Source organism: Rhodococcus sp. RS1C4 (assembly GCF_002258225.1).
Classification (GTDB): Bacteria; Actinomycetota; Actinomycetes; order Mycobacteriales; family Mycobacteriaceae; genus Rhodococcoides; species Rhodococcoides fascians_E.
Genome location: NZ_NOXZ01000034.1, coordinates 1 through 115343 on the forward strand (window position 1 = coordinate 1; position 115343 = coordinate 115343).

78 protein-coding genes and 2 pseudogenes (1 of these 80 running past the window's edge) are annotated in these 115343 nt (G+C 61.3%); 30 read left to right on the plus strand and 50 right to left on the minus strand.

All coding sequences use genetic code 11. The annotated features are described in order from the left end of the window. A partial coding sequence (locus CH289_RS17295; protein WP_218828464.1) for a YncE family protein occupies nt 1-1090 on the plus strand: 1090 nt, incomplete at its 5' end. 383 nt (nt 1091-1473) lie between these two features. Here the strand turns inward: CH289_RS17295 and CH289_RS17300 are convergent. Both CH289_RS17300 and CH289_RS17305 read right to left on the minus strand, forming a co-directional pair. Beyond that, a complete protein-coding gene (locus tag CH289_RS17300; RefSeq protein WP_143545095.1) occupies nt 1474-1791 on the minus strand; it encodes a hypothetical protein in 318 nt (105 codons plus the stop codon). A 203-nt stretch (nt 1792-1994) separates the two neighbouring features. Next, entirely contained in the window at nt 1995-3146 is a 1152-nt protein-coding gene (locus tag CH289_RS17305) for an HIRAN domain-containing protein (RefSeq protein WP_094728225.1), read from the minus strand. A gap of 272 nt (nt 3147-3418) precedes the next feature. Here CH289_RS17305 and CH289_RS17310 point away from each other — a divergent pair, with 272 nt between their 5' ends. Together CH289_RS17310 and CH289_RS17315 are read left to right on the plus strand one after the other, a co-directional pair. Further along, nucleotides 3419-9421 carry a DUF3320 domain-containing protein gene (locus CH289_RS17310; RefSeq protein ID WP_094728226.1) on the plus strand — a complete coding sequence of 2001 codons (6003 nt, stop codon included), beginning with the start codon at nt 3419-3421 and terminating at the stop codon, nt 9419-9421. 118 nt (nt 9422-9539) lie between these two features. Next, a complete protein-coding gene (locus CH289_RS17315) occupies nt 9540-10784 on the plus strand; it encodes a hypothetical protein (protein WP_143545096.1) in 1245 nt (414 codons plus the stop codon). Nucleotides 10785-10951: 167 nt separating this feature from the next. Here the strand turns inward: CH289_RS17315 and CH289_RS17320 are convergent, their stop codons facing one another. Continuing rightward, a complete protein-coding gene (locus CH289_RS17320) occupies nt 10952-11701 on the minus strand; it encodes a hypothetical protein (RefSeq protein WP_094728228.1) in 750 nt (249 codons plus the stop codon). Nucleotides 11702-12243: 542 nt separating this feature from the next. Here CH289_RS17320 and CH289_RS28955 point away from each other — a divergent pair. Next, nucleotides 12244-13614, plus strand: coding sequence for a hypothetical protein (locus CH289_RS28955; protein WP_306427524.1), 1371 nt, complete (start codon nt 12244-12246; stop codon nt 13612-13614). A 699-nt stretch (nt 13615-14313) separates the two neighbouring features. On the opposite strand, the gene CH289_RS28030 is transcribed toward CH289_RS28955, so the two are convergent. The 3 genes from CH289_RS28030 to CH289_RS17340 form a co-directional block, all read right to left on the minus strand. Beyond that, nucleotides 14314-15129, minus strand: coding sequence for a hypothetical protein (locus CH289_RS28030; protein WP_143545097.1), 816 nt, complete (start codon nt 15127-15129; stop codon nt 14314-14316). Between the two features lie 163 nt (nt 15130-15292). Beyond that, nucleotides 15293-18556 (minus strand): UvrD-helicase domain-containing protein, encoded by a 3264-nt coding sequence (locus CH289_RS17335; protein ID WP_094728230.1) that lies wholly within the window; start codon nt 18554-18556, stop codon nt 15293-15295. Between the two features lies 1 nt (nt 18557). Then, a complete protein-coding gene (locus CH289_RS17340; RefSeq protein WP_179276823.1) occupies nt 18558-20528 on the minus strand; it encodes a PD-(D/E)XK nuclease family protein in 1971 nt (656 codons plus the stop codon). Nucleotides 20529-20564: 36 nt separating this feature from the next. Between CH289_RS17340 and CH289_RS28355 the strand changes: the two genes are divergently transcribed. Beyond that, nucleotides 20565-20774: a hypothetical protein gene (locus CH289_RS28355; RefSeq protein ID WP_179276824.1), complete on the plus strand. Its 210-nt coding sequence runs from the start codon at nt 20565-20567 to the stop codon at nt 20772-20774. 55 nt (nt 20775-20829) lie between these two features. Here CH289_RS28355 and CH289_RS28035 read toward each other — a convergent pair whose 3' ends face one another. The 9 genes from CH289_RS28035 to CH289_RS17380 form a co-directional block, all read right to left on the minus strand. Continuing rightward, nucleotides 20830-21369, minus strand: a complete 540-nt coding sequence (locus CH289_RS28035; protein ID WP_143545099.1) for a hypothetical protein — start codon at nt 21367-21369, stop codon at nt 20830-20832. 28 nt (nt 21370-21397) lie between these two features. Beyond that, nucleotides 21398-21820, minus strand: a complete 423-nt coding sequence (locus tag CH289_RS17345) for a hypothetical protein (RefSeq protein ID WP_094728232.1) — start codon at nt 21818-21820, stop codon at nt 21398-21400. Nucleotides 21821-22177: 357 nt separating this feature from the next. Continuing rightward, complete coding sequence (locus CH289_RS17350; protein ID WP_094728233.1) at nt 22178-22396, minus strand: hypothetical protein; 219 nt, start codon at nt 22394-22396, stop codon at nt 22178-22180. A gap of 44 nt (nt 22397-22440) precedes the next feature. Further along, a complete protein-coding gene (locus CH289_RS17355) occupies nt 22441-24072 on the minus strand; it encodes a DUF262 domain-containing protein (protein ID WP_218828465.1) in 1632 nt (543 codons plus the stop codon). An 80-nt stretch (nt 24073-24152) separates the two neighbouring features. Then, nucleotides 24153-26399 carry a 3'-5' exonuclease gene (locus tag CH289_RS17360; RefSeq protein ID WP_256977281.1) on the minus strand — a complete coding sequence of 749 codons (2247 nt, stop codon included), beginning with the start codon at nt 26397-26399 and terminating at the stop codon, nt 24153-24155. A gap of 16 nt (nt 26400-26415) precedes the next feature. Continuing rightward, complete coding sequence (locus CH289_RS17365; protein ID WP_256977282.1) at nt 26416-32628, minus strand: DEAD/DEAH box helicase; 6213 nt, start codon at nt 32626-32628, stop codon at nt 26416-26418. A gap of 170 nt (nt 32629-32798) precedes the next feature. After that, the gene (locus CH289_RS17370; protein WP_094728237.1) at nt 32799-37529 is read right to left on the minus strand and encodes an Eco57I restriction-modification methylase domain-containing protein; all 4731 of its coding nucleotides are present in this window, start codon (nt 37527-37529) and stop codon (nt 32799-32801) included. 2 nt (nt 37530-37531) lie between these two features. Beyond that, nucleotides 37532-40471, minus strand: a complete 2940-nt coding sequence (locus CH289_RS17375; RefSeq protein ID WP_306427525.1) for a helicase-related protein — start codon at nt 40469-40471, stop codon at nt 37532-37534. A 123-nt stretch (nt 40472-40594) separates the two neighbouring features. Next, nucleotides 40595-41737: a DNA cytosine methyltransferase gene (locus CH289_RS17380; protein WP_094728295.1), complete on the minus strand. Its 1143-nt coding sequence runs from the start codon at nt 41735-41737 to the stop codon at nt 40595-40597. A 145-nt stretch (nt 41738-41882) separates the two neighbouring features. Here CH289_RS17380 and CH289_RS17385 point away from each other — a divergent pair, with 145 nt between their 5' ends. Continuing rightward, nucleotides 41883-42785: a ParA family protein gene (locus CH289_RS17385; RefSeq protein ID WP_094728238.1), complete on the plus strand. Its 903-nt coding sequence runs from the start codon at nt 41883-41885 to the stop codon at nt 42783-42785. Continuing rightward, nucleotides 42782-43270 carry a hypothetical protein gene (locus tag CH289_RS17390; RefSeq protein ID WP_094728239.1) on the plus strand — a complete coding sequence of 163 codons (489 nt, stop codon included), beginning with the start codon at nt 42782-42784 and terminating at the stop codon, nt 43268-43270. Before CH289_RS17385 ends, CH289_RS17390 begins: the two co-directional genes overlap by 4 nt. 7 nt (nt 43271-43277) lie before the next feature. On the opposite strand, the gene drmB is transcribed toward CH289_RS17390, so the two are convergent. From drmB to CH289_RS17405, 3 genes are read right to left on the minus strand one after another with little or no spacing between them, the layout of a single operon-like run. Next, entirely contained in the window at nt 43278-44984 is a 1707-nt protein-coding gene (gene drmB, locus CH289_RS17395; RefSeq protein WP_256977312.1) for a DUF1998 domain-containing protein, read from the minus strand. Between the two features lie 2 nt (nt 44985-44986). After that, nucleotides 44987-48187, minus strand: coding sequence for a helicase-related protein (locus CH289_RS17400; RefSeq protein ID WP_094728241.1), 3201 nt, complete (start codon nt 48185-48187; stop codon nt 44987-44989). Then, on the minus strand, nt 48184-51312 hold the full coding sequence (locus tag CH289_RS17405) for a UvrD-helicase domain-containing protein (protein WP_143545100.1): 3129 nt from the start codon (nt 51310-51312) through the stop codon (nt 48184-48186). Before CH289_RS17405 ends, CH289_RS17400 begins: the two co-directional genes overlap by 4 nt. Before the next feature lie 175 nt (nt 51313-51487). Between CH289_RS17405 and CH289_RS17410 the strand changes: the two genes are divergently transcribed. Continuing rightward, complete coding sequence (locus CH289_RS17410; protein ID WP_143545101.1) at nt 51488-51751, plus strand: hypothetical protein; 264 nt, start codon at nt 51488-51490, stop codon at nt 51749-51751. Nucleotides 51752-52011: 260 nt separating this feature from the next. On the opposite strand, the gene CH289_RS17415 is transcribed toward CH289_RS17410, so the two are convergent. Together CH289_RS17415 and CH289_RS17420 are read right to left on the minus strand one after the other, a co-directional pair. Continuing rightward, nucleotides 52012-53724, minus strand: coding sequence for an NACHT domain-containing protein (locus tag CH289_RS17415; RefSeq protein WP_179276826.1), 1713 nt, complete (start codon nt 53722-53724; stop codon nt 52012-52014). Nucleotides 53725-54362: 638 nt separating this feature from the next. Then, nucleotides 54363-54580 (minus strand): annotated as a pseudogene (locus CH289_RS17420) (ATP-binding protein); the annotation flags it as partial. A gap of 840 nt (nt 54581-55420) precedes the next feature. Between CH289_RS17420 and CH289_RS17425 the strand changes: the two are divergent. Beyond that, on the plus strand, nt 55421-57097 hold the full coding sequence (locus tag CH289_RS17425) for a DUF262 domain-containing protein (protein WP_094728245.1): 1677 nt from the start codon (nt 55421-55423) through the stop codon (nt 57095-57097). 106 nt (nt 57098-57203) lie between these two features. On the opposite strand, the gene CH289_RS17430 is transcribed toward CH289_RS17425, so the two are convergent. Together CH289_RS17430 and CH289_RS17435 are read right to left on the minus strand one after the other, a co-directional pair. Beyond that, nucleotides 57204-58484, minus strand: a complete 1281-nt coding sequence (locus tag CH289_RS17430) for a hypothetical protein (protein ID WP_256977286.1) — start codon at nt 58482-58484, stop codon at nt 57204-57206. Nucleotides 58485-58720: 236 nt separating this feature from the next. Beyond that, entirely contained in the window at nt 58721-59482 is a 762-nt protein-coding gene (locus CH289_RS17435) for a hypothetical protein (protein ID WP_218828466.1), read from the minus strand. A 489-nt stretch (nt 59483-59971) separates the two neighbouring features. Between CH289_RS17435 and CH289_RS17440 the strand changes: the two genes are divergently transcribed. Both CH289_RS17440 and CH289_RS17445 read left to right on the plus strand, forming a co-directional pair. Further along, nucleotides 59972-60586: a uracil-DNA glycosylase gene (locus CH289_RS17440; RefSeq protein ID WP_094728248.1), complete on the plus strand. Its 615-nt coding sequence runs from the start codon at nt 59972-59974 to the stop codon at nt 60584-60586. Nucleotides 60587-60775: 189 nt separating this feature from the next. Further along, complete coding sequence (locus CH289_RS17445) at nt 60776-61957, plus strand: TRAFAC clade GTPase domain-containing protein (protein WP_094728296.1); 1182 nt, start codon at nt 60776-60778, stop codon at nt 61955-61957. A 562-nt stretch (nt 61958-62519) separates the two neighbouring features. Here CH289_RS17445 and CH289_RS17455 read toward each other — a convergent pair. Continuing rightward, a complete protein-coding gene (locus CH289_RS17455) occupies nt 62520-63989 on the minus strand; it encodes an exodeoxyribonuclease VII large subunit (RefSeq protein WP_179276827.1) in 1470 nt (489 codons plus the stop codon). A gap of 315 nt (nt 63990-64304) precedes the next feature. Further along, the gene (locus tag CH289_RS17460; protein ID WP_094728251.1) at nt 64305-65186 is read right to left on the minus strand and encodes a GGDEF domain-containing protein; all 882 of its coding nucleotides are present in this window, start codon (nt 65184-65186) and stop codon (nt 64305-64307) included. A 413-nt stretch (nt 65187-65599) separates the two neighbouring features. Between CH289_RS17460 and CH289_RS17465 the strand changes: the two genes are divergently transcribed. Continuing rightward, entirely contained in the window at nt 65600-65944 is a 345-nt protein-coding gene (locus CH289_RS17465; protein WP_094654656.1) for a hypothetical protein, read from the plus strand. A 710-nt stretch (nt 65945-66654) separates the two neighbouring features. Here CH289_RS17465 and CH289_RS17475 read toward each other — a convergent pair. Then, entirely contained in the window at nt 66655-67098 is a 444-nt protein-coding gene (locus CH289_RS17475) for a hypothetical protein (protein ID WP_143545105.1), read from the minus strand. After that, nucleotides 67095-68057: a hypothetical protein gene (locus CH289_RS17480; protein WP_094728252.1), complete on the minus strand. Its 963-nt coding sequence runs from the start codon at nt 68055-68057 to the stop codon at nt 67095-67097. The genes CH289_RS17475 and CH289_RS17480 overlap by 4 nt, the downstream gene beginning before the upstream one ends. Nucleotides 68058-68762: 705 nt before the next feature. Here CH289_RS17480 and CH289_RS17490 point away from each other — a divergent pair. From CH289_RS17490 to CH289_RS17520, 7 genes and pseudogenes are all read left to right on the plus strand, one after another. Next, a complete protein-coding gene (locus CH289_RS17490; protein ID WP_094728254.1) occupies nt 68763-69047 on the plus strand; it encodes a WXG100 family type VII secretion target in 285 nt (94 codons plus the stop codon). Between the two features lie 2 nt (nt 69048-69049). After that, complete coding sequence (locus tag CH289_RS29040; RefSeq protein ID WP_179276828.1) at nt 69050-69463, plus strand: WXG100 family type VII secretion target; 414 nt, start codon at nt 69050-69052, stop codon at nt 69461-69463. Between the two features lie 10 nt (nt 69464-69473). After that, nucleotides 69474-70139 carry a pentapeptide repeat-containing protein gene (locus tag CH289_RS17500; protein ID WP_256977313.1) on the plus strand — a complete coding sequence of 222 codons (666 nt, stop codon included), beginning with the start codon at nt 69474-69476 and terminating at the stop codon, nt 70137-70139. 181 nt (nt 70140-70320) lie between these two features. Then, nucleotides 70321-70707 carry a hypothetical protein gene (locus tag CH289_RS17505; RefSeq protein ID WP_094728257.1) on the plus strand — a complete coding sequence of 129 codons (387 nt, stop codon included), beginning with the start codon at nt 70321-70323 and terminating at the stop codon, nt 70705-70707. 248 nt (nt 70708-70955) lie between these two features. Next, the gene (locus CH289_RS17510) at nt 70956-71645 is read left to right on the plus strand and encodes a pentapeptide repeat-containing protein (RefSeq protein WP_094728258.1); all 690 of its coding nucleotides are present in this window, start codon (nt 70956-70958) and stop codon (nt 71643-71645) included. A gap of 25 nt (nt 71646-71670) precedes the next feature. Continuing rightward, nucleotides 71671-72135, plus strand: a pseudogene (locus CH289_RS17515) (DUF6194 family protein). Nucleotides 72136-72265: 130 nt separating this feature from the next. After that, nucleotides 72266-73039: an 8-oxoguanine DNA glycosylase OGG fold protein gene (locus CH289_RS17520; protein ID WP_094728297.1), complete on the plus strand. Its 774-nt coding sequence runs from the start codon at nt 72266-72268 to the stop codon at nt 73037-73039. A gap of 56 nt (nt 73040-73095) precedes the next feature. On the opposite strand, the gene CH289_RS17525 is transcribed toward CH289_RS17520, so the two are convergent. The 6 genes from CH289_RS17525 to CH289_RS17550 are packed head-to-tail and all read right to left on the minus strand — an operon-like array spanning nt 73096 to nt 80329. Next, on the minus strand, nt 73096-74292 hold the full coding sequence (locus CH289_RS17525) for an ABC transporter substrate-binding protein (RefSeq protein ID WP_094728259.1): 1197 nt from the start codon (nt 74290-74292) through the stop codon (nt 73096-73098). A gap of 14 nt (nt 74293-74306) precedes the next feature. After that, complete coding sequence (locus CH289_RS17530) at nt 74307-75008, minus strand: ABC transporter ATP-binding protein (RefSeq protein WP_020112773.1); 702 nt, start codon at nt 75006-75008, stop codon at nt 74307-74309. Continuing rightward, nucleotides 75005-75787 (minus strand): ABC transporter ATP-binding protein, encoded by a 783-nt coding sequence (locus tag CH289_RS17535; protein WP_033187914.1) that lies wholly within the window; start codon nt 75785-75787, stop codon nt 75005-75007. The genes CH289_RS17530 and CH289_RS17535 overlap by 4 nt, the downstream gene beginning before the upstream one ends. After that, nucleotides 75765-77684: an ABC transporter permease gene (locus tag CH289_RS17540; protein WP_094728260.1), complete on the minus strand. Its 1920-nt coding sequence runs from the start codon at nt 77682-77684 to the stop codon at nt 75765-75767. The genes CH289_RS17535 and CH289_RS17540 overlap by 23 nt, the downstream gene beginning before the upstream one ends. A 3-nt stretch (nt 77685-77687) precedes the next feature. Beyond that, nucleotides 77688-78899 carry an acyl-CoA dehydrogenase family protein gene (locus tag CH289_RS17545; protein ID WP_094728261.1) on the minus strand — a complete coding sequence of 404 codons (1212 nt, stop codon included), beginning with the start codon at nt 78897-78899 and terminating at the stop codon, nt 77688-77690. A gap of 29 nt (nt 78900-78928) precedes the next feature. Beyond that, nucleotides 78929-80329 carry an NtaA/DmoA family FMN-dependent monooxygenase gene (locus tag CH289_RS17550; protein ID WP_094728262.1) on the minus strand — a complete coding sequence of 467 codons (1401 nt, stop codon included), beginning with the start codon at nt 80327-80329 and terminating at the stop codon, nt 78929-78931. 391 nt (nt 80330-80720) lie between these two features. Between CH289_RS17550 and CH289_RS17555 the strand changes: the two genes are divergently transcribed. Next, the gene (locus CH289_RS17555) at nt 80721-81914 is read left to right on the plus strand and encodes an acyl-CoA dehydrogenase family protein (protein WP_033187917.1); all 1194 of its coding nucleotides are present in this window, start codon (nt 80721-80723) and stop codon (nt 81912-81914) included. 5 nt (nt 81915-81919) lie between these two features. Here the strand turns inward: CH289_RS17555 and CH289_RS17560 are convergent, their stop codons facing one another. Beyond that, nucleotides 81920-82453, minus strand: a complete 534-nt coding sequence (locus CH289_RS17560) for an OsmC family protein (protein WP_094728263.1) — start codon at nt 82451-82453, stop codon at nt 81920-81922. A 66-nt stretch (nt 82454-82519) separates the two neighbouring features. On the opposite strand from CH289_RS17560, the gene CH289_RS17565 reads away from it, so the two are divergent. The 3 genes from CH289_RS17565 to CH289_RS17575 all read left to right on the plus strand — a co-directional run bounded on the left by CH289_RS17565 (nt 82520) and on the right by CH289_RS17575 (nt 85119). Then, on the plus strand, nt 82520-83494 hold the full coding sequence (locus CH289_RS17565) for a helix-turn-helix domain-containing protein (protein ID WP_143545107.1): 975 nt from the start codon (nt 82520-82522) through the stop codon (nt 83492-83494). 229 nt (nt 83495-83723) lie between these two features. Beyond that, nucleotides 83724-84314, plus strand: coding sequence for a TetR/AcrR family transcriptional regulator (locus CH289_RS17570; RefSeq protein WP_256977293.1), 591 nt, complete (start codon nt 83724-83726; stop codon nt 84312-84314). Nucleotides 84315-84357: 43 nt separating this feature from the next. After that, nucleotides 84358-85119, plus strand: a complete 762-nt coding sequence (locus tag CH289_RS17575; RefSeq protein WP_094728299.1) for a maleylpyruvate isomerase family mycothiol-dependent enzyme — start codon at nt 84358-84360, stop codon at nt 85117-85119. A gap of 20 nt (nt 85120-85139) precedes the next feature. On the opposite strand, the gene CH289_RS17580 is transcribed toward CH289_RS17575, so the two are convergent. Beyond that, on the minus strand, nt 85140-85490 hold the full coding sequence (locus CH289_RS17580; RefSeq protein WP_094728265.1) for a hypothetical protein: 351 nt from the start codon (nt 85488-85490) through the stop codon (nt 85140-85142). After that, nucleotides 85487-87934, minus strand: a complete 2448-nt coding sequence (locus tag CH289_RS17585) for an AAA family ATPase (protein WP_094728300.1) — start codon at nt 87932-87934, stop codon at nt 85487-85489. The genes CH289_RS17580 and CH289_RS17585 overlap by 4 nt, the downstream gene beginning before the upstream one ends. A gap of 196 nt (nt 87935-88130) precedes the next feature. Here CH289_RS17585 and CH289_RS17590 point away from each other — a divergent pair, with 196 nt between their 5' ends. The 3 genes from CH289_RS17590 to CH289_RS17610 all read left to right on the plus strand — a co-directional run bounded on the left by CH289_RS17590 (nt 88131) and on the right by CH289_RS17610 (nt 91269). Further along, entirely contained in the window at nt 88131-89003 is an 873-nt protein-coding gene (locus tag CH289_RS17590) for a MurR/RpiR family transcriptional regulator (protein WP_094728266.1), read from the plus strand. Further along, on the plus strand, nt 89000-89851 hold the full coding sequence (locus tag CH289_RS17595; RefSeq protein WP_094728267.1) for a DMT family transporter: 852 nt from the start codon (nt 89000-89002) through the stop codon (nt 89849-89851). Before CH289_RS17590 ends, CH289_RS17595 begins: the two co-directional genes overlap by 4 nt. Nucleotides 89852-90435: 584 nt before the next feature. Continuing rightward, nucleotides 90436-91269: an adenylate/guanylate cyclase domain-containing protein gene (locus CH289_RS17610; RefSeq protein ID WP_037105070.1), complete on the plus strand. Its 834-nt coding sequence runs from the start codon at nt 90436-90438 to the stop codon at nt 91267-91269. A 3-nt stretch (nt 91270-91272) separates the two neighbouring features. Here the strand turns inward: CH289_RS17610 and CH289_RS17615 are convergent, their stop codons facing one another. Continuing rightward, complete coding sequence (locus tag CH289_RS17615) at nt 91273-91812, minus strand: hypothetical protein (protein ID WP_256977297.1); 540 nt, start codon at nt 91810-91812, stop codon at nt 91273-91275. A 205-nt stretch (nt 91813-92017) separates the two neighbouring features. On the opposite strand from CH289_RS17615, the gene CH289_RS17620 reads away from it, so the two are divergent. Continuing rightward, nucleotides 92018-92635: a cyclin family protein gene (locus CH289_RS17620; protein WP_094728268.1), complete on the plus strand. Its 618-nt coding sequence runs from the start codon at nt 92018-92020 to the stop codon at nt 92633-92635. Between the two features lie 65 nt (nt 92636-92700). Then, complete coding sequence (locus CH289_RS17625) at nt 92701-93063, plus strand: hypothetical protein (protein ID WP_019663310.1); 363 nt, start codon at nt 92701-92703, stop codon at nt 93061-93063. A gap of 26 nt (nt 93064-93089) precedes the next feature. Here the strand turns inward: CH289_RS17625 and CH289_RS17630 are convergent, their stop codons facing one another. The 11 genes from CH289_RS17630 to CH289_RS17680 form a co-directional block, all read right to left on the minus strand. Beyond that, on the minus strand, nt 93090-93536 hold the full coding sequence (locus CH289_RS17630) for a MarR family winged helix-turn-helix transcriptional regulator (protein ID WP_094728269.1): 447 nt from the start codon (nt 93534-93536) through the stop codon (nt 93090-93092). Continuing rightward, nucleotides 93536-94351 (minus strand): NmrA family NAD(P)-binding protein, encoded by an 816-nt coding sequence (locus CH289_RS17635; RefSeq protein WP_094728270.1) that lies wholly within the window; start codon nt 94349-94351, stop codon nt 93536-93538. The genes CH289_RS17630 and CH289_RS17635 overlap by 1 nt, the downstream gene beginning before the upstream one ends. A gap of 9 nt (nt 94352-94360) precedes the next feature. Further along, entirely contained in the window at nt 94361-96301 is a 1941-nt protein-coding gene (locus CH289_RS17640; protein ID WP_094728271.1) for a hydantoinase B/oxoprolinase family protein, read from the minus strand. After that, nucleotides 96301-98400, minus strand: coding sequence for a hydantoinase/oxoprolinase family protein (locus CH289_RS17645; RefSeq protein ID WP_026347468.1), 2100 nt, complete (start codon nt 98398-98400; stop codon nt 96301-96303). Before CH289_RS17645 ends, CH289_RS17640 begins: the two co-directional genes overlap by 1 nt. 233 nt (nt 98401-98633) lie before the next feature. Next, nucleotides 98634-99281: an SRPBCC family protein gene (locus CH289_RS17650; RefSeq protein WP_019663305.1), complete on the minus strand. Its 648-nt coding sequence runs from the start codon at nt 99279-99281 to the stop codon at nt 98634-98636. Continuing rightward, nucleotides 99278-101746, minus strand: a complete 2469-nt coding sequence (gene cutA, locus CH289_RS17655) for an aerobic carbon-monoxide dehydrogenase large subunit (protein WP_019663304.1) — start codon at nt 101744-101746, stop codon at nt 99278-99280. The genes CH289_RS17650 and cutA overlap by 4 nt, the downstream gene beginning before the upstream one ends. Beyond that, on the minus strand, nt 101743-102381 hold the full coding sequence (locus CH289_RS17660; RefSeq protein WP_019663303.1) for a (2Fe-2S)-binding protein: 639 nt from the start codon (nt 102379-102381) through the stop codon (nt 101743-101745). The genes cutA and CH289_RS17660 overlap by 4 nt, the downstream gene beginning before the upstream one ends. Continuing rightward, nucleotides 102374-103273 carry an FAD binding domain-containing protein gene (locus CH289_RS17665; protein WP_020112751.1) on the minus strand — a complete coding sequence of 300 codons (900 nt, stop codon included), beginning with the start codon at nt 103271-103273 and terminating at the stop codon, nt 102374-102376. The genes CH289_RS17660 and CH289_RS17665 overlap by 8 nt, the downstream gene beginning before the upstream one ends. A 76-nt stretch (nt 103274-103349) precedes the next feature. Further along, on the minus strand, nt 103350-104756 hold the full coding sequence (locus CH289_RS17670) for a uracil-xanthine permease family protein (RefSeq protein WP_051104797.1): 1407 nt from the start codon (nt 104754-104756) through the stop codon (nt 103350-103352). A gap of 143 nt (nt 104757-104899) precedes the next feature. Next, nucleotides 104900-106534: a helix-turn-helix domain-containing protein gene (locus tag CH289_RS17675; RefSeq protein WP_019663300.1), complete on the minus strand. Its 1635-nt coding sequence runs from the start codon at nt 106532-106534 to the stop codon at nt 104900-104902. Between the two features lie 78 nt (nt 106535-106612). After that, entirely contained in the window at nt 106613-107698 is a 1086-nt protein-coding gene (locus CH289_RS17680; RefSeq protein WP_094728272.1) for an XdhC family protein, read from the minus strand. Between the two features lie 181 nt (nt 107699-107879). Here CH289_RS17680 and CH289_RS17685 point away from each other — a divergent pair, with 181 nt between their 5' ends. Continuing rightward, on the plus strand, nt 107880-109067 hold the full coding sequence (locus CH289_RS17685; RefSeq protein ID WP_033187928.1) for a CaiB/BaiF CoA transferase family protein: 1188 nt from the start codon (nt 107880-107882) through the stop codon (nt 109065-109067). A 24-nt stretch (nt 109068-109091) separates the two neighbouring features. Here the strand turns inward: CH289_RS17685 and CH289_RS17690 are convergent, their stop codons facing one another. Beyond that, nucleotides 109092-110441, minus strand: a complete 1350-nt coding sequence (locus tag CH289_RS17690; protein ID WP_094728273.1) for an amidase — start codon at nt 110439-110441, stop codon at nt 109092-109094. Between the two features lie 111 nt (nt 110442-110552). On the opposite strand from CH289_RS17690, the gene CH289_RS17695 reads away from it, so the two are divergent. Next, on the plus strand, nt 110553-111701 hold the full coding sequence (locus CH289_RS17695; RefSeq protein ID WP_019663295.1) for an MFS transporter: 1149 nt from the start codon (nt 110553-110555) through the stop codon (nt 111699-111701). Nucleotides 111702-111777: 76 nt separating this feature from the next. On the opposite strand, the gene CH289_RS17700 is transcribed toward CH289_RS17695, so the two are convergent. After that, nucleotides 111778-114012, minus strand: coding sequence for an NADP-dependent isocitrate dehydrogenase (locus CH289_RS17700; protein ID WP_033187930.1), 2235 nt, complete (start codon nt 114010-114012; stop codon nt 111778-111780). A gap of 150 nt (nt 114013-114162) precedes the next feature. After that, nucleotides 114163-115343 carry the 3' portion of a serine hydrolase domain-containing protein gene (locus CH289_RS17705; protein WP_256977303.1) on the minus strand. 205 nt of this gene lie beyond the right edge of the window, so 1181 of the gene's 1386 nt are visible here — the last part of the coding sequence; the start codon falls outside the window, past its right edge; its stop codon occupies nt 114163-114165.

A 115343-nucleotide genomic window follows, 5' to 3' on the forward strand; every position in this document is an offset into this window, starting at 1 on the left:
ACCCGAGAATCAGCCATGGCCGCCGCAACCGGCCCACAAGCAACGGGCTTGGTGGGTCTGGATCTTGGTAGCGGTCCTCGTAGTGGTCGCGCTGGTCGCCGGAGGGGCGGTCTGGGTGCTTCGGGCTGCCGACGCAGGCAATCTGTCGGCGCCGGCCGCACCATCGGACGTGGCGGTGAGCAGTATTGCGCTGGACATCTACCCGCAGCGCATTGCGGTGAACCCGTGGAGCCACGAGTTGTATGTTCCGGCCGGCGACAGTATCCAAGTGGTGAATCCGAATACTGCTGCCATCGATCATCAGATTTCGGTACCGCAGGGCGGCTCGGAGATCGTCCACTTCGACATCGTGGGCCGAACTGCGTGGACGCACAACAACACGCGTGACAACGCGCCGGACAGTCATATTGTCAGTGTGATCGACGCTGCGACTCATGAGCTTGTTCGGACCATACGGTTCAGCCGTCCGGTCATCGCACTCGGCATCGATCCCGAGCTGGGTAGGGCTTTCGTCATCAACCGTCCGGACGATCAGACTCAGACGCCGGAAGACGAATCGTGGGTCACTGTCGTCGATACCGAGACTTACGAGCAGTTGGACGAATACCGGCTTCCACTCGCAGGTTACGGCGTCTATATCGATCCGTCCTCGCACATCGGCTACATTCCCGGATGGATGGGAACGGCTATTTTCTTCACGAAGACCCCGAACGTCCTCGAATCGACCACGTCGATCATGGATTCGAACTCGAGCTCCGTCCAGGTAGCTGTCGACGAGGTGGCGCACCGCGCGTATGTCTACACCAGTGACGACATGGTGACCTTCGATTCCGAATCGGGCGTTGAGATAGCTCGCACGTCCTTGGATGCAGACATCACCGAAATGGTCACCGGAAACAACGGTATCGTCTACTCCATCGACAGCGAATCCGACACCTTATCGGTGTACGACTCGACCACCTGGCAGGTTCTGGACGAAATCACAGTCGGCGATCAGCCGATTTCCATCGCTCGTGACCCAGAGTCCGGCGATTTGTTCACCAGCGACAATGCGGGGCAGTCGATCACAGTTGTACGCATTGAAGAGTGATCTCGGCGTGCATGTTTCGCCTCCGATTCGAGGACACGGACAGGGAGGGCAGCAACAGGGAGCAAACCTCGAAATAGTTCATCCACAAATCATGTTCATTGATACGAACGGACGACATTCACCATTTGTCCTCCACTGAGGAGAGCTTTATTTTCAGAAGATCCAGCAATTGCGTGCGCCCATAACGCTGGAATCGCAGCAGCTTGGGGATACGAACTTCGATAACGCAAGTTGTTCGGACTGCCTTCGGGCGGAACGAAAGTACTGCTTGACCAACGTGTCTGCAGTTGAACCGCCAGATCGGTGCCGTGCGCACCGCAACCTTGCGGACATTAGGTGCAATACCGCGTCGGCTACGGAACGACATCCCAAGCGTTCTTACGTCAATTCTGCTTGAAAATTACGCCGAACCGCCGAACCACTTGGTCTCTCACACCCACGCCGACTTGTTGTAGCGCATCAAGATTGACGGCACTAGACCAGCGAAGGCCTCCACCGTCGATCCATTCGATTCGTCCCGACTCCCGCAGAATCGTGATCTCGATCCCGAGCGCTTGCCTCAACTCCGCGCCGACCTGGGGTGCGTACTCGCGAGCAGACTCCGGCAACACAATGACGAGCTGATCAGCTTCGACACCGCGGGCGACTGCGCGGAGGACCGGCTGTAGAGCGCGTCGATCTCCGACTGCAATAGTTGCCACTTCCCTAACGCGAAGAAATGCAGCACCTCATCACCGCGCGAACACCGATACCCTCGGGACCTGCTGCCCTCGAGTATCTCCCAGCCTTCGCTCTCCATGCGATTGCGGAACATCTCATTGGCGGAAGGCGTCTACTGCTGTCGCGTGCGGTCCCCCTCCTGGCTTCCTGTTCAGGTACTGCCACAGCCAAGGCACACCAACAATCACCGGTACACCACGGATGTGCGATATTCGCTCGCCAACGAAAAGTCGGAGTCCTCGATTCCTGCAATTGCATTCGCGATCATCCCAGCGTGCTCGTGGAGCACCACGGCACGTATCGCGCTGTCCGTGACCGTGGGCTCGTCAGCAGGTTCGCCCACCGCCGACGCTGCAGCACGCAGAAGCTTGAGCGCTTCCTTCTGCTGCCAGGGCGTCAGGGGTTGCGAGGTGACCAATTCGATAACGAAGGTCCTACTAGCCGTTGTTTCAGCTGAGGCAACAGACACTTCATCGGCGACCGGCGTCCGCCGGGGGCGATCAAGCGGAATCACAGTCCTCGGATCGCCGGTCAGGAAATCATCCGGCAGCTCGTGGGCTTTTGCGGCCATCAGCGACACTTGCGCCGAAACGGACGAACCCTTGAACCAGCTGCGACCTACCGTTACCAGTCCCCGGCTCTCCAAGTGTCGGACAGCGGGTAGAAACTTCGCGCTCGTCTGCGGAGTCAGTTGGCCGATTCGGTGGTCCTCGACCCGCACCTCGACAACCTTCTTCTCGGTCTTGGCCGTGCTGACATCGATCTCGTGCAGCGTAACAAGCAGTTCGAGCTCGCCTTCCGACTCGACGAAGTGCCGAAGAACATCGAAGTGATCGTCGACCTTCGTCACCTGGACCGAATGCCCGTGCGGCAGCAGCGTGTACGGCACACTTGGAGGTTCGTTGCCGGGAAGAATCAGGTGCGGCTCGCTGAGCTGCACATCGATATTTATGGCCAAGTCGAGGGGAACACCCGGTCTGTCGTCCCACCGATTCTGGTCGTACGCGCGAATCGATGCCGGCACCGTCGGAACAAGGCCTCGATTGATGAGGTCCATGAGTCGACGGTGAAACAGCATTGCGCGTTCGCGGGCAAGGTAGCCGATCAGGTAGTTCGACGCTCGGACCGACACGGCATATCGATCGTGCGGATTGTCGGGCTCGGGTATCAACTCGACGATGCGCCGAACGGTCGAGCCCGACGGGTCGAAGTCCGAACCCAAAGTAGCGCGGATGGCATCGACGTAAGCGTGGACACCGACGACCTCTTCATTGCACCAGTCACCTCGGCCGCCCCACAGCGGGTAGGGCTGCCAGCGTCCACCGTCATTGTTCATCGAACATCCCCCTCGTCTTGCCGGACAGGCAGCACGTTAGCCGACCACACGGACGACGCAGCACCGAACCACTCGCGCGCACGGTACGGAGTCATTCATCCAAATGAACCGCGCGGTACGCCGTTAGCAACGATAAGCACGGAACCCATATGTCCGATACCGTTTCGGCAGCACTCTGTCGGTGGGGTGCCCTAGCGTGTGAAGGTTGACGGCGTTGCCGCCACCCGTTACCCCGTTCAACCGGGTGATGGACGACGGAGTTCGGAGGACAGATGCAGGATCTCGACCAGGCGCACAACCCGTTTCACACGGTGGTCGACGGGTTGTCGATCGAGGTCCATGCTCATCCCGCGGTCAATCTCGCGCTCGTCCACAACGGTGTCCCGCTGATCACCAGCGTCGAGGTCGCCAATCTTTCCGACACAGATGTAGTCGACGTGAAGGTGACCGTCCAGCTGTTCGGCGCTGGTGAGCAGCTCTCGCCCGAGCGGGTCGATGTCCACGACGGCACCCTTCGTGTCGGCGAGAATGTCGTGTGGTCGAACCACTCGTCGATCGTTCCGCCGATCCCACACCTCAGGGAGCTCAACGAGAGCCACCCCGCGACGATCGCCGTCACGGTGTCTCGCCTGTGGGGTGAGGACATCCACCTCAATGCCCCAATCCGGGTTCTGGCGCACAATGAGTGGTTCAACGCGCCGGTCTTCTTCGACTCCCTCGCTGCCTTCGTCCAGCCCAACACCAAGGCGGTCAATTCTGTCCTCGACGCGGCATCGAACCTCCTGGGCTCTGGAACGGGCGATCCGTCTCTCGGCGGATATCAGAAGGGTCCAGAGCGAGCCGCCCAGATCGCGGCCGGCATCTACGAGGCCCTACGCCACCAACAGATCCGCTACATCGATCCACCGGCATCCTTCGAAGACACCGGACAAAAGATTCGCACCACCGCTCAGGTACTCGACGAACGATTCGGCACGTGCATCGACCTCGCCGTCACCTATGCGGCATGCCTCGAAGCCGTCGGGATTCGCCCGGTCATCTGGCTGATCCAAGGCCACGCCTTCGCCGGGTTCATGCGCGACGAAAGCCAGCTCGCTCACTCGACCATCACCGAGCCGAACGCCCTGATCAACCTGGTCGAGTCCGGCCGTGTAGTCCCGGTCGAAGCGAAGTATTACGACACCACCGCGACGGGCACCTTCAAACAGGCTGTGGCGGATGCACGTCGGCACTTCGCCGATCACAGCGCGCTTCGCGGCGTGATCGCGATCTCGTCGGCGCGCAAAGACGGCATCCGGCCGCTTCCGAGTTTCGACGAAATCGAAACCGTCAAAGCAGAGATCAGTTCGCCGGTACCGGTCACAGCAGACCTGGGCCTTCCAACTGAACTGCTCGACGCGCAGGACGCCTCGGACCTGGTTCTCGACAGCACCGACACCGCGCCCCCACGCGTCCAGAAGTGGAAGCGGTCGCTCCTCGATTTGAGCACCCGAAATCGGCTCCTCAATCTCAAGCCGATGCGCGAGGTGATCGACCTGCACGTCCCCAACTCCGGACTGGCTGTGCTCGACGACCTGGTCCACGCCGGCACCGACATCGAACTCATCGCCCACGACGAACTCAGTTCCATCCACGCACTCCAGGGCGCAAGGCGAGCACAGGACGTCGACGACGCCACCATCCTCGACTACCTACGCGACCGGAAGCGCATCCACGCCGTCGTCACCCAGGACACCTACGCGGCACGGCTCAAGCATCTTCAGCGCACCGCACACACGATGTTCGAGGAGACCGGTAACGCCAACCTGTACCTGACGTTCGGCGGGCTGATCCACACCACCAGCAGCGGCAAGGACGCCCGCGCTCCCCTGTTCCTGCTTCCGGTGAAGGTGGTCGGCGGTACGGGTCGAAGCCTGTTCAAGCTGAAGGTCGACACCGCGGGAGTCTCGACACCCAACTACTGCCTGGTGGAATGGCTTCGCCTCAAGCACAATGCGTCGATCCCCGCCCTCGAGAACCCGCCACTCGACGAGCACGGAATCGACATCGACGAGGCGTTCAAGGGCATCCGGTCCGCGCTCGTCGAGCACAACCTCGACTTCCGGATCGACGAGACTGCGTCGGTCGCCGTCTGCCAGTTCGGCACCTTCGGGATGTGGAAAGACCTCACCGACCACTGGGACATCCTCGAGCAGAGCCCGATCGTCCGCCATCTGACGCACAGCGCAGGTGAGTCGTTCCGCGATGCACGACGGCCTGACGGCTCCGATATCGAATCCGTACCGGTGCATGAGCTCGATGTCCCAGTTCCCATCCCCGCTGACGGCTCCCAGCTTCGCGCCGTCGCACTGGCAGCTGACGGGCATACCTTCGTCCTGGAAGGCCCACCCGGAACGGGCAAATCCCAGACGATCACCAACCTCATCGCGCACACCCTCTCGCAAGGTAAGTCGGTGCTGTTCGTCGCCGAGAAGCAAGCTGCACTCGACGTCGTGAAGAAACGCCTCGACAAGGTCGGACTCACCAAGTTCACCCTCGACCTGCACGGAAAGAACCAGAGCGCCAACGCGATCCGCGACCAGCTCAAGCGCGCGATCGAACACTCCACCAGCTACAACAACCGAACGTGGGCGGCCAAACTCGCCGACGTCCGATCCCACCATGTTCCACTCGAGGACTATCCAGCCAAGATCCACGACACGAATGGCGTCGACCATTCGCTGTGGACGGCCTACGACACCCTTCTCAGCCTCGGCGATGGGCCTGTCGCCCCCATCCCGGCGTCGTTCGTCGCCACCCCGTCGGTATCTGTTCCCGAAATCACCAGCGCGCTGCAACAGTTCGAGCGGGCCGCTCGGTCGATCACGATCAGCGCCGACAATCCATGGTCGATCGCCGGAATCATCGACCCGCAGGCCACCGACGATCATTTCCGGGCAGTCGCAGCCCGGTTGGCGTCCGCACTCGACGCGGTGCACCGGAACCCCACCGTGCGCTACGTCATCGAACAGGTGCCCGCTCCCGGATGGATCGAGCTCCTACTCCCCCAGGCCCGACGCCAGATCGGCCGCCCGATCCCGCCCGCCGACGCACTGATCATTACGCAGTCCCAACAATGGGCCGCGTCGAAACAGGCTCTTCACTCGCAGATCTCGCTTCTGCACCAGCAATGCGGCCCGCTCACGTCGGTCTTCACCCCCAGCTTCATCGAACGTGGCGACACCGAAGCGCTCGCCATCGCCGCCGAAGAAGCCGGTAAAGGTCTGTTCGGCAAGAAGAAGCGCACCGAGCAATTCACCCGCGACCTCGCTCCTGCCCTGCTCCCCGGCGCGCAGCTCGACCCGGAGTCTGCCCTTCCCCTCCTCAGATCCATTCCCGGCGCACGAGAGCTCATCTCGCAGACCGTTCAGCACATGCAGCAGCTGTTGACGCAATTCGCACCACCGACGTGGAATCCGGTCGGAACCGATGCCGCGAAGCACCTCCACCCGGCATTCGACTACGTCGAACAGACCGTGGCCTTCACGCGGGCCCAGCCCCAGCTGTGGCAACTCCTCACCGCCGCAGGTCCAGTGACACCGCAGGACACGGACATTCTGGAGGAAGTCGCGCACGCGTGGCGCACCTGGCGTCAGATCCTGGGGTCGAGCGAGGTCGACATCGACCGCTGGCGCAACAACACGCATTGGCTCACCGCGTGGCAGCGCGATTCACCGCTGTGGCTCGACGCCGTCCACACCGATGGCAATGCGCCGATCCGCCAATGGTCGACGATGACGGCATTTCTCAATCCGCTCCGGGCGGCCGGGTTGGACGATCCGGTCCATGAACTACTGACCGGTGCCATCCCTGCCAATCAAGCCGAGATCTCGTTCATGCGAGGTGTAGCTCAAACATCGCTGAGCGAGCGGCGACGCAAATACGGGTTGACGCGGTTCGATCGGGCTATCAAGGACGGGCAGATCGACGACTTCGCGAACGCATCGACGGTGAGTCGATCGGAACAGGTCAACGCTCTCCCTGCTGCGCTACTGGGCAGACGATCGTTCCAAGCAGGATCGTTGACAGGCGACGTCGGCCAGCTCCGACGTGCTCTCGATGCCAAGCGCGGTGGAACCACGTTCCGGCAGTTGATGAACCGCTACTCGAACTTCATTCTCGAAGCGACACCGTGCTTCTTCGTCAGTCCGACCTCCCTTGCGCAGTTCGTGCCACCCGGCTCGGTGACCTTCGATCTCGTCGTGTTCGACGAGGCATCGCAGGTAACCGTTCCTCAGGCCATCGGTGCGTTGGGACGTGGTAGATCTGCTGTCATCGTCGGTGATTCACAGCAGATGCCGCCGACAGCCATCGGTGTGGTTAGCACCAACGACGGGGACGACTACACCGAGGACGACGAGGTCATCCCCGAGGATCTCGACAGCATCCTCACCGAGGCCGTGGAATCCGGAGTCCCCCGGTTGTGGTTGTCGTGGCACTACCGGAGCCAGGACGAATCGCTCATCGCGTTCTCGAACGAGAAGTACTACGAGGGACGGCTCGCGAGCCTCCCGTCACCGGGTGGCGACGACTCCGCGGGTGTGGAGTGGCGACGGGTCGACGGGCACTTCAACCGCGAGACCAAGGACCGCGTCCGCACCAATATCGTCGAGGCCGAGGCGATCGTCGCCGAGATCCGTGGTCGGCTGTCGAATGCTCATCTCGCGTCGCAGAGCATCGGCGTCGTCACGTTCAACGCACAACAGCAGACACTGGTCCGCGATCTGCTGGAAGCATCGGGTGATCCGCTGATCCTCGACCAACTGCGTGAGGACCGCGACGACGGCATCTTCGTCAAGAACCTCGAGAACGTCCAGGGCGACGAGCGTGACGTCATTCTGTTCAGTGCGGCGTTCTCGAAGAAGCCAGACGATCCCAAGTTGCCGCTGAACTTCGGTCCATTGACGCGCACCGGTGGCGAGAAACGTCTGAACGTGGCGATCACCCGTGCGCGGCGCAAGGTGATCATCTACACCTCGTTCGAGCCCACGGACATCGACCTGTCCCGCACCCGATCGGTCGGAATCGCCCATTTGCGTGGATATCTGGAACAGGCGGCTCAGGCGTCCCGCACGGACAACGCACGCCCGACCCACGCACGGGCCGCGTCGGACGAGATACAGGCGGGATTGGTCCAGTCGCTGCGCGACCACGGGTACGAGGTCGAGGCGAACTACGGGCTCTCCGACTTCGTGCTGGATGTGGTTGTGCGTGAGCCGGGTTCGGAGCAGTGGCAAGTAGCGATCTTGCTGGACGGTCCGCTGTGGGCGCAGCGTCCGACGGTGGCGGACCGTGACCTGACGCCTCAGCTGTTGGAATCGATGATGCACTGGGGTTCCTCGGTACGGGTGTGGCTGCCCGACTGGATCGACAACCCGGACGCCGTGATCGCCCAGGTCGGCGACGCGGTCGCGGCCTCGAAGGAGCGGATGGCAGCGCGGCAAGCAGAGATCGACGCCGCGGCCGAAGCACAAGCTGCGGCGATTGCCGCGGCTGCAGTGACCGTCGACGAGCCGTTGAACTTGCCCGACGAGTTCGCTCCCGACGCAGAACGGTGGCTCAAGCCTGATCCGAAGGCGGACGGTGCCGTCGAGCCCGAAGAGCCAGCGTTGGTGACCCGGGCAGCTATCGAGGAACCCTCGCTGTCGTTCGAAGAACCGCGCGACTGGCATGGCCGCGGCATCGCGTACGTCGAAGCACCGAGTTCGACGCTGGGTGTGCGCGACGACCTCGACCGAGTGCACTCGCCTGCGGTGAAAAACACGATCATGCGGGCCGTTCAGGAGACGGTGAAGACCGAGGGTCCGATTTCGCTTGACCGCTTGGCTCGCAATGTCGCTCGTCGTTTCGGCTTCGACCGTGTCGCGGCAGCCCGACGTGACTTCGTTCTGCAGTCCGTACCGGAGGAACTGATCGAGCGGTCGGAGGAGCTGGGTAGCTTCGTGTGGCCGAAGGAACTCGACCGCGCGACATGGCGCGGGTTCAGGAAGACTCCGAACGACCTGACGCGTCCACTGTCGGATGTTGCGCCGGAGGAGATCATCAACGCCATGATGTCGGTGTGCGCGCGCACCGGACAGCCCGACTACGACAGTCTGTTGCGCCAGACGTTGCAGACGTTCAACCAGAAGCGTCTGACCGGACCGACTCGGGAGCGGTTGGAGGCGGTCATGGATCTAGGTGTTCACGGAGGGCGGTTGATCAAGGTCAACGAGACCTATCGGGCTGGTTCGTAGTGGTCTTTCAAATATTCCGAAGAGGGTCCACAGAGATCGAGTCGTGGAATTCTGCTGCGCCGCAAGCACAAGGCAGGGTGACCGAAGGAGTTCCGCGCTACTCGTGGAGAATCTGGGTATGAGTGAGTTGGTTCCGGCGAATCAGGATCCGGATGACGCGGTGTTCGTCACGGAAGACGAATTCGGCACGGTGGTGGCAGGGTCGAAGTCAGCCGTCGCGGAGTTCGTCGCAGAATGGCAGGTCGACGTCTCGGTCGAGCTCCGTGAAGCAGTTCTAGCTCCATCGGCGCTCGACAGAGTTCTATCGGCGTGCGCCCATATCTTGCGATCACCGAACTCCGCGTCCTATCTGGTCCGACGCGAGTCCTCATCCCATGCACCGGTCGAAAGCGTGAGCTACCGACGTGTAACGAGGTCGCCGGAGACCGGACGGTTCACCAGCAATACACCCATTCCACCGGAGATGCTCGCTGGCGGTCCACATGCCGCTCTGGCAGCAGCCACTGTGATCTCTGCGCTCGAGTCCATGATCGAACCTCTGCAGCAGAGCCTCGATCGAATCGAGGATATGACCGCGGACATACTCAGGCTTGCCGACGCTGAGCGGACCGGCGACGTGTTCGGACGCAGACGCGTCTTGCGACGCCTCACCGGCGAGTTGGACAACGGGGCGGTGCTGACGGAGACCGATTGGGACAGTGTGGCCGCGCTCGGACCGGACCTCGAGATCGGAGTCGAGCGTCTGCGGCACTACAGCACACGCCTGCTACTCGACCTGCGGGCAGAGGTAGCGGCGGATGATCGCGCCGACCTTCTCGTAAAGGCTGTGCAGAAGGATCGCCTGGGCGAGACACTTCAGCTTCTGCTGATTGCCCAGGAGTCGTTGTTCCTCTGGCAGCGCATCAGGGTTGAACGAGTCGAACTTCGCGAGGGAGACCACCTCCCACAGGTTTTGGAGAGCGCAAGGGCAACTCTCAGAGAGCACCTCGCAGCGGACGTCGCGCTTGTCGCAGATCTACGCAGCACACTCGACACGTACGGAACTCTGCGAGTCTCGGAATTTCACCGGAAGCTGTCAGCTCGACGACTCAAAAAGAACCTCACGCCACTGCGCGTAGACATCGATTCATTCGTCAAGAGCCGAGCACTTCAGGTTGCCGAATGGAACGAGCCTGAGAATCCAGGAGTGCTCGATGCACTGCGTGCCTTGAAGGCAGTAGGTGACCTTGCAGTCGATGCCGGTGTACAGACTGTCGGCAAAGCAGCGGAGGCGGTGCAGCGCAGTACCGAATCATGGGCGGAACGACGGGCGCGGAAGACTGAGCAGCCAGATCCGACGAATGATGTTGATGTGCAGCCATAGAAGCTGAGTACTGGGTTCGGCAATCGTGTTTGCAGCGACTCGCCGAAGACGCGGTGGACGGATCCGCACGCGGCACTGTTTCGACAATTTCCACTCTAGACTGGTATGGCATTCGTTGTGCCGGCTACCGTGCGAGCCCAACCAAGTGCCGGTCACGGCTCACAAACTCACAACGTGAACTTCAACTTGTGGATCGCTCCTTCGAAGTGGCTACCAGGCTCCGCATCGGTCGGAGCGTAGTTGTACCGATACCGCGCGGGTTCCAAAAGCCGATCCCGCGCTGACTGCGCCGTCAACGGTCCACTCGGAAACGCAGTCACGATCCGGACGTCGTCACCTTCCACCGAGCCATACAGCAGCGCAGTCGAATTGGTCGCGGGGTCGCATACGTACACGGTGCGCATAGATCGCTGAGAATCGATAGCTTCGTCGAAGGCCACAATCGTTCGACTGTATGCGGCCGGATCGGTCAATACCGGTAACACCACTGAGGCAACACGCTTCATCAGCGGCAACGCAGACGCAGTCGGGAAGAAGAACGACGACTCGAGCCCCAACGCATTCGCCAGATCGGGAGTCAACCACCTCTGCCGTTTGAGGCCGTATGGAGTTTGAACCGAGGACAGCAAATAGCCGTAAACGTGCATGAGCCCTGCGTGCCCGACGGGAAATGCGAATGTACCGGGCGCGCCGCGATGCAGCCAAGAGAACACGCGCTCGTCGAATACTGGGGCTTGCACGTTGTCATCGATGACTGTGGACGAGGCCCACTTCGCCATCTGTGCCGGGTCGGACCTCGACGCCACCAGTTGTTCGCCAAACCACCGTGCGTTGGGATCAGCAGAGCCGGGATCACCATCACCTGAAGCGGTGACGGCGCGCTCAATGCCCGACAACACGGACGAAATGTCCTCCACGAGTGACCCCTTCCCTGCGCGTCGAGACCTACCAGACCAACTTAGTATCGCGACATTACCGAAACATCCGCCGTAGGGTTTCCATGAACCAAGACCTTCCGACTGCTGGCACGCGTTTGACTGGCCAGATTGAATTGGGGACTATCCGCGTTGGTTCAACCACGACCCTTCTGCGCCCACGCGAGCAAACAATCTCACGATTGCATGGAACTCCGGTGGTCCGAGCTCCTTGCCGACGACGAACAACGTCGCGCCCGTACACTTAGGGAAGTCGCCGATGCAATTAGCGGGATGTCGACCGAGAAGAAGAATCATTGGACGGCACTCGGCACGATGATCTCCGAACGGGGCACACCCCGAACATCGAGAAACAGCCATCACGGCACGCACCGAATGCGTGGAACGTATGCGCGCTGCGAGCACTGTCGACAAACCTGTCGGTACCCCCGTGTACACATGAGGTTGCAGGTAGTCCACACCACTGGATGCCACTCTCGCCGACTTTCTCGGCAGCACCCTTCGCTCCACTCAGAGGAGAAACTATGGCACAAACATCCCTCGGGCCCAACGGCATGTCGACCGCTCGAACCGAGTTCATGATCGCGATCGAGGTCGACCATCCGCTGTCGGGTCTATCGGCCGAACGGCACACGGCATTGCTTCACAGCGTGCACACACGTGACGCGCACCTGGATGAGTCAGTGCTCGGGAATACCCGGATCGTCTTCCGATCCGAACACAGCGAATGGTGGGACGCCGGGAAATCAGCTCTTCGTGCGGAGGGGCTGGTCGCCAAGGTGTGCCCGACCATCGGAATCGAAATCTGCCGTTCCGATGTGTGGTTCGACGAACCGTTCTTCGACCACGAACCAGACGGACTGGGTGACCTTCCCGAGTGGAGCAGGCGGAACGATCCACCTCGGCACTCCACAGTGATAGTCGAGGTCGAACCCGAGGGCGAGATCCCTCCCCGACTCCGGGACGGCGACCTGGGACGCGTCAATCACGATCGTCGCGACGCCAGATCGAGTCGGTCATCCAGGGGCCGGCCGCAGATGATCGTCGAGCAGCACTTCGGCGCCGCCAGCGCCGCTATGTCGACGGCAAAGCCCGCGTACGCGATAGGCAAGTATCGGTCGATCACCCGAATTCGGTCGGTCCGGTCCGATGTGTACCGCGCCGAAGTGTCGACCAACAAGGCCAGTCACAGTCCTGTTATTGCGCAACAAGTCCCGGAGTGGCATTACAACATCGACGACGAAGGCAACCGATTCGTGGTCGTCACCGACCTCCGTGTCCGCTTGGAAGGCTGGAGCGTGGAGAGTTCGCACGCCGACGGAATTGTAACGAGAAGTGAGTTCGCCTTCGGCTGCATCTGGGCCGATCAGAGCGGTGCCGTGAACAGCAGCGACGACGGATGGGCGAAAGATGTGTGGGAAGCTCCGGTCGAACCCGGCTCACTGGTCGACGCCTTCATCGTCGACGGCCAGCGCCTGGACGTAGACCCCTGGGACTCGATGAACGCCTGGCTGATCGAATCCATGTACGCCAAGCCGGTCGGATTGGTTGTCGAGCTCGGCCCCAGTCACTACATCGCCGACGAACGTGACGACGCCGATATGGTGTGCGCGCAGGTGGTCGCCCTAAGCGACGGAGTAATGATGCTCAGACGCTCACGATCGGAACTCGGCCATCTGCTCCTCGCGGACTATTCCTCGGCCGGCCTCCGACTCGACGAGTGGCAGCACGACGGCCACTTCGACGACTGCACCGACGGATACATGTTCACCAAGGACATTCGACTGGTCGCACGAACATGCGTCGCGTGGTTCCGCATCGAGGCTGGCATCGCCACACCCGACGAGATCGACTGCTCCTACCGATTCCCCGACAAGCTACCCCGATATTCTTGACATCCGAGCCCTCACATTTACTCAACCGATAGGTGACAGCGAAGGAAAATCTCGCATCCGTCTTTAGCCCAACCAAGTTGAAGCAGATGGACTCAGCTGCTCTGGTATCCGCGATCCTGCATTTGATCGGCTTCACGACACCGTCGAAGACCAACCGCGAGGAATCGCGTCGACTCTGGACGAGTTAAGGCTGCCGGAAGAATCGAACCAACAGGCGGCACTCAATCTCATCACCGAGCACTCCACCGTCGGGGCCTCCGGACTCGCTGTTGCGGTCGCTAATTTACCCACCGACACAGCGCTGTCCAAGGCAAAAAGGACGCCGCCTAAGCCGCGCAAATCCCTGACGCCATGACCGACCCGAGGTGTTGCTGGTCAAGTTCGCCGACATCGTCGATAACGCGGGAGCGTGAAAGACACGGCCAAGCGAACGAAGATACAAGCTAAGTACACACCGGTGGTTGCGGTCTCCGTCTCGGCCTTGTCCGTCAACCGTGGAAGAACTCGACTTGCCGCACCGCGGCCTCGACACCGTCGGCCAGACTGACGGCGCTATCAACGGCGTTAGCGCTTTCGTGACAGAGATTTCCTGCATGTGGCTCTTCGGTCTTGAACTCGATAGCCACAACCGACCCGTTGCGCACTCGACTTATTTAGTTGTCCGTGGCCATGAGAAAGTACCCACTGGTGGACAGTCTCTCAGTCGAGATTGTTGCTTCCGCCCGAATCGACTGTCGGCGTTTGAGGCACAACGGGCAGGCCGCCCATTACTTGTTCACTGATGAATCGGCTCAACTTTTCTGGGTCCGGTTCTACACGTTCGGCGTCTACGAGATATTTCCACGTCGAATGGTCCGCGGGATCTGCGAATCTAATCAACCCGACCCCGTGAGCCGCAGCCACGGAGCGTACCGACTTGATGTCCTCACGTAAGGACACCGACAAGTGTGCCGGGACGTGGACCGCGACGTATGCATGCGTGGCGGCCCGACGATGTGCGACAGCCTCGTACACGGCCGAAACATCAATGTTGTTGAACGGCTTGACTTCTATTGTCGAGACTTCCAGGAATTCACCGGGTACGTACGCAAACTTCCGCAGGCGAACAACGGCGATGTCGGGCCGCGACCACCGACCCCCGGTTCTCATTGAGCCAGAGTTTGCGGTGTTGTGCACACCCACCGGTGGGATGGCATCTGAATCTTTTGGCCAGTGCAGCTTTAGGGTTTGCACGACAGGCCCGTAGAGGACCGACTCTCTCGTCCCGGCGGGAACGAATTCCCACGGTTCGGCGTCCCTGGTGCTCACGGTCGGCGCGACCCAGCCCGCGGGTGGATCGACCTTCTTGAGGCTTCCGCGGTGGCCGACGACGACCAGACCCAACTTTAAAAGGTCAAGTTTAGTCCTTGCGTACCTCTGGGGTGTCCACCCGAGACGGTTTGCAAGCGACGTGTGGCCAGGCGGCGGGTCAGGGCTGTGGAGGACTGCAAGTAACTCGTTGGCGTCAAGCGTCATGGCGTATTTCGATGGCAATCGTTCATCTTTCTCTCGTGCTTTTCGCTTCCTGGTGCTTTTCTCAGCAGCAGAATCCAGGCGCGGGCTGGGCAGCGGAGGATTTCAGACGAGCGTATCCGATCAGCTGAATTGTCCATTTCTCCACAGAGAAGTCGCTCTCGAACTAGCGCGCGCCAAGCGACCAAACCCGCCGCCTCAGGATCTGGGCGCCATCCGGCCTCGCAAACACCAACACCACCCGACTCACCTGCTCCCCCGTCGCCCGAGTCAGCAGGTCGGCATACACCGACAGCTGGGTCCAGTAGGCCTCCAAAGTCTCGGTCGTGACGCCGACGTCCGTCTTGTAGTCGACGATCACCAACGACCCATCGTCCTCGCGGTACACCAGGTCCGCGATTCCCTCGACCACGATGGTTTCATCCGGCGACATGCCGGCCAACTGCATTTCCTGCCAACGCTCCCGTGCCGCAGCCCGCTTCACCGGCTCCGACTCGAACACCGACTTCGCCAGCAGAACGAATCGGTCCACATCGACTAACCCCGCCAGACCACCTGCACTACGGGCCTTCTCCTCGAACACAGAATCCAACGCCGAATCCAGTGGGACCGCCTCCAACAGCGCGTGCATGGCAATACCCAGGTCCGTCCCGCTCTCGACCGACCCGACCGACGGCGCGACCACCTCGATCGAGTTCATCGGAAAGACAAGATCCGCCGCCCGATACTCCGACAACACACCCTCGTGAACGGGCAACACCGGATGCGCAATCTGCGTCGCCGACACCGTCGACGGCAAGGCAGACACCTCGGCCACCCGCACTGTCTCAGCTTGCCATTCGTCCCAGGTCTGCGACGCGGTCGAATTCGACTGACCGCTGTCCTCGACGCGTACCGGCTCGATCAGGTACGGAACCACGTTCGGCACGCCTGCAGTTCCCACGGCGAGAGTCTTGCCCCAACTGTCCCGAGCACCGACGTAACCCGACACCGCAAGAAAACTCTCCGCCCGAGTGCACGCCACATACAGGAGACGAACACGCTCGGCCTTCGTGTGCGCTTGTTCAATGCCCGACACAGACTTGTACTCGACCGACTGCACTCCCGCACTCACATTGAGATGCATCGACCCGTCGTCACCCCATACCACCGGATCCGACGTCGTCCGGAACCCACCGCTCATCCCCGCGACGATGACCATCGGAAACTGCAGCCCCTTGGCCGCGTGCATCGTCATGATCCGCACGGCATTAACCCCGACCTCGGGCAAGACCGCCTCGGTGACACGCGCGTTCTCGTCCTGCTGGGTCTGCGTCCAGTCGAGGTAGTCCCGCAGATCGCCACCATCCTCGCCGTACCAGGCGTGCGCCTGATCGATGACGAATCGCAGTCGACGCCATACGTCCCGATGTCGCGGCGAATCCATCGATACCTCGAACACCCGACGATCAGCAGCCAAGCGGCTTAACAACGCACCGGGACTGAGCAACGCCAGCTCGAACCACACCGACTTCAGGTATGCACGCCCCGCTGCGACCGGAGAATCCTCCAACCCCGCTGGTGCGTCGGACCAGAATTCCCACCGCCCTCCCGCAGCCTTCCAACGCAGCAGATCGTCGTCCCCGCAACCGAACAGCGGCGTGCGCAGAGCGGCAACGACCGCAGCTTCGTTCGCGGTGTCGGCCAAGGCGCGACACGTGACGAGCAGATTGTGGACCTCCTGCGTCGAATAGACCAACGACGAAGCTTCGGAACGAAACTCGATACCGGCGTCGTCGAGAGAACGCTCGAGAAACGGCAGAACCGCGCGCGAGGGTATGAGTATGCAGATATCGCTCAATGTGAGCGGCCGGTGCGTGTATTCACCGGAACGACCGCCCTCCTTCTGCCAACCCCGATCGAGTGCCGTCGCGATGACGCGGGCGACATCGCGAGATTCACGCGCGCGCAGAATCTCCGACGGCGTCAGCTGCTGCTCGTCCTCGACTTCCTCACCGGTGTCCTCGAAAACGAACGGGGCCGGCCCCCAATTGGTTTCCACCGACCAGTCCGGACGACCCGGCGCTGGATCGAGCGGCGTGTAGTCGGGCTGGACGTAACCGTCTGCGACGACGAGGGAACCGAAGACCGAGTTCACCCAGTTCAACACAGGTTTGGTCGATCGAAAATTGGTGGTGAGCCGAACCACGTCGGCCTCGTCCGTCGCATCTCGTGCCGCCATGTACGACGCGATGTCCGCGCGACGGAAGCGATAGATCGACTGTTTCGGATCTCCGACGGTAAACAGACGGCCTGTCGCGTCCGGACCGTTGACGATCAACCGTGCGATCTCCAACTGCAGTGGGTCCGTGTCCTGGAACTCGTCGAGCATGATGCGTTGGTAGAAGCTGTGAACGACCCGACGGACATCGTCATCACGCAATACGTTTCGGGCGTAGACGAGTAGATCGTGGAACTCGAGCTCACCTTTTCGGCGACGCTCTGCTGCTTCGTCGACGATGACCTGGGACAGGTGATGCACGACAATGTCCAACGCAGAGGCGACGTAGCGAGTCCGCTCGGCAATGGCGGCGGCGTTCAACTCGTCGATGGAGTTCTTGATCTCCTTCACCTGCGCGCTTCCGCCCACCCAGTTGGAGCCCTTGCCGCCGCTGCCTTTGGTTGGGCATTCCCCGGCGACCGCGATCCAGGCGGTGGAAGATCGGGCGTCGGCCAGGTTTGCTCGCCACTCGGCGATCAGCGCCAGCCGTGCCGCCAGTTTGTCTGTCGGATCGCTGCAGTCTGCGCCCGAGTCGACGACTTCATCGGCCGCACGCAGAAGGGCGTCAATATCCGCGACGGCCATCGTCGGGACGACGTCGTCGAGGACCAGCCGGTCCCAGCTTCGATCGAGCGCATCCGCGAGAGTTCGCACCTGATCCAGCGACGCTCCCGCGCCCAGGACGATACGCATCGCGTCGGTGAGTCCACTGGGAGCGGCGTGCTCGTCGGCGAAGAGCGCAGCCCGCATACGTCGCCAGCGGCGCTCGAACGAGAGCTGCGAACCCATGGCGTCGACAACAGCGACTCGAGGCGGTACTCCGGCTTCCAGCGGGTGCTCGCTGACGATGCGCGCGGCGAAGGAATGCAACGTGCCGATGGCGGCAGTGTCGATCTGCTCCATCGCCTTCGCGGCCGCGTCACCGCCGAAAGATCCGAGATGCGTCCGCACCCGTTCACGCAGTTCGGCCGCCGCCTTCTCGGTGAACGTGATGGCGGCGATACGGTCGAGTTCGATGCCGTCGTCGAGAACAAGATGGCAGATACGCTGAACGAGCGAGTGGGTCTTTCCGCTTCCCGCGCCCGCTTCGACGAAGAGCGTTGCCGAGGTATCGGTTTCGATGCGCGCACGATCGACGCGGTCGACAAGGAGAGTGTCGTCGGTCGCCATGTCAGTCTCCGTACTTCGCGCGGTAATCGGCCAGCTCCGGCACGTCACGCAAGCTCGACCAGGCGCGTTCCAAACCAGCGACACCGATCAGGTCGATCAGCGGGTTGGCCCAGAAACTGTCCGGTGGACGCGGCGGGAAGTACCCGGCTCGAATCATCCTGTGCACACGCGAGATATCGGCCGTCAGGACCTCTACCGCGGCGTCGGTGAGCGGATAGCCGATCGTCTCGTACTTCGCCTTGTGGTTGACGAACCAGTACCGCGTCGTGACGTTGTCGCCCATCGTCAGCGCCAACAGCCCGTACACGGGGAGCTGGAACTTGGTGCCGCCATCGGTCGGCTCGGCTTCGGAAAGCTTCTTGTACGACGTTGCTTGGCCGGACTTGTAGTCGGTGACGCGAATCCGACCATCGGCATGTCGATCGATCCGGTCGATCTTGCCTGCGAACGCGATCTTCTCGCCGACTAGATCGAGCAACACGATATCGGGTTCGACGCCGAAGTTCCGTTCGACGTGTAGCGGTGTCCACCCTGCCTCGCGGTCGGTTCGGTCGAGCTCGAACCACTCGACGAGTTCACGACGAATGATGCTGCTGTCCTTCTCCCACAGCTGCGGCAGCCATCCGGGAGCATCGACGCGGGCGTCGGCCAGAACCTCCTCGGAGACCTCGATGAGATGGCCGAGAGTGGCGTCCTTGCCGTCAATCGTTCCCTGTACGTAGCGTTCGAGGGACAGGTGGATCAGGTTGCCGCGGGTCAGCGGATCGAGCTGCGCTGCGTCGTCGGGATCATCGAGCGAGTCGACGCCGAGGACCGTCTTGACGAAGAAGCGATACGGACTCGACACCCACTCCTCGAGCCGGCTCGTCGACACCGGCGCATCGAAGAAGGTGACGGCGTTCTCGATGTGGGAGACGTTGCCGTTGAAGCGCGTGAACCGGCCGTGCAGCCTGTCGCTGCGCAGCTCCATCCCCGAGTCGACGATCGGATCGTCGAGTGCGCCGCGACGGTCATGTGCTGCGAACTCCGCCAACACCCGCAGGCGCCATTCGGTCTCCGAGGCCGCACTGACCCCGATGCGAGGATCGACGGTCTGGGTAGCGACGTCGAACGACTCGACCGTGACGATGGCGTCGACGTCTGCGGTTTGCTTCTGCCAGTCGACGACGCCGATCTTCCTCCCGGACAGTGCATCGAGCGTGGGCATGAGCCAGCGCGAGGGCACCTTCTCCGCTCCCCCGCGCATACTTCCCCGAGGAAAGGACACGATTCGGTGATGGTGTCCCGACGCCAGCGTCGCCAGGAATTGGGACTTCTGGTGCTGGATTTCGTCGGCGAGCGTGCGGCCGACGAGTGCGCTCGGCAGCAATGGATCCTCACGCCGTGTGGCCGGGAGTGTGCCTTCGGCGGCGCCGACGACGATGCAGACGTCGAAATCACGCCCCGCTCCGGCAGCAAGGGGCCCGACTGTGACCGCCGATGTCGTGGTCCCCACGGTCTCCGGCAGCACTTCGATCCGAACGGAGATCGCATTGACGATTCCCGACGGACTCGGCGGCGGTGCGATTCCGTCCATGACACCGAGTTCGCGACAGATGGTGGTCAGCGCGCTGACGTCTGCGGACGCCGGATCGTCAGGGCGGTTCGAACGGGCTGTGAAGTAGCGTTCGAGCAGTGCGACGAGGTTGTCGGATACCGCGGTCCAGGAGTCGGATTCGGTGATCGCGTCGAGGTCTGCGCGCAGCGCGCTCACCAGCGCATACAACGACCCCGCGACCTCCGCGTCCCGATGACTCGGATCGATCGCGGCCAGTCGTTCCCAGTCGGCGCCGCCGACGATCTTGATGCTGGACCGGGTCAGGCGTTCCGCTGGTCGCAACGGTAACGATGTTCCAGCGGCGTCAGACCAGCGGACGGCTCGTTCGGAGAGAATCGACAGCAGCTCGCGCCGGGGCATGATGTCGGTATCCATGCTGAGCAGTCTGCGGAGCGAGCGCGCGGTGGGACGGTGCTGGAGCGTGTGACATTGCTCGCCGGCGAACGCGATTCGGCTGCTGCTGAAGTGCTCGTGGATCAAGCGCAGGTATGGATCGGCGTTGGCATAAAACACTCCGATGCGATGTCTCGGTGTGCCGCCGGCCAGCTGCTTTCGAACGAGTCGGGCGACAGAGCGGATTTCGTCGTCAGCGTCGGAGGCATGAATGACCATTGTGCCTAGCGGTTCGTCGGTCGGTTCGATGAGTTCGCCGTGTACGACCAGCTTGTGTAGAAACTCAGCAGCTCCGACGTCGGGTGCGGTGGGTAGGAAGATGATTACCGCGCCCAGCTCGCTGATGCGTTCTGCTGCGGCCGTATAGGCCTCGTGGGGCAAGTAGTGCGTGGCCGAGTGGGCACTGGTTGCGGCCGCGTGGATGCGGCATGTCGCGGACGAGTGGCGTGGCGTCTGGGGCGTCGGGATTTGCTACTGCGCCCAGGGTCCGTGATGCACCTGCCAACGCCTCGGCGGTAATAGGTTGGTCGGCGACATCTGCGAAGACGCCCGGGAAATCGATGAGTATCTTCTGCACGGATGCATCCAGCAAGGGGAACGGCAGCGGCAGCCTGGGTGTCAGCGCCGGTGCGGCGAGCTTGGTGACGGCGAGGTCCACCGTGAGGACTTGGACGTTGACGACGCCACCGTAGTGTGCGAGGTACTGCAGCACATCTCGGATCGCTCCCCGCGTAGGAGCGACAACTGTCACGCGAGCCAGCGGTGCCCCGGCCTTCGCCCGGGACACCGCACCTGCAAGATCTTGGTACAGCTTGCTACTCATCGATGTTGCCCAGACAGATTTAACGACGTCAGTACCCGCTAGCTGTGGCGACGAGGCTGTCGTTCCTGGTGCAGGTGAAGCCAGCAGCGTTCATCTCAACCACAATTTTCTCCTCGTCGCCGGCGTCGAGTTCGAGGAACTGCCCGTTGAGAGTGCTGTCGACTTTCCTGCCGTGCTTCTCGGCGATTGAACTGGGGACGAGAGTCAACATCAGCTGTGCCGGCCATTCGGGCCAGTCACCATCCTGGTGCCCCGGTACGTCGTCCAGTACGAACAACTGATCGGCTTCCGGCACCTCGATTTCGGCGTCGGCGAGCTTCTCGGTGATTTGCTCCCAACGGTCAGGGCTCAGCTGTACCTTTGCCTCTCCCCAGGTCGCGATCCCCGTGTGAAGCAGAACCAGCTCTTCGGCGAGAGATTGCTCGACGAAGACAAGTTGACCTTCGTGCACTCCGTAGATGACATCAGTAGCTGTAATTTCAAGGCTCCTTGATCGACTTCACACATACGTTCTGGTTTAACTCGCCTTCGCCGCGAAATGTTCATCGCATCTTTGTGCGATGCGATGTCAAAGTTGCAGTCAGAGATCACCAACCGCTTCGCCCAGAACAGCAGATTTCTGTACAGATCCGCGTCCTGCGGCTGGTCGTCGAAGGCAAATCTGTTCACCTCGTTCCGGGCGGTTTGTCGCAGCGCCATCGGCCACTCCATGTCCTCGCACGAGTACATGGAGAAGCGAGACGGTCCTGCGCAAGCGCCATCAATCCCACGGCCCATTCCGGAAAACGGAGTCATTCCAGTCCACGTTCTAGCCGCTCCGAAAGTTGTAATCCCATCTCACAATTCGATTTTCACGAATCGACCAAACCGCCCCCTTACCATCCATTGGCACTACCAATTCGTCACCATCCATCAACTGCAGCTGATCTTGATTTTGTATGTCGAGCCAGTAACTCATCCCCGTCGTCGCATCTCTGAACCCCGCCCTGCCGTTCTGCTCACCGGTGTATTCGAAATCGCTGGCCATGATGATGCACTCCTTTAATATTGTTAGTCATTTATCCGAAATAATTAGTCGACCAAGGCATCATCCTCCTCCAGGTCGTCGGTTCGAACTTCCTGACCGCTGTCATCCACCTCTTGATGAATCACGTATTTCCCGAGTTCCGCGCTGATAGCCTCGGCTCGTTTGCGAAGGAACGACTGGTAGTCATCTGATTTCCAACCTGAGAAGTTGAAATCACCCATCAGATGCGAGTCCATCGACTCCTTAAAAAGTTTGTTAGTCTTTTTGTACTCCGCCAAGTAGACCGACGGCGCCTTTGCTCTGATCTTATTTTTATTCAGATGTGCGTCGATAATTGCGATGTTGGCGACGGTATTGCTCTGCTGTCTAGTGAAGCCCTGCTTCTCCAAGAAATTCTTCGGGAAAATGTGGTGATAATTCTTACTATTAGCCTGTTTCAAGTAGTCGTTCCCAATTGTCACGGGAGCACCATTATCGAAAGATCGTGGTTGGTGATGCGCCAGTAGGCACAGGATCGCCTTCGCGAAGGCGCGGCTCGGGGTGAACCATCCATTGCTCAGGATGAAGTCGGCCTTGATGTCGACTGGCCAGTCATACCTTGGCTGGGTCTCGGAGATGATTTTGTCGACGCGCAGAATATCTTGAGCGAGCTTCGAGTCGAGGGACGCTGAGTAACGGTTTCCGAGGCTGCAACGCCAGAAGAAGTCAGCGAGAAGCCTCTGTTGCTCCGCGGTGGGCGCTTTGTTGTCAGTCTTGCGGAAAAAGTAGGCGAAGGTCACAACCAACCCGTTGTATGGAAGTAGCCGTGATGCGCGGGCACCGTAGGACTTTCGAATGTACTCGCATGCGTTCTCGATGGCATTTGCGGCGTGTGGCCATTCATCGACGAATGCGTCGCGTTTGAGGTCAAGGATTGCCTCCCGCTTCGATTCGCGGGACAACAGCAATGCGATCAGCTGGAGGGGTGTTGCCTCCGGCAGCGTCTCGTACTCGATCGCTGCGAGCCGCTGAACGAGCTCTTCGTATTTCTCCGTGAGGTCGAAGTCTCGGGTTTCGTCGTAAGTCTTTGCCGCCATGATCTCAAAAGTTGTCAGTGTTTTGCCGCCGACATTGATTCGGGTGAAGATGTCCGTTGCGACAGGCATCGAGGCGCCGGTTACGTGCGTGATCGGGAAATTGTAGGATTCGATCCGTGTCGAATACTCACCGATGCTGTCCCAATACTTCTCGTCGTACTTCTTGGCGATCTTTAGTCCGCCGTGAAGAAGCTCGGTCAACGAGATGAACGAACCGTCCTCGCGGCCGGAGACATCCGCCGTCACTACGGGGTCGCTACCCGACGCCTCAAGATCGACGTAGATCTTCGAAAAGTCGTCGGTCCGCCCTGACGGACGCAGGACCTGCTTGCCCTCCAGAGCCGCATAAAGGCTCGTCAGACGCTGCTGTCCATCCAGTACATAGTCGACCATCTGCCCCTCCGGCGGCTCGGGCAGGTCGTCTCCGCCGATATTCCGGACACTACGCAGTCGCTCGTCCGTGTGCCAGAAGATGAATGTGCCCACTGGGTAACCTTTTACAACGCTGTCCAGCAGGTTTGCCGAACTGGACACAGTCCACACAAAATCTCGCTGAAACTGTGGAATCTTGATCAGTCCGGTCTTGATCTGCTGCAGCAAGGCAGGATAATGCTCGTGTGTGGGTTTTGCGTTAACCACTGTTACTTTGCCTCTCGTTGTCCTGATCATCTATTCCGTTGTCAGTCGTTGGCGGGTAGCAGGGAACTCGCCTCACCCGTCCACACCACGACCAACTCATCCCTTGCGCGAGTGGCCGCGACGTAGAGCAACGACCGCTCCCGCTGCAACGCGTCCTCCCGCTCACCCTCGGGAAGCGAGTCGATAATGTACGAGCGGGGCACCGAATTCTCGCCCACACCGACCAGAATGACCTTGGCAAATTCCATGCCCTTGGCGCGGTGCATCGTCATGACCTGGGGCGTTCCTTTTGCCGACGCAGAGCCCCTGTCAACGAAGGTTGCGCGGACATCGCGCTCGCCCAATGCGCGTGGGAGCGACTGGCCTTCCTTCTTCGTCGATACGAGTAGACCGATCGATTCTGGGTCAGTACCGGCCGCAATCCAGTCCTCGACGAGTTTGGCGACGATCTGGTACTGCTCAGTGAGGTTGGAGACTGGAACCTGCCGTGGCTTTGGTCCACTGCGAGCGGAGCGGTATCCCTCTGACGACTCGACCTGGTCGCCGAGATCCGTGAACTCTGTGCCGGCCAGAATCCCCAGCGCGAAATGCAGGTTCTGTTCGGTGGTGCGGTAGTTTAGCGTTAGCCGCCGCGACCGGCCCAAGATGTTGATTCCGTATCGCTTTAGAACTACCCGTTGCCCATATATTCGCTGGTGGGTGTCCTCAGCCAAGAACAGATCGTTCTGACCTTCACGCGCCAGAGCTCTGAGCAGTAGAAATCGGCTCGGGCTCAGATCTTGGGCTTCATCGACAAGCACGTGATCCGCCAGAACAGCCGCATCACCCAATGTAGAAGCAGCGATTGCAGCGCGCTCTTCGTAGTCTGTCGATCCTGACGCGGCCGAAGACGCCCGATATCCAGCGATGACGTCCCATACAGCGTTTCTCTTCGCTCGATTGAGCGACACACCTCGTCCGGCCCGCTTGACTCGAAGATATTCGTCGCGAGTGGTCACGAGGTTCGGCAGCACGATGAGGCTGTATTCGGCCTCGAAAAAAGAATCCACTTTGAGATCGCCCGGCAGGTCGACTCCGTAGGTCGCGATCGCTTGCTTCCAGGCGTCCTGGGCTTGGCTCTTGAAGATCTCTGCAGTGCGGGGGCCCAGAACCTTTGCCACGGCGCCGTTCCCGGAGGCTCCTCCCCCTAGCTCGGCCTCGTACTTGTGCAGTACGCGGGTCGCGATGGAGTCGACTCCTGCGATGAACACTCCAGGCTGACCGAGATCGGTTGTGACAGCGACAGACGCATCGAGTTGCCGGAATTGCGACCGCAAACTCTCTGCCAAAGTTGAGCCATAGGTGGTAAGCACAATCCGTGCTGCCGGATTCTTACGGTGAAGCGCACGCGCGCGATGAAGCAGGACAACGGTCTTGCCGGTTCCTGCTCCACCTGTAAGTCGGAATGGCCCGTTGGTGTCACGGGTCGCGTAGGTTCGCTGCTCAGGGTGCAGGAATATACGCCAGGCCGCGAAGTCTGGGCGCTCGATCGCTTCCCGGAGTTCATCGTTGTCTTCGATGAACGCAAACTCCATCTGCGCAGCGGGATGGCGAAGCGCCCTCAAGAGCTTGTCGTCATCCGTGCCCTCATCCGAGGTACCGGTGTCGAGAGTGTACTTTTCCTTGATGTCGGTCAAGGAGGTTCCCGTGAAGATGTCCACGAGGGCCGTGCCTTGCCAGGTCGCCGGTGCGGATTCGGCGTACTCAAGAAGTAGATCCGGGTCGTTGATGTCCAGAGCTCCCGCAGCAAAATCGTGGTCCATACCCAGCGCAGCCAGGTGCTCTACCGTAAATTCCTTTTCTCGTAAAGTCTTTTCAACGAGGGACTCGTTGACGTTCGGAGCGGCAACCCGGGCGGCGACTAGGGGACTGGCAATGCGCACCGGTGGAGCGTCCTCTACCGGCAGCAATTCAGCCACCCCATTGCGGGGATTGATCGTCATCCGCCGAGTCTGAGCAATCTTGATTGCCTCGTCGTGCTGGAACGTCCCAATGAAGACGTAGGAAGCCTCCTGACCGCTCCCCTGGAGTTTGAACAGGACAGCTCGGTTCGAGATATCCACACGGCCAGTTCGGGCACGCGGATCAGCTGAGTTGTTGATCGGTTCGATGTGCAGACTCTTGTTGTCGTCGTTGGCCGACAACTTCGAGAGAAAGGCGTAGGTCGCCTTATGGAGACTTCCATCGATCTTGTCCAGCCCACGACCGATCACAATCTGGGGCACTAACTCGCCTTCCTTTTGAACCAAGGGTCAATGATGAGCACTAGCGCGTCGCCGCATCCTCAAGTGCTCGGACGACCGACTCCGTATCTGCCGCACACAGTGTCCACCCTGCCTCCGACAATTCCTTCCGGTCCGTATTACCGAGCGTGGGATCGACCGCTACACGCAGCGCGGGCCATGAGAGCTCGACGGGCAATCCCGAGACTTCTTCTCCAACCTCTGGCACCGGAACACCCGACGCAGCGAGGGCGGTAACCAAGGCCTGCACGGGCCCGATCACACCGTCGTAGACCTCACGCCATGGTCCAGTCAACGATCCGGTGTCGACCGCCTCAACTTGATCGGGCGCGCCTGTCGACGAGATCTTCATGGACGCCGAGCTCATGTGTCGACGTGTGGTGACAACAGCACTGATCGGACGTAGTTCGAGGAGGTTCGACCAACGAAGCCACTCCCTCCACTCATTTCGTGTCTCTACCGATAGTGCCGAAACGTTGTCGTCGATGACGATTGCAATCTCGGCCTCGATGGGCGATTTGCCCTCCGGCACCCGCACCGACACTGCGAAACCTTGGTCACGCCAAACGAACGTATCGCCCGTGGGTTTCTCGACGATGTCCCCATCGATGAGGCTCAGTGCCAGTTCGGCGGGCGATGCACCGCCAGTCCGTGTCGCAAAAGTACTCATGCCCATAATTGCCAGGACCGGAAGCCACTGAGCGAGGTTCCGACGGGGTTGCGCCTGCGGGCTTTGCATCCACGCCAGAAGAAGGTCGATGCTTGTCGCAAAGACCAAGTCGATAGAGCCTTTCGCGAGTTGGTCCCCCGCCATCTGAAGTAGGTTAGGCACGTGGTCTGCGTTCAGAACCGTGGACGCCGACGGGTTCCCCTCCAAGTCCTGGTGGGTTACTGCCAGGACCTGGTAACCGCCGTCGCGAAGATTGCGTCGCTTCTCGGCATCGTCCGCGAGTCGGTTCGTCGCTGGGCTGGCATGGAATTGCCATCCGTCGGTGAATATGGCGGTTGGTGGGACGTCGGGGGTAGCCGATGTCAGAACGAAGTCGGGCTTGCTACCCAAGATGTTCTCCTGGGGCCGCAGGCTCCACCTGTTGGAAGACCCGAGCGCGACGTCCCAAGCGACGCCCCTGTCGGTAGGTTTTTCCACGATCGTCGCGCCGAGGGCTCTCAACCTTTCCGCGAAGACCACTCGGAACCGACGTTCGAGATTGGATTCAGAGTCGCCCAACGGAGGCTCGTCGGTTGTGATCGGCCACGGCATCGCGTCCGGTATCGGTGTCTCGTCGTCGTTCGGCAAGTCTCGGCCCAGCAACAGAGTCCGCAAATGGCGCACGGCGGCACTTCGCGACGTGGATTTCACATCCGGGAACGACGCGAAGGGCAGCAAGCATTTCTCGCAAGCCAGTTTTCCGTCGTACTGGCATTCGCACGACACAACGACTCCGTATGCACGTCGGAGTACATCCCAGATCGTCTGTGGATCAGCAAGATCCGACAGGTAACCCGTCCCACCAGGGACGACGTCGTGCAGCAGTAGCCCAGGTCGGTTGTCTCCGTTCAACGATGGATCGATGACAGAAACGATCTGCAGATGATCGGGATCTCCGCCGATCCGTTCTCGCAACCCGAGTAGCACCGCGGCCGACAAGGACGGAATAGCAAACGAATCGCCCCACGTCACCGACGGCGGCAGCCGAAGGACTAGACCCTCGGTGATCAACGACCGCGCGAGCGCAACCGAAAGCGTCGACTCTTCGAGAGCCTTCCTGTACGAGCACCAGGGTCGATGCTCTGCAGCGGTATTCCTACGGGTATCCGTGTCGAGCTTCCCGCATTCGGAGCAGACACGGAACATCGCAGATTCGACCTCGTCGCCGGCGAGCAACCGTGACGAACCTCCACCGCGGCTCCCACCTGTGTTGATCCACCGAATAGTCATCGAACGTCGGTGCGTCGCACCAAACCCAAGCCCTTCCACGAACCAACGCCGTGTGAACGACGTGGGGTCGATGTCGGCTGCAGTGATGACGGTGTACGGGGTGCGTAACCGTTCTTCCCGCCCGTCGTCGATGGAAGCCTCTTCGCGGCGTATGACGGCCGACACGCTCGACAGCTCGACGACGGGCACCCTCTGGCCGATGTCGGCGATTGCAGCAGTTCCGCACCGAGGACATTGCGAGGGCGGGGATCCACCTTCTCCGAGGTCGGCAACAAAACCGCAGGCAGGACAGCAAGCCCACTCACGTACAGCCTCACCGTCTGCGCCGAGATCAACCGCGTCGATAGCGATCGCGAATCCGCTTGCATAGAAGGTCGATCCGGGCGCGAAGTCCCGTAGTGCTTGAGCTGAACCTCGGCTTAACTCGAACTCAGTGTGTTCGAACTCCTGGGTTTCCGGGTGGATCCAGTTGACGGACACCGAGAGGGTCACCGTGTCGTCCAGCAATGTGTAGTTGGGGAAGAGTCCGAACGATTCGAGTGCGCTGATCCAGTACTCGGACCGGAGGTCTGCGAGTTGCTTCCGAACTAGCCGCTGGGCCGCAAGCGCAGTACGGTAGGCCACCTTGTCTTCCTCCTCCGCTAGCTTCCTATTGAAGGCGGTCAGAAGCTCCGGAATTGCAGCCTCAACAGCTTTTAGGCGGTGCTGCAAAGTTTCTATCCGGTGCGTCCACTGGACTGAAGCGGCATGGCATCGAGACGCAAGTTCACTGCTTTCCGAACCGCTCTGCGCCGTGGCGAAGGCGCGCAACCGCTCTGTGACATCGGGAGCGAGCGTGACGAAGCCGGAGACAAACTCATCAACGTACAGCGCCGAATGCTCCTCGGCATCGGCGATCAGAGTTCCCAAGTAGGTGTTAGGTCCTGTGGCAGACAGCGCATCTGGTGTGGTTCTCGGGTGGGGTGCAGTCTGGCGACGAGCAAGACGGTCAGCGACAGACGCTAAGAATTGACGCCGCAGAATTTCCTCAGCGTCGAGGTAGGTTGCGGGCGGACGAACCGCTCCGTTGATGGTTGCGTTCGGATTGGCGAAACGAGGCAATTGATCTCCGCGGGCGGTGACGTAGGCCAAGGCCAGTGCATTTCCGGTTAGTCTGCCCGCACGGCCAACCCTCTGGAGATACGACGCCACGGTCCGCGGCAGTGAGGACAACATGACGGCGGAGAGATCGCCGATGTCGATACCCATTTCGAGGGTGGGGGTGGCGACAAGAACGTTCGGCGCGTTGGGAGGCGGATTGGTCTCCTTGAACTGAGACTCGTACTCCAACCTTTTCTCATCCGGCAGTAGAGAAGTGTGTTCACGCGCAACCACTCGACGAATGTCGTTGACGGCGTACATCTGCTGGTAGAAGTTCGCGGCTATGGGTGACAATTCCAGCTTGCCCGTGCAGTTGACAGTCAGGCACGCACCATCCTTGAGCTGGTCGATGGTCTCCTGCCCACTGGTGATGGAGTCACCGCAATGCGAGCACAGCAAAGTAACGGCGTCTTTACTGTCGACCGCACGAGCCACTATCGATGCGGGCGTCAGATGGAACGTCCGAGTCAACGCACCACCCGGTAGTTCGCCGATCACGTCCCGATGGCGCAATCGTTCGAACAGCAGGCGGCTGAGCACCGCGCCCTCCGCAGGTGTGACCGCAAGAGACTTCGCAGCCCAATTCGCATACCAGCCGCGCGATGACGCGATCGGCTCAAAGTCGCTGTCGCGACGATTCGTAGTCCCTAGCATCGGAAAGCCCGGTGCCGACGATCCACGACCGAAGCCCGGCATCCCTTGGCTCCGCTTACGACCACCGGTGATCCACCAGCGATTGCCGTCGTCAGTTCGGTATTTGTCGAACCATTTGTGAGCAATCGCGCCTCGGTTGCGCATGCGCTCCAAGGTGCCTCGAACCCACCGGATCCGCTCTACGTCACCGATGACGTCGGTAGTGAGCTGCACGTCTTGGCCGTCGAGAACCTCTGTTGCACAGGTTAATAGAACAGCGCGTGAGACATTTACTTCCGCGACCGCCGTGCCGGTCCTTGTCAATGTTCGGCCGACGCCTGCTCGGAGTCCGAACTCCATCTCGATGTCGAGTTGCAGACGTTGCGTGACGAAACCAGTCAGTGTCGTTGATGAGCGTCCCAGCCGCGGTGTGCTCCAGAACTTCGAAAAGTCATCACGGTCCGCCAATTCAGGAGGAAGCAACCGGTACCGTTTCGCACGGTCGTTTCCAGCCAGAGTCACCATCTTGTGAGCCAGAGCGTCGAGACTCAAGTCGCCATCGGCCAATGCTTGCCGAATCAGTGTGCGGAGGGTGAGCGCTCTTGACCTTGCCTGGACGAATCCAGCGCGGTGGGCCGCATCTTGCACGCTGTCGGTGAAGACCAGCGCTCGCTTCTCCCTCGGGTCCAAGCCCGGTGTTCCGAACAACGTGGAGAGCGAGACGGACAGCATGGTTGCTATTGCGGATCCAAGGAATCGGATTCCGTCACGCTGCCGGCAGGACGGACAGACGTCGCGCACCGAGTCTTCACCTGCGGCGTCGCCGACGTTGACCAGAACGGGCAATGCACCGCCCTCCGCCACCACTGATTCGGCAGGGCGTTGCGACGACAGGCAGCGATCGTTGACTGACAACCAGTTCAGCTCGGAGCCCGTGACGGGTTTGGCGGCCGAGGACGTTGTCGAAGGCGCTGATTCAGAAGCCTCGTCTCCCTCCGACGGGGCATGGATCAGGGCACGGAATCTGTCATCATCGCCAAGCTTGCGACGACGGATCGTGGTGTCGTCGACGTCGAGGTCCGAACCGGTCGGAGCGAGCAAGACGCCCCAACCTGATCTGTTGCAGTGGCGGCAGTACAGCGCTGGAAGAAGGGGTGCCGACGGTCCCTCTGCATCCGCATCGTCTATGACCAGACCGTCATCCCCCCATGCGAAGTGGGGTGCACCGGAGGCCGCGCGATCGAGTCGGGTGAGTTCTCGGATCCATAGGTGGACGTCAACGGACGGCGCAATGCGGCCGGACACAGCACGGACGTGGCTCAAGGTGGTGACAAGTGGGCGGAGCGCACCGGCAAGCGCCTGAGGATCGACGCGGGCGAGATCCGCCGACAGGACAGCATCGTCACCGGCGAACAGTTCCGGATCCGCTAGATCGGCGATCGCAACCGCGAATTCACATCGGTTGATCAAACGATGGAACACTGGATGGGCCTTGACCAGATGAAGACTCGCGTCATCGATTTGATTGTTGGTTAGACCGTTCAGGTGGGTGTAGAGGGCACGGAAAACCGCGCGGGCGACATCTGCTGGATCGTTGTCGGGATCGCCGGATGCGGCAGCGAGTCGTAGAAACCGTTCCTCGTCGATTGCTTTCGGGCTAATCCCGAGGTCCGCAATACTCGCGTCCGCGCCTTCAGCCCATTCAGCAAGCGTTTCACGGGACTCGGTGACTACTGCCTCGTCGCTGAACTCGTCGCCGAACACCGTGCGTGCGAATTCGAGCATCGTCGAGGGATCATTACCGTCACCGAGTGTCGCCGACGTAGCAACAGGCGTAACTCGCCCCAGCGGGCGGGACCAATCCTCGGACGATACGTCCGGCTCATTCTCAGACCAATGGCTCTTCAGCGTCATTCCCAAGCGGCGAAGAAGCATCGACACGTCTGTGCCTTGCGCGCCGTCGTAAGTATGAAACTCGTCAAGAACAAGGTACTGCAGGCTCCGTGCGCTCTGGCGCCACAAGTCGGCGTCGGCGTGCCGCAGAAGAAGCTGGTCCAGCATCTTGTAGTTGGTAAGCAAGACATCCGGCGCAACGCTACGAATCACTTCGCGGTCGGTGATGAGTCCGTCATTGCTCACAATTGTTCTGGTCGAGCCTTTTTCACCTGTGTACAGAGCGGCGGTGATGCCACCGAGCTCCTTGTGCTGCGTGATCAATGCGGCGAGGCGTTGCGCCTGGTCGTTGGCAAGAGCATTCATCGGATACAGAATGATTGCCTTGGTACCTGTCACGCCCTGCCGCTTCGAACGAAGAACGTGATCGAGAATCGGGTAGAGGAATGCTTCGGTCTTGCCCGATCCGGTTCCCGTAGTGACGAGCGTTGGCAGCGGTCGCAACTTGTCCGGTCCGAGGTTGGCGCTGCTGAGTCGCTCGAATGCCGCAGCCTGGTGTCCATAGGGTGTCAGACCGCCGACCCACTCCAACGACTTCTGCCAGCCGGGCTCAGCTGGTCGAAAGGGCATTCGGAGGCGCAGATACGGTCCGCGAAACATTCCGGTTGTTGGGTGCTCGAGAAACGTATCGAGGGCTCGACGCGCATCCGGATCAGCGAGTGAGAAGGTGGTGCCAAGATAGTCAAGCAGACTGGCGGTAATCCGCTCCGACTGAGCAAGGGGCAGAAGTTCCGACGCCATCAGCGTTCCACCGTTTGCGTTCCGCCTTGAATGCCCAATCGCCGTTCGAATTCTGCGTAAGCCTCACGCATGTCTGCCTCGCGATCGAGGAACTGAAATGGCAGCTCGTAGGTGTAGGTGTTGCCCGACGGGTTGGTGGCGGTGCGCTCCTCCTCGTTGATCGAGTCACCCTTACGACGCCATACGCTCAGTACCTCATTCGGTACAAGTCGGCCATTGATGTCGTAAAGATACGTCTTTCGATCGTATCCGTAGAGCACCGGAAACTGCGTGCGGTAAATGGTGCACAACTCGTCAGCGGTAAGTCCCAGCGCTAAGGCGACTAGTGCATCCATCTCCACCAGTGCCTGTCGGCGATCCGCGGCCCCACGTAAAGGACTCTTCGTTGTCCATTCAGTTTCGACGCCTTGCAACCGGGAGACACGGTGGACCTTACCCTCAAAAGCCCAGGAATCCGCTCCCCAGTGCTCGCTGTAACAGGATTTCCAGAGCGTCGAGTAGGCACCCGTAAGGCAATTAAGACGCAAACAACGAAGAGCTAGCGCAGACGAGATTCCATCATGGCTTACGATAGGAAGACGGTTAATTGTGCCCGACCTGATCGCTGATTTCGGAGCTGCTCTCACAAGAAAGTCCGCGATCATTGTTGACATCACGGAATTAATCTTGACCAAAGCGGAAAGCGAAAGATTACGGTCAGCCAGTGAATGCAGACCGTCAACGTGCGTTGCACCAGGAGGAATAAGCGCAGGGATCAACGTGCGCTCGCCCGTATTCGCCGCCATAGCTCGCCAGGTCGACCGATAATTATCCTGGGCCCGCAACGAGTTCACAACGCCGTTTGCGTCCGGTACTTCCCACTTAGTATAAGCGCTCACAAAGCCATCCATATTACCCGCAGGTTTATAGATAGTAGTTGGCAGAAAATCGCATTCGATTGACTCCAAGTCAAGAGTCGACCAATCGCGGTTACTAGTCATCGACTCATTAGGCGACTTGAAAAATGGATTGCCCACATGGATATTTGGTCCTTGCAGGATGACCGATGACCACTTTTCGGGATGCCCCCATTTTTTCACAAAACGGCCCCTGGTGAAGTCTGCTCCCTCATCCCACCCGAGAGAGTAATTCGGTTTAAGACCACCGATTCGGGGGTTGAGAGACAACTTCGCCAAGACGTTTGCCGCCGAACGGTTTACGGTATACACCATCCGGCTCTGCCGAACTGGCACCTCCGGCGCTTCCAACACGTCTTTCCACGACCTCAGAACATCATCGTCGACTTCGATGATGCGCCCCCGATGTGGACGGAGATCCCACTTCCCATCGGGGTCCTTAAGTCCCGGTTCCACTCCTGATCCATCATGGGCGAGTGATCTTTCAACAGTGTCCGGGTGGTATAGCGACACCGCGGAAATGAATTTGGGTTCTTGATTAACGCCGTAAACGTGCACTCCAAAGGAAACGTGATTGTCTATCTCATACAATTTGAATTCGTTTGCGAATTGCCAATGACGTCGCAGCCGACTGTAGGTAGCCTGTCGCAGCCGTCCGGCCTTTTCATCGGTAAAGTGCGTTTCCGGATGAATGAGCGCCACAATTCCGTTGCCCGAACTATTCCGCCAAGCCTGCTCCATGAAACATCGATACAAGTCAGGCCTAAGCCCTTTAAGGTTCGGGAAGAATCTCGTATCCGACACAAACTCTCGTATCGCAACCACGGAGGACACCTGATCGAGATAAAACGCGGCAGCTCCATCAGTTGCGAGAATAGCCGCCCTTAGTTCCTTTGCCCGTGCAGTCGAGATCTTGGTCTCAAGCGCGAACGTCGCATCGAACTCTCCTAAGGCCGCTGTCTCGTCGAAGTCAGGCCTGACCCACGGCGGATTCCCGACCTGCAAATCAAAACCGCCTCTTGCGAACACCGGAGAAAACTCGAGCTCCCAGTGAAAGAACCCCTGTCGCTCAGCGACCCGTTCGGCAACCTCTAACCACGGCCACTCTGTTTTCAGGGTGTCAATTTTTGCAGCTTGTGCAAAAACCAGCTCGTTGGACTCAGTAACTTCGAGTTCATTCCAGGTCGAAATAGCGAACAAGTCGAGCTGTCCATGCTTTTTTTCGCCAGCGGATCTCGCAACCGGGGAGCCCAGCAACCCGCTAATGGTCTCGATCCACTGATCGAGAGTCGGCGGCTCCACCAGATCTCCGCCCACGGATGCGTCGTCGTCCACCAGTGGCCAGAACCACAGCGCACACCACGCATCCATCAACCGACGGAGGCGCCGATAAGCACCGTTCGGGTTAGCCAGCGACTGCTCGATTTCGTCCCGAGTCACGACGGTCTTAACAACCTCCGGATCGCGCCCCCACACCGGGATCGGCCGCCGGATCTCACGCTCAGCAATCTCAAGCCTCTTGGAAGCCAGTACCCACAGGGTTTCGACGCGACTTGCAAGATCTTTAAGCTTGCGTAGTTGGTCGGTGGTCGGCTTAGTCTTGAGTTCCCTGCGCCACGTCTTGAGATCAGCGAGCGCCTCGGGCGCAAGCTCCCGGGCCTCTTTCGCTTCGACGGTCGAACCCCAACCACTGGTGGGGAGCAGGAAATGGTGAATTCCGTTCTTGACTACGGTAATCGGTTCTCCGGGCGCGCTGTCCGCAAACCGGACATCGACCGGGGTCGCGTCCAACCAGTTACCGGACGTCATCTGCCCACTGGGAATGAGCGCCCGCCGCGCACCAATCAGAGAATTGCCTCGCCGTAGGTGCAGACCGAACCACGGGGCGTCGAGGTCACGTGCCATTGTGTCGAGCCAGAGCGAAATCTCGGCGAACTCGACAGCGGTGGCGTTGAGATCGACTCCATACACCTGGTGCAAAGCGATGTACGCCTTCACCCTTTGCAGCTCGGCCGGATATTCCTCGGGGTCAACTCGCTTATCCAGCTCACGTTGGCGACGTGTCAGATACTGATCTGCAAGCTGGCGCACAGCCTCGATCGCGAACGCACCCGAACCCAATGCAGGCTCGCAGACAGCAAGGCTGAGAATTTCGTTTGCGGTGGTCGTCAACCCATCCTGGTCGAGAAGTTCCGCGAGAGCCTGGCCAACAGTAAATTTCGTCAGCACTTCAGGTGTGTAGTACGACGCGGTTTGTTGGCGCTCGCGGCCTGCCAACCGGTAGACAAAAGTGCCCAGATCATGTCTCACTTTGAGAGGTTCAACGTGGCCATCAGTTTTGACTCTTACAAAATCGGTTTCCGCGATTCCTTCGATCCGGCCCTCCGGGACCACCCATGATCCCTTCGACGGGTCACCATTCTTCGCAACCTCATAGAGGGTGTCCCTCGCGAAGAAACCGGTGTAGCTCATCAGCCCCTCGTACACCGCACCAAGCTGGTTGATTCCGAGGTCAGCGTACGAAATAAACCCCCGGTCACGTCCACGCGATTCCTTGCTGAGAAGCAAATGCCGCAACACCTTCTGGACTGCGGAATTACTGAGCTTGACCTCGTCGATCAGGGATGTCGCCTCAGGCAGGAATAGGTCGGCTTTGAGGTTTCGAAAGGTCAAGCCCTCGGCCAGGGTCGAATCCTGAGCGGATCCGTCATGTCCGCCGTCGACCCACTGGCACAGCACGTTCAGTGACTCATAGAAGTGGGTGCCATTTTCGGCGCGTGGAGTTGCCAACTCGACTAGTAGCAGCTCACGGAGTCGATCGAGACTGTAACCGCGCTCGTAGGTTTGCTCGCCGGTGGGTAAAACTCCGAGTTCAGGCCGCGCTTCGGCATACAGCAAGAAGAGAATGCGATAGAGGTAACGCAGAGATTGCGCCGCAAGAGGCTGCGCCTGCGAGTCGGGTAACGGGTCCAATCCCCGATAACGCCGGCGGGAAACAACATCATTGGCGATGAGTTCGATCGACAGCCGTACGCCCTCGCGAAGGTCTTTTGACACTCCCACTGTGTGTTTGGCGGATTCGTCGATGACCGTTGTCCACCAGATCCTGCCCTCGGCATCCGGAGCAAGCGACTCAGCCGATAGGCACGTCAACGCTCGATCAGTCTCGCCACCACGTTTGTCGTCGTTGCGCTCGCACACCAATTGCAGATCAATCGCGAGGTAGCGTCCCTCGAGCCATCGACTTCGCTCGGTGATGAGCGCCTTCGACCCGGCCAAGACCAGCATGAACTGGGGTCCGTCCTCGAGCGTCGCCAGATGGGACAGCAGTTGAGCGACGGAATGGAGTGACTCCTTGGGTACGTCCTCGTCTCCAGCACGGAACGTGCTCAGCAACGTCTTCTCGTCCTTCGACAACAGTTGCTCGACACTGAGCTCTGCCGCACCTTCCACGATGACCAGAGGCGCAGGGCCGGTAAGACCACGAGTCCGGACCGCGAGTGCGGGACCCTCCACCGTGTCCGAAGCCCCGAGACGTGTGAACTCCCAACGAAGCCCCTCGAATCCGAGGACCGATCTTAGGTTTGCGTATAGGGACTTCAGCACCTGCTGGTCTGCCACCTCGGCAAGATCCAAGAACTTCCGTGTCAGATCCCCGCGTTCGGCCGTGAAACGTGAACGTAAATTAGCCAGTTCGTTGACGCGGTCGGACTCCCATTGCTTGCGTCGGTCGAGGACTCGGGCGTTGAAAGACTGGGAAGTAGCATCTGTCGTAAAGTAATGCTCGCTGATGAAGTCTTCGCCAACGATTAGGGCATCGGACACAGTGCTCACTGTCAGCTCTCCCTCATTGTGCTTGCGGCCTTCAGGTCGAGTTTGACTGGAACCGCCACGAGCAGTGGACGGATCAGCCGACGGTCGGGGTTCATAGCCTCAGCGGCGTCGCGCTCGTGCATGACGCGTTCGGTTCGCTGGCGCAATTCATCGCGCTGGATCAGCGCATCGGCTTCGTGAGTCCAACGCTCGGCGCGCGAGGTCCACGTTCGAATCCGGGACTCAGTCTCGTCGCGTATAGCAGCTGCCTGCTGCTCGGCAGCCGAATCCGCCGCGCGGACTGCAGCTGCGACGACAGGGAGTAATGAAGCGACGTCGCCGAGGTCACCCCGATTGATGTCGCCGAGGCCAAGGGCAGCAATACCGTCAGAGGATCCGTCGTGCGGGAGCGCGAAGTTAAAGCTGGGGTTACCCAAATCTGGGAACGCTACCGTGTAGTACGACACGGCCACGACCTGACCTCGGGAGTTGGTCTGCGTGACCTGCACCAATGCGGTCGTGTCAGTCACCAATCCGCGCACAGCGAAAATCTGCCGGCGACCGAGATCCGCCAGGGAGCGGTCGGCCGCCCAATCCAGAATGGGGTGCAGTGGAGCGAGAAAGTGAGCCTCAGGCCACGTCGATGTCGACTCACCCGCACGCGCAGCTCGAAGCTCCTCTTCGCCTCGAAGCGGCGTCAACGCAAGTTTGTATGTATCGGTGACTGACCGGGCACGAAGATAGGATTGAGGCAGTACCTGAAGGCGCTGCTTCAGGTCACGCGGTGGAGTGAGACTTGCAATCGATTGCGCAGCATGCACTTTCCAGGACACCCCGTTCGGAGCCGGCTGCCGCGGTGTTTCGATGAACTCGTCCAGAGCGTCGGAAAGATAGGCGAACTCGGACGGATAGACATCCGCCGATTCCACGAAGCCTTGAGTCGGCTCGGTCGGCTCTTTGGTTTGAGCGCTTATGGCTCCCCCGCCAAGGCCCAGTTGAGCAAGAAGGCCGTCGAGTCCCCCACCCGAGACCACTTGATCGACTGTTCGGACCACAGCGTCGAGACTTTGTTCCCCGGCAAGAACTTTTCGGATAGCTTCTTCTTCAGCTGCGACGTCGTACGTTCCCATTAGCGAGGACGATTCCCCCAACGCCTTGTGCGCCTCGTGTTCTCGCTCCACCAGCCGCGTCAAGACCCTGAGGTCACCGGCGAAATGCGTCGTCGATGGGGTGAGAAGAAGTGTCACGATTCGAGGGCGATGCCGCTGCCCATAGCGGTCGATGCGTCCGTTGCGCTGCTCAATACGGATGAGGCTCCACGGAATGTCGTAATGCACCATGTCGTGGCACTGAGAGTGCAGGTTGACGCCCTCCGACGCAACATCACCGGTCACGAGGATTCGGATTGGTGACGATTCGAGCTTGAACGATTCGACGATGTCCTGCTGCTCGACATCGCTGAGTCCTCCGTGCAGCACCGTGACGTTTCCAAGATCGCGGCCATCGGTGAGTGTCATCTTCAAGTCGGTCGACAACGCTTGCGCGAGAGCCTTGAGTGTCGCGACGCGTTCAGCAAACACGACAACGCGGGTATCGCCGCCGCGCTTCACGCCAATCTCGGCCAAGTAATCGAGCAAGGCGACGTACTTGGCGGACTCGCGCAGCGGGGTTGCCTCGACCAGCTCGTTCAGATGATCGAGGGCACTGATCTCGCGTGCTGCATCGACATCGTCGGGACTCAACCGCTTGCGGCGCTCGGTGATCGATTGGATAAGTGCATCTGGCGAGGACAAGAACGCCTTTGCCAGCACCCACGGAAACAACCTCGTCGAACCCGAATACGCCGACCGACCCTGCTCCGGCCAGAGCCAAACATCTTCGAGCTCGCGGGACACCGCGTCCTCGCTCGCCGACGCCGGCACCGTGATGTTGCGCGGCGGTATACGTTCCGCCCAGTCCGAGCCGACCTCGCTGGCTACATCAGGATGGTGTCGATGCCGTCGGATCACGAGTTTCTTCACTTGCTCGGCGTCGAGCTCACCTGAAGGGGACACCGCGCTGGGATCGAGCATGCGCACAAGCTCTGCGAACGATTCGGCGCGTCCGTTGTGCGGCGTGGCCGAGGCCAGAATGAGAGCATCGGTGCGTGAAGCAAGTAGGCGGGCGAGCCGATTGTTCTGCGCTGCAACATTGGTGACATTGTGGGACTCGTCGATGACGACCGCATCCCACTGCTGCTTGCGCAGATGATTGAGGTAGCGGTCGCTCTTGAGAGTGTCGATCGAGATGATAACCCGCTTGTAGTAGGTGAACGGGTTTCGAGTGGCCGGCAGAATCTGTCGAATCCGCTGAATGCCAGCTGAATCGAGTCTAACGAACGGAAGCGCAAAACGCGTCCAGAGTTCCATTTGCATCTGTTCGAGCACATGTTTGGGCGTCACCACCAGGATGCGCTCACCGCGGCCCCTACGGACGAGCTCGGCGAGAATCATCCCGATCTCGAGTGTCTTGCCCAACCCGACGGCATCAGCGAGCAGTATGCGTGGCCGAAGGTTGTCCGGATCAAGAGCCTGACGTACCGCCTTGAACTGGTATTCGAGCGGCCTGGCCAAAGCCCGGTGGGCAGTGGCCAAGCTCGGATCTGCGATTGCCACGGGAGTCTTCCGCAGCATCGATTCGAGCCACAGCCGCGATCGACGGTACTTCTCGGAGGTATCCGCGACCACGGTGACATCAGTCGGATCGACAACACGCACCGTATCGAGTGCCGTCGAGAAAGAGGCCTCGGTGTCGCGAACCAGATCCGAGAGCCCCAGTACGTGAACGACATGACCGTCCGACGTCGGTTCTACCGAGGAGACCAACCACTCCTCGTCGCGCACCTCGACGATCGACCCTGGTGCGGCGTTGAACGGCCGAGCATCCGCCGCACCTGAACTCTCGGGGGTAACGCTCAATGTCACGCGCAGTGGTCCTCTCGCCTGTTCGGTGCCGACTCGAACGTAACCCTAACGGTCAGTTCGTTAACTCGTCGCATGTTCTTGAGTGCCACTCCAGTAACAAGCGTCTTCACCGCCGCTTCGCGATCAGACCGCGGCAACGATGTCCTGCTCGAGCTGCACGTCGAGTGCATCACGCGGTTTCACCAGTTCGACGGGAGATGAAACGTTTCCGCGCGTCATCCATTTGTCGCTGACCTTGGTATCCAGCTGCGACCTCGACGGCACAAGTCCGAAGGCAGCGGCCAGGGCGTGAACGGCCAGCCGCGGTGGCATTGCGTTGCCCACTTGCTGAGCCCAAGCTGATTCGAACCACGGGTAGTCAGCTGGGAAAGTCTGCAGTCGCCCAGCCTCGTGCCGCGTGAACCGGTTTTGCTCTACTCCACGTCGGTCCAGGATCCGGTTGCGCGACACCTTGCCCGTTACGGTGGCGGCGGGTTGATCTGATGTCCGACGGCCACGCGCGGTGGAGATGCCACCCGAACCGTAGTTCGACACGACCTCGAACCATCCAGACCTATTCAGCGCGGTGCCCATCGTTTCCCAGGCATCGAGGTCTGGCTTACCGCTACCTCGTCGCATTCCTGCGCTGTAGGACTGGTGGGTCGCCATTGGGCGGATCGGTGTAGTGACCCTGTTGGCCACCAGCACTGCTCTGCGCCGAGTCTGGGGCACGCCGAATTGCTCAGTGCGGAGGACCGCGCACTCGACTTCGTAACCGAAAGACTCCAGCGCAGGCTTCATGGCCTCCCAGACTGGCAATACTGTCTGCACCTGCTCGAGGACGACCGCTTCGAAAGGCCGGTTGGCTGCTACAGCGTCTCTAACCCACCGAAGAGGTTCGAGAACGAGCCCGGTCCGTTCGTCGGAGAGTTTGGTGAGCTGCTGGGTGATGTCCTCGAACTCTGCCAGATACGCGATCAATTCGATGATGTGGTCGAGCGACTCCCGGCCACTTCCAGGACCCGCGACAGTAAAAGTCTGACAGGGCGGTCCACCTGCCAAAACGGTCGCAGCAGGGAAATCGGCGGGGCCGAGCTTGCGAACATCACCCTGCGTCGTGTTTAGACCCGCCTGCCGTCGGGTCGCGCAAGCATCGTCGTCCCATTCGATACCGTGACTCTGCATGCCGAGCCAGGTCGCGGCGACGTCGATACCGCCTGGTCCGGCGAAAAGGTCGATGACTGAGTGCGAAGACAAGTCGATGTTCGAGGCGCGACTGTCTTCCATGAACGCGAAGTTTACGACACCGAGAGACGATCGAGTGCGTCCCGACCACAACATCCGTCGTCCACGCGTCGTACAGTTTGCTTCGAACGCCGGCCGCCCACCCTGGGCGTGTAGCTCAGCACAGACGTGAGGATCGACGGACCACATGGCCAAGGCAGTTGCGACCATCAATCTGAAGGGTGGCGTCGGTAAGTCGACGATGACCGCCGCGCTGGCAGAGTTCATGGCAGGCAACTTCGGCAAGCATGTTCTTCTGATTGATCTCGATCCGCAGACAAACCTGACCACCATGATGATCGGGTCCGATCAATGGCAGGCGCTGAACGACTCCGGTCGTACGTTGAAAGCGCTCTTCGAGCAGGCGTTGGATTCCCAGGCAGCGCCGTTCGACATCGAGGACGCGATTCAACGGAACGTCTCACCGTTGGCGAAGCTCGGCGGAATCGATTTGCTCGCGTCATCGCTCGACATGATCGAGATTTCCGAGGAGATCGCTGCATGGCAATACGATGAGCCGGATTCGCTCGAGCCTGTGCTGGTTCTCAAGAACGCCGTGGACAAGGTTCGCGATCAGTACGACTACATCCTGATTGATTGCCCGCCCAACATGGGAATCGTCACGCGGAATGGGCTGATGCTCGCCGATGCCTACGTGATCCCAACCATCCCAGATGTACTGTCCACGTATGGTATTCCGCAGATTCAAAAGCGGGTGCGGATGTTCTCCGACAAGTCAGGCCATAGGATCAAGGCCCTGGGGCTGATCATCACGAAGTACCGCAAGGGCACTAACCTGCACCGCGATACGATCCAACGTCTACAGAACGCTGTGCTCGACTACGACGCGCTTCCGGCTGAGGAACGTGAGACCAAGGAAAGGCCCCCCAATGTCATTCCCGTCTACATACCCGATGCGATCGCAATCGCCGGCGCTGCCGACTACTTCGATTTCGGCACCCTGAGCAAGCGTTACGGAGGCGGAGAGACCGTCGGAACCCTGAACGAACTGACCGAACACCTGATGATGAATGTCGAGATCTACACATGACCAATTCTGACGCTTTACTCAACGCTCGCACGTCGTTCGAAGCAACTCTTCTCACACTGTCCGCCCAGGACGAGGATGCCGCGGTGGTCGTTCTCACCTTGGCTCGTCTTGCAGCGGAGGAAATCAGCCGTAACACCGAGTTCGCTTCTGCAGCAAAAGCTGTGAGCCATTCACTCACCACCACGACAGTGCCTGCTTCTACGACGGCCACACCCCAAGCGCCAGTCACAACTCCGACACGCCGCACCCGCTCCGTCCGCACGCCCGCGGTGCTCGATCCGTTCCAGGTGCTGCGCGCCGATGGTGCGGACGGCTTGACGACCCGACTCGGCGCGCTCGACCTCGAGCAACTCCGCGACATCATCCATCAGTACGGAATGGACCCGGACAAGCGAGCGATGAAGTGGAAGACGATCAGTAAGGTTCGTGAACGAATCGTTGAACGCGCACTGTCGACCAGCTCACGTGACAATGCGTTTCGTTGATCGAGGCCTAGATCGACGTCAGCGAGTCGCTAAACAAGCCCTCACCTTCACGGCCGCCCTCCGGCGTCCCGAAGAGCAGAGCGCGGTCAAGATAGCGATTGCCGAGTTCACAGGAGGTTTCCGGGAGCAGCACACACGCGTGACATGCAGCTAGGTTGAGGGCGTCCGTTCCCGAGCCATGGGACTCGATGCATACAGGATCTGCGGAGCACCAGGACAATCTGGCCAGTCCCTCGGCTAGGGCAGGGCCCAATCGCTCAGTTTCTGCTTGCGAGGCCACTCCCCCAAGGCTGCCTGCGGAGTCGGAACTCGCCGTATAGATCAGCACGCCCGCCATCTCGCCGTCATCGATGTACAGCCGTTCGCGAAGCGAGGCAGCGGGATAGCCTGCAGCGAGGGATAACTGGTCTATCAAGACATGTGCAAACGTGTGGAGCGCGACACGAATTAGCCCGGTCACATTCCGCTCGCCTGGGCGTGTCAGACCGGGACCCGCAGCCCTCTCGAGCAGGCCCCATCTCTCCGCTGCAAATTCTTCTTGGCCCCAGTCTTCTAGCGCGTCACGATGAAAAGCGACGAAGACGCCTTCTCCAATGACTTCGATTGCCGGAAGCCAATGGGTCTTGTCCGGCGACAGAGCACACAGATTTTCCTCATTGTTTTCGTCGTCAAGTCGTGTAAACCCGTACAGCGCCCGCACCTCGCGAAGCCTGGTGACCTTGCGTACATCCGAAATGAGGTGCTCGAGGTCGACTGGTACATCTCTCTCCAGACACACAAAATCGTCGTCCAGACCTTCTTGTTCCCTGCCTTCGAGCAGCGCAGCGTACTCCTGCCGCCGCAGAGCTTCCTCAGTAAGGAGGTCGTCCAACGCTTCGCCGCGGCGCCGCTCCAACTCAGTCTCGATCTGCTGAACTGAGAATCTGCGTGAGTGCTCAGCCAAGTTCCGCAGCAGCGCCGGCGTGACAGCTTCCGGATCACCGAGCGACACCCAGTGACGATCGACGAACTTGGCCAGCGCGGCAGAGTAGGGCGGGATAGAGATCGCCGACCTGACGGCAGGCAGCCAGACGTTCGACGCGCCACGCTGAAGTGTCCGCGGCGTTTCATCGCACTGCTGGGTGCTGTCAGGGCCAAGCCATGGACGCCGCCCGGCGCACTTGCCGAACTCCGCGAGCGCTTTCGGTCCGGCGGAACCATCGAGGGTTCGCGGCTGCACCCCACATGTACACGTCAGTTCCAAGTCGGCGAGAGACGACGTGCGGCCCTGGGCCCTCAGGTGCATGACGTGGTTCGATCCGCCATCCTGGCCCTGGTGTAGCCACCGAAAGTATGGAAATTCGTCGATGTGCCCACGTGCGCACGCCACGATCAATCGGAAGGGGCTGAGCTCCGTGCGCTTCTCGCAACTACACCGGCTGACTTCACTGTCGTTCGACAGCTTGCCGATGGAATCGATGCGGCGGCAGGACGGACAGACCTGGGTAATTGGAAAACGAATGACGGGTATATCCCGTTTGCGTTTGGAGCCGGCCGGAGGCGCCTTGAGCTCGGAAACTCTCAAGCTTCTTGCGAGTCGCGGTTCGCTGATCGTGTCGGCATCCCGTGGCCTCCACTCGTGGATCCCTGCAATCATGTAACTCGTTGTGTCAGAGGGAAACAAACTGCCTACGCCGTACGTACTGAGAAGCTGGGTACGCCGAGCTTTCGCCACACTCAAGATTGACTCCTCATTCTGATCGAGTACAGCGCACTCTCTGCGTCGACATCCCGCAGGCTCATCAACGTAGGCCAGGGTGTTTCAGTTTGCGTGTACTCGATGTCTTCGTCGGTCAGCGCCGACGACGGCTCGACGAGAAGTGTGTCGGACGAGTCCTTACGGTTCTCGTACTTCATCGAGTCTCGCGCGCCCGCTTCTGCGATCCACACCTTCAGCATCTCGTCGAGCTGCTCGACCGTGTCCGCTGTCTCTTCACCGTCGGTCGTCGACTCCACCCGCTTCTCGATCAGCGCAATCAGCTGTCGAAGCTCGGCTTCGTGACCTGGCGCCGCGTGAGCCCCGAGTTCACCGGACATCGACTCCACCATTAGGCGTGCGAGCGCAACGAAGACACCGTGAAGGCCCCGGTCCCGAGCCCGGGCTGCGAACGGTGTTGCGCTCGTTGCTTCTACGGCCCTGTAAAGAGCCTGATGAAATGGAGCGAAGTTCTCGAAGTGCGACCGGTCGCGCGATCGTGCCGAGTTGAAGATTGTGACCACCAGACCGGGAAACCTTCGGCCGACCCGACTCGTCGCTTGGATGTACTCGGAACTCGATTGCGGCTGACCCATCACCGCCATGAGCCCGAGCCGGTCGATGTCGACACCTACTGAGATCATGTTCGTCGCCAGTACGACGTCGTCTGCGTTGCCGGACTTGAACGTCCGCTCGAGGCTTTTCAGTCGCCGAGGGATATCTGCAGATGACACGCGACTTGTCAGCTCGCCTGCTGACTGAAGCCGTCGTGGACCTGTACCCGTTCGCCGTGAGACGACGCCAAGCCGCTCGCGCACGTCGCCTTCGACTTGGAGCAACGCACTCCCGAGGACACGCAGACTGTTGAAATACCCAAGAAGCGTCCAGTATGGGTCGCGAATCTCTGGTCGACCGTCGACGTCTTGAGCCGCCTGAAGTAGAGCTCCATAGGTTCGGACCAACAGCGTCGCGTGACTGGTCGCTGGGCTCATCACCCCGACGTACATACGCGTTCCTGCGACGTCACGTGGCGCTGGCTCTGCGAAGAACGACTGATCGGGATCAATTCCTGGAGGCGGGAATTGGCGCGAGTCCCGGTCGAAGACCACCTTGATCTGGTCCTTTGCCCGTCGAATCGTCGCAGTTGAAGCAATGATCTTCGGCCGCGACAAAACATTGCCGTCGGCGTCGGTTGTGGAACATGCAATATCGACAGCGGTCTCGTACAAGCCGACCATGGATCCTAGTGGTCCAGAAATCAGGTGCAGTTCGTCCTGGATGATCAGATCGGGAGGGCTTCCGACTCCGTCACGAGCAAACAGTTTGCCGACATCGGCACGCCATGCCATCATTGCGAACTTATCGACAGTGCCCAGAATCAGTTCAGGTCTGTATTCGTAGATATCCTGATCGACTAGGTAGACCGGCAAGCCGGATGCAAAGTCGCAAGTACGGTTACCGCACGCGATGACCAGTTTGGGAGATGGACTGGAGACCACTTTGTACTTGGAATCATCCAACGCTTTGCCGCACCAGGGGCATTGAGTCAGCTGCACTGGGTTGGCCTCGGTGATTTCGGTGCCCGAACGCAACGCGCTTAGCGACTTCTTCGCGTCTGCGAGTGTATTCGGTGTACCCCCACGCCCGACCCACAGACCAATCGAGAACGGCCTCGTACCCAGTCCATTGTCTGCGGTTCTAATCTGCTCGAGCGCACACATCAGCATGGTTGCACGCTCGAATTGCTGAATTGTCAACAGTCGCAGCGTGTAACGCATGATGACAGCTACACCGATGGCGGCATTATCGCGAATTCTGCGCAGCAGCACAACGAACGCAACCAATCCCAAATATGCTTCGGTCTTGCCACCGCCGGTAGGGAACCACAGAAGGTCTGCGACATCGCGTTCAGGATGGCTGCGATCCACCACACTCGGTAGGTTCAACAAGATGAAAGCAATCTGGAACGGGTACCAGAACTGCTGCTCACCGTCACCGGCAGTCCCAATAGCGCCATTGCGGACCCAAACCTGGCGGGCGCGCTGCGCTTGCATTGCGGAATTGGCCAACCGGAACGCGCGGAGCACGTCCGGGTCTTCTTCCAGCAATTTGATTCCAGCCGCTATCCGATCAGCCGCTTCGCGCGCGTTCTCGATGTGTTCCTCAGCTGTCGGCGTAAGCGAATCCGGCACGTCGGTTTCACCGGCGTTCAGGGATGTTTCTAGTTTGGAGATCCAATCGCGGTATGCGGCAACCAATCTGTCCAACGTTCCGACCAGAACTGAGGTATCTGCACTGGCGAGGAACGACATCCGCAGATCGACATCGGGTCCGACTTGTCCCGGCCTTGCCCGAGAAACTTCCTGCGTAGGAAGCAGAGTTGTACCGATGCGATCGGTGATTGGCGCAGTGACTCCATACCAAGTAACGGCACAGCCATGACCGATCCCGAAGTTTCGTGCATTGCGGTAGATCAGCTGGGCAGAGCGCAAATCATCCTCGGCTCCGAGACGGTTCGGTGCACTTCGGTCGACGATGGCATCCGCGTCGGTCGACACGACCAGCCTCACCTGAAACCAGGCCCTGGCGTCCCTCAGCTCACCTTTTGCGGCGGTCTGTACGTTGCGCGCGATTGCTGAAATTGTGACTTTGCCGTCCCGCGGACTACGGGTCAGGACATACAGTTCGAGTCCGGGCTCTAAACTCAACTTCACAACACCCTTATTCGCCAAAGAGTGCGCGACCCGGTCGGGGCTGACTGCCTTGCGGCTCCACGCAGCTGGCCTACTCCGGCCACGGCGACGCTGAGACGAATCGTCCGGTTCCACCTGAACTTCAGAGGGCTCATACCGCGCCGCTGACACGTCGAAATAGACATCGTTTGCAAGTGCTGAATCGACAGTGAACGTCAGACCCATCGACGATGGATAGCGCATGAGCGACTGCGCGACCGGTGAATCGCTCTCACCATCAATGGTATCGGGCTCCGCGCTGTCAGGCTCCGGCTCTTCCTGCAGTTCATCATCCAGAGGCCACAGCACACCGACTACATAGCGATCAAGCGGAGCCTCTTCGAGCACCTCATCGTCACTGCCTGCGGGCCCGAGGAGATCGCCTCGAAGTTCCTCAACCATCTCGCCTCGAAAGCCGTACATCTCATCGAGGTCAGTAGCGCCTGTCATTGGTTCTTACCGTCCCATTTCGTTGTCCAGTCCGGCCGAACTAGGCCTGCGAGTCTGGGTACCAGCCAGATTCCGGACTCGCCGAGCCCAGCATCCTCACTGAATTCGGGCGATCCGACCACCGACTCGATCGACATCACGGTCGCACCATTGATGATCGTCGGCCATCCCGCGTTCCCGATCGTAAAGATGCGTCTCAGTTCTCGCCCAAACTGCTCGGTTGTACGAGCGAAAGGTCTACCCCCCGATCCCTTCACAAGATAGATCGGCGCGTCACGGCTAGTCCATGCTAGATCCAGTTCGAGAGTGACCGTTCGTCCAGCCATCGACCCACTTGCAAGGAGTGACTGCACGCCCGATGCATCATCGTCGACGTCGTAGGGTTCGTCTGTATCGATGTCTTCGCCAAGGACCTCTATTGCTCGGATCCGCTTTCTGCCGCCTGTCCCGAAGCCTTGCTCGGTCCATCGTCCGGTTTGACCGGAGTCCTTCTTCATCCAAGACTTCGTCTTCTTCGGAGTACATCGAACGATCTCGTCCCTTGCGCGGCTCAGAGCCACGTAATTGCGACGAGCAATTGCGAGGTCATCGTCGTCGGACTCGTAGTCCGTGTCGTAAAGGAAGACTCGGTCGAATTCGAGCCCCTTCGCGCGATGAACGGTGGAAACGACAACGTCCTCGGTTGTGTCGGCAAGAAGTGCAGTCGGTATTCCGTATCCCCCGATTACCTTCCGAATACGGGACACGTCGAGATCGTTCGGGAACTGTGCCCGCCCTTCCGACTCTTTCAGGAGATTCCAGGCGTCTGTCGGGTCCGCCACCGACGTATTGCGCAGCGCAGCGATGACGTCTTCGCGCCTATTGAGGTTCCTCGGCAACTGCTGCGTCAGCTCCGCAACCCATGCGCGGGCACCGTGCTCCTGAGCTTTGCGCCTCAATGTATGTCGGACGTTCATCAGTGTCAGTTGCTGCGACACCCGCAGAGCATCCCCATTCGTCTTCGTCAGCACGGCGGTACTTTTGCCCGCGCGGTAGACATCACCCAGCCAGATATCTGAATCCACAGCGCCCAGCTCAGAGATAAAGGCATCTACCGCCTGACGAGCTGCCGCGGCTCCTTTAATCTTCCGTAAACGTGGCCCAAGTTCTACGACGGCCAACGGATCCTTCCCGCGCGCGCGGAAGTTTCGTTCAAGACCAGTCGCCTCGACTTCATCCAATCGGCTCAGTTCGTCGATCACGTCCAAACGCTCAATCCGTTCTTCCGGAGTCAGCTGGAAGTCGTACAGCGCTTGATTCGGATCACCGAGTGCAGTGAACCCCACGTGGTCACCCAATCTGTCGATGAGCGCTAGTGCCAGCCGCGCTCGCTGACCGACCAGATCCTGAACCTCGTCAAGAACAACGTGCTGTATGTCCTCGAGCATAGGCAGTTCCGTATCATCGGCGGACAGAAGTTCAACCGCGCGGGCAATTCGGGCCTCGAAATTGCCCTTCGGCTCTTCGTCGGCATCGATGATGACCTTGTTGGCGAACGAATCGAACGTGCGGATTTCAGCTTGTGCAAGCACCCGTGTCTGAAGCCGGTTACGAACTGCGGATACCGCAGCCCGAGAGAAGCTCAGGACAAGCACCTCTGTTGACAACGACAGATCGCACTCACGGGCCAGATGATCGAGCCGCGCCGCCACGACTTCAGTCTTGCCCTGCCCAGCGCCGGCTATAACCACAAGCCGCTCTTCGGGTTCTGCCTCGGCGACACGACGCTGGAGTTGATCGAGCTCAATTGCCGTCGAACCCAGATCGATCTCTAGTGATTGTGTTCCAAGTCCAGATTCGCTGTCAGCAGCCGGAGCTGTCTCCATCACTTCGGCCGCTGCGCGGCGACGGTCACGGAACCGCGTCAGTGCGTCGACTGGCTGAGTCCTAGCCCTCAAGCGATCACGAAACTTCGGCTTGACGGCCGGGCTCGATTCGGCCTGAGACAAAACCGCCGGTTGCTCAGACGCTGATTGGGGTTCAGGGAAACCTTCGAGGCGTGCAAGCAGACTCGTCAGGCGATCCTCGATTGCGCTCCCCAAGCGGCCTGGTGCCGCCTTGGACAGGTCGACCCGCGCAGAGTTGGCGAGATCGGGCCATGGAGTCAGCACATTGGCTACAACCTCCGTCAACCGCAGCGCGTCTGCCCGGAACTCGTTAGCAGCCGATTCACCTACTACCAATGCAGGACTCATCGTGAGCGTCCACGAAGTGTCCGGACCCCACTGTCTATCGATGGCACGTGCAACGGCGGGCCTCACATCGGACAAGACCCGCTGACGAACATGGGTTCCGATGGGTAGATCGTTTTGCTCGACTCCACTGGCACGGAAATGCATGGGTTCGCTGTAATCGCCCGTGATGCCGGTCGACCCGAACTCGAAAAACAGGAAGTCATCTTCATCGACGTGCAACGCGATCGCCGGCACCCTCGCGTTGGTGAACTCGTCGTCTTGGTCGAGGTCACCTGTTGGGCGGGTCGCCTTCGTACGGGTCAACCGCGCAGACCGAAATGCAATATGCGTGTCTACAGCAAAGTCGGGGACGCGAAGTCTCCAAGACGCCAGGACGGTGTCGAGGGCTCCGGGCGTGGACAGCGACTTCTCCAGCTCGTCCAGCGCGTCGTAAAGTTCGGCTCCCTCTTGGATTCGACGCTGCGAGCGCGCCCATGTCCTCCAGGTGCGCCGGTAGTCGTCGAAGAGGGCGTCGAGGTCGAGGCCATACTCCCGGCGGTAAAACTTGGCGTACATCTGAACTTCACTGAGGTCGACCACAAGACCGGCAGGCGTCCAATCACCCAGATCCGAGTCATCGATCAGCTCATCGAGGGGCCACGGCAGGCGTGGCGGAACCTCGGTCTCCCGAACGTCGCCGCGAAGCACCAACACTCCGTCAGAGGTGGCCGTTATCGAAGCCGCCAGCTCGCCAGCCGAGTCAGTCAGGGAAGTTTCAAACGAAGCTCCGCCGCTGTTCTGGACGGTCGCGCGCTTGACCAGATCGTCAAGAGCCCGCGCTTCGGCCAGGACTGCTTGTAGCGACGTAACAGCACGCTCCTCCACTACCGAACGCAAAGATGCTCCTTTCAATATCTAACAACCTAGCTTGTGGACAGACCGGCGGCCCTGTTTACCTCGTTCGCGCGAGTCCGACCGAAGGCCCGATCGATAACCTGAACGCTGCCGCGACACAGTGGCCTGGCTGACCAATTGGCAGCTGGATGTCTGTAGACAGCGACGACTAGACCAGTTCGGAGCGGCTGCGATGCAGGGCTTCCGAGCAGGCACGGTCGAAGCCTTGGAGATCGAACAGAAAGTTGTCCGCCTTCGAGGCGTGGGTGCTGGCGGGCGCGACGGTGACGCGGAGGTCGCCGGTGGAGTCCTCGCGGCTGATGCCGGCCTGCTGGGTGATGGGGTGCGTGGCGACGCGCTCATCGCCGATTGTGGCGTCGAGGTAGCCGGCGGCGATGACGAATTCCAGGGACCCGGCTGGGCGCCGAGGTCGTGCAGCATGAGGTCGACGGCATGAGCCGTCGCAGCTTCGTTTCGCCCTCTACCTCGCGACAAGTGCGACACCGGAGCGGTGGGTGCTCGAGCAAGGGTCGAACGAGGCACATACGCTGCAAAAGATTTTGGCGTTCGGTATCGAAAACTGGTGCCGCTTGCGGATTCCTCACGCAGTAACGTTTCGGCAGAACTTCGGCTCGGCGTATACGGTGTCGCCGCATGCGGATCAAATCAGTTCGTCGGCAGTGCTTTCTTCCAGCTGCGACTGCCTAGGATTCCGGGTCACGCCGAATGCTGCTGGACCAAATATTCTTGCAACTCGGTGTGCCGAAATTGATATACCGCGCCTGTTGCCTTCAGCAACCCCAGTCGGTTCGCGTCCTCCATAAAGGAAATCAGATTGCGCGGTGAACGTCCGGTGACCCAGAGCCAGAACGACACCAAGAGATAATGGCCCCAGGCTAACTCGTTCAATATAACCCAAACCAGAGTCACTGACCCCACCATTATCACAAGCGCGACAACGAAGGTAACGAGCGCCCAACCACTGAGGTTCGCGTAATCCCAGCGTTCACGGAGCCCGGTTCTGCCGATCAGCACGAGGGGACCGACAATCACTAGAATCCCCAACACTGTCATCGCGGCAATTGCACGTGACTCCCGATAAGTAGATGTCGGTCGGCGAGAATGCGTTCCACCATCAGGTTCGACAATCCATTTAGATATTCCGATGACAAGTCCAGCTGAAATCATGAGCGAGACAAAGTATTTTACAATGCGTAGAGATTCCGGCATCAAACCGTAGATGGCCAACCAGACCAAAAGCCCTGGAGCCAACCACGAAATGACATTCTTGAGCAGCACTCCAGTTCGACCCTGCAGCCGGAGGTTGGCGCAATGCGGCTCGTATTTGCCACCCACGGCCGTGCCGACCGCCACGGCCGCAAGGACAGCCAGCGCGCCTGCCACTATCACCGCGACTCCCACGTTCCACAGGCTCAGAGTGACGATTGCTGATGATACACCGGCCGTAACGGCCAGCGCACAACCGAGAACCGCGCTGATTGCCCAGTGGGAGACAGGCAAGTTCCACCACCGGACATCGTGCCGACCACCCATTTGCACAGCCAAAAACCCGAGCCACTTCGAGCAATGAAGTGGATCCCAAAGACGGCGCGGCCGCGAAATAAGTTTGTCCAACTTATCCGGCGGCCTCGTAAGGATCACCGAAGGGATGAGCTGGCGGAAGAGCTCACGTTTGACCGATTGTGGCCCTGGAAACTGCGACTTGTCGAGGAGATGCTCGGGAGCGGGCCCATCTTCGATGTAGACCGTCCGAAGAAGCCACAGGCCCAGGGGCGTAGCTGCAACGTCTCCGAATGTCGACGGTGACCGAACTTCGTTCAACAACGCCACCCACTCCTTCTGCCTGCCCGGAGCGATGCACTTCGTCATGAACGCGGCGACGTCGTCACCGGCAATCTCTTGAGCCTCCACTACCAGCGCCGCTGTCACGACGTCAGATTCGCTCACGAGAGTGACGAACTCCGACGTGCGACACGTCACGATCACAGGGTCGTTGCCCGACATCGAGTTGTTGAGAGCACGGAGGACCCTCGGACGGTACGTCGGATCCACTTCGTCGAGTCCGTCGAGGATCGGAAGGATCCACCCCTCATTGACCAATTGCTGCACGATCGTTGGAGAAATCACGCGAAGAAATGGGAAGCCGCCAGCGAGTCGGCGGTGAAGCCATGCGCCCAGCGTGACGTCGACATCGACATTCCAACCAGCGACACTGAGCAGGAACGGAATTGGCTCACTTGGTTGCCTGGAACGAAGCAATTCCGAGAGCATCTGCACAGCAAGCGTTGACTTTCCGCATCCGGGGCCTCCGAGAACGACAAGCCGCTTCCTCGGAAGATCGTTGAATCTTGCCGCGAATTGGTCGAGCTTGCTGCTGTCCTCGAAGAACCCAAGGCGCTTCAATCCCATGTTCTGAGCGTGATCAGAGACGTCTCGGCCCGTATTCCTCCACTTGATTGGCATCGGGGCAGGGTCCGCCAGGCCCAGTATCTCGACCTCTCGCCTCCAGAGATCGCGAACTTCTACCGCAAGTCGAGTCACCGCCCATTCGAGCTGCTTGTCCAAAGGTACTGGCGGAGTCGGTGGATGCCGGCTGAAATAGATCCCGACCACCGTGAGGAAGGCGCCAAGGAGAGCACCTGCGACAGCCGCTGAGTACCGATGAAAGTACACGCCCGAGAACGTGCCGACCGCAAAGACCACAACTGCGCTCCCCCAAAGGTACGTGCGAAATTTCGGCGCACGTCGATCAGAACCCACTGCATCCCCCTCAGCCATCGGCCGGCTCGCACGTCGAGTCCCCATCGGCCGGTCAGGACGCCCATGATGACACATGTGACAGCGAATCGTTTCAGCAGTCGCCCCTGCGGGTGGCGGTCTCGCCGATCTCGTTCGCCCTACCGCGAGGACACCTCAGATAGCGATCACACCCAAACTACGAGCCGTGCCAACGATACGATGAGATCAGAGGCATCGGTCCCGACTCTGAAGGCGCTCATCGAAAATCCCTGATCGTGCTCAGTGAAATTCCGTACCTACGAGCGTGTTCACTGTAGTGGACGGCGGGTTCCGGTGGTGGCCTTGCGGAGGTTCTCCGAGCTTGTGTTGTGTTCGCGTAGCCGGTAGGAACCACCGTCGAGGTTTAGTACGGCGGAGCGGTGTAGGAGTCGATCAGGCATCTCGGCCGCAACGGTGTTGTCACCGAGCACTTCACCCACGAGCCGACGCCGCGGTTGGTGATCATCACAATCGATGTCTTCATATAAAGACAATTCGAAGTTCGGTGGTCTGGGTCGCGTCGATGCCGCCGACGGTCCCTCGTGCAACGAGCTTGTCGACGACGACGTCGTGCTCGTGCGGCGCGCAACCACCGCATCGTGTCGAACGCGTTGAGTGCCTGCCGGGTGGTGACCTGTGATCACCTGGTACGAGCCGACTGCGGCGTCGGCGCTGACGGCGATCGACAGCATCGCCGAGACCGTCTGCGCACGGGACCACAACGTGCCGAGCTCGCCAGACAGGATGCCGTCAGCCAGCGCTGTGTAGTGCGGGCCGAAGGATTCGATGGCCCGTGCCCGGTCGGTCAGGGCTTGCGCGGAGGGCAGGATGTGACGCAGCTGAACGGGATCGATGTCGTCGAAGATCGATCCGGCGAATCAGCTTGGACTGGGCACCAACAGTCTCGCGCAGGAACTCAAGCAGGCGCCGTACGCGTCCGCGTAGTTCAGCGTCATCTGAAGCCGACATCGAATCCTCACATTTCGAACTAACTTGATCAGGACTCAACATATATGGAGTGGGTGACAAGATTTGGACGATCGCGTGCGCCAGCTCCTCGGACGGATATGTACTCGGAGTCGAATAACAGCTCTATCTGCAAGTTCCCGTGAGCGGCATCCATGCGCCGCGGTCGCCGCTCCCGCCCCCGGCTGTGAAGTTCATTCACTCGAATGAACTTCGGGCATCCGAATCAGCTCGATTCGAAGGCTGCCGACCCGTCCAAGAGCAGATTCCACTTGAGCGACCACGCCGACGTCCACACTCGGCGCTTGGTGTAATCGCCGGAGCAATTTTCATTCGCCACGCGTAAGGCAAGATAGTGCGCGTGACACAGCTACAGGCCCATGAAGTGCCTCTCCAGAAAATCTTCGGAAGCGACTACGACTTTCGCATCCCCGGATACCAGCGCCCCTATTCGTGGGGAACCGAACAAGCGGCTCAGCTACTCGAGGACCTCGACGAGGCGATTGACCGTGGATCGGACGAACCCTACTTCTTGGGCTCCGTAGTGTTGGTCAAGGCTCCGGGCGGCACGATCTCCGACGTCATCGATGGTCAGCAGCGTCTGACCACCCTCACGATCCTTGTTGCCGTGCTGCGGGATTTGACGTCGGACACGGAACTTGCCGATGAGCTGACGAAGATGCTCATGGAGCCTGGTAGCAAAGTGTTAGGCAGAGATCCCAAACCTCGGTTGACGTTGCGTGATCGCGACCAGGACTTCTTTCAACGCTATGTCCAGACCAAAGGTGCCATCGCCGAGCTTATTTCAGTACTGGACGAGAAACTACCGACTGACTCCCAACGGGCGATTCTAAACAACGCGAGGACCATTCGGGACATTTTGCAGTCTTGGGAGGAAGATAAGAAGCTCAAGTTAGTCCAACTGATAGGTCAGCAGACCTTCCTGGTCGTGGTCAACACTCCCGACCTGGACAGCGCTTACCGAATCTTCAGCGTCATGAACGACCGAGGACTGAACCTTTCAGAGCCGGACATTTTCAAGTCCAAGGTGGTTGGCGTACTCCCCGAGGACCAGTCGAAGACGTACGCAGATCGATGGGAAGATGCCGAATCTTCGCTTGGACGCGATGACTTCAGGGACTTGTTTCTACACCTTCGCCTGATCTTCTCCATGGAACGTGCGAAAACCACCCTGCTGAAGGAGTTTCCGAAGCAGGTCCTGAGCAAATTCCTGCCGAGTCGTGCGACAGAATTTGTCGATGACGTTATCGTGCCCTACGCAGACGCGTTGGAGCAGATGCGCGACCACACTTACTCGGCAGCTTCGGGCGCCGACAAGGTCAACGCATGGTTCCGCCGTCTGGACAAAATCGGCGACAACGATTGGCGGCCCGTTGCCTTATGGGCGCTGGTCCATCATGGCGATGATCCGCAATGGCTAAATTCTTTCATGCGTCGACTCGAGCGCCTGGCCGCGAGCATGATGATCCGCCATCTTTACACCACACCTCGCGCGATCCGCTACGCCGAGTTGCTGCGCGAGCTGGACAACGGCGACGGACTTGAGGCGTCTAAGTTCGACCTGTCACCCGCGGAGGTTGAGGCCACAGTCGCCGAGCTCAACGGGGATGTCTACAAGTACACGAAGGGGCGCCGATACATCTTGCTTCGTCTCGACGAGACTTTGGCTCAGGACCATAGCGTCCGGTACGCACACAAACTGATTACGGTCGAGCATGTCCTTCCACAGAATCCCGCGCCCAGGTCACGTTGGACAAAAGATTTCAAGGATGCCGACCGCCTACTTTGGACACACAAGCTCGCCAACCTGGTTCTGCTGAATCAGGCGAAGAACTCGCAAGCAAGCAATCTAGATTTCGTCGAGAAGAAGACGAAATATTTCGCTGGTAAACGTGGAGTGAGTACGTTCGCAGTAACGTCCCAAGTCCTGCACGCTGACAAGTGGACACCGAGAACACTTGAGACAAGGCAGGCAGCGTTGATCGCGGCACTGCGAATCGAGTGGAAGCTGGACTAGCGACGTGCGCTGGTGGTGGACACAGGGACGCCACCGCCAGCAGGGTCGGCATAGATTGATTTCGTACGGCGGCCGGGCCAACCACTCCAAGAATTCGACTACTGCATCACGCCGTCAGGGCCGGAAGCACGATAAGAGAACCGTCCGCCTTGCGGGCGATCTCGATGGCGAGGTCGGACTGTGGACCAGCAGAATCCACTGATTCCTTTAGCTGGTGAACCCGCCTCGACGTGCGGAGCAGCTCATCAACTTGGCTAGAAGAAAATACAAAGTCGCGAACACCGTGCGTGCGATCGATCTCGAGGCTGGAGAGACGCAGTAGCAGCTTGCTTATTCGTTCCTGTAGTGCCACAACGCGCTGATCGTGTTGCTTAAGGGCACGCGTAAAGCTTTCGAACAAATTCGCAGCATCCGACTGGGCGTGCTCGACCGCCTGCAGCAGAATCACGCGTTGCTTCAGATCGATTGCGAGTTTTGCGAGCTCCAAGTGCGCTCTGAACTCGCCGCCTTCCTCACCTATGCCTTTGAAGACCTTGTTCAGCTGCGCCACCTCTACGCGACCATTCCTGAACTTGTCCAACGCGGCTTCCCATCCGGCTAACCGGGTTTCCGCGTTGGCAAGTCCGACGTTGATCTGGAATACAGCGGTGTCGAGTCCGAGTGAAGCACCGACCTTGCCCTCGTCGAGAAGGACAGCGGAAGCAGTGTCGATTATCGGAATGCACGCGTTGAGTGAAGAACGTTCACTGGTCAGAGCATTGTCCTTCAGCTCCTCGAGCAGATCGACCATCTTGTCCAGAGTTTCCTGGCGGTTGCGCTCTGCCCGTGCGTTCAGCCCCACTGCGACAGCCATCAATACCAATGGCGCAGCCACAGTTAGCGCCGTCGCGCCAGCAGCTGCTGCGCCGACGGTGGCCGCGGAACCACCCGCTGCCCCCATGGCGGCGGCTTTACCGGCCACAGGGACGTACGACGCGTGAGCGACAATTCCCGAACGACCTACCAACGCGCTGCGGAAGCCCCCTGAAACGGTCTTGGACACCATCGACTTGACCAGTCCACTGCCAACTTGACCTGCGACTTTCGCTGGTACCACCATCCGATAGAGCGTCTCACCATTAGATTGCAGAGTCTGGCCGGTACTCGAGCGAGACGATTGGATCAGCTGGGACAACTGCATTGCAAGGGGACTCAAGCTTTCCAGATGGATACCGCCCGAAAGATCGGCGGAACTCGGCAGCGGATGGGCTTCGAGTGTTGCCAGGGGCGCATCGACCACCGCCGCCAACACCGTCCGTAACTCGGTCAACCGAGCTGGGGTCATGGAAGCTTCACTACTTACGGATGGCGCTTTGACTTCCTTGGTTGCCAGCGTCCAGAACGGCACTACGTTTCCACTCTCGACCACTTTAAGCCTCTCTCGCGTTCAGTGGCGCCCACCATAACCGACCACCACGACACCTTGGCTTACACACGAGCTCCGAGCACACGCGAATGGGCGGTGCCGTCGTCGTTGGTGAACCGTGTCCGCTTCTTCATGCGTACTTCGAACCTCCGCTGGTTGACCCCAACCGAGCTACAGCGTCTCATGAACGCACCGACAGGCGGGCGGTAGGCCGCCGATTATTCGTTGATGGCCTCAGCGCACTGCAGTGCAGCCGCCCAAAACTGGTCCAAATCGAGTTCCGACACCTTACGCCCGGGCGCTGACGCGGTGTGGTCTTGATCCAAGAATGCAGCCAATGAAGAGAATCCGTCATGGTTCTGAATATGGCTGTAGTTGTTCCACGTTCCGGTTGCCATAAGAACACCAGACTTGTTCACCCACAGATACATTGGCGCGAATCGATACCCGTATGGATGGAAGAAAATCCCGCCTGAAGGTGAGTTCCCGAACCAGAAGTCACTGTGGCTCCCCCGTGATTCATCCAACGATTCCTGCAGGTTGAACAAGCGAGCGACGCGTGCAGTATCTGCCTCCGACGCAACAGCGTCCAGAAATAACTCTTTGGTCCACGCGCGACCACCACCTGAACTGCCTGATCTCGCTTTCGCTGCCGCCAGTTCACCGCCGTAGGTGGACGCAACGAGAATCTCAAGGTTTCCTTGCCTCGCGTACGCCAATTGGACTGCCGTTACTTGTATTTCGTCCCGAGTGATTCGGTTGAGGTACTCGACCAGACGGCGCAGGTCGGAGTCGATACGATCGACCGCTAAACACAGATGGATGCGTCCGGCTTCGATGCCGGCCGACAGCTGTTCGAGACCTCCTCCGTCGAGCATCGCAAGAGCCTGTCCACCTTGCCGAGCCCACTGGCTGCGGAACCAAGCTTCACCGTCGACGGAGATCGCCGATGCATAGTCCAGGACTTGCCCGATGACCATGCGTCGTCGCTCGGAGTTGGATGCCAGCTTGCATTCGACGACGGTGATTGTCCCGTCTCGATCGACGATGCACACGTCCGCGGGACCGGCCGACGTCGAGAATTCACGCACCGTCAGCGCCTCACTCGAGACCCCCGGTACGTGTTCGGGTGCGGCCGCAATGATGCGCTGCAAATGCCCCTCGTTGTCGTACGCGGACATCTCAGGCGAGGACCACGCACCATCCGACCCCCACTCGCGAACAAGGAGACCCGCCGTTCCATCGTCGGTCACGATCACTCCATCTCATCGATCCGCTGGTAAACCCAACCTACGGGACTGACGTACGGATTTACTCCCCCGCGCTGTGGACCCGCCATACTGCTACGACTCCCCACAACTGAAGCACCTCGGTGGGCCTGGGTCTACAGACTCCGATGACGCCGGCCGCGGTGGGGAGTCTCGCGTCGAGAAAACTCTCGTGTCGGACTAGCGTGCAATCCTTTCCGTATGCCAAACGGACGTAACGCAGACCCTGCTCTAGTCGCCGACAAGATTGCGCGAATCAGAGATCCCCACGTCCGCCCTTTGAACGCGCTGTCTGACGCCATTGCGGATTCCGTCGGCCTCCCACATGGCCACATTCCCTACATCGATCCAGACCAAGGCGGTATCAACGCACGTATGTTGGTGCTCCTCGACAATCCTTCCACCAAAGCAGAGAGCGGCACAGGATCCGGCCTGCTCAGCCTGGACAACAATGACCGTACGGCTCGCAATTGCCGTGAAGCGTATGAGCGTCATGGTGTCTCACATGCCGATGTAGTCCACTGGAACGTCGTTCCCTTCCCCGTCGCGGGCGTCAAGAATGGCGGTTCAACTCCTGCAGAACGAAACCGGTCCGTGCGATGGACGACGGAGTTCGTCGACCTGTGCCCGAACATCGAGATCGTTCTACTGCTCGGCGCCGCTGCTCGTGACGGTTGGGCACGCGCAAGTATCGACAGAGACTTCTACGTTGTTCCAGGAAAGATTCCGCACTGTTCCGCACGGGGGCTGAACACGGGAGGCGGACGCGAACGCTTCGAGGCCGCGATCGCTCAGGTCGCACACATGCTTCGATGAAGTGAGGCGCGGGGCGCGGGGCAACGATCACGCCCGCACTCCCCACCTAGAACCAGGGGCGGGCCGGATGAGCCTGAAGATCACCGCAACCGCGCCGCACATTCCCAGTCGCGCGGAGTTCGTCGCCGCTTGAGCTGGAATGCCAGCTCGACCGAGGAAGTCGTCTGTGACGTGTTGTACCGTTCCGGCATGGCCAAGTTCCCCAAAGTTCGAGAGCAGCACATCGCCGTCTTCGGCGAGAGTGGATCGGGCAAGACCGTTCTCGTTTCGTCGTTCTTCGGCCCGACTCAAGAAGGGTCCTACAAGAACGATCTCTGGGATCTCGTCGCTGACGACGTCGGCCAAGGGACTCGGCTCTACAAGAACTACCTCGGCATGAAGAAGCAAGCGTCTACGCCGATGCAAACGCGCTTTAAGAGCGCGACCTACTATTTCTCGGTCAAACTCAAAGGCGGAGACAACGACGCAGCCAAGAAGAGGCCGTTCGACGTCCTCCGGCTCGCGTGGCACGACTACCCGGGCGAATGGTTCCATGAGGAGCCCAGCAGCGCGGCAGAACAAGACCGGCGTACCGACACCTTCCGTTCTCTGCTCAAGTCCGATGTCGCAATATTGCTGGTGGATGCGCAGAAACTGCTCGATCACCGCGGCGAAGAACAGCTGTATCTTAAGTCACTGATGTTCAACTTTCGTCAAGGACTTCTGCGACTCAAGAGCGACCTGCTCGAGGACGGGCCCATCATCGAGTTCCCCCGAATCTGGATCTTGGCCCTGTCGAAAGCTGACCTGTTGCCAGACTGGGACGTCGACACATTTCGCGATCTGGTCATCCTCGAGGCAGCCGAGGACGTCGAACACCTTCGATCAACCATCGCTGAATTTATCGACACTCCGGCAGCCCTGTCGATCGGCGAAGACTTCATGCTGCTCTCATCCGCCAAGTTCGAGCTTAAGTCCAATGACCCCCAGCCGGTCGACATCGACCTCACGAAACGCGTCGGTCTCGATCTCGTACTCCCGGTTGCGTCTCTTCTTCCGCTGGAACGCCGCGTGCAGTGGCAGCAGAAGTTCAATATCCCTTTCAAAGTGCTCGAGTCGCTCGCCGACGGCGCCGAGTTGTTGGCAGCCGGCCTAGCCGATAAGAAATTCGGGCCGATCGAGAAAATGTTGGCCAAAGCGGGCACGGCAGGCATGGTCGCCGCCATGGCGCTGCCGATCTTGGCAGAAGCAGTCAAGCTGGTAGGACCGAAACTCAAGCAAATGAACGAGCAAGCGCGGGCGAAGCACGACTACCTGAGAGCGACTCTGACGCAGTTCAAGCTTGATCTCGAGCAGGGTGTCGATGACAAAGTGATCAGGAACCCGAAGTGAGTAGCAACCCCGCACATTCGGAGAGCCTAATCTGGGCCACTCGGGGCCGGGCCTGGGGTTTCCGGTTCCTTCTCGATGCCGGACTGAGCGATCCGCTCCCGGACTACGAGCGCGCCTTCGAAGATCTCGGAGATGAACCGACCGCGTGGCACCGCAAGGACGGACGAGTCGCGCTACGCATTCAAGATCCACTCGGACGGCGAGACTCAGCAGGCCGTGTAATCCCACATGAGTTCGTCCTCTTCGGCGACCTAGCTGCCACTGTCGACTCCGTCGAAGACGGTCTGAACTGGGTGTGGCCGTTGGTGTCCGAGAAGTACGCGAGCGTATGGGAAACCCCCAACCCATCGTATAGCTGACAACTGCTACTAAAACCGTCACGACGGCAGCCTCAATCAACCAATCGTCGTCTGGATTCCGTTCGGAAGCTCCGCACTATTAACAGTAGTCGCCGAGCGTAACGGTTTCCTTACTGGCAGGGACGACCATCTTCGGTTTGCTGGAGGGCGACCTTGAACACTGAGGAGCCGAGTTCGGTATACGGGGCGTTCCCGTCGCATCGTCATTGGGGCTTCGGCCAGTTCGGCCACACTGTCCGATATTGGCGCGGTGTCTTCACCGTCAGCGCTTTCGCGTACCAGTCGGCACGGTCCAACCTGGTCGGAAGTGAGACCGGTTGAAGTGCTCGGTGTGGCCCTCGCAGCACGTATGTCGCGGCCGGCAATAGTACAGCGAGAACGCCGTATCCGTACCCCGCAGGTGCCATTCCCACCGACATGAAAAGGGCTGCGATCCCGGCCAGGGTCAGGAATGCCGATCCGAATGCTCTGCTACGCAGCAACAATCGTTGATATGCAGTGACGTGCAGCGCCGCGTGATAGCGATTCACCCAGTGAAGCACACCATCCGACATCTCTTTCATTTCTGCCTGCAGTCTCACACGCTCGGCGTGAGCCCTGTCGAGCTCCCTAAGCGTCTGAGCATGAGCAACCGCTTCGGTTACCTTCGCACGGTTCTGCTGCGCAGTCGAACGCTTGCTCTTGATCTCGGCTGCCGCCTGCCGTGTGGCTTTGCCGGTTGTCCACAGGTGCTTGTCGACCGCATTGCCTGCGGCAGTTGGGGTATCGAAAGATGCCTTCGCAGCACGATCTGCGAGACTTATATCTTGAGCATGACCAAGTCCAGTGAAAACCGGAACCGTCGAGTTGAGAATGCATGCGCCTAGCACGGGATCGTCGAAAGCGGCCAGTCCTTGGCCGCTTCCCCCGCCCCGAATCAGCATGATCAGCTGCGCCCCAGCTTCGGTATGTCGGCGGATAGCCTCGACGATGGACTTCGGCGCCAATCTTCCTTCGACGGTGACTGACTCGTCGACAACACACCGGAAACCGCGGTGACGCTTCGACAGTTGCCGGAGCATGTCCTCAGCTCCAAGGGAGTTTCGCGAGGTGATCACCACCATGTTCGAGAACGGCTTGGGCCATGGGATATCCGTTGGGGAGTATCCGCTGTGGTGAGACAAGTTGTCGGACATCCTGTGCCGGCTGGCGCCCAGCCTGACCATCTCGGTTCGGTGCTGCAGCATCGTCGTCGTAAAGCCCCCGACAAGTGCAAACCGCGCCCCGACCTTGTCGACTTCCAGAAACAATTTCCCCGTGTGAGCTTGCAGCACCATCTCCCCACCGAGTGTCAACTCATGGCCGACAGCGAGATGGTCCGCCAATGTAACGTCACACCGGTTCTTCAAGAACCGGGCAATGATGGGACTTGCCTTCGGGCTGATGTGGGCTTCGACGTCGCGTCTGCTGCCGCCCTCGAGCACGCTCAGCGTCAACCAGATTCCTTTGCCCTCGGCGTAGTGAGCCAGCCGTCGGCACTCTCCTCGAACAGCTACCTTCGGCCCCGAAAATGTCTGGTGAGCGGCCGACAAGAAACCGGCCGGGCTCAACAGAGACCGCCTCATCACGGCTGAATTCTCGTAGTGGATGTTCAGTAGTTCGATCAGATGTTCATCTAGAGCTTCGTTGACCACGCCCGTATCCCCCCGGTCCGGTTCCATTTGCTGGCGAGACTGAACATAGCGATCCGGTCCGACAAAGCGCCGTAGGCAGGCGCCGGAGGTCGTCGCCAAAGGCGGTGTCCGTCACGATGAAAAGCACCCTCTGGCGGCCAGATCGAGGTCCCCACCCGGGGAGTTCCATCGAACTCTGCGAACGACTTAGGTAATTCGTGGTCGCAGCGCGCGACCACCACAACCGCGGCTCGTCGAACGATGGAACGCCCGGCGACAAGAGGCGCACGAGGCCCGATACACCGGGCCGACGCTGTTCTGAAGTGCAGACCCGTGTCACAGATCCATCGGTCGAGTGTCGTCGACGTGAATGGAATTCCCTCCGGCCTTCTTGGCCGTGTACATCGCGGCGTCGGCCCTGTCGCAGGCACGCCAGAGATCCTCGACCGACGAGCGGGCCGGCAGCCGTGCAACACCGATGCTCACCGTCGTGCTGCCCGCTCGTCCCTTGTCCAGGTGGACGAGGAGCCGCTGTGCCCGCGTGAGCGCCTCGGCGTCATCCGCCTCGTCCAGAATCAGAAATTCCTCTCCCCCGATCCGCGCCGACAGTGCAGGCGCCGGGAACTCCGCGTACAGGGTGCTCGCGATGTCTCTGAGCACCATGTCGCCGTGAGCATGCCCGTAGCTGTCGTTGATGCCTTTGAAATCGTCGAGATCGACGATCATCAGGGAACCAGGGCCCCGCACGCGCTCGGCGAACACGGAATCGAACCCACGCCGATTCAACAGACCGGTCAGCGGGTCGTAGAACGCGGACGCAGCATCACGCCGAAGCAACAGCAAAAGCATGTGCGCGAGGATTGGCGCCGAAAACAGCACGAGCGTCAGGACCACGAGGTACGCGCACGCCAGCACCACGTCGGCATCAGGCGACGTCACCGCTTCGGTGAACAAGATCCCGACCGTGGTGACCGACAGGACTTGATGAGCAACGAACAGCTTCGGGCTGTGGAACGTGACGATGTAACTGCCGATGACTCCCAGAGCAGCCGCGCACGGCAAAGCCACGAACGGATCCTGCAACGACAGGAGCAGCACGACAGCACCGATTTCGAGATAGCCGACGAACACTCGCGACATCGTCCGCGAAAGCCAGGACCGGCGGAGCCACACCAGGGCGATGACCGTCGCGGTCGCCGCGAGCGAATACGCGATCACCCGCCCGTTCCCCTCTGGCACACCGGCAGGCGTGTGCGCCGCCAACACGCAAAGCACTGCATACAGTCCGCACCACGACGACACCGCCCAGTTGGCATTGCGAAGAAGCGGATCCCGTCGGTGATACGCAACGGTCCAGTCGTAGTCGGCGGGGTGATACCACCATCGTAAAAACTGTCGCATCGTCCTCAGGCACGCCCTCTTGCAGATCCATGAGCCACCGCAGCTCGAGCGGCTGCCGAGCCGACCCCTCGTGCCCGCAGTGACACGAACCAGTCAACCAGAGTTGCCCACCGGGAGCGACCACGGCGCAGTGCTCTGATGGCACGTTGTCGTTACCCCGAGGTAACACGCAGTTTCGGCAGTGCGATTCACGAGTCGAACCGAACAAACTCTCGACGATCGGAGCCACGATGCTGAAACGGATACTCGCCTCCTTCGTCCTTGTCGTCAGCATCGCCGCGGTTGCGGCACCGGCCGCATCTGCAGACCCTGTGTCATACCTGCCGGGCCCGGTGGACTCGACCGACTCGTTCGTCAGTGTCTTCGATCCCGCGGCTTATGGTTCTCGTAGCGACGCTTCCTTGGTCATCAGCCCGTACGGCACTTCCCAGCCCATCCGCTGCGCGTGGGCTCGCGGACAGAACTCGTGCAGTCAAACCGATCTCTGGGGCAATCACATCGCATTGAATCGGCTCTTCTTCGTCCCGGGGTCGGCTACCTACATGGACCGGCCGGTGTACGTCTTCGCGCCCTGACGCGATGCCGAGATGACGCATGTCACGGCTCGACGAGCAGGTCTTTCGGGTCGATCACGTCTGGGGAAGGATTGCTTGATTACCGGCCACGCATCCAAATCGACCCACGACGGGTTGGCCTGCTGAGGTGAGCGGAACACTTCCAGTTCAGGAAGAACCGAAAGTTGCTCAGCAAGAAGGGGTTCGTCGAACAACACGATATCCGTGGGTACCTTCCACCGCTCACCCGGTACCGCGGCACCGGTCAAGTGACCTGCTCCCCACACACCGCGCCGCCGAGGGCCACTGACCCAGAACAGAACCGGCTGACCCGCGGCCATCAAGCGGGTTCGGTAATTGGCCGCCACACACCACCATTCGTGTGCTCTCCCCGAGGCGATCATCGGCGCGAGATTCGTGGAGGCTGGATTGCACTTGATCACCCAGGCACCCAACGTGTCGAGAGCAATCGGCCGCGGGTACACCCGATGAGCGTACCGAATGCCGATCTGGTCTCCGCCTACTGAACCGGCGTCTTCTAAGAGACACTGAGCGCGCGCCCGGATACGTGAGCATGGGTTTCCCGACCCTCCAGGATGATCCATACCAACCGGAGTTCCGGAGTTCTTCAGTCGCGATGAGGCCAGGTGATTGGCGATGCGACGCTGAGGAGAAGGCGTGTATACACACAATCGCTCGAGCCAGGCTTCGGTCAACCAGCGCTTGAATCCTCATGGCACCCAGGGAGGATAATTTCCCCTCCCCTGTTTGGATGGGTCCGACTCCCAGGGGTTCCCGTATTTCTCGTAGGGGTTGCCCAGCTCGGCGAGACGTGCAAGTCCCCTGCCCGTGATGTCGGCACGGAAAATCTCGGTGTTCGACAGTTCCTCGTCCGTCGCGTCCAGTACGCCTGGTTCGCCGAGGTATCCGTTGGTAATCCTGTCCATCGCGACCTCCTCGCTGACTTCCCATGGCGCCCAGGTTTTACTAGCCATGGACCAACCACCGAACCGGAGGTAGCCACTCTGCGCGAGTTCGGAGATCACGTCGAGAATTTTGCGACGTGTGTACGTCGCAGGCGAGATACGCCGAATGAAATATGCAAACTCTCCAAGAGACAACCAATCGTCTTCCATTTCGAAGAGCAGAAAATGTTGTAGTCGCTCGTCGCTCATGCGATATGCACCTTGTCCTTGTCGCCGCTGGGGTAGTTTATATCGATCGTCGGTCCGCCTGATCTGCTGGCCTCTCGCAGCCTGACCTTGGTGCCGTCTGGCAACTCGACAACTTGACCCGGATATCGGACGTCCTCTACGGCCCTTCCCTCTGCAGTCAGGGCGTCCCACAGGTCTCTGAGTTGCTGCTCATTCTCTGCTTGTCGAATTGGCGGGCTCCGCCCAGGAACCGTTGCATCTACGACTCGATCTTTGATTCCATCTTCATCGACCGGCCCTGCGTCCTCGAAGAACGAGCTGGGAACGGCACTTTCGATCGTATCCCAGGCATCGACGCCGAACTCGTCGACCAACGCGAACAGGATCGCACCTACCGACATGACACCACCGGCGATCAACGCAGCCACGGCGGCATCTATCAAGAACGCCGCGCCGATAACGATAGGTACAAAACCAAACGCCTCACCTCCACGCCCGAACGCGTCCAGTGCACGGGCCAGTGACAACGCAGCCTCCTCATCGCACCTATTCATCTCAGCAAGGCAGCGACCGATTTTCGATCGGTGAAATTCGCGTTGAGGTCGGTCGGATGCAACCTCCGGAATCGACCAGTCCTCGGACACCGGGCATCCGGAGGCTTCGGCGGCGGCAACCGCGTCTGCCAATCGATGCTGCGCTGCGGCAAATCTCGACATCCCGGCGGCCAACGCTGCCTCTAACGACGACGTAAACTGCGCACTCTGTTGAATCTGCTGAGAGTCAGCACGTGCCCAGTTCTCGGCAGCCGATTGTGCATCACCTCGCCACGCGCCGGATCCACGCAGCGATTCCAGCGCGCTACGCGGTTGTGGCGCGGCATCTTCCATCACTGCAACCAACTCACGCAGTCTCCCGGTCTCGGAGAGTACGTTCTCGGGATTCCAGCCGAGGACTATGCTCTTCCCAAGAGCGTGTTTCACGTCTCGAACTTCCCAGGACTCAAGCAATTGCTCGATTCGAGAACACATCTCGCGAACTCATCATCAGCCTGCTCGTACGCCGACGCGCAGTCTTCTAGGTTCACTGAGAACTGCATCATCCGTGCCGAGGACGCCTCGACACTGGCCACCAGAACAGGGCCAACGTGCGACAGCACTTCGGCAACTCGCGAGCCAGCGACGGGACGGTCATCGATGACCGTGTCCCTAACCTGCGAGGCCAGCAATTCCGCCCGGCTGCGAAGTTCCAGCGATGCCGAACGAAGACTCGCCGGATGTACCTCCATCGAGGCATCCGCACCTCTCCCTGCGCCGTGTCCCATCTTTCGTTCCCCCACTGGTCGGCATCCGAGGGCGGAATCCCACCCCAATCGAATTGGACGCAGCTGAGGGGTGTTCGGTTCCACCCGACGGGCCGCAACCGTACGCAGATTCGTCACAGGGACGATGACCACTGAACCGCCGGAGCGGCGAAGTACTCGAACTCCCCCAATACCGCTCAGCCCTTTTTCATCTCGAAAATGACAGTGCTCCGTGCGCTTGCCTACGCGTTATCCGTACGGACGCACTACGCACCCGTTTGGTTCCCTCGATCTCAAGATTTTCTCGACGACTTCGACGCTCAGCACAGCATCATCCGCGTGGTGTAGCTTGCTCGATATGGGCGACGGGGGGACCCCTGACGGGATGTTGTCAGCAATTCCGGAACAGATCCCTGCGGTGGGGGCCGCGGCCAGACAGCTCGAACAGACGGTGCGTGGCGCGCTGTCGTCTGTCAGCCGCGACGTGGACGCAGTCGCGTGGACCGGTACGTCGGCAGATACGCATCGCGAGGTCTGGAATCACTGTCACCACGATGGCAGCCGAATTCTCGACTCATTGGCGGCATTGTCCGTCTCTTTGACAGATGCGGCCGTCGGTTATGAGGCAGCCGAGGAACAGACGCGATCGACGATTGCCGATCAGTTATGACCATGCCGTTCTCAGTCGACCCAGCTGACCTCGAAGCGCTGACTGCTCGTATCTCCGGACTCGCGGGCTTCGTTCGGGACGAGTTGGACGAGCTCGACCGTCGCGCAGCATCTTTGACACAGGCCGGCTGGACCGGACCCGGAGCCGACGCCTACACGGACGCACATGCAACGTGGGCTGCCGCAGCGACTGACCTCGTCGCGCACGTAAGTCAGATCGAGATGCTGACCCGTTCCGCGCACCATCACTACACGGTTACAGCCGACATGAATGTTCGCATGCTTCGAGGATCGCAAGGAACGTCAATCCGCAGGCTTTTACGACGCCGCCGAGATGTGCGCGCATGCCTCCGGGTCCGTACGAAGCCGAGTCGAGGGACTACGCGCGTCACTTTCCAGAATGGGCTGGGAAAGTAAGGTGGACATCATGATCGAATACCGGACGCGACGTCAAGATGTCACCGTGTGGCCGGACGACGACAAAGCCATCCAGGCCTTGGAGACATTTTTCGAACAGGTGACACCTGGCAATATCCCAATTCTCGAAGGAGGAGGACTGGACTTCTCCGATTCAGACCTCTCCGGTATGGACTTCGCCGGCGCGGAGTGGACTTCCGCGATACTCGATCGCACGCGGTTACGGGGTACCTACCTCTCCCGAGCGTGGCTGATCGACGCGAGACTATGCGGTACCGACTTCAACGCGGCCAATCTGAGGAAGGCCGACATGCATGGTTGCGATGCCCGTGAATCCATCTTTGTCGAGGCGCAACTGAACCGGACCGATCTGTCCGACGCCGACCTCCGCGGTGCCGATCTTCACGACACGAACTTGACTCAAGCCTTTTTTCACGCGACCGATCTCCGCGGTGCAGATCTACGTGGGTCGTCGTTGGGTGCGTACCCAACGAACGCCAACTTAGCTGGCGCCAAGATAGGCGGAGCAAATCTGGAGAACATGACAGGTGATGTGATCCACGCAGTCGACGTCGGAATCAGCGAGTCTCGAATCCTCATTGGTGCAGAATTGCAGCAATGGTTCGTCGATGCCGGCGCACCGGATGTCTCAGTAGTCGACGAATCCCGCCGATAAGCCAGTAGATCTGACTGTCGCTCAATCGAGCAGACGTGTTGAGAGTAAATTCGAGACGTGCGCGGTTGCCCTGCCAGGCCAAACTCGTAGGTGCTCAGCTCAACAAGAGCTGACACAACCCGCGGAGGCATTCGCGACGTGGAACTCCACGATCTCGAAATTTCGTGAACAAGGAGGCACGTTGAGCGCGCACCATCAGTTGTTCGTGAGGACTACCAAGGGCCAATCGGAGATTATCGCGGACTTGTCCCGTGCCGCCGGCATCCGGAGCCTGGACAGGGTGGCGCCGCTTGACGCCGCCGACTCCTACCGCGGTCTCACCCCGAGCGCGGTGATCGAGTTGGAGATGGCGCACTCGTACGAAGTGGATCGAAACCTTCACTTCGAGGACTACCCGATCCTGGTCACGGTGCGCGAACTCCAGCGCGACCAGACTGCGGAACTCTCTGCAACACTGACTATTTGCTTCACTCTCGATAGTTTGGGCGGCTACGATATGCTCCTCGTTTTCGACCTGCAGCGGCTGGTCTGGCGAAACGGAGGTGAACATGGCCGATTCAGTACGTGACAATTCTGCATGGGAACACTGAACGTCAGTGCGCCAGCACTCGACCGAGCCGAAAGTGACGTGACCGACGACGCCGTTCGCGCCTTGACTGTGGGCCTCGCATTACCCTGACTTCGACGCGCGTCACAGCTGTGATGCTGATGAATTCCGGTGGTAATCGAGGCCAAAATCAGTTGCGGTGAAACGGTGTTGATACCAAGGTTGCAAGCGATCCCTGCACCGAAGAAGTCGACCGAAAGTGAACCCAAGTGGCTATCGACTACAAACGTTCGCGAGAAGACTTGGTCTCGTGGCCAACCGATCCGCGATCGAGACGAGCCTTGGAGGAATGGTTCATCAAGCTCGGCGCTTCTCCGCCCGTACACCCGACGCTTGCGGCCGGCGAAATGGACTTCTCGGGAGCGGATCTTTCGGGGCTGGATATCGTTGATGCCGACTGGGTTTCAGCGAACCTTTCCGGTGTCAAGCTGAGGTCTTGCTACCTGGGTTACGCATGGATACTCGACGCCGATCTCACCGGCACAGACTTCACCGGATCAGTCCTGCGAAAGGCGCTATTGCGCGGGTCCAACGGCCGAGGCGCGATACTCGTCGGAACACAGCTGCACAAGGCGGATCTGTCCGGCTCGGATTTTCGCGACGCAGACATGCATGACACCGATCTGGCTCAGGCGTTCATGTTCCAAATCGACCTACGCGGAGCAAACCTCGCCAACAGCTTCTGGGGCGATAGGAAGTACAACGCGTGCATTCAAGAAGCTCGACTGGGAAACGCGAATGTGACAGGCATGCGAGGCGTCGTCGACGAATCCGTCGACGTCGGAATCGACGAACCACACATCATCGACGGTGACGAACTGCAGCAGTGGTTTCGCGATAACGGAGCCCCGGAGGTCACCGTGGTTACAAGACCAGCACCACCTCAACGAAACACCTGAAGACGAAGGAGCTGATACTGGAACCATGTCGATGGAACAGATCCTGGCAGGCCTACGGACCTAGGACGGTGTCCTCGAACTCGCGCCCGCGCCGGGGAGCGAGCATCCCGAAATCTCGTGGGACGACTACTTCTTCTACTACGCGCCCGACGGCCGGGTTCCGCATAACCGTCAGCCCTACGCGACGATCGTCACCAAAAACTATCCGGACGACGCGGCTTCTCGTCTCGACGCACCCGATCGCTGGCGGGTGAACATCCACGTCGGAACGCGGGCCTTCACCGACCTGATCGGCTACGCGCCGGGCGACATCGATGCGGCAGACGCGGACTACAGCACCGAGGACGTGTTCAACCCTCACCCGCTGTACGGCGCGTACGGCTGGGTCTGCGTGGTGAATCCCGGCCGGTCGACGCTTGATCGTGCGGTGGAGGCACTCCGCGGCGCACATCTCGATGACCGACGACGCGTCGAGCGTCGTCAGCGCTGATACTGACCCGCACACCAGATGGTCGGAGGCCGTGACCTCGAAAGACCGTTTCAGAACGATTCGCCGACGTCGGAGGTAGGGCCGAGTCGGTCGACCATTCATGTCGGTGGCTGCTGCCAAGATGACGGGCATGTCACGACTCGACGAGGGATTCGACCCACCTGCGGCGTGTGTTCAGTGGTGCCAGCTTCGCAACTTCGATCTGCACGTACTGGACGACGGTGTCGAGGTTGACCTTGACTGGTGGAATCGGCACCTGCGCGAGGCCGGCCTCGATGTTCGATTGCGTGGCCGGGATCTCGACGGGCAGATCGTCACCCGCGGCAACGCGGTCGTCCAGCGTAACGACCTGAAGATGGGTACGGATCTCGCTCAGTGCGAGCACGATTCTCTCGGACTGTTGTTCCTGTGCGCAGCGTGGCAGGGCAGCCACCGCAACCGCAAGGCGATGCGGCGATTCCCCGACGTGCGCAACCCGCATCTCGCCGATCCCGACGAGAATCCGCTCGCCAAGATCCTGAAAGTTCTCGACGGTTGCGCGCGAGACCGGATCCTTCGCGAAACCCCGTCCGGCTCCTGGTCGGGCTGGCCGGACACCCCCGGTGTCGGAGTGTCACTGATCGCTACGTTCATGTGGGCTGTGAAGGGATCGGTCGAGGGCGGCCGCGCCCAGTTGATCGACCAGTACGGCGTCTCCACCCTCATCCACGAGGGATGGCTCGAAGACCCCGCCGTCACCGGATTCACCCGTCGACGCTACGACCGCTACATCGCGCTGCTGTCGAGATGGGCGACCGACATCCGCACGAGTCCCGAACTCGTCGAGATGTGGCTCGTGCAGCGGTGGAGCGCACGACTGCGCGAGGCTCGCGACGGAAGCTACGCCGCACCGACGTTATTCTGAACGCAGGAAGACGGCCGACCCCCAACACACAGGGGCCGGCCGACGACATCGAAACCTTACTGAACAGGCGTCTTCTCGAACGCGCTGAACGGCGTGGGGTCGTCCACGTGCAGTTCACCGTCGGCAATGTGACCTGCGAAAGCCCAGAGGTTGGCCTGGCGCGGAGCGGTGAGTACCGGTCCGTCCTGGATGGTGAAGTCGATCGGGTGCAGTACGTCGGTCTGGAAGTCCGTCAGGTTCAGGGCATGCTCACGGAAGGTGTCGCGGTCGACGGTGTCGAGCTTTCGTGCCTCCTGCGCGAACGTCCATACGGCGAGCCAGTCGGTGCTGACGCTGCCGTCGTGCGGGGTCTTGACCTTGCCCTCGGGGTCGTACTTTGCCAGCTGGTCCTCGTACTCCTTCCAGGTGGCGAACAGCTCCGCGTCCTCGCCCTTCTCGAGCGCAACGGAGTTCTCGATACCGGAATCCGAGATCACCTTGATGGTCTCGTCCTCCATCACGTTGTTGCTCAGTACCAACGGGATTCGCAGATTCTGCTCCACTGCCGCCTGCAACAGTGCAGTCAGCTTCTCCGGCGTGTAGATCATGCCGCCCCACACATCCGGGTTCGCCGCCTTGATCTTGGCGATCACCGGCGCGTAGTCGGTTGTATCCGGCGCAATCTCGATGATCTCGACGTCGTCGACGCCTGCGTTCTTGTAACCGAGCTTCGCGTTCTCGATGTACGGCGTGTTACCCGCGTAGGCGACGTACACGGCCTTTTTCGGCTTGAAGCGGGTGCCGCCGAGGTAGGTGCCCTGCGCGGCACCGGCGCAGTTGAGTGCTGCGATCATCGAGAGCTCGTTGTCGACGTCGGCTGCCGCGCAGCCCATCGGGAACCAGTTGACGACGCCTGCCTGCTTCCCGATCTCGGCCAGGCCGTCACCGCTGTTGCCACCGATGAACGCGACGACGTTGTCCTCGTTGACGAGCTTGCGCGCACCCGCGATGACATTCGCGGGCTGCCCCTTGGTGTCGTAGACGATGACGTTGAGGTTCTTGCCGTTGATACCACCCTGATCGTTGATCGCCTTCTCGGCGATCTCGGCGACAAGTGCGGGATCCTGGAACGCCGTCGCCGACGACGACAGCGGTGCGATGAACCCGACGTTGATGGTGTCGTCGCTGGATTCATCGTTGCCGGAGCATCCGGCGGCGAGGAGAGAGAGCGCGGATACGGCGATGATGCCCGCGCGGAACTTGACTGTGAACATGGTTGTCCTTCTGGCTATGGATGGAGATAGGTCTGTTCGACGTGGTCGGTTGCGCTGACGAGTTCGTCTCGGTCGAGTTCGAGAACTGTTCGGCCGTCAGCCAATACGAGGGTTCGATCGGCGATCGCGACGGCAGTCTCGACATGTTGTTCGACGACCACCACGCTGATGTTGCGCCGCTTCGCCTGCTCGCCGACCACTCGGGCGATGAGAGTGCGCACGGCAGGACTCAGTCCGAAGGTGAGTTCGTCCAGAAGTACGACGCGCACGTCGCGCAACAACGCCCGACCGACGGCCGCCAGCTGCTGCTGACCACCACTCAGGCTGCCTGCCAACACGTTCCGACGGGGCTCCAACTGCGGGAACAGGTCGAAGAACTCACCCTCGTCGATGTGAGCGAGCGCGAGATTGTCGGCGAGGGTGAGGCTGCCGAACAGCGACCGTCCCTTGACGACAAGGCTGATGTGTTCCTTGCATCGCCGGTAAGGAGTACCCGTCAGCGCGTCCCCGTCCACCGCGACCGTGCCCGACTGCGGTGCGACGAAGCCGGAAATCCCGAGCAATGCACTCGACTTGCCCGCACCGTTCTTCCCGATGACGCAGACCACTTCACCTGGTTCGACGCTCAGGTCGAAGTCCCACAATCCGGATCCGTTGCCGTAGTCGACCGTCAACCCGTCGACGCGCAGGCCTGCAGTGGAAATTGCTGTGGTCATGCTGAAACCCCCTCCGGCAGCGCCGACTCGTCCTCACCGAAGTAGATGGAGCGCACCGTCGGATGTTCGAGAATCTCGGCGGTGACACCGTGGGCGATGACGGCACCTGCTTCGAGAACGTAGATGTCGTCGCAGACCTCGGTGACGACATCTAGATTGTGTTCGACCAGCAGAATCGACGTATCGGTGGTGTCGCGGATGTCCTTGATGGTGTCGACGACGCGCCGTCGGGCATCGAGACTCAACGCCGCGGCGGGCTCGTCGAGCAGCAGAACCGAGGGGTCCTGCACTGCGGCGCGGGCGAGATTCACCCGCGCATGCCAACCCAGCGACAACTCCTCGACCCTCTTGTATCTGATGGCGTCGAGGCCGTGCGCAATCAGTAGTGCATCAACTCGTGCGAGAGCGGCACGGGCCGGGCGCCCGAACCGAACCAGGCTCTCGGCGACGGATTTGCGCCCACGTACCTCGGCCGCGGAAAGCAAGTTCTCCTCGACGGTCAGATCCTCGAACAGCAGATAGTCCTGAAACGTCCGGCTGATACCGTGACGCGCCCGCGCCGGCGCGCTGGCGTGCGTCAGATCGCGATCCCCCACCTCGATGGTTCCCGACGTGATCCGCTGGTAGCCGGTTATGGCGTCGATCGCGGTGCTCTTGCCTGCTCCGTTGGCACCGAGGAGTCCGACGATGCGGCCCGGCGAGACCGTCATCGACACGGAGTCGAGGATGCGATGGCCGTCGATCTCGACCGAGAGGTCACGAACGCTCAGCTGTGGCATGTGCCTTCTCCTTCGCTACGGGTGTCGAGGCAGACGGACGCAGTCTCCGGAACACTGCGCCTCGAAGCCGCAGGAACTGACCGACAACACCGTCGGGTTCCGTGGTCAGGACCAGAATCATGTTGGCCGCGAAGAACAGCGACAGCCAGTCGTTGATGTCGGGGGTGAAGGACAGGATCGACGCCAACAGTCCCCCTGGTGCGAACAATCCGGCGAGCACAGCGCCCGCCAGGTGACCGGTTCCGGCCAGGATGGTGAACGCGATCAACGCCAAGGAGTCACTGTAGGTGAAGCCTTCCAGCGTGATCTGGCCCTTCGAGATGAACCCGCGCTGTATCGCGAGAAGGATTCCCGCCAGTCCCCACAACGTGCCGGACAACAGGATCGACGTGAATTTCGCTCGCACAGCGTTGATTCCGAGCGCCGCAGGCAGCCGCTCGTCCTGCCGAACGGAGAGCAGGTAGCGGCCGACGGACGAGCGTCGGACATTGGCGACCGCGATCAGCCCCACGATCAGGACGGTCCACGCCAGCACCGCAAAGTTCTGCGGTTCGAGAATGTTGCTGACCGAGATACCGAACAGGGACGTGTCACCGATCGCCCACCCGGTGTTCCCGTTGAAGAAGTAGTCGACGGAGAACACCATCGTCTGCACGATCGATGCGATCGCGAGGGATCCGATGGTGACCTCGTAGATCCGCGCACGCACGAACACGATCGACGACGCCGCCGCGAACGCCAGCGACACTGCCAACGCCGCTGCCGCCGACACCGGTAGCGACGCACCTTGCGAACTGACTGCCCCGAACACCAGCATCGAAATACCCGCGAACGTAAGCGGAAGTGCATTGACCTGACCGGTGAATCCCGTCGAGACGACGATGCCCAACGCAACGAGGCCGAAAATGGCCGTCAGGCTCAACGCGTCGACGGTCGAGCCACTGCCGAACGAAATCAGTGCCACGACCACAGCGACGCCTACGGCGACGTGGACCGGCCTGATGCGACCGGATCCCACATGGAACACCGCCTTGACCTCGCGAGTACCCCGGCTCATGTCGGTACGCGCGAAGGCGATGAGGACGGCGAGGGCAATGATGTGCGGGACAGCGCGTGCGAGTTGGGCGTCGACCAGTCCGGTCACGAGCCCCTCCAGCACACCGGCGCCGATGGCGACACCGAACGCGACCCAGAAGCGTCGGAACTTCGCGGCCAGTGCAGCGCCGAGCGCGGGAACCAGCAGCGTGGCCGCCGACGTCGGCGACAACTGAGTGATCGGGAGGACGAGGACGCTACCGGCGGCCGACAGCACGCCAGCGAGTCCCCACGCCGCCGAACCCCACTTGCGAGGATCGATACCGATCGACTGTGCACCGAGGTCGGTGTCCTGGATGGCCATGGTGATCAACCCGAAGCGAGTGCGCGTGAACAACGCATGCAGCGCGATCGTCGCAATCAGTGCTGTGGCACCGAGAAGCAGGCTGATGTTCTGGACGCGCACTCCCCCGATCTCGAATCCGCCACTGACCAGGAATGGGTTGATGGTGATCTGGTGATTGGTCCATGCGATGCGCACAATCGCTTCGAGAACAAGCAGCAGACCGAGCGTGATCAAGATTTTCGTGACGACGGGTGCGTGGGCGAGACGCTTGCCGACAACCGCGAAGAACACGATGCCGATCGCGCCGCTGACCACGACGCCGAGCACGATGGCCAGGGGTAGAGGTACTCCCGCCTCGTACAGTTTCCAGAACGAGTATGCGCCGAACGTGCCGAGCGCGCCCTGCGCGAAATTGATGACGCCGGTTCCGCGGTAGGCCGCAATGAGACCCAGCGCGACGAGCGCGTAGGCGCCGCCGGTCGACAGACCGAGCGAAGCGTAGGTGAGGAAGTCCACGGCTCAGCGCTTCCTGTCTCGGAGGTCGATACCGCTGAGCCACTCACGGAACGGCGAGGTGCCGTTGAGTTCGAAGTCGCCGATGCTGGCCAATCGGTACGGCGTCGGGTTGTGGTTCGACAGCGTGCGGGCATTGCGCCAGTGCCGGTCCCAGCCCTTCTCGACACTCAGCGCGGACGCGCCGCCGACGTCGAACAATCGTGTCACTGCCTTCAACACCGTCTCGATGACGGTGACCTGCGCCCGGTAGATCTCGATTTCCGTCGCGTCCTCCAGAGCACTGCTGCTCGCGCCCGAGCGGATGGCACGGCTGTGCGCGTCGAGCGTCCGGGCCGAGTGCCGAACCAGCGTCTCCGCGAGGTGGTTGGCTGCACTGACTTCGCCGATCACCGTCTGGATCAACGAGTCCTCGCGCGGCAGCACTCCCGCGCCCTGACTGAAGAAGCGGGTGCGCGAACGGACATAGTCGACGGCGTCCGAATGCGCGGCGCGGCTGATGCCTGCCAGTGCGATCAGATGCCAGAACTGTGCGACCGACGTTCCGTAGCTACCGAGCGCGACGTCGTGTGGGAGTTGAGGAGTATCGGTGATATCGACTTCCTCGAATACCGTTGTGCCACTGGCGGTGAGCTTCTGGCCGAATCCGTGCCAGTCGTCGACGAGAGTGACGCCCTCGGCTCCGGCAGGAACAACGGCCTGCTCGACGGTGTGCTTACCCTCCCCTGTCGTGAGAATCCAATCGGCGTAGAGAGATCCGGTGCTGTAGAACTTCTTGCCCGTGACCGTGCGCCGGCCGGACGCGTCGGTCGAGATACGCGTCGAGAAGTGAGTCTGGTTCTGCGCGTTCTGCTCTGTATAGGCCCCGCCGAAGATGCCGCCGTCGGCGATGCGTCGCAACCACGCCGTCCGGTCGTCGGACTCGGCCGCATGGATCAGTCCTTCGGTGAAGATGAAGTGCGTACGCAGGAGCTGGACCACGTTGGAATCCGCGGCGGCCAGGTCGAGAACAAGTTCGGTGAGCTCGGGAAAGGACAGGCCGTAGCCACCGAACTCGGAGGGAACACGCAGGGCGCCGAAGCCAGACACAGCGAGCTCACGAACGAGGTCGTAGGGCAGTTCCCGGTTGCGGTCACGGTCGACAGCGGTCGCGGCGATGGACGCGACAACAGCGGAGATCTTCTCGCGAAGCGATGTGTCGTCGAGAGTAGCGGTCATGGATGTGGCTCCGATTCGAAGATGATGCTCTACAAAGAGGCAGGCAGGTCGGCGCCGATGCGCAGTGTCCGTGCGCGGTGGTCGTCGCCGAGATGGTTGCCGCGCCCGAACAGCTTCTCGCGCAGGGTGCCCGGCGCGTATTCGCGCTGCGCGAGACCCCGGTCCTGCAGTACGGGCACGACGTGGTCGACCCACTCGTCCCACCAGCCGAGAGTCGTGATGGGGACGACGTTGAAGCCGTCGACGCCTGCGTTCGCCCATTCCTGCACGTGGTCGGCGATCTGCTCGGGCGTGCCTGCGAAGCGGCCCGGCAGAAGGGACTGGTCGACGAGGTATTCGCGCCACGTGACACGGGCATCCGGATTTTCTTGTGCATCGGCGGCTGCACGAAAGAGTGACTGCACATGATTACCGAGCTGCGCACGACCGGCGAGCTCGGACAGAGGGGTATCGGGGTCGATCGAAGAGAGGTCGATGCCGGAGTTTCCACTCCAGAATGCCTGCAGCGCATCGAAATCGATGTTCGAGCGGAAATAGTCCTTCTTGCGCTGCGCTTCCTCCTCGGTGGATCCGATGACAGTGGAAAGCAGAACGATCTTCTTGAGCGACGACGGCGCCCGGCCGATGGATCGGAGCTCGTCGTCGAGGACTGCGATGTCACGCACAGCCGACGCGGGATTGTTCGACGGCAGGAAGGTCACTTCGGCGTTGGTTGCGGCGAAAGCGCGCCCAGCAGTCGAATTCCCGGCCTGGAACAGCACCGGGGTGCGCTGCGGGGACGGCTCGACGATGTGCGGTCCCTGCACCTTGTATCGCTTGCCGACGTGGTCGATGGTGTGAATCTTGTCGGGGTCGAAGAACTCCCCTGTCTCGTGATTGTGAACAACGGCGCCGTCCTCCCAGGAGTGCTCCCACAGCTTGTAGGTGACGTCGACGTACTCCTGCGCCCACTCGTAGCGATCGTCGTGGCCGACGATCTCGTCGTACCCGTAATTGCGGAAGCCGTTGCTGAGGTAGGACGTCACGATGTTCCACGCGACACGGCCGTCGGTGAAGTGGTCGAGCGAGGACAACTGACGCGCGAACGAGAACGGGTGCGACTGAATGATGTTGCTGGTCACTGCGATACCGAGATGCTCGGTGACGTGTCCGAGGGCGGAGACGATGGTGACGGGATCGTTCTCGGGGAACTGCGACCCGGCTCTGATCGTCGTCGATCCGTCTCCGAAGTCGAGGTCGTAGACGCCGACGACATCGGCGATGAAGAGCGTGTCGATCTTTCCACGCTCGAGCGTCTTCACCACATCGATGTAGGGCTGCAGATCCTTGTAGCCGTACTGAACACGACCTTCGGGCGTACGCCAGTAACCGTGACTGTGATGGTTGGGGGTCAGGTGCAGGAACGCGTTGTAGACGAGCGGTCTGGTCATCACACAGATCTTTCTTGTGGGCCGTTCAGTAGTGCGGCCCTAAATTCGAGAAGGACACGCGTCGATGTGGGGAACATTGGCACCACCGAAAATTAAAGTCAAACTTTTGAAGTCGTCGATAAACAGCGTCTCGATTCGACCGGCACTTAAATTCATCGTGGTTTTAAACCGGGCCAGATCATCGCCCACACAGGCTCCCACGACGCCGTTCCAGGTGTGACGCACTTCACCGACAGTTCGCCTACGCTGACGCCGGTACTTCCTGGACCTGGGTTGACACCGATATTTCAACGATGGCAAAGTCCGCCACGCGCCATTCGACGCCACACCCTTCGGCTGTTCCGGTCTCCACGACACCACCGCGCACTCATCGACCCCGTCAGGACATCGCATGACCATCGACACAGCATTGCCCATCGGCCGAGTTACTCGCCTGAAGAATTCCCAGGAGGCCATCTCCGCTGCCGAGGAACTCGCCGCATTCTTCCGAGAATCGGCAGACCGGCTCGACCGGTCGAGGGAACTCCCGATCGAGGAACTGACAGCACTGGCCGAGAGCGGACTACTCGGCATTCGGGTTCCCCGCGAATTCGGTGGCGCCGGCGTTTCCTACGAGACGGTAGTCCGCGTGTTCGTCATCCTGTCGAAAGCGAGCGGTTCGCTGGGCCAGTTGCCGCAGAACCACTTTCACCTGATCGACTCGATCTTCATCGACGGTACCGTCGACCAGAAGCAGTTCTTCGCCGAGGAGATCCTGGCGGGTCGACGCTTCGGCAATGCCCTGAGCGAGCGCGGATCGAAGCCGGTCCTGTCCCCGCCGGACACGACACTCACCGAGACCGGCAGCGGCTCAGTGGTTCTCGACGGCGACAAGTACTACTCGACGGGAGCGCTCACCGCGCACTGGATTCCGGTGCTCGCATCGACCCTGGACGGACAGTTCTCCCTGACCTTCGTCCCGCGGCACGCCGACGGCCTGACCATCGTCAACGACTGGGACGCCATGGGGCAACGAAGCACCCACAGTGGAACCGTTCACCTGCGCGGCGTCGAGGTTCCTGAACTCTACTCGCTCAAACCATTCGACGGATTCCACCGCCCGGATACGTTCCCACCGTATGCATCCATCATCCATGCTGCCGTCGACGTCGGAATCGGATTCGGCGTCCTGGAACGCGGAATCGAACTGATCCGCACGATCGCGCGACCCTGGCGGACAGCCAACGTCGACCGCGCTATCGACGACCCACTCACGGCATACCGACTCGGTAAACTCGCCACCGGCGTGCAGGCTGCCGAACAGTTGCTCTACGAAGCTGCGCGTCGATTGGACCACGCCGACGAACTCCGCACCGCGGACCAATACGAACTTGCGGCAGTGTCAGTCGCGCAGGCGAGCGCGTTCGCGAGCGAGAACTCGGAGCGACTGGCCAGCGAGTTGTTCGAATTCATCGGTGCACGTTCCACTTCCGATTCGCTGAACTTCCATCGCTACTGGCGTGATGTTCGGACGCACAGCACCCACGACCCAGCGCGATGGAAGTACCACCGTGCAGGCGCATGGCTGCTGGGCACAGATAGGTGATGCTGTCAGACGATCTCTACGACGCTCGTCACCGGCGTCGGCCGACTGATCGTGCCGGCCACCGGCGATCCGGCTACCGTTCGGTCCCACAACGCGCGCAGGGTCGCGTCGTCGGCGTCACCTGCGATGACAGCGTGGACTTCCATGGATCGGTACCCGGCCGAGCCGTTCGCGTCCAGACCTGCCCACCGCAGAATGTTGTCGAACGTGCCGGTGATCGTGACATCGAGACGGTCGAGCCGAATCCCCTGAACGGTCGCGTGCATGACAGCGCCCGCGATGAGGCAACCGCTCAGCGAGGACAGGAGATATTCGTGGGGCGTCGGGGCTCCGTCCTTACCCGCCAGATCGGCGGGCTCGTCGAATTCGATGGTGTGTCCGCGTGCGGAACTGGTGCTTTGGAACCCGTCGGACCACGACGATTCCACCGTCCACGGACCGCTCATCTCCTCGACTCGGCGCGCGTCGAACAGCAGTTCTCGCAGCGCAGAGGCGTGTTCGGGGTCGATTCCGTTGAGTGGCGTCGAACCAATGTCCATATCGAAACTGTACGGTTAGGCCGTGCTGGTGCAAAACACCTGTAGGCCCCTGGGGCCGGTGCCACAGTGAGCCGGAGAATTCGGATAGGCGTCGGGCCCGTCGACGGCCGAAGCCCCCGATACGGCATCGACCAACTCGACACCGTGCTCGACGGGATGTGGTGGGGAGACAACGTCCTGTGGGTCGTCGACGACGGTCTTTCGAGTGTCGACGTGGTGCTCGCGGGTGTGATCGCGCTCGCCGACGGCCGCGACGTCTCGGATCGCGGCTTCTCCCGTGGCGCCTTCGACCTGCGGGACCACGCCTCCATCGGAGCGGTCGCCGACACCGCGTGCACGGTCGTCCGCGAGGGAAAGACGGCGCTGTGGATATGTCCACGGTCCTCGGTGCCTCCTGCGCTCCGCGAACTGGCACAGGTGATCGTCGACCAGAACTCGACCCACCTTCGAGTCGAGCGCGCAGACGGACGCCGAAGCCAAGTTGTCGGAACGGAAATGCCGTACGCAGTCGACGACGGCATCGCCACGGTCGGCCCGCCGTCCACGGTGTCGCGGCTCGGCGCGGGGCTTCGATCGATCCGCAAACAACGCGGATGGAGTCAAGCCGACGTCGGCGCAATGATCGGGGTATCGGGCAGCGCGATCTCGCAGACCGAGCGTGGCACCCAGTCACTGTCACTCGACACCGCCGTCGAATTGGCCGAACGCCTTGGTGTTTCGATAGATCATCTCGTACACGGGGCGGATCGATCGTACGAGCTCAGCAGGCCCGCCTCGTTCGGGCGTGGTCGATCGCGCCTGGCACCGAGCAGTCCACAACATTTTCGCATCGTCGCCTTTGCAACCATGTCCCTGAGTTCGTCCTCGACCGGTTCCGTGTCGATATGCATTGGTTCCGGCGTCGTCAAGCTGGAGCTGGCCGACGATTCAATCGTTCTGGGTCCCGGGGACGTGGTCAGGACAACAGGTTCGGAAATACGTGCGTGTCGTAATCTCTCTGCGCACCCAGCGTTGATCTTTCAGGTCAACGAGCACTCATGAGCTGGTCGAAGCCCGAATAGCTGTCGCCACCTTGACCGGCGCCTTCGGCTGGGGACAGTGCCCGCTGCCGTCGAGTTCGACCACATGCACGAGGCAACCGTGTCCACGCGATGTCGAGGACGTGCTTGCCGGACACGGGGTCGGCCGGGCCCCAGATGAGATAACGTGGCCGGCTTGACAAACCAACACCTATCGCTGATAGTTTTCCTATCGACGATAGGAGGTGCTGGTGCCGGACGGAAAGAACGACCCCCGCCGCGCCAGGCGAGAAGCCAAAATCTCTGCAATCCTCACCGAGGCGTGGCAACTTGCCGAGCGCGACGGGTTGGCGGTGATCTCGTTGCGAGAGTTGGCCGCCCGCGTCGACCTGCGGCAGCCGTCTTTGTACGTGTATTTCGCTTCCAAGCTCGACCTGTACGACGCCATGTTCGCCGACGGGTACCGCCAGCTCATCGACTACCTGGACAGTCAGCCGATGCCGACAGACCCGCGAGCAGCGCTGGAGCAGTTCGTGGTCGACAACGTACGGTTCTCGAGTACATACCCGGTCGTGCACCAAATGCTCTTCCAACGCACCATTCCTGGCTTCGCGCCCTCGCCTGCATCCTGGGAGGTTGCCCTCGAGTTCTACGGCCGAGCCAGAGAGGTCCTCGCCCGTGTCGGTGCCGAGGATCAAGACGATATCGACATCTTCAGCTCACTGATCGCCGGCCTGTGTGATCAGCAGATAGCCAACGATCCAGGTGGTGACCGATGGGTGCAGCACGTGCCTCGCGTCGTCGCAATGTTCCTCACCGGTGCAGTTCATCCGGCTCCATGATCGAACTTTTCCTTTGCCTATGAAATGCCCCGAGAGGCCTACCATGACCATTCCCACGTTCATCGACGTCGCCGCGATCCCCCGGATCGAACATCGCGAAGCCATGCAGATCACTTCGGTCGAAAGCGACAAGTTCGCCGCTGCTCTACGCGCACTGCGCACAGACGATTGGAGTAAGCCCACCGTATGTCAGATGTGGGACGTGCACGCCGTCGTGGCTCACATCGTCGGATCGGCTGCCGGCCAGGCATCTCCGCGCGAATTCGTCCGACAGGTCCGCACTGGCAAGCCCCTTGTCGCCGAGATCGGCGGGGAGTTCTGGTGGGACGGCATGAACGAGCTGCAGGTACGTGAGCGGGCCACCAGCTCGCCCGATGAACTGATCGCGGAATGGGACACACTCGCCCCGGCTGCGCTGAAGTCACGTTCGAAGCTACCCCGCCCGATCGCCAAACTGCCCTTGCTGAATCTTCCTGAGCCAGTAGGACGTCAGCCGATCGCGTACCTTTTCGACGTCGGATTCACCCGCGACGTCTGGATGCACCGGGTGGACATCACACGCGCCGCCGGCACGGAGCTCGACATCGACGCTGCGCACGACGGACGTCTCGTCGCCGATATCGTCGCAGAATGGGCCGGCACACACGGCCAACCGTTCGACCTCACCCTGACCGGTCCGGCCGGCGGTTCGTACCGCGCAGGGTCGGGCGGAGAGGCAGTCGAGATCGACGCCGTCGAATTCTGCTCGCTCTTGTCCGGACGCGGTGAGGCAACGGGGTTGCTCAGCCACCCACTCCCCCTCTGACCTTCGGGCGCGAGAACGTCTCAGGCGACCGGACCCGGTTCGAGCAACACTGCCACCATCCTGCACAGGTGCCGCACCTCGGACACCGTGGGCGCCAGTTCGTAGGCATGGTGGTGACACACGTTGCTGAGCCGGTTCCAGGCCATCGCGGCAGCGTCTGCGCGTTCGGTAGTGCCCAGGGACCGAAGAATGACCAGCTTCGACCGCATGCTCGCATTCGGAACCTCGGCACCCAACGCACGAAGATGCTGGTCCACCAGATCCTCCAACGCCTGCCGTGCGAGGAAAGCCGCCAATCTCGCCGAACTACCTGCCGCACCGACGTTTCCGTCGAGCAGACGCTCCGCGTTTCGCAATGCGATTGCCGTCACGAGCTCAAAATCCCGTCGACCACGCGGCCGAGATCCTTCACCGCGTCGACATCGACCGCCACCGCGTCACCGTGCACGCCCGCGTTGCAGAGTTTGAGTGTCGGCCACCGTTCCGGTCTGTAGGACAGCCACCCGCCCAGATCCTTGTCCGCATCACCGTGTACTGCCAACGCGAGCCGATTGCGAGTCTTCTTCACATCACCCCAGCGCTTCTCGGTGTCCTCGCGGCTCTCCCCCGCCCGATGCTGGGTTGCATAGAACAATTGCTGCGCAGCGGATTCCAGAGCCAACCGGAACAAACCCGGTGCGACGCGCCGCTTCACATCGCCAGGTACATTCTCGTCGCGCACCAGGGCGTACGCGTCGTCGACGTATCGCTTGGCTTGATTGAGCGTCTCTCTGACATGAATTCTCGACCCCGTCTCGCGCGTCACCTCCACCAATCGCGCATCGACGGCCATCTGCCGGATCGCGGTGGCGAGTCGGTCGTCGTGCGAGAAGACCACCACCTGCCGGGTCTCGGCCAAGCTCGACAGCACGCGAATGAATCCGTCGATCTTGGCAGGATCCATGGCCTGAATCGGATCATCGAGAACGATGAAGCGGAACGGGCTGTTCGGCGTCGTCGCCCGCGGAATGAACAACGCCAGAGCGAGCGCATGCAATTCGCCCTGACTCATCACCGACAACGCCTCCGACGGTGCACCGTCGACCGTTCCCTTCAACACCGCTTTACGACGAGTACTGCTTCCCTCCAGGCTGATTGCGCCGATATCGACGTTGCTTTCCTGCCGTAGTTCGGCCCAGATGTCCCTCGCCTGCTCTGCGATCGGCTCGAGTCGCTGATTACGCAGATCGATCGCGTGGGCGGTCATCCACTTCTTCGCAGCCTCGAGATCGGCCACGGTCGCATCCGTCTTGGCTGCCTCCCGTTCCAGCTGTACCCACGACGCGAGACGAGAAGCGATAGGCGCCCACGTGTCCTCCCGAGCCGCGATAGAGTCGAGTGCTTCCTGACGCAGGTTCTGGCCTGATTCACTGACCGCAATCAGCGTCGAGTTCAGGTGTTCTGCGAGGCCGGAAACAGATTCCGGCACAGCCCGAGCCGTCGCAACGGCCTCGTTGTATGCAGTCAGAGAGGACAACTCGACACCCGCGACAGTGTCGGCCGTGCTCGAGTCGTCGATCAGCATGCGAGCTGCGCGGCGCGCCTCGTCCAGATCGCGTCGGGACTGCTTGAACTGTGCGAGCTTGTCGTCGTCGGCATCGATCCGCGCACGGGCATGCGCGGCCCATGCGTCGTCGAGGGTTCCGGTTTCGCACACAGGGCACCGACCATCGCCGACCAGATCGTGTAGTTCCAGAGCAGTCCCCAGCAGCGTGTTTCGCTTGTCGGCAATCGCAGCGGCATCGTTGGCGAGATCGATGTTGTTCGCAACGGCGGAACGGACTGCGGCAACGACCGTCTCGATCTGTTCGGGCAGCGGTACCGCCAACCCACCGATGGTGCGCAGGCCCGACAAAGCAGGTGACTGCTCGGACGTCGAACCGGTTGCAAGAGATTGCACGGCTCCGACGTCAGGCTGGCGCTTCTTCAGCAGCGCCACGGCCTGCACTGCGCGATCGTCGTCGGATTCGGCCACGATGCGTTTGAGCTGGATCAACGCGTCTTTCGCCTGCTGGCGCGGCACTTTGGCGTTCTTCAACGCTGCAGTCAGCCGCTTCTCGGCGTCGGTGATCTCGTCGAGTCCGAGTAGTTTCGCCAACGCGTCGTACAGGGTCGACGGACTGTCTTCGACGAGACCGCCGATCTCGTCGTACGACAGGATCGGTCGGTGCAGTTCCACGGCAGACTTCCACCCGAGAGAATCGGTGCCGGGCGAGCGTTTTGCATTCCCGACCTGCGTCCATGTCTTGTTCTCGCGCAAGGCGGCATCAGGATCCCAGTCGACGCCGACGACGGTCCGTTCCGAACCCTCGATGGTGAGTCCGACGCGCACCTGGCACTGCGACGCGTCGTGCAGGTTGCGCCATGTGTCGGCCCACAGCTTGGCCTTGTTCTCCCATCGGTAGCTCTTGCCCGTGACTGCGAATTCGAGAGCCTCCGCAAAGCTGGACTTGCCGGAGCCGTTTCGGCCACTGACGATGGTGATACCGGGGGCGGGATGAAGCGTCAGCTCGGACTTGGGCCCGATACCGCGGAAGCCGGCCACCTCGATGGACGTCAGGAATGCACCGACAGGATCCTCCTGGGTCATGCCGTGCGCAGCCCGGCGGGCCTGCAAAAGAGTGACACCGTCGAGCTGATCGTCGAGTTCGGCAATGCCTTCGAGCGCGGCAAGGACGAGGTATTTGGCTTCGTCGGCCAAGTCCTGATCTGCGTCGATGGCGTCGAACACGACCTCCATGAGCGGTCTGTCCACGGCCTCGTCGGGCTTGGTCACCGGCACTCCCCTGTCGTGTCTGTCTGGTTCCCCAACCAGACCCCACAGTTCCATACGAGACCGACACTGCGCACCCGGACAAGGGGCGGACGCGTACACCGCAGCAGTTGGAAACACCATTTCCTTCATTGTCTCCGATCTGAAACATTGATACCTTGTCGGTAGCCACGAGCGCACCGAGGAGAGACTCCCGACGATGACACCGCCGACACACCCGTTCGACATGACGAGCCTCCAGGGCGTGATGCGTGCGGTGCTGCCCAGCCTCAGAGCCAGTGATGCGTCGGTGATTCGGCTGGTTCTCGATCAGCCGGAGTTCGTTCAGAACGCGTCGACGGCAGAGGTCGCCGAGCGCGCCGGTGTATCGAACGCAACCGTGGTTCGGGCGGCTCGAGCTGCCGGTTTCACGGGGTTCAGCGACCTGAAGTTCGCGGTGGCTCGGGCATCCGGCGGGGCAGGAATGTTCGTCCCACCTCCCCGCCTGACCGATGTGACGACACCCAAGGAACTCGTCGATTCGATCTTGTCGAGCCATGTCAACGTCATCGGAGCCGTCCGAGGAACCCTGAACGAGGAAGTCGTGCAGCAGGTCGTGGGCAAACTCGATCAGGCCGAACGGATACTGATATCCGGATCGGGCACGTCGTCGGCCGTCGCCGCCGACGCCGCGGTCAGGTTCACCTCGATCGGACTGATGGTCCAGGCGCCGGTCGATCATCTGTCCACGCTCGTCGTCGCCCGTCTTCTCCGCCCGTCGGACATCCTCCTCGCTGTCAGCCACACAGGAATCACTCCGCAAACCGTCGCTGTGGCCGAGGCCGCTCGTCATGTCGGCGCCACGGTCGTGGCCATCACCAGTTTCACTTCGTCGCCGCTCGTCGACATCGCCGATCACGTGCTCGTCGCGGGTGGCTCAGAGCTCGATTTCCAGCTCGCTCAATCCAGCAGTCGCCTGGCACACCTGACCGTCGTCGACATACTGCACGCGGGAGTTGCGTTGGCGGACATGGACCGAACTCGCCGCGCCGAGGCAATAGGCTTCGACACACCGGTCCGAGACCGACAGTGAATCACGCAGCACTCGGGCTGGTCGGTCTCGCAGCAATACTCCACGCCGTGTGGAACATTGCAGCAAAACGATTCACCGGGGACGCCGCCGTCTTCGTGTGGATGTACATGACGGCATCGGCCCTGCTGTGCCTCCCGGTAGCGCTGTTGTTCGGCCAGTGGACCGCATCATGGGCCTTGCTCATCGGCCCACTCGTGACGGCCGTCCTGCACATCGGGTATTCGCTGACCCTCCAAGTCGGTTATGCACGAGCCGATTTGAACGTGGTCTACCCGGTCGCACGCGGCACAGGACCGTTGATCACCGTTGTCGTCGCGGTCACAGTGCTCGGCGAACGCCCTGGAATTCTGCCGCTACTGGGCGGCGTGATCATTCTTCTCGGGATACTCGTCGTGACCGGGTACAAACGTCGCCAGAATGGTTCGGTGTCAACAGGAGTGCTGCTCGGATCCGCAACCGGTGCGATGATCGCCGCCTACACCCTGTGGGATCACTTCTCCGTCGTCACTCTCGACCTGTCGCCGGTCACGTATTTCGCGTTGGCGGTCTCGATGCAATCGCTGCTGCTCACGCCCAAGGTGGTCGGCAAGGGGGCGCAGTTGAAGAGCGCATTCGGGACCTATCGGCGAGAAGTCCTACTCGTCGGAGCGCTCTCCCCCGCTGCGTACATCCTGGTTCTCGTTGCAATGAAGTCCCTGCCGCTGTCGGTGGTCGCCCCAGCCCGTGAGTCGTCGATCGTCATCGGATCCTTGCTGGCGTGGTGGTTGTTCCACGAAAGCAACCCTGTCCGACGACTGGCAGGTTCGGCCGTCGTGCTCACGGGAATCGTGCTGATCGCCGCGAACTAGAGGTGACGGGGAATATCCGCTTCTGACCCCGGCGTAGTCGGGGTTGAACAATGACATCGTCAGCACACCCTCTTCGAAGACGCCGAATGCGAGCCCCAGCAGCAGTATCGTCGGCCAGCCTCTGCCCGTTCGTCGAGTCGGTTCTCGGATCAGAACTGCGCCGGCGCCGTACCACAGCGACAGCGGCAGAATGAGCGGCCACAGGTACAGCGGAAAGTCACCCAGGAAGAATTCCGCAACTAGCGGGGCGAGGAAGTACAGCCCGATCACGGGACTACGCACTGTACGCATGCTTCAACGGTGAGCCCGAAGTCGAGACCATGGAAGTGACAGAGGTCATGACTCCATTCGTTCGGATGTCACTCGATCACCTCGTCCGCACGATGCGCCCGAATACCTGACCGACGTCCATCCGCTGGTGAGCTTCAGCGGCTTCGTCGCGAGGAAGGACATCGTCGTTGACTGCGTAGATCTCTCCCCTCATAGCGCCCACGAAGAATTGGGCGCAATGTCCGAGGCTGTCCCGCCCGAACTCGAGGGGGGGTGTTTGCCCATAACCGGCAGACACAGACGATGATGTCTGCGTGACCCTGTGGATTGTTGCTGCCGGTGTCGAGCTCGCTGTCATTGTTGCGCTCGGCGTGCTGTTGATCGTGTCGCAGAAGAAGTTGAAGACCACCCGAGCTGCTCTGGACCGAGCACTCGACAGCTCGTCGAAGCGTCGTAAACGTCGTGGCTTGGTGCCGTTCGCGATCCGGACGACGTTCAACACCGCCGATTCGCTGATCAACAAGGGCTTCGGCGCGACGGTGCGTAACTCCGTCGAAGACCTCGCGGGCTGGGCGAAGGTCGAGCGGCCCGATCTCGCGCGGATCGCGGCCGACGGCGACGTGGTGGTCGTGTTTTCCGACATCGAAGGCTCCACGGCGCGCAACGAGGAACTGGGCGATCGCGGTTGGGTGAAGCTGCTGGAACGCCACAACCGGCTGATCACCAAGCAGGTGGAAGGCCACGGCGGCCACGTCATCAAGAACCAGGGCGACGGCTACATGATCGCGTTCACCGATGCAGGTCAAGCGGTGCGATGCGGAATCGCAGTTCAGGAGGCTCTGCAGGAGAATCCGGACAAGTGGGATCGGATCCGAGTCCGCATGGGCATCCACGTCGGCAGCTCGGTGCGCCGCGGCGACGACCTGTTCGGGCTCAACGTCGCGATGGCCGCACGCGTCGCAGGGCAGGCCGACGGCGGAGAGATCCTGATCAGCGAATCGGTACGCGAGAAGATCGGTCGTGCGTACGACATAGTCCTCGCCGAACCACGAGAGGTGCAGCTGAAGGGCATGAAAGGAACCCACCAGCTGTACCCGGTGGAAGTTCCCGCACTTCCTGCGCCGACGACCGTGCGGGAACTCGACTGACCGTCAGGGCACCAACACCACACCGATACCCGGAATGAGGGTGTCCACCCGCGGCGGCCCCCAGTACTCGCGCGAATGAGTCACGACGATGGCAACCGGCCCTGCACCCGTTCTCGCCACCACTTCCGTCGGCAAACCCTCTCCGGTGGTCTCGAGCGGAACGTTTCCGTTCGGAATCGCCGGATCGTACGGCGGCTTCTCGTAACCCGACAGCTCCCAGTGCCGCAGACCCTCCGAACCCGTTGCACCAGTAGCCAGATTGCGCCAATGCACCGTCAGGAACCGATACGGATACTGGGGGTCCCACGCAGCGACGTTCGCAGCGGAGATACTCACGACACCGGGCTCTGCTCCGACGGTCGTCTTCATCGGAATGGTCTGGAACAACCCACCCGGCACAGCACCCGGAGCGATCTGAAAGCCGGTGACCACCGGAACCGGCGTGATGCTGGTCTGCGGCGCCGCGGCAGCCGTGCCCGCACCCAGGACCAGCGAACCGAACAATGCCGTCGTAACCACGGCTCTTCGCAACACTTTTCGCATAACCTCTCCCCTCATGTGAATGGAAATGTAGGCCAGGGCCTACATCTCCACTCACGACACCTTCGCAAAACGGGCGGCAACACGTCTACCCCTACACCGATTCGTGACGGGGTCGTGACGCGAACTTCGTTAACGCCCACTCCCGCGGCATCGATTTTCCTGTCGAGAAGGTGCTGCACCCCGCATGCACCGGTGAGGGCTCTTCATGAAGCGTCTGTTCGTCACCACCATGGCCGTCTTCGCGGCAACAGCACTCGCAGCCTGCGGTTCTTCGGACTACCGGGAACCCGACACCGTCGCCGCAGTCACTGCAACGGCGACGCCGAACAGCACCGAAACTCCACTACCCGACAACGAACCTGCGCCCGAGGATCAGTCCACCCCCGGACCGAATCCGGTCACGATTCCGCCGACACCGTCACGCGATGACGTCAACGTCGATGCTCGCGATTTCGAGCGTGGTGACGGCCAGTACTTCTTCCGATCCCCGAGCGAAAACGTGTTCTGCGGCTTCAACTCCCAGAACGCGCCCGGGACGGTCGTGGGCTGCCAAGTCCGATACTCCGTGCCCGGCAGCAGCGGTCGGGAATGTCTCAACACCGAGAACAACACCTACGGAGTGCAGATCCTCGAAGGCGGCGCCGTCGAGCAGATCTGCACCAATCAGGGCATCTTCGTCGCCGACGACACGCCCGTACTGGAATACGGCCAAGTCATCGGAGTAACCGGAACGGTCTGCCGCTCCGCCGAAGTCGGAGTCGCCTGCTACAGCGGAGCTGACAGTGGGTTCATGATCTCCCGCGACGTCAACGTGACCTTCTGACCGGGTAACGAGGTTCACCGCGGAGTCGATTCACACAATGTCCCAACGACGATAGGACCGAAAAGTTGATCAAGAAAATCATTGCTGCGTCCGCACTCGCACTGGGCGCCACAGCCCTGGCAGCGACGCCGGCTTCGGCCGACGGAATTTACGATTCACCGTTCACCAGTGAGAACACAGAGCACTACGTCAGCGCATTCGACCCCGCCGCGTACGGTACACGCGGGTCTGACCCGCTCATCATCAGTCCCTACGGAGCCAACCAGCCCATCTACAGTTGGAGCTTCCACGGCCAAGGCCAGACGTGGCAGGTCGATCCGGCCGGCCAGGCACATCTTCTGCGGTCGATCCAACTCCCGGCCGGGTCTTCCACTTACACCTTCCGCACCATTTCAGTCTTCGACCCGTTCACGGTTCTCGACTACTGAACCGGCCTCTGTACGCGGTCTCCGGCTCAGCGGTGTTCTCTCACACCACGCACGAACCCTTCGACCGAGGAGACTGCGTCGGTCAATTCGACATCGGAATCGACTCGACGAATGACAGCACACTGTGCGATGACCGTGTTCGCGCGTTCGACCGTTCGCTCACCGGAGCTCGTGAGGGCCACGAGCAAGCGCTGTGAATGCGCGGAATCGCGGTACCTCTCGACCAGACCCGCACGTTCCAACCCGGCGACTGTCACTCGTATCGTGGTGCGGTGACGTGCGAGCCTGCGGCAGATCTGCTCGTAGGTCATCGGTCCGCATTGCCCTATGGTCCGCAGGATCTCGAACCTCGCCCAATTCAGACCCACCCGCGCAAGGGATTCCTCCAACCGCGCCTTCACCGCGTCCGTGTTGCGTAACAACGTCGCGATCGTCTCCATCGAATCGGCACGGGTGTCGGTGGCAGTGGTCATCAGCCGGCGACGACCGTGTCGACGCCCGACGCCGGCCGGCCGAGTACGAACTGCACGGCCGCGCTCCCGGCGAGGAAGTCGTGGTGGTCGTAGAAGTCGAACATCGCGCGCAACCGCGCAATCGCCCCCGTGGGCATCGACCCGCTCACCGAGTCCTGCCACTGGTCCAGAGAGATCTGTTCGATTTCCGCACCGGACCCCCGCAGGAGTTCACGAACCGACAGGGCCTGCGGACCGCCGAGTTCGTAGGTCGCGCAATGATGTCGTTCGCCTTCGGTCAATACGGCCGCGGCGACAGCTGCGACATCGTGCAGACGGACGAAAGAAAACCGGGTATCCGGACTGTAGGGCAACGTCACCCTCATCGAGTCACCCGACAACGCACCGGCGAAGTTCTCGACGTAGGCGCACGGCTGCAGCACCGACCACTTCAACGGAGATCGGTGCAGCTCGTCCTCGCATTTCGCTTTGTCCATGTGATGTGGCATCGCCGGAGTGTACGGCCACGCCACCGAGTGATACACGAAATGGTCGACGCCAGCAGAAGCCGCTGCGGTCAACGCATTTCGCAGCAAGTTGGGTTCGTCCGGATGGACATTGGGGGCGATGAAGTACACCGCCCGACACCCGAGGAGCGCTTTGCGCAGCCCGGCACCGGTTTCCAGCTCCACTTCGTGATCGAATTGCGAACGCGCTCGTCGCACGAGCCGTCGTACCCCCACCGTGTCCGCAAGCGCGTCGACCACTGCGGAACCGGTCTTACCCGCGGCGCCGACAACTGCGATGTCGGCGCCGCGGATAGTTCCGTTGCTCATGAGCCCGTCCTAGACGTAATCGTAGACGGCCGAGGTGTCTCCGCCGGAGAGTTGGGCGTATCCCGGGCCGCGATCGAAGAACGGTTCACTCTCACCGCGACCTCCGCGCAACTGCTCGCGCAGTGTCGCGGTGGCGTTGTCGTCGACCGACGGTGCGTCCCCGTCGACGATGACGACGCCGTAATCCTCCCGCGCGCCGTCCACCGAGACCTTGCGCCACGACACGTCCCGCAGAACTTCCTGGGTCGGCCGGTCAAGCGGGTCGCCCCACCCACCGCCGCCGGTAGTGCGGATGCGGATCACTTCCCCAGCCTTGATGGGTTCAGCGTCGGTGAGTGCGTCGAACTCGCGTTCGTTAGGGCCGTCAGGGTCGAGCACCACCGAGAACGGTCGACCGGCTTTGCCGCCTTTGACACCCCAGCAGGCCAGGATCGAACGGTCCGCGATGGACATGAAGTGCGCGTCCTTCAGCATCCGGATGTGCTTCTCGTACCCCAGACCACCGCGATACCGTCCGGCACCGCCGGAATCGACGGCCAATCCGAGCTTTTCGACGATGAACGGGAAACGGCTCTCACTGAATTCGGTAGGGAGGTTTCGCGAATCCGGCACGACGTGGATAGTGTCCTCGCCGTCCGCGTAATACCGGCCACCCGAACCGCCGCCGAGAACCTCGCGCATCAGGTATGAGTGCCCGTCGAAGTCCTCGCCGTAGACACCGGTGTACCGAATCGTCTCCTGATCGGCCGGCATGTTGCCGTCGACGGCCTTGGCGACCACACCGGACAGGACACCGAGCAGACGCAGGATCACGAACGTTCGAGCGTTCGTCGGAGCCGGAAAAATCGGGGTGATGAGCGTTCCCTTCTCGGGGAACTTCATCTCGATCAGCGGCACGACTCCCTCGTTGACGTCGAGTTCGGCCATGCGCTCGGGTGTGTCGGCGAGATTGCGCAGAATCGGCGCGAGCCACTTGATCAGGAAGTTGCCGTCCGCGTAGTCACCACAGTGATTGATGGGCCCCTTCGCCTGCGGGCCGGTCCCGGTGAAGTCGAGGATCAGCCGCTCGCCGCCCTCGTCCTCGGGCCTCGTCTTCGTCAAGGTGATGCGCTGAGTGTGCAGCATGGGCTCGTCGACGCCGTCGTGCTCCGCGTAGTCCTCCCACGTGTACTCACCGACCGGAATCTTGCTCAGAATCTCACGGCGGTACGTCTCGGTGGTCGCGTCCATCATCGCGTCGAAGCAGGATTCGATGGTGTCCACGCCGTAACGCTCGAACAACTCGGTCAGTCGACGCGCACCCATCAGGCACGCCGAGCATTCGGCATCCAGATCGGCGGCCAAAGCGTCGGGCATGCGGGAGTTGCGCGTCATGATGCGCAGAGCTGCCTCGTTGGCCACTCCCTGATCCCAGAGTTTGATGGGCGGAACCATCAACCCTTCTTCGTACACGGTCGTCGCACCGGACGGCATGGAGCCCGGGCAGCAGCCGCCGATGTCGTCGTGATGCCCGAAGGCCTGCACGAAGGCAACCACCTTCGGTTCCGAATCGGGAGTGGTACGAGCGAACACCGGGACCGTGACGCAGAGGTCAGGGAGGTGGCCGATTCCGCCTTCGGACAGGTAGACATCATTGTGGAAATAGACGTCTCCGGGCTTCATCGTCTCCAGGGGGAAATCACGGGCGATGGGGTGCACCAACGCAGAGTACGAACGACCCGTCAACTTACGCAGATTGCGATCGTGGATGCCGGCACGGAAGTCGTGGGCATCGCGGATCATCGGCGAACGGGAGGTCCGCGAGATGGACGTCTCGACCTCCATTTCGACGCTGGCAAGGTAGCCTGCGACGATCTCGACGAGGATCGGGTCCGGGATCGCACCGTCGGTCTCGGTCAGTCGGTAGGGCTTGGCTACGGTCGCGGCCGCAGCATCGAGTACAGCAGTCATCACTTCGCTCCGTTCGAGTCGAAAGTCTTGGAGATGCGGATGTTTCCGTGGGTGTCGATTCGCGCCGAGAATCCGGGGTGGATCGGGACGGTGGAGCTGAATTCCTCGATGACGGCTGGACCGTCGATCGTGTCACCAGCACCCAGGCGAGCACGGTCGTAGACGGTGGTATCCACCCAGGAGTCGAAGTAGGACTTGCGGGAACCGGTTCGGGCAGACTCGGAACCTGAACCGGCTGCAACCGTACGGGCGGCCGGACGCTGAATGGGCCCGATTCCGCTGACTCGCAGGTTGACCCACTCCACGTGCTGAGCGTGGTCGCCGCGGAAGTCGTAACCATACAGCTCGCGGTGCGCCTCGTGGAACGCCTCGGCGGACGCGTCCATGAGTTCGGGCGTGATGGGCCCGTCGCCGACAGGAACGCGGACCTCGAACGCCTGGCCCATGTACCGGAGGTCGGCAGTGCGCGCGTACCGGCGTTGCGTCTCGTCGAAACCTTCGTCGGCGAGGGCGATCTCGGCCTTGCCGGCCAGTGCATCGAACAGCTCCTGCAGCTCGGCGGCCTGCAACCGGTCGTGACGACCGACGTGCGTCTGGACGTAGTCGTTGCGCACGTCGACGGTGAGCAGTCCGAATGCCGACACGTTGCCCGGGTCGAGTGGTACCAGCACGTCCTTGAGACCGAGAATGTCGATGAGCCTGCACGCGAGGAGCGAGCCCGAACCACCGAAGGTGACAAGGGTGAAATCCCTGACGTCGAGACCACGCTTGACGGTGATCTGCCGCAACGCATTCGCCTGGTTCCACGCCGACACCTCGAGGATACCGACGGCGCACTCCTCGAACCCGAGTTTCAACTCTGTCGCCAACTGCTCCAGCCCTTTTCGAGCGAGCTCGGTGTCGAGTGGAATCTCACCACCGAGCAAGTGCGGTGGGATCCGGCCGAGCAGCACGTGGGCGTCGGTGATGGTCGGCTCGCTGCCACCCTTGCCGTAGCACAACGGTCCCGGATCAGCACCGGCCGATTGAGGTCCGACGCGAAGGGTGCGCTCGGGAGTCATCCAGGCAATCGACCCGCCGCCTGCACCAACGGTCACGACGTCGATCATCGGAATCTTCGACGGATAGTTCCCGACGCGTCCCTCGGTGGTCAGCGCAGGCTCGCCCTGTACGACAACGGTGACGTCGGTCGATGTTCCACCGCCGTCACACGTGAGAACTTGGTCGACGCCTGCAGCGTCGGCGATCAGTGCTGCACCGAGGGCACCCGCTGCCGGACCGGACAAGACCGTCGTGATCGGCTGGTGCACGACCTCTTTGGCCGAGAGCACGCCGCCGTTGGACTTCATGACGTAGAAGGGGATGTCTCGGGCTTCACCGTCGGCAGTGGAGAACTCACGCAGCCGGTTGGCGATGTTGTTCACGTAGTTGCGGATGTTCGGCTTCACGGCAGCGTCGACGAGTGTCGTGATGGACCGCTCGTACTCGCGGTATTCGCGCAGAACCTGGCTCGAAATGCTCACCGTCGCTTCCGGGAACACCTCGTCGAGGATGTCGCGGACCCGCTCCTCGTGGGACGGGTCGGCATAGGAATGCATCAGGCACACCCCGATCGTCATGATCCCGCGATCCTTGAAGAACTGAGCAGCGGTGCGGACACTTGCCTCGTCGAGTGGACGAATCTCGCGGCCGTCGAACGCAAGACGACCACCGACGGTTTTGACTCTGTCCGCCGGAACGATGCGATCGGGCTTGACCCAGAAGTAGGAGTTGCCGTAGCCGTCGGGCACCGACTGACGGGCGATCTCGAGCACGTGCTCGTAGCCCTCGGTGGTGATGAACCCCAGGTTCTCTACCTTGCCCTCGAGCAGCTTGTTGGTAGCAACCGTCGTGCCGTGGCTGACCGCGCCGATACTCTCACCGCTCTCACCGAGCTTCTCGAGCACCTTCTCGATGCCGGTGAGGAATCCCTCCGCGGGGTCTGCCGGCGTCGAGGGTGTCTTGGTGGTGACCATGGCGCCGGTCTCGTCGTCGACCGCGACGATGTCGGTGAACGTGCCACCGGTGTCGATACCGATCCGAATCTTCCTGGAATCCACTGCTGCCTCCGTGTAGTCGCTGGCGTGTAATGCCATTTCACAGCGTGTGCATCACGTAGTCGTTGGCAGATTTTGCCCAACACTGCGGGCGGTCTTCGGCATCCAGTGAACAGGCACGAAGAACGCCCCGAACCGGACGGGTTCGGGGCGTTCAGCATGGAGTGGGACCCCGGTTTCCGGAGCGAACGTCGGGCGGAGTGAGTGCCGGACGGGGGAACGGTTGAAGTGCAGACCTATTTCGACCGTCCGAGTACGCCGCCGATGACTACACCGGTGAGGGCGATGGCGGCTCCCAGGGCAGCGCTGACCACGACGGTACGGATGTCCGCACCCCCCGCACTCGCCACGGCCACGGAGGGTGCAGATGCTGCTGCGACCTGCCGGTCCGGCTGCGCCGCATCCGTTTCACCGGCCGGTGCGGCCTCGGGTGTCGACGACGGAATGCCGTTGGCGATGACCCCGTCGATGCTCTTGAAGAACACTCCGGCCATCTTCTTCGCGACGCCGGTGATCATGCGCTGCCCGACGCCTCCGACCATTCCTCCGACGACCGCGTCGGCGTCGTAGGAGAGCAGGGTGCCGCCCTCGTTCTCGGTCAGGGTGACCGTGACGTCGGCTTTTACCGTTCCCGGGGCACCCGCGCCAGACGCCGTCATGACGAACGAATGGGGCCGATCCTGTTGCGAAAGAACGACTTCACCGTCGTACACTCCCTTGATGGACGCGACTCCGGCCATGATGGACAGCTTGTAGTGGTTGTCCGTCAGCTGTTCCAGTGACTGCACCCCGGGAATGGTCGCGGCGAGTACGCGTCCGTCCTGCAGGTTGTCGTACACCTCCTCGCGAGGTGCCGTGAGCTGTGCGGTGCCGGCGATTCTCATGAATTCTCCTGTGCTGACTGGTGCGCGAGGCGGAGCTCGAACAACTCCGACGGTGAGATAGGCATGGATGTGATGGGGATGCCTTCGGCGTTCTCGATGGCTGCGGCGATGACGGCGCTGGTGGGGATCACGCCCGCTTCGCCTGCACCCTTCATTCCCAATGGGTTCAGGCCCGACGGCGTCACCGTATGGTCCATTTCCAACGTGTTCGGCATCTCGGTGACGAACGGCATCAGAAAGTCCATGTAGGAGGCGTTGAGCATCTGCCCGTGCTCGTCGTAGACGATCTTCTCGTACAACGCTCCGCCGATGCCCTGCGCCACTGCACCCTGGACCTGTCCTTCGACGATGCGGGGATTGATGACATTGCCGCAATCATGAATGACGACGTACCGCAGCACGGTGATCTCGGCGGTGATCGGATCGGTTTCGACGATGGCAGCGTGCACCCCAGACGCGAAGGTCGAGTGCGGCGGCGAGTAGTACCCGGTGGCTTCGAGCCCAGGCTGGTCGCCCTCCGCAATCGGCGGTTTCGTCATGTCCGGGTTGGTCTTGGCGAAACCCGTGGCCAGCTTGGATTCCTTGTCGAAGGCGTAGCGCAGCGGATTCGACAGCACCGCGACGACGCTGAGAGGTACCGATGTCCCGTCGACACCGGGTTCGGTGCCGACCACACACACATGTCCCCCGCGCAGCTCCAGATCACTCGGATCCACCGAGAGGATTCCCGACGCCACATTCTTCGCCTTCTCAGCGACCATCTGCGCCGCGACATGAAACGCCGAACCCGACATCACCGCACCACGTGAGGCGAACGTACCGACGGCGTAGCCGAAGCGACGGGTGTCGCCGGTGACGATCTCGACGTCGGACACCTTCACGCCCAGGTCGTCGGCGACAATCTGCGCGAACGCGGTCTGATGTCCCTGCCCCTGCGTCGTCAACCCCGTCGCGGCCTTGACCTTGCCGGACGTCTCGACGACAACATGTGCGCCCTCGTACGGTCCCGGTCCGGTTCCTTCGACGTACGCGCCGATACCGATGCCGACAGTACGACCCTCGGCTCGCGCCTTCCTCTGGTACTCGGGAAAGCCATCCCAGTCGACGAGCTTCTTGAGTTTGTCGATGCCGGCCTGGTAGTCGCCCGTGTCGTAGATCAACGGGCGCCCGTCCTGGAACATCAGCCCGAAGTCGTACGGCATGTCCTCGGGCCGAACGAAATTGATCTCACGAACGGCGATCTTGTCCTTGTCGAGATGATCGGCGATGGCGTCCATCGCACGTTCCATCGCGAACACCGCCTGAGGCCGTCCGGCGCCGCGATACGGCGTGACCAGCACCGTGTTGGTATAGAGCGAGTACGCGTCGACGCGGAAGGACTTCGGCTTGTACGGTCCCAGCACCTGTGTGGCCGTGTTGATCATGACGATGATGCCGTAGGGCAGGTACGCGCCGTTGTCGTGCCAGAACGTGAAGTCGAAAGCGAGCAGATGTCCGTCGTCGTCGAAACCGATCTCGACCTTCTGGATCTGGCCACGCTCGTGGGCGCTCGAGATGAAATGCTCACGGCGGTCCTCAACCCACTTGACCTCGTTGGAAACGCCGGCGCGGCCGAGGCGTCGGGCAGCCCAGGTGACCATGACCTCCTCCGGCCAGGGATGGACGATCTTGACACCGAAACCGCCGCCGACATCGGGCGCGATGCAGTGAACTTTGTTCAGTGCCATGCCGAGTCGAGCTGCGATGGCGGCGCGCGCGGACGTGGAGGTCTGCGTCGACGTCCAGAACGTCAGTACGTTCTCGTCGCCGTCCCAGCGGGCGTAGACGCCTTTGCCTTCCATGGGCATCGAGGCGGACCGCTCGATCTCGAGATCCAATGTCAGACGGTTGGGTGCAGCCGCCAGTTCGGCGTCGACATCGCCGAATCCGTGTTGTAACCGTGCCGCGACGTTGTCCGGCACATCGGCGTGGACCGCCTTGGCGGCAGTGCGCGCGGTGTCGATACCCACAACAGGGTCCAGCATCTCGTACGTCACGTCGATCTTCGCGCACGCATCCTCGGCGATGTAGCGGTTGTCCGCGACGACCATGGCGATGGCCTCACCGACGTGGTTGACCTCGTCCTTGGCCAGCGGATATCCGTTGCGCGCGGCGACGATCGCGGGATGCGGAATAAGCAGTGGCAGATTCTCCGCCATCTCCTCCGAATCGTCGACCAGATCGTCGTAGATGTAGATGGCGTGAACGCCTGCCACATCGAGCGCCGGATCGATGTCGATGTCGATTATTTTCGCGTGCGCGTGCGGGGAACGCACGAACGCCGCGATCAGCGCGCCGTGGCCGAGGTCGTCGAGGTAACGGCCCTGCCCACTGAGCAGACGCGTGTCCTCCTCCCGCGGAATGGGCTTGCCGAAGAACTTCTCCGACGCGCCTACCACGTGCGCGGTGTCGATCTGGGTTGTCATGCCCTCCCCGCCTTTCCACCGACAGGTGCAGTCGCGCCGCGGACCTTACGGTCGAGCGCGTCACGGGTGGCTTCGTCGTCGACGCCGAGCGGGAACTCCCCCGCCCGTTCACGTTTGATCTCGGCGGCGCGGAGCACCGATGCACGAATGTTCTGATATCCGGTACAGCGGCACAAGTTTCCGGCAATGGCATCGGTCGCTTCGTCGTGCGTCGGATTCGGGTTGTCCTCGAGGAATGCCGCGATCGTCGTGACGAATCCCGGAGTACAGAAACCACACTGAAGACCGTGGCAGTCCTTGAACGCCTGCTGCACCGGGTGCAGCGTGCCGTCGGGTTCGACGAGTCCCTCCACCGTCGTCACCGAGTGGCCTTCCAAGCCAGCTGCGAGCACGAGGCAGGATCGGACAGGCTTCCCGTCCAGCAACACCGTGCACGCCCCGCACACACCGTGCTCGCAGCCGACGTGTGTTCCGGTGCGGCGCAGGTGATGTCGAATCGCATCCGACGCCAGGGTCCGAGACGGCAGGACCGCGGTTTCGGTGACGCCGTTCAGCGTGAACGTGACGGCGACGTGATGCTCGCCGGTGTCGGCCTGCAGCTCCGCGAGCTGATCGTCGATGGTTTTGTCAGGCATTGGTTCTGCTCCTCACGAGTGTGCGTGCGTCCGCGGCCGCCGCGAGTCCGACTCGACTGGTCAGCGCAGACACCAGCTGAGAACGGTAAGCGGCCGTGGCATGGATGTCGGCGTCGGTCTCGACGGTGTCGCGGGCCAGCTCGCCCAGCGCACGCCACTTGGGGTCACGCTCGTCGGTCGCCGACGCCCCGGCCAGGGTGTCGCTGTAATCGACGACGAGACCGAGCTCTCCTGCCGAAATGTATGTCATCTTCGCGGTGACGACGTAGTCGTCCACCACTTCCACCTGGGCCGCGACACCGACCAACGCGTAGTCGCCGTGCCGTCGGGCAATCTCGTCGATAGCGGTACCGACTCCCGCTCGCGCTGCCGGTACGCGCACGGCCAGAGCGATCTCGTCGGGCTCGAGCGTGCTCTCGAGCGGCCCGGCGAACAGGTCGGCGGACGCGATCACGCGCTGACCCCGCGTCGACTGCACCGTGACCTCTCCGCCGAGCAGCGACAGCACGGCCGGCATCTCGGCCGAGGGATCCGCGTGCACGATCGATCCGACGGTGGTGCCGCGGTTGCGAATCGTCGGATGCGCCACCAGATGCAGGCCTCGGCTCAACAACGGCTGAACTTCTCGGGCTGCAGGGTGATCGTGCAGTACCGAGTGCGTGACCAGCGCGCCGAACTCGACGCCCGAATCACCGGAGGCAACAATCGAATCGAGGTCTCGCACCGCTCCGATGTCCACGATGTGCGCCGGTGCGGCCAACCGCATCGACAGCAGCGGGACGAGTGACTGACCACCCGCCATGACCTTGCCCTCATACGAGACCTCGGCGAGTATCCGGCACGCCTCCGGGATCGTGGTGGGCCGGTGGTATGTCAGCGGCGACGGTTTCATGTCTCGATCCTGCCTGTCCGGAAACGAAGGTAACTTGTCTACTTGTGACAACAGTCACGCACGATGCCTGTCACAATCAGGTCAGTTGTTTGCTCGGTGTCGATCCCTCGGACGTGCCCGATGTGTAACGGTCCAACTCGGGATTGCGGGCTCCGACGAATCGGCACAAGTGGTACATGAGGATCACGACGATCGTGCCGAGCGAGATGCCCCCGAGGGAGAAGGTGTCGCTGAACGTCAGGGATACGTCGCCGATACCGATGATCAGGCCGGCAGCAATGGGCATCATGTTCAGCGGGTTGCCGAAGTCGACGCCGTTCTCCTTCCAGATCTTGGCTCCGAGCAGGCCGATCATGCCGTAGAGGACAACGGTGATGCCGCCGAGCACACCGCCCGGGGTGGCCGAGATGAACGCGCCGAACTTGGGCGAGAAACCCAGCAGCATGGCAACGATGCCGGCCACGGTGTACGCGGCGGTGGAATAGACGCGCGTAGCGGCCATGACGCCGATGTTCTCGGCGTAAGTGGTCGTCGGTGAGCCACCGACGCCGCTGGCGATTGCCGTGGCGAACCCGTCACCGGCCAACGCACGGCCCATGTACGGGTCGAGGTCCTCCTTGGTCATTTCCGCGACAGCTTTGACGTGACCAGCGTTCTCCGCGATCAACGCGATGACACCGGGCAGAACCAGTACGACGAACGTGAGGCTGAACGACGGGGCGTGGATGCCGACGACACCGTTGGCCTCGTCGGAGAACGGCGGTAGACCGAACCAGGAGGCCGACGCAACAGGGTCCCAGTTGACGCGGAAGTGCTCGGTGATCTCGCCGACGTTCGCGTCGTACGACGTTATCGGCCCGGAGAGACGGTCGAGCGCCCACGACGCGGCGTAACCGAGGATCAACGCGAGGAAGATCGCGATCCGACCCATGAAGCCGCGAAGCGCGACGGACATGATGATCAACGCTGCCATCACGAACAGCGCGATCCATTGGTCCTGCGGCCAGTAGAGGCCGGCCACCACCGGTGCGAGGTTGAAGCCGATCAACATGACCACCGCCCCGGTGACGGCGGGCGGAAGCAACTTGAAGATGAGGCGGCCGCCGAGGAAGTGGACAGCGACGCCGATGAGCCCGAGCACGAGGCCGGACACCAGGATCGCACCGGTGACCTCCGCCGAGGTGCCACCCTGCGCCCGAATCGCGGCGATGCCGCCGACGAACGCAGCGGACGTTCCGAGATAACTCGGAATCCGGCCCTTGACCACCAGAAGGAAGAAGATGGTACAGAACCCTGACATCATCACTGCCAGTTGCGGATTCAGACCCATGATGATCGGAAACACGAACGTCGCGCCGAACATCGATACGACGTGCTGGCCACCGAGTCCGATGGTCCGCCCCCAGCTGAGCCGTTCACCGGGAGCGACGACTTCACCCGGCGCCACCGTCTTGCCATCCCCATGCAACGTCCAAATCGGCATGTTCAGCCTTTCACGAAGAGGAGGGCGCCCGCGTTCTGTGTTCCAGCTCACAGATCGCCCGTGGTGAACCTGAACGTTATTACAGGCGGAGAGGGCCCGAGTGATGACAATCTGACAGATCGAGCGGGCTCGGATTGGCAGATTTAGTGATTGATGCCGCGCATCGCGATTATCTTCAGTGCTAAAGACAGGTCCAACCGCAATTCCGGCTGCTCGGTGAACGAGCCCAGGATTTTCTCCAGCTTCACAACCCTGTAACGCAGTGTGTTGTAGTGGAAATGGAGCTTCCGGGCGGTCTCCGCGATATTGATGTTCGTTGCCAGTAGCGCTTCGAGTGTGTTTCGCATGTCCTGCGCCTCCGCAGTGTCCTCGGTCAGCTCACGCAGCGTTTCTCGCGCGAAGTTCTCGAGCTCGTCCTCGTCCTCCACGAGCGACAACAGGCGGTAGACACCCAGGTCGTCGAAATTCGTGAGCGACCATTGACCCGAAATGCGACGACCGACAGTCAACGCCGTGCGAGCCTGGCTGTAACAGGACGGAACGCCGTCGGTCGAGCCCGCAGTGCGCGATACTCCCACACTGAACGGCCTTCTGCCGCCGCCACCTTCGCCGCGAACGACGTTCACCAAATCCCGCACCAATGCCATCGTGTCGGACCCGACGCCCATGACTATGACCGTTTCTCCAGTCAGTGCCGTCACCGCCGCGCCGGGGTCCCGGTGCGCGATCGCGCCGGAGAACGCCATCGCCTGACGATCGACGACAGGAAGTCGGTGCACCGAACTCGACGATTCGTCGACCACCGGATCAGGTTCGATACTGACGATGACCAAGGGCCTGTCGAAATCCCAGCCGAACGTCTTGGCATGCGAGACAACGTGATCCGAGTCTCCGGCACGACCCAACATCAGATCGTGAATGAAGTTTGCCCGGTGCCGTTCCTCGACCGACGCCACTGCCTGCTGACGAGTCACCACCAGTGCACACACCGCAGCCGCGCGCTCCACTAGGTACAGGTCGTGTTCGGCCATCTCGCGGTCCCACGCGAACAGCGCCATTCGCCCGTGGTCGATGTGGTTGGCGGAGACGGCCGCGACCGCACTGGCGTGGCCGTCGAAGACGTGCATGCCGAGACCGCCTTCGACGGTGTCGGTTCGGAGCCGCCCCGTCGAGTCGAGGGCGGGACTGGTCGACAACCTCCTGCGTCCGCCCGCATCGCCCGCTCGACAGATCTCGCGGCCGTCGGACGTGGTCAGCAAGACGGTGCCGTTCAACTCACGCGACGCTACCTCGGCCAGATCCGTCAGGCCACCTCCTGCCATGACGATGTCGACCAACAGCTTTCTGATGCGCTCGGCTTCGAACATCGCGCCGACTTGCGCCGCTTCGATGCGCGCTCGACCGCGGGCGAGTGGGTGGTCGCCGTCGCCGTGATAGGCGATGATCGGAAGCTCGAGCTGTGCAGCGGCATCGATCATCTCCGGTTCGAGATTCCAGCCGTCACTGTTGAACTGCACCGCCAGCGCCACGACTCCACGCGAGCTCAGACGCCCAACGAACGTCGACGCCGCCTCGGTCAGCAGGCCGAGCGTGCGCGGAGACGTGATCAACAGCTGACCACTCCGGAGCCACGGCCCGATGTCCGGAACCGCCATGAACCCGACCCCGTGTACTGCCACCCCGTCGACATCTCCCACGACGACCGAGGAGGACGGCAACAGCGCCGATCGAAGCAGCTCTTCGAGTGGAATCTCGCTGTCCAGAATGGGTACGGACACTGGGCTGGCACCTCGGTTTTCGTTCGCGGGGGAAACGTCGATCCTAACGCTCACTGCCCCGCGCGGCAGGACAACAGGTCAAGCAGACGAAACGAGCCCGTGAATCGGTCCGCGGCCGAAGCGCAGTTCGTCGCCACTGGAACCACGTACCGTCTTGGTGACCTCCGCCATCACCGACAACGCAGTCTCTGCGGGAGTTCGAGCTCCCAGATCGAGTCCGATAGGCGAGTGCAGGCGGGCGAGCTGCTGTGCGTCGATTCCTCGCTCGCGCAGTAGATCCACCCGTCGCGCATGGGTGGACCGACTGCCCATCGCGCCCACATACCCGGCGTCGGAACGCAGGGCGATGTTCAGCAACGGGATGTCGAATTTCTCGTCGTGGGTGAGGACGACGATCACCGTTCGCAAATCGACGGGAGCCTCTGCCAAGAACTTGTCCGGCCACCGGACGATCACCTCGTGCGCCGACGGAAATCTCGCGCGTGTCGCGAAGACTGGCCGGGCGTCGATCACGCTGACGTGATACCCGGCGAACACACCGAGTGTGCTGACAGCCGTTGCGAAGTCGATTGCCCCGAAAACATACATGCGTGGCAGTGGCCGGTGGAAGTCGACAAGAACGTCACTATCGGCCAGCGTCCCGGCCGCTGCGACGAACACGTCGGACTCACCGTATTCGAGCCTGGCGATGATGTCCCGAACCTGCGTCCGTGTCAGGTGCAGATCCCCCGAGGCAGACTTGGCGTCGACGATCAGATGCCGTGACGGCATGCCCGTGGCGAGGGTGGTCAACACGGCAACCGGTTCGTCCGCAGCAAGTCGGCGGCACACGTCCGACATCGGAGAATCCCCGTGATGGACGAACTCCACCAGTACCTCGATGCGTCCCCCGCACGTCAACCCGACGCCGTATGCGTCGTCGTCGGTGACGTCGAATATCTCGACGCGCGAGTTGCCGTCGGCAAGTACGTCCCGAGCCGTCTCGTACAGCGCGCTTTCTATACATCCGCCGGACACACTGCCGATCACCTCGCCACGGCGGTTCACCGCCATAGCAGCGCCCGGCCTGCGAGGGGACGATCGCCACGTGCGGGTCACGGTCGCCAGCGCGGCATCGTCTCCGGCTTGCAGCCATGCGTACAACTGAGGTGATATCTCACGCATCGCTCGATCCTCCGTTCACTCGCCTGGACTCAGGTTATAAGCAACGGACTGGCTGCCCGGGCACACATAGCGCCGAAAAGTCGGCGTCGTCGTTGTGCAATGTCGCCGTCGCGCCGCCCCCGGTGCCTCGGCCATCGTCTGAGGGCATACCAGTGGACGAGACGAGCGAGGGATACTTTCGATGGACGGATTACTCAGCGGGACGAAAGTTCTCGATCTCACCAGGGCACTCGCCGGCCCGTTGTGCACATCACTGCTGTCGGACTTCGGCGCCGAGGTGATCAAGGTGGAACCACTCGGCACCGGCGACAGTTCACGTCAGTGGCCACCGTTCGAGGACGAGCGAAGTCTGTACTTCACCTCGGTCAACCGCGGCAAACGATCTGTCGCCGTGGACTTCAGGAGCAACGACGGCCGAGAGATACTGCGGCGCTTGGTCCTCGATGCGGATGTGCTGATCGAGAACTTCCGGCCCGGCGTGCTGGTCGACATGGGACTGGACCCCGACGAACTCGAACGCGAGAATCCGCGGTTGATCATCATGAGCGTCAGCGGGTTCGGACCCGTCGGGCCGGATCACCTCGCCGCCGGGCTCGATCAGGTCGCGCAGGGAATGTCCGGCCTGATGTCGGTGACCGGCGATGCAGGCAGCGCACCGATGCGCGTCGGAATTCCGATCGTGGACACGGTGTCCGGCATCTACGCCGCGCTCGGAATCTCCGCAGCGCTTGCAGCGCGTGAACGCGACGGACGCGGACGACGCGTCGAGACCTCCCTACTCGAGTCCGCAATCTCCATCATGACGTTTCAGGCACAGAACTACATCAGCACCGGCCGTGTGGCGCAGCCCACCGGCAACACTCACCCGTCCATCTCACCGTACGGCGTCTTCGACACCGCCGATTTTCCCATCACCATCGCCACTGGAACCGAAAAGCACTGGACAGCGCTCACTTCGGTACTCGGCGCGCCCGAGCTCGCCGACAAGCCCGAATACGCGGACGGCAAACTCCGCCTACAGCACCGCGACAGCCTGACCAAAGAAATTCTCGAACTCCTGACGGCCAAGACCGCGGCGGAATGGATCACCGCAATGCGTGCGGTCGGAATACCGTGCGGCCCGATTCACACCATCGACCAAGTCTTCGCCGACCCGCAGGTGCGTGCTCTGAACATGGTGCAGGACACCGAGACCCCCGACGGACGTCGAACGCCCGTCGTGCGTGGCCCGTTCTGGGTCGACGGCAAAACGCTGCCGGTCAAGAGTGCGCCGCCGCTCGCACTCGGCGCAGACACCGTCGAGGTACTCACCGAACTCGGCCTCAGCGCCGACGACATCATCGACCTGCGCAAGCGCGCAGTCATCTGACTCGGTCTCGCCCGCCCTTCCGCGTCAGGGGCGGGCGAGTGTCTCGGCCACCGCGAAAGCGTCGCACTCACGCCAGGGCTGAGCGATGATCTGAATACCGATCGGCAAACCGTTGCGTGCGCGGGCTATCGGTACCGTCACGGACGGGAGACCGAGCACGCTGATGGCGCGTGAGCTCGCGAGGGCATCCATCCACGTCAACTCTCGGCCGTCCACGGAGAAGCGTTCGAGCCCCACCGGCGGGGCCAGAATCGACGCCACCGGCATCAGCAGAACATCACCCATCTCAGCTCTGAACTGCCGGATCAGCTTCGCCCGTGTCGCCCACAACTCCTCCGCGCCCGAGACCCGCGGAGCCTCGAGGGTGGATCGGAACTCGTCGGTGAGCAGATCCATGCGGTCGCCGACCATGGCCCGAACATCGGAGTGCGACTCTGTGGCACGCAGTGCGCCGAACAGTGAATTCGCCTGCGCCAGAGCGCCGCCCTCGTAGCGTCGTGCACCCAGCGCGGCCGCCGCAGCCTGGACTGCATCGACGATCTCGACATCGACAGGAACCGTGCCGTCCCCCGAAGCCCACGTGACGGTGGGCGCATCTGCCGGACGCGAACACGACGGGCCGGAAAGCACGTCGAGTGCGAGCTTCACATCGCCCAGATTCCGTGCAAGTGGACCTATCGTCTGAATGACTCCGTGCGCTGTTACCGGGTTCACCAGCACATGCCCATCGTCGAGCACACCGGGAAGCTGCCCGGTTCCGTCGATCCGGCCCTGTGTCGGGCGCACGGACATCAACCCTGTGCAATGAGCCGGCCACCGAACCGAACCACCGAAATCGGTCCCCAACCCCAGCACACTGAACCCCGCCGCCACCGACGCCGACTCACCTCCGCTCGATCCACCCGGAGAGCGCGGCATCCCGTCGGCGATCAGCGGACTCGCCGTCGTGCCGAACAGATCGTTGCGTGTCAAACCGCACGACCCGAATTCCGGAGCATTCGACTTGCCCACCAGAACCGCGCCTGCGTTCTTGAACGCAACCACCGCAGCGGCGTCGTGCACCGGGATGTTCGACGCCAATGCCCGCGACCCGGCAGTGGTACGGACCCCGGCGGTAGCGATGGTGTCCTTGACGCTGAACGGCACGCCCGCCAACGGGCCGAGTGTTTCCCCGGCCTTGCGCCGGCGATCGAGATCGTCCGCCGCCGACAACGCCTCGGATCCGCAGACGGTGACCAGCGCGTTCAGCTTGTCGTTGCCGCGCTCGATCGCAGCCAGATGCTCGGAGACGACCCGGCGGGCGGTAACTCGCCCGTGTTGCACGTCGTCGGCGATGGCCCTGGCCGATCGCCCCACCCAGACTCCACCGTTCATTGTCGTGAACCTACTTTTCCTGCAGTGGGCAACATACGACCACAATCGACACAGAATCGCGGTCGACGCTGGCAACGTCTGCCACATCGACCGGAGCATCGGAGAGGAAGAATGACGGGAATGCCCGTGAGTTGGATGCGTGTGGTCGCCGTTGTGTTCGCCGTGAGTTGGGGTGCGAACCAGTTCGCTCCGATGCAGCTGGTGTACCGGGACACGTCCGGCCTGACGAGTACCGCGTTCACCGCGATGCTCGGCACGTATGCGCTGGGGTTGATTCCGTCGTTGCTGTACTTCGGAAGACTCTCGGATCGAGTCGGTCGCCGCGCGATCGTCCGACCGATGGTCGGCGTCGCGATGGTGTCGACGGTGATTCTCGCTCTCGGCGCCGACATGCCCGGCCTGCTGTATCTCGGTCGCGTGCTGGCCGGTGTCGCGTCCGGCATGGCCTTCACCGCAGGCGGTGCCTGGATCAAGGAACTCAGCGACAGTCCAGGCGCAGGTGCGCGTCGTACCGCGGTCGCGTTGTCGGCGGGCTTCGGCTGCGGAGCATTGTTCGCTGGACTCATCGCACAGTGGCTACCGATGCCCGACGTACTGCCCTATCTGGTCCACCTGGTGATGATGGTCGCCACGGGCGCATCGGTGTGGCGCGTCCCCGAGACACGGGCGCGCGCAGTCGAACGGAAGGCGCCCACGGCAGGCGTCGTCGGCCAGAGCTGGTTCATCGCCGGTGTCGCACCATGGGCGCCGTGGGTATTCGGCACGGCGACAGTCGCTTTCGCGACCTTGCCGCCGCACGTCTCCGACGTCACCGGCTCCTTGTCCGTCGCGTTCACCGGAGCCGTAGCTGCACTGACGCTCTGGACCGGCGTCGCCGTGCAGCCGACGGCTCGGCGCTTGGCCGGCCGAGGGGCCATGATCCCCGTCGCCACCGGAGTCACATTCGGCTGCGTCGGTTTCGCTTCGGCAGCAGCGGCATTGGCGACTACTGGCGCGGTGTCGCTCGGACTGATCGTTCTCGCGTGTGTGCTGCTGGGTAGCTGCTACGGCATGCTGCTCGTCTCCGGACTGATGATCGTCGAGAACAACATCCCGGTGGGCGGCGATCTCTCCAGCGCCGTAGCGGTGTACTACTGCTTCGTCTACCTCGGCTTTGCGGTACCTCTACTGCTGTCACTGGCCGCCCCGACTCTCGGCCTCACCGTTGCCGCGGTCCTCATGGTCGGAGGCTTCGCCGTGGCACGTACTCGCCGCTCGTGAGCGGACATCTAGGCCCTGGCGTGCTGGGAGCGGAGCCTGCGGACTGACCCGCAGGCTCCGTTCCGCTCACGTGGGGTCAGGCGATGAAGCCGGCCAGAGCTTCGTTGAACGTCTTGCTCGGACGCATGACGGCGGCGGTGGCTTCCTGGTCGGGGAAGTAGTATCCGCCGATGTCCACGGCCGTGCCCTGAGCGTCGTTGAGCTCCTTGACGATTTGATCTTCGTTCTCCGCCAGGGCCTTTGCCAGTGGCTCGAAGTGCTTCGCCAGATCCGCGTCCTCGGTCTGTGCGGCGAGCTCCTCGGCCCAGTACAGGGCGAGGTAGAACTGGCTTCCGCGGTTGTCGAGTTCGCCGGTCGAGCGCGACGGGCCCTTGCTGTTCTCGAGGAGCTTTCCGGTGGCAGCGTCGAGTGCCTTGCCGAGAACCGTTGCCTTGCCGCCTGTCTTGGTGCCGAGGTCTTCGAGGCTGACCGCGAGGGCGAGGTACTCACCCAGCGAGTCCCACCGGAGGTGGTTCTCCTCGATGAGCTGCTTGACGTGCTTCGGAGCCGAGCCGCCTGCACCGGTCTCGTACAGTCCGCCGCCTGCCATCAGGGGAACGATGGAGAGCATCTTGGCGGACGTGCCGAGCTCGAGGATCGGGAACAGGTCGGTCAGGTAGTCGCGGAGGATGTTGCCCGTCGCGGAGATGGTGTCCAGCCCGCGGATGAGGCGCTCCATCGTGTAGCGGATGGCGCGGACCTGCGACATGATCTGGATGTCCAGACCCTCGGTGTCGTGATCCTTCAGGTACTTGCGCACCTTACCGATCAGCTCGTTCTCGTGCGGGCGGTACGGGTCCAGCCAGAAGACGACCGGCATGCCGGACTCACGGGTGCGGCGCACCGCCAGAGCGACCCAGTCGCGGATCGGCGCATCCTTGACGATGCACAGACGCCAGATGTCACCCTCTTCGACGTCCTGAGTCAGCAGGACCTCACCCGTCGCCAGGTCGGTGATGTTCGCTACGCCACCCTCGGGGACCTCGAACGTCTTGTCGTGCGAGCCGTACTCTTCGGCCTTCTGCGCCATCAGACCGACGTTGGGAACGGTGCCCATCGTGGTGGGGTCGAACGCCCCGTTGGTCTTGCAGAAGTTGATCATCTCCTGGTAGATCCGGAAGAACGTCGACTCGGGGCTGACTGCCTTGGTGTCCTTCGGCCGTCCGTCCGCTCCCCACATCTTGCCGCCGCTGCGAATCATCGCGGGCATGGATGCGTCGACGATGACGTCGCTGGGCGAATGGAAGTTGGAGATGCCGCGTGCCGAGTCGACCATGGCCAGCTCGGGGCGCTTCTCGTGGCACTTGTGCAGATCGTCGATGATCTCCTCACGCTGTGCGCTGGGGAGGGACTCGATCTTGCTGTAGAGATCCGAGAGGCCGTTGTTGACGTTGACGCCGAGCTCCTCGAACAGCTCGCCGTGCTTGGCGAACGCGTCCTTGTAGAAGACCTTCACCGCGTGACCGAAAACGATGGGGTGCGACACCCGCATCATCGTGGCCTTGACGTGCAGAGAGAACATGATGCCCGTCTTGTAGGCGTCCTCCATCTGCTCTTCGTAGAACTCGATGAGCGCCTTCTTGCTCATGAACATGCTGTCGATGACGTCGCCGTCGGTCAGCGACACCTTCTCCTTGAGGACGACGGTCTTGCCGCTCTCGGTCAGCAGCTCCATCTTCACCTCACGGTCGCCGTCGACCGTCATCGACTTCTCGCCGTGGTAGAAGTCGCCGTGACGCATGTGTGCGACGTGCGTGCGCGACGCGGGCGACCATTCACCCATGCTGTGCGGGTGCTTGCGGGCGTATTCCTTCACGGCCTTCGGTGCGCGGCGATCCGAGTTGCCTTCACGCAGAACAGGGTTCACTGCACTGCCGAGACACTTGGTGTAGCGGTCGCGGATCTCGCGCTCTTCGTCGGTCTTCGGGTTGCCCGGGTAATCCGGGATGGCGTAGCCCTTGTCCTGCAGCTCCTTGATGGCTGCGAGCAACTGAGGGACCGAGGCGCTGATGTTCGGCAGCTTGATGATGTTGGTGTCGGGGTCCTGGGTGAGGCGCCCGAGCTCGGCCAGGTTGTCCGTGACGCGCTGGTCTTCGTTCAGGTAATCGGGGAACTCGGCGAGGATGCGGCTTGCGACAGAGATGTCACTGGATTCGACGTTGATCTCGGCCGCGCTGGCAAAAGCACGTATGACCGGCAGAAACGCGTGAGTCGCCAGCATCGGCGCCTCGTCGGTCAGGGTGTAGATGATGGTCGGCTGTTTTGCTGTCATGTTCGCCTTTGCCTCTGTTTCAACGTCGTCTTTTGGATGCGTCCACCTCCAACTTTAAACTTGCCGACGCGAGTCCGTGCGGGGCAGTGTTGGGTACGGCTTAGTTACCCATCGGTAGCCCCGTCGGCGTCGCCGAGCAGGGCCTGCTCGTCACCCCTCGGCAGTGCGAGAACGCAGTTTTCGGTACCCGGCCGCGGATTTTATGACCACAACTACGGTGGCGACGAAGACCGCCGCGAGCAACACCCAGAACGCAACGGTCACGTCCGGCGCCCACAACCACATCGCCGACAACGTCCCGCCCGCCAAAGCCGGGACACCGATCAGGACGCCGACGATCACTGCCCCTCCCACCACGACAGCGGCGACGCTCCGAACGATCGCACCCACAGCAGAGCGCTCTCTCGTTCCACGCACGACCGACCATCCCGACGCCGCCAGCAGAGCAGTCGCGAGTCCGAGCAGGGTGCCCAACACCGCCGGCGCCATCGACGACGGCAGATCCGACGCGGACCCGTCGAGCACCAGAGTCGTCACGTTTCTGCCGACGGCCGCCACACGCTCGGCCTCGATCTCGCCATACCGGTTGGTGGCCAGCACGATTGCGCGGTCCTCCCCCGGCACCAGCGCGACGTAGGTGTAGTAGCCGGGCACCGCACCCGAGTGCCACCACACGTCGTGACCATCGATGTCCTCGTTGTACAGACCGTCGCCGTACGCCGTGCCGTGACCGGTCTCGGCCACCACGGGATCGCCCAGGTTGTCCAGCCGCCACGACGCGTACCGGCCGAGGTCCTCGATCGTCCCGGCCAGGTATCCGTAACCGAGCCCCGCCGAATCCACGCCCACGTCCACCGACCTGGAGGTCCCGAAGAACGGAACGTGACCGTCCGGGACGGCCGCGGTGAAGGCGTCGGGATCGGTGATGGTGCCCGACGCGCCCGCAGGATCGAGAACGTACCGGCGGACGGCATCCGCATACTGCCCGGCGGAGACCTGCTCGACCACGGCCTGCACGAGCAGATAGTTGAGGCTCGAATACCGGAACGTGCCTCGCGCGCCCATTCCGCTCGGTTGCGGTATCGACGCCAGAACATCCGACGCGGATTCCCGACGGGTCCAGTCGTCGGTGACGGAGACGTCGTGCGGTAGCCCACTGGTGTGACGAACCAGGTCGCCGACGGTGACCTGCGGGTCACCGAGCAGGTGCTCGGCCTGCGGCAGGACGTCGACGACGACGGTGTCGTCCTGGAGAAGGCCGTCACGCTCCAGCCCTCGAACCGTGGCTGCCGCGAGCTGTTTCGACACCGAACCCCACACGAAGGGGGCGC

What these genes read in the sequence shown, in the direction of transcription:
- CH289_RS17305 (WP_094728225.1), bottom strand. Translation starts at nt 3,146, where the DNA reads ATGAACAATGACGGTGGACGCTGGCAGCCCTACCCGCTGTGGGGCGGC.
- CH289_RS17310 (WP_094728226.1), top strand. Translation starts at nt 3,419, where the DNA reads ATGCAGGATCTCGACCAGGCGCACAACCCGTTTCACACGGTGGTCGAC.
- CH289_RS17315 (WP_143545096.1), top strand. Translation starts at nt 9,540, where the DNA reads ATGAGTGAGTTGGTTCCGGCGAATCAGGATCCGGATGACGCGGTGTTC.
- CH289_RS28955 (WP_306427524.1), top strand. Translation starts at nt 12,244, where the DNA reads ATGGCACAAACATCCCTCGGGCCCAACGGCATGTCGACCGCTCGAACC.
- CH289_RS28030 (WP_143545097.1), bottom strand. Translation starts at nt 15,129, where the DNA reads ATGACGCTTGACGCCAACGAGTTACTTGCAGTCCTCCACAGCCCTGAC.
- CH289_RS17335 (WP_094728230.1), bottom strand. Translation starts at nt 18,556, where the DNA reads ATGGCGACCGACGACACTCTCCTTGTCGACCGCGTCGATCGTGCGCGC.
- CH289_RS17340 (WP_179276823.1), bottom strand. Translation starts at nt 20,528, where the DNA reads ATGGATACCGACATCATGCCCCGGCGCGAGCTGCTGTCGATTCTCTCC.
- CH289_RS28035 (WP_143545099.1), bottom strand. Translation starts at nt 21,369, where the DNA reads ATGAGTAGCAAGCTGTACCAAGATCTTGCAGGTGCGGTGTCCCGGGCG.
- CH289_RS17350 (WP_094728233.1), bottom strand. Translation starts at nt 22,396, where the DNA reads ATGGCCAGCGATTTCGAATACACCGGTGAGCAGAACGGCAGGGCGGGG.
- CH289_RS17365 (WP_256977282.1), bottom strand. Translation starts at nt 32,628, where the DNA reads ATGCCCTTTCGACCAGCTGAGCCCGGCTGGCAGAAGTCGTTGGAGTGG.
- CH289_RS17380 (WP_094728295.1), bottom strand. Translation starts at nt 41,737, where the DNA reads ATGGAAGACAGTCGCGCCTCGAACATCGACTTGTCTTCGCACTCAGTC.
- CH289_RS17385 (WP_094728238.1), top strand. Translation starts at nt 41,883, where the DNA reads ATGGCCAAGGCAGTTGCGACCATCAATCTGAAGGGTGGCGTCGGTAAG.
- CH289_RS17390 (WP_094728239.1), top strand. Translation starts at nt 42,782, where the DNA reads ATGACCAATTCTGACGCTTTACTCAACGCTCGCACGTCGTTCGAAGCA.
- CH289_RS17400 (WP_094728241.1), bottom strand. Translation starts at nt 48,187, where the DNA reads ATGACAGGCGCTACTGACCTCGATGAGATGTACGGCTTTCGAGGCGAG.
- CH289_RS17410 (WP_143545101.1), top strand. Translation starts at nt 51,488, where the DNA reads ATGCAGGGCTTCCGAGCAGGCACGGTCGAAGCCTTGGAGATCGAACAG.
- CH289_RS17415 (WP_179276826.1), bottom strand. Translation starts at nt 53,724, where the DNA reads ATGGGATTGAAGCGCCTTGGGTTCTTCGAGGACAGCAGCAAGCTCGAC.
- CH289_RS17435 (WP_218828466.1), bottom strand. Translation starts at nt 59,482, where the DNA reads ATGGTCATCGGGCAAGTCCTGGACTATGCATCGGCGATCTCCGTCGAC.
- CH289_RS17440 (WP_094728248.1), top strand. Translation starts at nt 59,972, where the DNA reads ATGCCAAACGGACGTAACGCAGACCCTGCTCTAGTCGCCGACAAGATT.
- CH289_RS17445 (WP_094728296.1), top strand. Translation starts at nt 60,776, where the DNA reads ATGGCCAAGTTCCCCAAAGTTCGAGAGCAGCACATCGCCGTCTTCGGC.
- CH289_RS17465 (WP_094654656.1), top strand. Translation starts at nt 65,600, where the DNA reads ATGCTGAAACGGATACTCGCCTCCTTCGTCCTTGTCGTCAGCATCGCC.
- CH289_RS17475 (WP_143545105.1), bottom strand. Translation starts at nt 67,098, where the DNA reads ATGAGCGACGAGCGACTACAACATTTTCTGCTCTTCGAAATGGAAGAC.
- CH289_RS17490 (WP_094728254.1), top strand. Translation starts at nt 68,763, where the DNA reads ATGTTGTCAGCAATTCCGGAACAGATCCCTGCGGTGGGGGCCGCGGCC.
- CH289_RS29040 (WP_179276828.1), top strand. Translation starts at nt 69,050, where the DNA reads ATGCCGTTCTCAGTCGACCCAGCTGACCTCGAAGCGCTGACTGCTCGT.
- CH289_RS17500 (WP_256977313.1), top strand. Translation starts at nt 69,474, where the DNA reads ATGATCGAATACCGGACGCGACGTCAAGATGTCACCGTGTGGCCGGAC.
- CH289_RS17520 (WP_094728297.1), top strand. Translation starts at nt 72,266, where the DNA reads ATGTCACGACTCGACGAGGGATTCGACCCACCTGCGGCGTGTGTTCAG.
- CH289_RS17525 (WP_094728259.1), bottom strand. Translation starts at nt 74,292, where the DNA reads ATGTTCACAGTCAAGTTCCGCGCGGGCATCATCGCCGTATCCGCGCTC.
- CH289_RS17530 (WP_020112773.1), bottom strand. Translation starts at nt 75,008, where the DNA reads ATGACCACAGCAATTTCCACTGCAGGCCTGCGCGTCGACGGGTTGACG.
- CH289_RS17535 (WP_033187914.1), bottom strand. Translation starts at nt 75,787, where the DNA reads ATGCCACAGCTGAGCGTTCGTGACCTCTCGGTCGAGATCGACGGCCAT.
- CH289_RS17545 (WP_094728261.1), bottom strand. Translation starts at nt 78,899, where the DNA reads ATGACCGCTACTCTCGACGACACATCGCTTCGCGAGAAGATCTCCGCT.
- CH289_RS17550 (WP_094728262.1), bottom strand. Translation starts at nt 80,329, where the DNA reads ATGACCAGACCGCTCGTCTACAACGCGTTCCTGCACCTGACCCCCAAC.
- CH289_RS17555 (WP_033187917.1), top strand. Translation starts at nt 80,721, where the DNA reads ATGACCATCGACACAGCATTGCCCATCGGCCGAGTTACTCGCCTGAAG.
- CH289_RS17560 (WP_094728263.1), bottom strand. Translation starts at nt 82,453, where the DNA reads ATGGACATTGGTTCGACGCCACTCAACGGAATCGACCCCGAACACGCC.
- CH289_RS17575 (WP_094728299.1), top strand. Translation starts at nt 84,358, where the DNA reads ATGACCATTCCCACGTTCATCGACGTCGCCGCGATCCCCCGGATCGAA.
- CH289_RS17590 (WP_094728266.1), top strand. Translation starts at nt 88,131, where the DNA reads ATGACACCGCCGACACACCCGTTCGACATGACGAGCCTCCAGGGCGTG.
- CH289_RS17615 (WP_256977297.1), bottom strand. Translation starts at nt 91,812, where the DNA reads ATGCGAAAAGTGTTGCGAAGAGCCGTGGTTACGACGGCATTGTTCGGT.
- CH289_RS17620 (WP_094728268.1), top strand. Translation starts at nt 92,018, where the DNA reads ATGAAGCGTCTGTTCGTCACCACCATGGCCGTCTTCGCGGCAACAGCA.
- CH289_RS17630 (WP_094728269.1), bottom strand. Translation starts at nt 93,536, where the DNA reads ATGACCACTGCCACCGACACCCGTGCCGATTCGATGGAGACGATCGCG.
- CH289_RS17635 (WP_094728270.1), bottom strand. Translation starts at nt 94,351, where the DNA reads ATGAGCAACGGAACTATCCGCGGCGCCGACATCGCAGTTGTCGGCGCC.
- CH289_RS17640 (WP_094728271.1), bottom strand. Translation starts at nt 96,301, where the DNA reads ATGACTGCTGTACTCGATGCTGCGGCCGCGACCGTAGCCAAGCCCTAC.
- CH289_RS17650 (WP_019663305.1), bottom strand. Translation starts at nt 99,281, where the DNA reads ATGAGAATCGCCGGCACCGCACAGCTCACGGCACCTCGCGAGGAGGTG.
- cutA (WP_019663304.1), bottom strand. Translation starts at nt 101,746, where the DNA reads ATGACAACCCAGATCGACACCGCGCACGTGGTAGGCGCGTCGGAGAAG.
- CH289_RS17660 (WP_019663303.1), bottom strand. Translation starts at nt 102,381, where the DNA reads ATGCCTGACAAAACCATCGACGATCAGCTCGCGGAGCTGCAGGCCGAC.
- CH289_RS17665 (WP_020112751.1), bottom strand. Translation starts at nt 103,273, where the DNA reads ATGAAACCGTCGCCGCTGACATACCACCGGCCCACCACGATCCCGGAG.
- CH289_RS17670 (WP_051104797.1), bottom strand. Translation starts at nt 104,756, where the DNA reads ATGCCGATTTGGACGTTGCATGGGGATGGCAAGACGGTGGCGCCGGGT.
- CH289_RS17680 (WP_094728272.1), bottom strand. Translation starts at nt 107,698, where the DNA reads ATGCGTGAGATATCACCTCAGTTGTACGCATGGCTGCAAGCCGGAGAC.
- CH289_RS17685 (WP_033187928.1), top strand. Translation starts at nt 107,880, where the DNA reads ATGGACGGATTACTCAGCGGGACGAAAGTTCTCGATCTCACCAGGGCA.
- CH289_RS17690 (WP_094728273.1), bottom strand. Translation starts at nt 110,441, where the DNA reads ATGAACGGTGGAGTCTGGGTGGGGCGATCGGCCAGGGCCATCGCCGAC.
- CH289_RS17695 (WP_019663295.1), top strand. Translation starts at nt 110,553, where the DNA reads ATGACGGGAATGCCCGTGAGTTGGATGCGTGTGGTCGCCGTTGTGTTC.
- CH289_RS17700 (WP_033187930.1), bottom strand. Translation starts at nt 114,012, where the DNA reads ATGACAGCAAAACAGCCGACCATCATCTACACCCTGACCGACGAGGCG.